The 86,417-nt window shown below is 69.0% G+C and carries 66 protein-coding genes and 10 pseudogenes; 44 read left to right on the top strand and 32 right to left on the bottom strand.

Annotated elements, in window-relative coordinates; translation table 11 throughout:
- Positions 1 to 66: 66 nt before the first annotated feature.
- The 3 genes from IEZ21_RS40415 to IEZ21_RS40405 form a co-directional block, all read right to left on the bottom strand.
- A complete protein-coding gene (locus IEZ21_RS40415; RefSeq protein ID WP_189326806.1) occupies positions 67 to 2,304 on the bottom strand; it encodes a serine/threonine-protein kinase in 2,238 nt (745 codons plus the stop codon).
- A 60-nt stretch (positions 2,305 to 2,364) separates the two neighbouring features.
- Positions 2,365 to 3,207 carry an oxygenase MpaB family protein gene (locus IEZ21_RS40410; RefSeq protein ID WP_189326814.1) on the bottom strand — a complete coding sequence of 281 codons (843 nt, stop codon included), beginning with the start codon at positions 3,205 to 3,207 and terminating at the stop codon, positions 2,365 to 2,367.
- 306 nt (positions 3,208 to 3,513) lie between these two features.
- Positions 3,514 to 4,266 carry a DeoR/GlpR family DNA-binding transcription regulator gene (locus IEZ21_RS40405; protein WP_189326813.1) on the bottom strand — a complete coding sequence of 251 codons (753 nt, stop codon included), beginning with the start codon at positions 4,264 to 4,266 and terminating at the stop codon, positions 3,514 to 3,516.
- Between the two features lie 404 nt (positions 4,267 to 4,670).
- Between IEZ21_RS40405 and IEZ21_RS40400 the strand changes: the two genes are divergently transcribed.
- The 13 genes from IEZ21_RS40400 (at position 4,671) to IEZ21_RS40340 (ending at position 17,138) form a co-directional block, all read left to right on the top strand.
- Positions 4,671 to 5,948 (top strand): ABC transporter substrate-binding protein, encoded by a 1,278-nt coding sequence (locus IEZ21_RS40400; RefSeq protein WP_189326805.1) that lies wholly within the window; start codon positions 4,671 to 4,673, stop codon positions 5,946 to 5,948.
- Between the two features lies 1 nt (position 5,949).
- Positions 5,950 to 6,948, top strand: a complete 999-nt coding sequence (locus tag IEZ21_RS40395; RefSeq protein ID WP_246568685.1) for a carbohydrate ABC transporter permease — start codon at positions 5,950 to 5,952, stop codon at positions 6,946 to 6,948.
- Between the two features lie 59 nt (positions 6,949 to 7,007).
- Positions 7,008 to 7,793: a carbohydrate ABC transporter permease gene (locus IEZ21_RS40390; protein WP_189326811.1), complete on the top strand. Its 786-nt coding sequence runs from the start codon at positions 7,008 to 7,010 to the stop codon at positions 7,791 to 7,793.
- Positions 7,794 to 8,011: 218 nt separating this feature from the next.
- Positions 8,012 to 8,437 carry a hypothetical protein gene (locus IEZ21_RS40385; RefSeq protein ID WP_189326804.1) on the top strand — a complete coding sequence of 142 codons (426 nt, stop codon included), beginning with the start codon at positions 8,012 to 8,014 and terminating at the stop codon, positions 8,435 to 8,437.
- A 161-nt stretch (positions 8,438 to 8,598) separates the two neighbouring features.
- Positions 8,599 to 9,429, top strand: coding sequence for an ABC transporter ATP-binding protein (locus IEZ21_RS40380; protein WP_246568683.1), 831 nt, complete (start codon positions 8,599 to 8,601; stop codon positions 9,427 to 9,429).
- Between the two features lie 16 nt (positions 9,430 to 9,445).
- Entirely contained in the window at positions 9,446 to 10,303 is an 858-nt protein-coding gene (locus IEZ21_RS40375) for an ABC transporter permease (protein ID WP_189326802.1), read from the top strand.
- Between the two features lie 141 nt (positions 10,304 to 10,444).
- Positions 10,445 to 11,578, top strand: a complete 1,134-nt coding sequence (locus tag IEZ21_RS40370) for an ABC transporter substrate-binding protein (RefSeq protein ID WP_189326801.1) — start codon at positions 10,445 to 10,447, stop codon at positions 11,576 to 11,578.
- 85 nt (positions 11,579 to 11,663) lie between these two features.
- Positions 11,664 to 12,725 (top strand): LLM class flavin-dependent oxidoreductase, encoded by a 1,062-nt coding sequence (locus IEZ21_RS40365; RefSeq protein ID WP_189326800.1) that lies wholly within the window; start codon positions 11,664 to 11,666, stop codon positions 12,723 to 12,725.
- Positions 12,725 to 13,384, top strand: coding sequence for a cysteine hydrolase family protein (locus IEZ21_RS40360; RefSeq protein WP_189326799.1), 660 nt, complete (start codon positions 12,725 to 12,727; stop codon positions 13,382 to 13,384). The genes IEZ21_RS40365 and IEZ21_RS40360 overlap by 1 nt, the downstream gene beginning before the upstream one ends.
- 5 nt (positions 13,385 to 13,389) lie before the next feature.
- On the top strand, positions 13,390 to 14,715 hold the full coding sequence (locus IEZ21_RS40355; protein ID WP_246568691.1) for an NtaA/DmoA family FMN-dependent monooxygenase: 1,326 nt from the start codon (positions 13,390 to 13,392) through the stop codon (positions 14,713 to 14,715).
- Position 14,716: 1 nt separating this feature from the next.
- Entirely contained in the window at positions 14,717 to 16,126 is a 1,410-nt protein-coding gene (locus tag IEZ21_RS40350; RefSeq protein ID WP_189326797.1) for an MFS transporter, read from the top strand.
- The gene (locus IEZ21_RS40345) at positions 16,126 to 16,626 is read left to right on the top strand and encodes an NADPH-dependent FMN reductase (RefSeq protein ID WP_189326796.1); all 501 of its coding nucleotides are present in this window, start codon (positions 16,126 to 16,128) and stop codon (positions 16,624 to 16,626) included. The genes IEZ21_RS40350 and IEZ21_RS40345 overlap by 1 nt, the downstream gene beginning before the upstream one ends.
- Positions 16,627 to 16,631: 5 nt before the next feature.
- The gene (locus IEZ21_RS40340; RefSeq protein WP_189326795.1) at positions 16,632 to 17,138 is read left to right on the top strand and encodes a flavin reductase family protein; all 507 of its coding nucleotides are present in this window, start codon (positions 16,632 to 16,634) and stop codon (positions 17,136 to 17,138) included.
- 46 nt (positions 17,139 to 17,184) lie between these two features.
- Here the strand turns inward: IEZ21_RS40340 and IEZ21_RS40335 are convergent.
- Positions 17,185 to 18,212, bottom strand: a pseudogene (locus IEZ21_RS40335) (RNA-guided endonuclease InsQ/TnpB family protein).
- Between the two features lie 251 nt (positions 18,213 to 18,463).
- On the opposite strand from IEZ21_RS40335, the pseudogene IEZ21_RS49010 reads away from it, so the two are divergent.
- The 4 pseudogenes from IEZ21_RS49010 to IEZ21_RS48695 form a co-directional block, all read left to right on the top strand.
- Positions 18,464 to 19,597: pseudogene (locus IEZ21_RS49010) on the top strand (beta-L-arabinofuranosidase domain-containing protein); the annotation flags it as partial.
- Positions 19,598 to 19,697: 100 nt separating this feature from the next.
- Positions 19,698 to 19,889 (top strand): annotated as a pseudogene (locus tag IEZ21_RS49005) (beta-L-arabinofuranosidase domain-containing protein); the annotation flags it as partial.
- Positions 19,805 to 20,041 (top strand): annotated as a pseudogene (locus tag IEZ21_RS49000) (beta-L-arabinofuranosidase domain-containing protein); the annotation flags it as partial. The pseudogenes IEZ21_RS49005 and IEZ21_RS49000, both read left to right, overlap by 85 nt.
- Positions 20,004 to 21,044: pseudogene (locus IEZ21_RS48695) on the top strand (DUF4986 domain-containing protein). The pseudogenes IEZ21_RS49000 and IEZ21_RS48695, both read left to right, overlap by 38 nt.
- Before the next feature lie 19 nt (positions 21,045 to 21,063).
- On the opposite strand, the gene IEZ21_RS40315 reads toward IEZ21_RS48695, so the two are convergent.
- Together IEZ21_RS40315 and IEZ21_RS48145 are read right to left on the bottom strand one after the other, a co-directional pair.
- The gene (locus tag IEZ21_RS40315; protein WP_189326791.1) at positions 21,064 to 21,786 is read right to left on the bottom strand and encodes a FadR/GntR family transcriptional regulator; all 723 of its coding nucleotides are present in this window, start codon (positions 21,784 to 21,786) and stop codon (positions 21,064 to 21,066) included.
- Positions 21,777 to 22,049, bottom strand: a pseudogene (locus IEZ21_RS48145) (aldo/keto reductase); the annotation flags it as partial. The gene IEZ21_RS40315 and the pseudogene IEZ21_RS48145, both read right to left, overlap by 10 nt.
- Before the next feature lie 203 nt (positions 22,050 to 22,252).
- Between IEZ21_RS48145 and IEZ21_RS40310 the strand changes: the two are divergent.
- The 4 genes from IEZ21_RS40310 to IEZ21_RS40295 all read left to right on the top strand — a co-directional run bounded on the left by IEZ21_RS40310 (position 22,253) and on the right by IEZ21_RS40295 (position 31,236).
- The gene (locus IEZ21_RS40310) at positions 22,253 to 24,484 is read left to right on the top strand and encodes an alpha-L-fucosidase (RefSeq protein WP_189326790.1); all 2,232 of its coding nucleotides are present in this window, start codon (positions 22,253 to 22,255) and stop codon (positions 24,482 to 24,484) included.
- A gap of 283 nt (positions 24,485 to 24,767) precedes the next feature.
- Positions 24,768 to 27,233: a SpoIIE family protein phosphatase gene (locus tag IEZ21_RS40305; RefSeq protein ID WP_189326789.1), complete on the top strand. Its 2,466-nt coding sequence runs from the start codon at positions 24,768 to 24,770 to the stop codon at positions 27,231 to 27,233.
- A gap of 385 nt (positions 27,234 to 27,618) precedes the next feature.
- Entirely contained in the window at positions 27,619 to 29,415 is a 1,797-nt protein-coding gene (locus IEZ21_RS40300) for a glycoside hydrolase family 43 protein (protein WP_246568681.1), read from the top strand.
- A gap of 66 nt (positions 29,416 to 29,481) precedes the next feature.
- Positions 29,482 to 31,236 (top strand): cellulase family glycosylhydrolase, encoded by a 1,755-nt coding sequence (locus IEZ21_RS40295; RefSeq protein WP_189326788.1) that lies wholly within the window; start codon positions 29,482 to 29,484, stop codon positions 31,234 to 31,236.
- A gap of 65 nt (positions 31,237 to 31,301) precedes the next feature.
- Here IEZ21_RS40295 and IEZ21_RS40290 read toward each other — a convergent pair whose 3' ends face one another.
- Both IEZ21_RS40290 and IEZ21_RS40285 read right to left on the bottom strand, forming a co-directional pair.
- A complete protein-coding gene (locus tag IEZ21_RS40290) occupies positions 31,302 to 31,685 on the bottom strand; it encodes a substrate-binding domain-containing protein (RefSeq protein ID WP_373302360.1) in 384 nt (127 codons plus the stop codon).
- Positions 31,686 to 31,739: 54 nt separating this feature from the next.
- Positions 31,740 to 33,386, bottom strand: a complete 1,647-nt coding sequence (locus tag IEZ21_RS40285; protein ID WP_189326787.1) for a glycoside hydrolase family 27 protein — start codon at positions 33,384 to 33,386, stop codon at positions 31,740 to 31,742.
- 404 nt (positions 33,387 to 33,790) lie between these two features.
- Here IEZ21_RS40285 and IEZ21_RS40280 point away from each other — a divergent pair, with 404 nt between their 5' ends.
- From IEZ21_RS40280 to IEZ21_RS40270, 3 genes are all read left to right on the top strand, one after another.
- Complete coding sequence (locus IEZ21_RS40280; RefSeq protein WP_246568679.1) at positions 33,791 to 35,413, top strand: glycoside hydrolase family 43 protein; 1,623 nt, start codon at positions 33,791 to 33,793, stop codon at positions 35,411 to 35,413.
- A gap of 52 nt (positions 35,414 to 35,465) precedes the next feature.
- Entirely contained in the window at positions 35,466 to 37,472 is a 2,007-nt protein-coding gene (locus IEZ21_RS40275; protein ID WP_189326786.1) for a glycoside hydrolase, read from the top strand.
- Positions 37,473 to 37,569: 97 nt separating this feature from the next.
- Positions 37,570 to 38,535 (top strand): glycoside hydrolase family 6 protein, encoded by a 966-nt coding sequence (locus IEZ21_RS40270; protein WP_189326785.1) that lies wholly within the window; start codon positions 37,570 to 37,572, stop codon positions 38,533 to 38,535.
- A gap of 273 nt (positions 38,536 to 38,808) precedes the next feature.
- Here IEZ21_RS40270 and IEZ21_RS40265 read toward each other — a convergent pair whose 3' ends face one another.
- From IEZ21_RS40265 to IEZ21_RS40245, 5 genes are all read right to left on the bottom strand, one after another.
- On the bottom strand, positions 38,809 to 38,958 hold the full coding sequence (locus IEZ21_RS40265; RefSeq protein ID WP_189326784.1) for a hypothetical protein: 150 nt from the start codon (positions 38,956 to 38,958) through the stop codon (positions 38,809 to 38,811).
- Positions 38,955 to 41,018 (bottom strand): beta-galactosidase, encoded by a 2,064-nt coding sequence (locus IEZ21_RS40260; RefSeq protein ID WP_189326783.1) that lies wholly within the window; start codon positions 41,016 to 41,018, stop codon positions 38,955 to 38,957. The genes IEZ21_RS40265 and IEZ21_RS40260 overlap by 4 nt, the downstream gene beginning before the upstream one ends.
- On the bottom strand, positions 41,015 to 41,164 hold the full coding sequence (locus tag IEZ21_RS40255) for a hypothetical protein (protein WP_189326782.1): 150 nt from the start codon (positions 41,162 to 41,164) through the stop codon (positions 41,015 to 41,017). The genes IEZ21_RS40260 and IEZ21_RS40255 overlap by 4 nt, the downstream gene beginning before the upstream one ends.
- 126 nt (positions 41,165 to 41,290) lie before the next feature.
- A complete protein-coding gene (locus IEZ21_RS40250; protein WP_189326781.1) occupies positions 41,291 to 42,607 on the bottom strand; it encodes a ferredoxin reductase family protein in 1,317 nt (438 codons plus the stop codon).
- A gap of 260 nt (positions 42,608 to 42,867) precedes the next feature.
- Complete coding sequence (locus IEZ21_RS40245; RefSeq protein ID WP_189326780.1) at positions 42,868 to 44,301, bottom strand: glycoside hydrolase family 43 protein; 1,434 nt, start codon at positions 44,299 to 44,301, stop codon at positions 42,868 to 42,870.
- A 711-nt stretch (positions 44,302 to 45,012) separates the two neighbouring features.
- Between IEZ21_RS40245 and IEZ21_RS48690 the strand changes: the two genes are divergently transcribed.
- Positions 45,013 to 45,630: an expansin EXLX1 family cellulose-binding protein gene (locus IEZ21_RS48690; protein ID WP_308429696.1), complete on the top strand. Its 618-nt coding sequence runs from the start codon at positions 45,013 to 45,015 to the stop codon at positions 45,628 to 45,630.
- 80 nt (positions 45,631 to 45,710) lie between these two features.
- On the opposite strand, the gene IEZ21_RS40235 is transcribed toward IEZ21_RS48690, so the two are convergent.
- The 3 genes from IEZ21_RS40235 to IEZ21_RS40225 form a co-directional block, all read right to left on the bottom strand.
- Complete coding sequence (locus IEZ21_RS40235; protein ID WP_246568677.1) at positions 45,711 to 46,574, bottom strand: poly(ethylene terephthalate) hydrolase family protein; 864 nt, start codon at positions 46,572 to 46,574, stop codon at positions 45,711 to 45,713.
- 134 nt (positions 46,575 to 46,708) lie between these two features.
- Positions 46,709 to 48,106 (bottom strand): prolyl oligopeptidase family serine peptidase, encoded by a 1,398-nt coding sequence (locus tag IEZ21_RS40230; protein WP_189326777.1) that lies wholly within the window; start codon positions 48,104 to 48,106, stop codon positions 46,709 to 46,711.
- A 177-nt stretch (positions 48,107 to 48,283) separates the two neighbouring features.
- Positions 48,284 to 49,732 carry a CitMHS family transporter gene (locus IEZ21_RS40225; protein WP_189326776.1) on the bottom strand — a complete coding sequence of 483 codons (1,449 nt, stop codon included), beginning with the start codon at positions 49,730 to 49,732 and terminating at the stop codon, positions 48,284 to 48,286.
- A gap of 173 nt (positions 49,733 to 49,905) precedes the next feature.
- Between IEZ21_RS40225 and IEZ21_RS40220 the strand changes: the two genes are divergently transcribed.
- The 5 genes and pseudogenes from IEZ21_RS40220 to IEZ21_RS40200 form a co-directional block, all read left to right on the top strand.
- Positions 49,906 to 50,832, top strand: coding sequence for a LysR family transcriptional regulator (locus IEZ21_RS40220; protein WP_189326775.1), 927 nt, complete (start codon positions 49,906 to 49,908; stop codon positions 50,830 to 50,832).
- A 177-nt stretch (positions 50,833 to 51,009) separates the two neighbouring features.
- A complete protein-coding gene (locus IEZ21_RS40215; protein ID WP_189326774.1) occupies positions 51,010 to 52,227 on the top strand; it encodes a CaiB/BaiF CoA transferase family protein in 1,218 nt (405 codons plus the stop codon).
- Positions 52,217 to 53,254 carry an HpcH/HpaI aldolase/citrate lyase family protein gene (locus IEZ21_RS40210; protein WP_189326773.1) on the top strand — a complete coding sequence of 346 codons (1,038 nt, stop codon included), beginning with the start codon at positions 52,217 to 52,219 and terminating at the stop codon, positions 53,252 to 53,254. The genes IEZ21_RS40215 and IEZ21_RS40210 overlap by 11 nt, the downstream gene beginning before the upstream one ends.
- Before the next feature lie 248 nt (positions 53,255 to 53,502).
- Positions 53,503 to 54,789, top strand: coding sequence for a glycoside hydrolase family 5 protein (locus IEZ21_RS40205; RefSeq protein WP_308429695.1), 1,287 nt, complete (start codon positions 53,503 to 53,505; stop codon positions 54,787 to 54,789).
- A gap of 607 nt (positions 54,790 to 55,396) precedes the next feature.
- Positions 55,397 to 55,717, top strand: a pseudogene (locus IEZ21_RS40200) (two-component sensor histidine kinase); the annotation flags it as partial.
- Here IEZ21_RS40200 and IEZ21_RS40195 read toward each other — a convergent pair.
- Entirely contained in the window at positions 55,714 to 56,277 is a 564-nt protein-coding gene (locus tag IEZ21_RS40195) for an MBL fold metallo-hydrolase (RefSeq protein WP_189326772.1), read from the bottom strand. The pseudogene IEZ21_RS40200 and the gene IEZ21_RS40195 overlap by 4 nt on opposite strands.
- 55 nt (positions 56,278 to 56,332) lie before the next feature.
- The gene (locus IEZ21_RS40190; protein WP_189326771.1) at positions 56,333 to 56,947 is read right to left on the bottom strand and encodes a TetR/AcrR family transcriptional regulator C-terminal domain-containing protein; all 615 of its coding nucleotides are present in this window, start codon (positions 56,945 to 56,947) and stop codon (positions 56,333 to 56,335) included.
- 181 nt (positions 56,948 to 57,128) lie between these two features.
- On the opposite strand from IEZ21_RS40190, the gene IEZ21_RS40185 reads away from it, so the two are divergent.
- On the top strand, positions 57,129 to 58,784 hold the full coding sequence (locus IEZ21_RS40185) for an amidohydrolase (RefSeq protein ID WP_189326770.1): 1,656 nt from the start codon (positions 57,129 to 57,131) through the stop codon (positions 58,782 to 58,784).
- Positions 58,785 to 58,864: 80 nt separating this feature from the next.
- Complete coding sequence (locus tag IEZ21_RS40180; RefSeq protein ID WP_189326769.1) at positions 58,865 to 60,352, top strand: APC family permease; 1,488 nt, start codon at positions 58,865 to 58,867, stop codon at positions 60,350 to 60,352.
- A 90-nt stretch (positions 60,353 to 60,442) separates the two neighbouring features.
- Here the strand turns inward: IEZ21_RS40180 and wrbA are convergent, their stop codons facing one another.
- Both wrbA and IEZ21_RS40170 read right to left on the bottom strand, forming a co-directional pair.
- Positions 60,443 to 61,078, bottom strand: coding sequence for an NAD(P)H:quinone oxidoreductase (gene wrbA, locus IEZ21_RS40175; RefSeq protein WP_189326768.1), 636 nt, complete (start codon positions 61,076 to 61,078; stop codon positions 60,443 to 60,445).
- Positions 61,079 to 61,134: 56 nt separating this feature from the next.
- Positions 61,135 to 62,634 (bottom strand): aldehyde dehydrogenase family protein, encoded by a 1,500-nt coding sequence (locus tag IEZ21_RS40170; protein WP_189326767.1) that lies wholly within the window; start codon positions 62,632 to 62,634, stop codon positions 61,135 to 61,137.
- Between the two features lie 143 nt (positions 62,635 to 62,777).
- Here IEZ21_RS40170 and IEZ21_RS40165 point away from each other — a divergent pair, with 143 nt between their 5' ends.
- Positions 62,778 to 63,485: an IclR family transcriptional regulator gene (locus IEZ21_RS40165; protein WP_281399670.1), complete on the top strand. Its 708-nt coding sequence runs from the start codon at positions 62,778 to 62,780 to the stop codon at positions 63,483 to 63,485.
- Between the two features lie 115 nt (positions 63,486 to 63,600).
- Here the strand turns inward: IEZ21_RS40165 and IEZ21_RS40160 are convergent, their stop codons facing one another.
- The 3 genes from IEZ21_RS40160 to IEZ21_RS40150 form a co-directional block, all read right to left on the bottom strand.
- Positions 63,601 to 65,553 carry a primary-amine oxidase gene (locus IEZ21_RS40160; protein ID WP_213089417.1) on the bottom strand — a complete coding sequence of 651 codons (1,953 nt, stop codon included), beginning with the start codon at positions 65,551 to 65,553 and terminating at the stop codon, positions 63,601 to 63,603.
- Between the two features lie 61 nt (positions 65,554 to 65,614).
- Positions 65,615 to 67,084, bottom strand: a complete 1,470-nt coding sequence (locus tag IEZ21_RS40155) for an APC family permease (RefSeq protein WP_189326764.1) — start codon at positions 67,082 to 67,084, stop codon at positions 65,615 to 65,617.
- A 182-nt stretch (positions 67,085 to 67,266) separates the two neighbouring features.
- Positions 67,267 to 68,046, bottom strand: coding sequence for an IclR family transcriptional regulator (locus IEZ21_RS40150; protein ID WP_189326763.1), 780 nt, complete (start codon positions 68,044 to 68,046; stop codon positions 67,267 to 67,269).
- 115 nt (positions 68,047 to 68,161) lie between these two features.
- Here IEZ21_RS40150 and IEZ21_RS40145 point away from each other — a divergent pair, with 115 nt between their 5' ends.
- The 8 genes from IEZ21_RS40145 (at position 68,162) to IEZ21_RS40110 (ending at position 77,098) form a co-directional block, all read left to right on the top strand.
- On the top strand, positions 68,162 to 69,754 hold the full coding sequence (locus tag IEZ21_RS40145) for an acetolactate synthase large subunit (protein ID WP_213089416.1): 1,593 nt from the start codon (positions 68,162 to 68,164) through the stop codon (positions 69,752 to 69,754).
- Positions 69,755 to 69,765: 11 nt separating this feature from the next.
- Entirely contained in the window at positions 69,766 to 71,286 is a 1,521-nt protein-coding gene (locus tag IEZ21_RS40140; protein WP_189326762.1) for an aldehyde dehydrogenase family protein, read from the top strand.
- 108 nt (positions 71,287 to 71,394) lie between these two features.
- Positions 71,395 to 72,189, top strand: a complete 795-nt coding sequence (locus IEZ21_RS40135; protein ID WP_189326761.1) for an SDR family NAD(P)-dependent oxidoreductase — start codon at positions 71,395 to 71,397, stop codon at positions 72,187 to 72,189.
- A gap of 85 nt (positions 72,190 to 72,274) precedes the next feature.
- Positions 72,275 to 73,297: a WD40/YVTN/BNR-like repeat-containing protein gene (locus tag IEZ21_RS40130; protein WP_189326760.1), complete on the top strand. Its 1,023-nt coding sequence runs from the start codon at positions 72,275 to 72,277 to the stop codon at positions 73,295 to 73,297.
- Positions 73,298 to 73,299: 2 nt separating this feature from the next.
- Positions 73,300 to 73,827, top strand: a complete 528-nt coding sequence (locus IEZ21_RS40125; protein WP_246568675.1) for a VOC family protein — start codon at positions 73,300 to 73,302, stop codon at positions 73,825 to 73,827.
- 115 nt (positions 73,828 to 73,942) lie between these two features.
- Complete coding sequence (locus tag IEZ21_RS40120; RefSeq protein WP_189326759.1) at positions 73,943 to 74,545, top strand: amino acid synthesis family protein; 603 nt, start codon at positions 73,943 to 73,945, stop codon at positions 74,543 to 74,545.
- A 1-nt stretch (position 74,546) separates the two neighbouring features.
- Positions 74,547 to 75,419, top strand: coding sequence for an alpha/beta fold hydrolase (locus IEZ21_RS40115; RefSeq protein WP_189326758.1), 873 nt, complete (start codon positions 74,547 to 74,549; stop codon positions 75,417 to 75,419).
- Positions 75,416 to 77,098 carry a bifunctional 3-(3-hydroxy-phenyl)propionate/3-hydroxycinnamic acid hydroxylase gene (locus tag IEZ21_RS40110; protein WP_189326757.1) on the top strand — a complete coding sequence of 561 codons (1,683 nt, stop codon included), beginning with the start codon at positions 75,416 to 75,418 and terminating at the stop codon, positions 77,096 to 77,098. Before IEZ21_RS40115 ends, IEZ21_RS40110 begins: the two co-directional genes overlap by 4 nt.
- Before the next feature lie 462 nt (positions 77,099 to 77,560).
- Here IEZ21_RS40110 and IEZ21_RS40105 read toward each other — a convergent pair whose 3' ends face one another.
- From IEZ21_RS40105 to IEZ21_RS40090, 5 genes and pseudogenes are all read right to left on the bottom strand, one after another.
- Positions 77,561 to 78,535, bottom strand: coding sequence for an NmrA family NAD(P)-binding protein (locus tag IEZ21_RS40105; protein ID WP_189326756.1), 975 nt, complete (start codon positions 78,533 to 78,535; stop codon positions 77,561 to 77,563).
- 68 nt (positions 78,536 to 78,603) lie between these two features.
- Positions 78,604 to 78,744: an alpha/beta fold hydrolase gene (locus IEZ21_RS40100; protein ID WP_373302359.1), complete on the bottom strand. Its 141-nt coding sequence runs from the start codon at positions 78,742 to 78,744 to the stop codon at positions 78,604 to 78,606.
- Between the two features lie 35 nt (positions 78,745 to 78,779).
- Positions 78,780 to 78,909, bottom strand: a pseudogene (locus tag IEZ21_RS48995) (alpha/beta fold hydrolase); the annotation flags it as partial.
- 33 nt (positions 78,910 to 78,942) lie between these two features.
- A complete protein-coding gene (locus IEZ21_RS40095) occupies positions 78,943 to 79,644 on the bottom strand; it encodes an SDR family oxidoreductase (protein ID WP_189326755.1) in 702 nt (233 codons plus the stop codon).
- A 258-nt stretch (positions 79,645 to 79,902) separates the two neighbouring features.
- Complete coding sequence (locus IEZ21_RS40090; protein ID WP_189326754.1) at positions 79,903 to 80,472, bottom strand: TetR/AcrR family transcriptional regulator; 570 nt, start codon at positions 80,470 to 80,472, stop codon at positions 79,903 to 79,905.
- 240 nt (positions 80,473 to 80,712) lie between these two features.
- On the opposite strand from IEZ21_RS40090, the gene IEZ21_RS40085 reads away from it, so the two are divergent.
- The gene (locus IEZ21_RS40085) at positions 80,713 to 81,546 is read left to right on the top strand and encodes a PIG-L family deacetylase (protein ID WP_189326753.1); all 834 of its coding nucleotides are present in this window, start codon (positions 80,713 to 80,715) and stop codon (positions 81,544 to 81,546) included.
- 130 nt (positions 81,547 to 81,676) lie between these two features.
- Here the strand turns inward: IEZ21_RS40085 and IEZ21_RS40080 are convergent, their stop codons facing one another.
- From IEZ21_RS40080 to IEZ21_RS40070, 3 genes are all read right to left on the bottom strand, one after another.
- A complete protein-coding gene (locus IEZ21_RS40080) occupies positions 81,677 to 82,822 on the bottom strand; it encodes an L-dopachrome tautomerase-related protein (protein ID WP_189326752.1) in 1,146 nt (381 codons plus the stop codon).
- Positions 82,823 to 83,022: 200 nt separating this feature from the next.
- On the bottom strand, positions 83,023 to 83,541 hold the full coding sequence (locus tag IEZ21_RS40075) for a nuclear transport factor 2 family protein (RefSeq protein WP_189326751.1): 519 nt from the start codon (positions 83,539 to 83,541) through the stop codon (positions 83,023 to 83,025).
- Positions 83,542 to 83,606: 65 nt separating this feature from the next.
- The gene (locus IEZ21_RS40070; protein ID WP_213089415.1) at positions 83,607 to 84,419 is read right to left on the bottom strand and encodes an oxidoreductase; all 813 of its coding nucleotides are present in this window, start codon (positions 84,417 to 84,419) and stop codon (positions 83,607 to 83,609) included.
- A gap of 164 nt (positions 84,420 to 84,583) precedes the next feature.
- Here IEZ21_RS40070 and IEZ21_RS48685 point away from each other — a divergent pair.
- Positions 84,584 to 84,697: pseudogene (locus IEZ21_RS48685) on the top strand (hypothetical protein); the annotation flags it as partial.
- A 297-nt stretch (positions 84,698 to 84,994) separates the two neighbouring features.
- Here the strand turns inward: IEZ21_RS48685 and IEZ21_RS48135 are convergent.
- Positions 84,995 to 85,156: pseudogene (locus IEZ21_RS48135) on the bottom strand (IS982 family transposase); the annotation flags it as partial.
- A 465-nt stretch (positions 85,157 to 85,621) separates the two neighbouring features.
- Here IEZ21_RS48135 and IEZ21_RS40060 point away from each other — a divergent pair.
- The gene (locus IEZ21_RS40060) at positions 85,622 to 86,248 is read left to right on the top strand and encodes a class I SAM-dependent methyltransferase (RefSeq protein WP_189326749.1); all 627 of its coding nucleotides are present in this window, start codon (positions 85,622 to 85,624) and stop codon (positions 86,246 to 86,248) included.
- The last annotated feature ends 169 nt before the right edge of the window (positions 86,249 to 86,417 follow it).

Raw genomic sequence — 86,417 nt, 5'->3', positions numbered from 1 at the left:
GCACCCCCCACCCACCCAAGGGGCGCGGGGAACTGCGCGACCAGCCACAACGAACCCGCAGATTCTTTACTGCGCCTCCCGCGGAGCGCCGCGCAGGGCAGCAACCCTCCGGTACAGCTCCACCGCCTCCGCCCCGCGCCCGAGCTGCTCCAGGCAGTGCGCCTCGTCATTGCGGCTGGCGAGCGCGTCGGGATGGTCGGCGCCAAGAACCTGCTCGCGGGCCGTGGCAACACGGCGGTACTCCGTGAGGGCGTCGGCCCAGCGGCCGAGCCAGCCGAGGCCGACGGCGACCTCGCGGCGGCTGACCAGGGTGTCCGGGTGATCGGCGCCGAGGACGCGCTCGCGGATGGCGCACACGTCGCGGGACTCGGCGAGGGCCTCTTCCCAGCGGCCGAGCCGTCCGAGGTTGACGCAGAGGCCGTGCCGGGCGCGCAGCGTCTCCGGGTGGGCGGGGCCGTGGACACGGGTGCGGTCGTCGACCAGGGCGCGGTACAGCGTCAGGGCCTGGGCGCTGCGGCCGAGCCGTCCGAGGCTGATGCCGACCTCGTAGCGCGCGGCGAGCGTGTCGGGGTGGTCGGGTCCGAGGGCCTGCGCACGGGCTTCGGCGACCTCCTGGTAGGTCTGGAGCGCTTCCGGCCAGCGGCCCAACTGGCCGAGTGCGTAAGCCACTTCGTACCGGGTGACGAGGGTGTCGGGATGGTTCGGGCCGAGCACTCGCGCGCGGGCCGCGGCCACGTCCAGGGCCATGCGGTACGAGTCCTCCAGGCGTCCGAGCCTGCTGAGGTTGAAGGCGAGGTTGTGGCGGCAGCGCAGGGTGTCGGGGTGGTCGGGGCCCATGGCGCGCTCCCGGGCGGCGAGCACCGTCGTGTACGCCTGGTGCGCCTCGAAGTGGCGGCCCAACTGCCCCAGTACGTACGCCATTTCCTGTCGCGCGGCCAGCGTGTCCGGGTGGTCGGGCCCGAGTACGCGCTCCCTGGACTCGGCCACGCGCGTGTACTCGCGCAGCGCGTCGGCGGGGCGGCCGGTGCGGCTGAGGATGAAGGCGACCTCGTACCGGCTGGCGAGGGTGTCGGGGTGGTCGGGCCCCAGCGCGTGCTCGCGTTCGGCGGCGACCGCGCGGTGCACCTCGCCCGCCTCCGCCCAGCGGCCGAGGCGCCCCAGGCTCAGGCCCGCGTTGTGCCGGCCGGTGAGGGTGCTGATCAACTCCGGTGATGGAGTGGGCCGTTCGGCCTGTACGGGCTCCTGGGTGAAGCGGGTGTCACTGCGGGCGATCCAGTCACCGGTCAGGCCCGCCGCGGCGTCCGGCGGTGTGGTCCGCAGGGCCGCGCCTGTCGCCTTGTGGCCGGTGGTCATGCCGCGGGTCCAGGAGGGCAGTCGCGGTTCGCCGGCGGCGACCGGCTCCGGCGCCTGAGGGCGCACGGGAGGAGAGGCCACGGTCGGCACGTACGCCGGTGTGGTGCGGGCCGCGCTGATGCGATGACTCAACTCGCGGGCGTTGTGCGGGCGTTGCTCGGGCTCCTTGGCCAGCAGGTGCAGGATGATCTCCTCGACGTACTCGGGGAGTTCGGCGCGGTGGCGGCGCGGCGGCTCGGGGGGTGTGTCCCGGTGGCCGACGAGTACGGCCCAGGCGTCGTCGAGGTCGAACGGCGGCGCTCCGGTGGCGATCTCGTACAGTACGCAGCCGAACGAGTAGAGGTCGCTGCGCTCGTCGACGGTCACGCCGCTGATCTGCTCCGGCGACATGTAGTGCGGGGTGCCCATCGCGATGCCCGTGCCGGTGAGGCGGGCCGTGAACCCGATGTCGTGGCCGAGGCGGGCTATGCCGAAGTCGCAGATCTTCACCGTGCCGTCGGTGAGGCGCATGATGTTCGCGGGCTTCAAATCGCGGTGCACGATGCCCTGTTGGTGGGTGTAGGCGAGAGCGGCGGACACCTGGTCGGCGATCTCCACGACGTCCGCGACCGGCAGCGGATGCTGCTTGTTGTCCTCCAGGAGCTGGCTGAGGTTGCGCCCGTCCAGCAGCTCCATGACGAGATAGAGCACGCCGTCGGACTCGCCGAAGTCGTGGACGACGGTCACCCCGCGGTGCTGGAGGGCGGCGGCCACGCGGGCCTCGCGCCGGAACCGCTCCCTCAGGACGCGGGTGAAGGACTGGTCATGATGGTGGCCCAATGGTTTGAGGCACTTGACGGCGACCTGTCTGCCCAGCGACTCGTCGCGCGCACGCCACACCTCGCCCATGCCGCCGCGACCGATCATGTCGAGCAATCGGTACCGGCCCTGGATCAGCCTGGTCTCCCCCATTTCCTGCGACCGCCCCCGTCGTGTGTCTCCGCCCTCCCCTGGCCCGTCCAGTATGGCGAGCTATCGTCCGAGTTTGTACGGGGCCGGTCGGGAGCCGGGGCCGAGCCGTGACATGGCGCGGATAATGTGCTTGGGCGGGAGTTGCCAGCGCACACGTGCGGGAATCCTGCGCAGCATGATGCCGGTGAAGCGCAGTTGAAGGTTCACCGCCTCGTGCGAGGGTGCGGATCGTCCGTACAGCTCGTGGGCGAACGGCGGCAGTGAGGCATACGCCACCTCCGCCACGCCCCGCCACAGCAGTTCGCGCGCCGGGACGAGCAGCGCGGGCGTCGGCGGCCGACGCAGGAAGTCGTCGACGTCCCGTGCTTCGTCTCCGGCGGCCAGCTCGGGTCGTATCTTCTCGAAGTACGCGGCGAGTTGAGCCTGGTCGGCGGGTACGTCCTCGGGGTCGAGGCCCACCAGCCGGGCACTCTCGCGGTGTTCGCCGACATAGCGGTCGGCCTGCGCCTCCGTGAGGCGGATCCCGGAGCGGCGCGCGACATCGAGGTAGGAGTCGATCTCGGCGCAGTGCACCCAGAGCAGCAGCTCGGGTTCGTCGATCCGGTAGCGCTCGCCCGTGTCGGGGTCGGTCGCGGTGAGCATGGCGTGGATCTTGCGGACCCGGGCGCCTGCCTTCTCGGCCGCCTCGGTCGTGCCGTACGTCGTCGTCCCGACGAAGTTGGCCGTACGCATCAGCCGGCCCCAGGCGTCCTTGCGGAAGTCGGAGTTCTGCATGACGCCGCGCACCGCGCGCGGGTGCAGGGCCTGGAGGTAGAGCGCGCGGACTCCGGCGACCCACATCATCGGGTCGCTGTGCAGTTGCCAGGTCACCGAGTCGGGGCCGAAGAGTCCGGGGTCGCCCATGTGATCCACGTTCACGCTGCCAGTGTGACCAGACCATGGCGCTTTGGTACAGCGTCTGCGACAAGGAAGGCGCTGGGCCGGCCTGGGAGGGACGCGTCAAAAGTCTGCACGGCAAGCGGAGGAGCACTGGATCGCCTACGTAGGAAGTAGAAAAACTTCTGCAATAACGCGCACAGAGATGATCGCGTTTGACGAGTAGCGTCTAGCGCGTGCTGGCTGAGCGACGACGCCAACTGACCCCGCGAGCTCTGCGCTCGAGCTGAACGGCACAGGCGGACGCTTCCGACAGGGCTCAGGGCCTCGTTCTCACACCTCGGCCACCTCGACTCCGGCCGCCTGCAGTGCACTGCGAGTCGCCGGGTCCGTGGGCGCGTTGGTCACCACCAGGTCGAGGCTGCCGGGCCCGCACACCCGGGCCATACCGGTGCCGGGGAACTTTCCGGCGTCCGCCACCAGTACCACCTGTTCGCTGGCGGCGATCATGGCCCGCTTCACCGGTACCTGCACGGAGGTGGTGTCCAGGACCTGGCCGTCCGGGCGGATGCCGCTGGTGCCCAGGAACAGCCGGTCGGCGTGGATCTGCCGGAGATTGTCCTCGGTGAGGAAGCCGGCCAGCGAACGGTAGTCGCGCCGGACGGCTCCGCCGAGCATCACCAGTTGTACGCACGGATCGTCGGCCAGTTCCTCGTACACGGCGAGACTGCTGGTGATCACGGTGAGGTCGCGGCCCCGCAGTCGGCGCGCCAGCCGGTGCGTGGTGGTGCCGATGTCGAGCAGGAGGATCTCACCGTCGCTGACGAGGTCGGCGCACTTGTCCGCGAGGGTGTCCTTCGCCGCCGCCCGTACGGTTGCCACCTCCGTGAAGGGTTCGTCTCCGCCCTCGGTCGGCATCGCGCCTCCGTGGACCCGTCTCAGCAGGCCCTCGTCCTCCAGTTGTGCCAGGTCACGGCGGATCGTCGCCCGGCTCACGCCCAGCCTCTCGGCGAGGGCGACGACGGCGGTCGGGCCGTCCGAGCGCAGCGCTCGCAAGATCCATTCATGTCGGCGGTCGGGAACCATGGCGGTCACTCGATCCTCCAAGTTCAATCAAACTCACGCAGGATGGGGATTGAGTCTTGCCAGACCTGCGCACAAGGTGCAAGCTTCTGCGTACTTCGAGCAGATGTAATCACTGCACCAGTACTTCCTGAGCAAAAGGCAGCAGGCTGCCACTCGCCGTCGGCGGCTCCGGGGAGGGGAAGCACTCATGCCTCACGCCCTGCGACACCACAGCCCTGAGAGCCGGTCCCGGTTCCACGGCGGGACCTCGCCCGCCCGGAGCGGCTCGAACCGGCGCGCGCACGGGGCGCCCGCCGGCCCGACGCTCCTGGGCCCGGGCGGATCCCCGTCCCAGACACAGCACGGCCGGTACTCGGGTGAAACGCCCGCGGTCACCGATCACGTCGAACAGTAGGAGAACGAAAGTGGATCTGTCCCGTAGACGGTTCGTCCAGACGGCCCTGCTCGTCGCGGCGGGCGCCGGAGTCACCGCCGCGTGCGGCGGCTCGGACAGCGGCAGCGGTACGAAGGACGGCAAGGACCTGACCCTGTGGTACTGGGGCGGTGGCCTCAGCGACAAGGTCGTGGCAGACGCCAAGAAGCAGTTCACCGACGTGACGCTGAAGTCCTCGATCATCGGCGGCACCTTCAAGCAGAAGCTGCTCACCACGATGAACGGCCGCAGCTTCGTACCGGACATCACCGGGATCAAGGGCGAGGACATCGCCTCCTTCCTGCCCAACGCCGGCCGGTTCATCGACCTCAACACCCTGGGGGCGGACAAGATCGCCTCGGAGTACCTGGGCTGGAAGCTGAAGCAGGGACAGACCCAGGACGGCAAGCAGATCGGCTTCCCGATCGACATCGGTCCGACCGCGATGTACTACCGCGAGGACATGTTCGCGAAGGCCGGACTGCCCACGGATCCCGCCAAGGTGGCCGCGGAGATATCCACGTGGGAGGACTACTTCGCGATCGGCGCCGACATCCAGAAGGCGTACCCCAAGGCGTTTCTGCTCAACAACATGACTGCTGTCTTCGACATGTCCCTCGGTCAGGGCAGCAAGCGCATGATCGACGAGAACAACAAGTTCATCGGCGACCAGGAGCACGTCCGCAAGTGCTGGGACCTCGCTGTCCGCCTCTACGAATCCGGCGCCGACGCCAAGATCAACGACGAGAGCCTGAAGCCCGCCGTGGCCAACGGGACAGTGGCCACCCAGCTGGGTGCCGCCTGGATGGCCCTGGACGTCAAGGACATGGCTCCTAACACCTCGGGCAAATGGCGGGTCGCTCCCCTGCCCGGCGGCCCCTCCAACATGGGCGGCTCGTTCCTGGCCCTGCCCAAGGAGTGCCGCAACCCGGAAGTCGCCTTCGAGATCATCAAGTGGCTGCTCAGCCCGGAGAACCAGGGCCGCGGCTTCACGGACGCGGCGCTGTTCCCCTCGTCCCCGGCGGCCTACAAGCTGCCCGCCCTGACCGAAGGCGATCCGTTCTTCGGCGGGCAGAAGACGATCGAGGTGTTCGGCCCGGCCGCCGAGAAGGTTCCGGCCTTCTACGAGGCTCCGGCGAACGCGGCGGTGGCCGTGCCGTACTACAACGAGCTGACCAGCATCGAGTCGAAGGGCAAGAAGCCGGACGACGCGTGGAAGGACGCCGTCGAGCAGGCCAAGCAGATCGCCAAGCAGCAGGGCGTGAGCTGACGTGGCAGCACCCCCCACGGCCGGACCCGCCGCAGCGCCCGAGGTTCCTCAGAAGCACCGCCGGACCGCCCGGAGTACCGGACGGCCCGAGCGGCGCCGGGGGCTGCGGCGGCTTCTGTCCTTCTGGCCGCAGTACGCGGCGGTGTCGCCGTTCTTCCTGCTGTTCCTGACCTTCTTGTTCTTCCCGATGATCTATTCGCTGTACCTGGCGTTCCAGCGCTGGGACGGCATCGGCGAGATGACCTTCGTCGGGTTCGACCAGTTCCGCTTCCTGTTCGACGATCCCACCTTCTGGCTGGCGCTGCGGAACACCCTGGTGATCTGGGTGTTCGCCACGTTCCCCATGCTGTTCATGGCGCTGGTGCTGGCCACCCTGCTGAATTCCACGCGCCGCCTCACCAGCTTCTACCGCGTCGCCTACTTCGTACCGAACGTCACCTCTGTGGTCGCGGTCTCCATCTTCTTCTTCTCGGCCTTCAGCGACCGGTTCGGCGTCATCAATGCGGCATTGCAGGCGGTGAACGTGCCGTCGGTCCCCTGGCTGAACAACGAGTGGACGATCAAAGCGGTCATCGCGATGCTGATGACCTGGCAGTGGACCGGCTACAACATGATCATTTACCTGGCCGGTCTGCAGGCGATTCCCTCGGATGTCTACGAGGCGGCCAAGCTCGACGGCGCGGGGCCGGTGCGGACCTTCTTCTCCATCACCGTTCCGATGATGCGTCCGATCATTCTGTTCACGGTGATCATCTCGACGGTCAACGGTCTGCAGAGCTTCACCGAGCCCCAGGTCCTGTTCGGCAGCAACGCGGCCAACAATCCGAATTCCGGCGGCCCGGGACAGGCTGGACTGACCACACTTCTGTACTTCTACCACCAGGCTTTCGACAACAACAACTTCGGTTACGCAGCCGCGATCGTGTGGGCTTTCTTCCTGGTCATCCTGCTGTTCGTGGTCATCAACTGGCGTGTCGTACAAGGAAGGAGGAAGGTGTGAAGGCACTCCGTGTCCGCCGGCCCACGACCGTCAGAGGGCTGCTCCTCCATGTGATCCTGATGGCCGGGGTCCTGGTCTCGATGTTCCCGTTCTACTGGACCATCGTGATGGCGACCAACACGACGCAGGACATCACCAAATACCCGCCGAAGCTCACCTTCGGGTCCCATCTGTTCGACAACATCCAGCGGTTGCTGGACAGCATCGATTTCTTCGGAGCGATGTTCAACACGGTCATCGTGGCCGTGAGCACGACGGCGCTCGTCCTGCTCCTGGACTCCCTGGCGGCGTTCGCCTTCGCCAAATACGAATTCCCCGGCAGACGTGTGCTGTTCGCGATGCTGATGGGCATCTTCATGCTGCCGCTCCAGCTCGCGATCATTCCCCAGTACCTGATCATGGCGGAACTGGGTTGGCTGGGTTCTCTCAAGGCCGTCATTTTTCCGGCGACCGCGAACGCCTTCGGAATCTTCTGGATGCGTCAGTACATGATCGGCGCCATTCACGACGAACTCATCGACGCCGCCCGCATGGACGGCTGCGGCTTCTTCCGGCAGTACTGGCACGTGGGGTTGCCGGCCGTCCGGCCGGGGCTCGCCTTCCTCGGCATCTACACCTTCGTCGCCGCGTGGAACGACTACGTCTGGCCGCTCGTCGCCCTGGTCAACCCCGACAGGGTGACCCTGCAGGTCGCCCTCTCCCAGCTCAACGTCTCGCACGGCCGGCAGGACTACGCCATGGTGATGGCCGGCGTACTGCTCGCCGTACTGCCGCTGGTAGTGGTGTTCTCCCTGTTCGCCCGCAGCTTCATCGCCGACGCCACCAAGGGGGCGGTGCGCGAGTGAGGGACTGAGCCGCCAACTCCTCGATCGATGCGCAGGGCCACCTGGGCGCGGTGGAGGTCTCGACGACCCGTACACCCGGCGAGACCTCCACCGCGCCCTAGCCGCCGACCACCAACAGGCGGCGCACCCCGCGGCCCTGCGCACCTGTGGCCGTACCCAAGCCACGGCGCCGACCACGTGAAACACGTGGGAAACCGGCGTTTCCTAGACTCCGGCAGGTGCACCTGACAGTCCTTGACGCCCCCAACGAGTGGAGCCGGTTCGCCGAGGGCTCCATCGAACGCCGTATGTTGCTCGCCCTCGGCGACCGGCTCGGCACCAGGCTGCGTCCGAAGCCGCTCATGCTGCCCGACAGCAGCCGCGTCGAGGTCGAGGGGATCGACGACGCGGGCCGTGTGCTCGTTCAACTCGTCAGCAATCAGGGCGCGTACAAGCCCGCCTACCGCAACAAGGTCATGGCGGACATGTTCAAGCTGCTCTGGCTGCGGGACTCCGTACCGACCGCCGAGCGCGCGGTGCTCCTGATCACCGAGCTGGTCGTGCAGGCACTCGGCGGCTGGGTGGCGCGCGCGGCGGCGGACCTCGGCATCGAGATCTACGTCTTCGACGGCAACGCGGCCGTAACGCTGCAAGACCGAACGTAAGGCCCTCGAAACAAACAGGGGCGGCGGAGCGAAACACAAGGCTCCTACGGTCAAAGACACCTAAGCGGATTTCCGCGTGGCAGTCACCCGCACTCGCTACGCACGCTCTCCGACTTCCAGGACCGGGCCTTCGTGCTCGCTACATGGATGGGAGCGTGAAGGTGACTGGTACGCCAGCACTTGAACTGCGGTCGGTGCACCGGATCTACGGATTCGGGTCGTCCGCGACCAATGCCCTCGACGAGGTCCATCTGACGGTGCCGCCCGGCCGCTTCGTCAGCCTCATCGGCCCCAGCGGCTGCGGCAAGTCGACACTGCTGCGCCTTGTCGCCGGGCTTGAACAGCCCGACCACGGCGAGGTCCGTGTGCACGGCGTCCCGCCGGCGAAGGCGTGCGCCGCCAAGCTGATCGGCCTCGTGCCACAGAGCCCGGCGTTGCTGCCCTGGCTGTCCGTGCTGCGGAACGTCACTCTGCCGCAGAAGATCAACAAAGGTGCCGCCAGGCGCCGCGAGCGCATCGCCGGCTTCGCCGAGCGGGACGCCGCGCCGTCCGCCCCCGACATGCGGGAACTCCTCGTCAAGGCGGGTCTCGGTGAGGCCATGGACAAGCTTCCGGCGGAGCTGTCCGGCGGTATGCGGCAGCGTGCCGCGATCGTGCGCGCCTTCGGCCTGCGGCCCGACGTACTCGTCATGGACGAGCCGTTCTCGGCGCTCGACGAATTCACACGCGAGAGCCTGCAGGACCAACTGCTCGATCTCTGGGACGAGTTGAAGACGACGGTCCTGTTCGTCACCCACTCCGTGCCCGAGGCCGTCCGGCTCTCCGACACCGTGGTCGTCATGGCCCCGCACCCCGGCCGCATCGTGGACATCATCGACGTCGACCTGCCCCGGCCGCGCGGTGACCGTCTCTTCGGGGAGCGCCGCTTCCACGAGTACGAGGACCTGATCCGAGACCGGCTTCGCCGTGCCTGGCACGGCGAAGCCGCGTGAGTGGGGGCGCGAGGACATGACCGTAGCCGACGAACGCACCACCGCCCCGGCGACCGAGACGGAGCCGCCCGTCGAGCCGTCGCGCTTCAGCCTCGGCCACCCGAGGTCCCGGATCGCATGGATCCGCCCAGCCGCCTGGCTGCCCCTCCTGGTGATGCTGGCGATCCTCGCCGCTCTCTGGCAGTGGGGAGCCGAGGAACTGCCGTACCTGCTGCCACCGCTGCCGGACATCGGCAGCTCGCTCACCACACAGTTCGGCTACTACGTCGACAACGCCCTGGTCACCCTGGGCGAGGCGGTGGCCGGCCTCGCGATGGGGTTCGTCGCGGCGTTCGTCCTCGCGGTGCTGACCAGTGAACTCCCCCTCGTGCGCCGGGCGGTCATGCCGATCGCCGTCGTCCTCAACGTCACGCCGCTCGTGGCCATCGCACCGGCGCTGGTCGTGGCCTTCGGCTTCGGCCCGCTGCCCAAGCTCGTCATCGCCGGTCTGATCTGCTTCTTCCCGATCCTCATCAACACCGCGGCCGGTCTGCGGTCCGTGTCGCAGCAGGTGCTGCAGGTGTACCAGACGATGGACGCCGGCCGGTTCGAGCTGCTGTGGCACGTGCGCATCCCCAACGCGCTGCCGTACGTGTTCGCCGCGCTGCGCATCGTCTTCCCGCTGTCGATCGTCGGCGCCGTGGTGGCCGAGATGTCGGCGTCGGGATCGAGCGGCGGCCTCGGCACCGCGATCAGCGTGGCCTCCTCGATGAACCAGCTGCCGGTCGTATACGCCTCGATTCTCGTCCTCGCGGTGATGGGCGTGCTGCTGCTGCTCGTCGTGACGCTGGTCGAGCGCCGCGTGCTCCATTGGCACGACAGCGCGCACAACTGACGCGCCCTCATACCGACTTACCCGCACGTCGATCCACCCGTGGCCCGCGAGGGCGGAGCGCTCGACGCCGCATGCCCTCGTCCACGCCCCTCCCCGGCGCCCCTCGCCAGTCTGGAGTCACCCATGTCACCGACGTCACCCATGTCATCCACGTCCCCCAGGCAGTACCGCCTCATCAGATCCGGCCTCGCCTCCCTTGCCGCCGTCACGCTGACAGCCGGCCTCGCGGGATGCGGCTCGGACTCCGGCGACAGCACCTCGACGGGCTCGGAAGGCTCCGCGATCTCCGCCGACCGCTGCGCCGAGAACAAGGACGCCGGCAAGATCACCTACCTGTCGGGCTACCAGTACCAGTCGTCGGTGTCGATCCTCGAGTACATAGCCGCCGACAAGCTGGGCTACTTCAAGGACCTCTGCCTCGACGTCGACCTCAAGCCCGGCACCGGCGACACGGCACAGAACACCAAGCTGCTCGCCAGCGGACAGGCGACCGTGAGTCCCGTCTCCCAGCAGGACGTCATCCAGGCCCGGGCCAACGGGATCGACATCACGGGCATCTCCTCGTACTCGGACGCCGGCCTCGAGATCCTGATGACGAACAAGGACATCACCGACCTGACCCAGCTCGACGGCAAGGTCGTCGGCCACAAGGGCTTCGTACCCGCCGGGGTCAGAGCGATGCTGGTCAAGGCCGGAGTCGACTGGGACTCGCTCAAGCTGGTCAAGCAGGGCTACGACCCCTCCGTACTGCCCCGCAGGCAGGGCGGCCTCGAAGCGCTCACGGGGTTCGTCTCGAACGAGCCCAACCAGCTCAAGGCGGCCGGCAAGGACGTCACGGTGTGGAAGCCGGTCGACTACGGCGTCCCGAGCTCGCTCGGCGCGATGGCGGTGAACCCGGAATTCGCCAAGGCGAACCCGCACGCCGTCGAGGACATCCTGCGCGCCGCGCTGCACGCCTACGACTACTGCTCGGCCGACGACAAACACATCGCCGAGTGCGTCGGATACGCGGCCGAGCTGTCCGGACCGACGTACGACAAGAAACTGAACGCGACCATCTGGAAGACCGAGACGCAGGTCGCCAAGGACAACCCGACGTCCGGACAGCCGTTCGGCGCCATCGACCCCAAGAACGTCGCGGGGCTCGTCGACATGCTGCACCAGTTCGAGATCGTGCCCGACAGCGTGACCGCCGCCCGGGCCGAGGGATGGTTCGACACCTCCCCCGTGAGGAACGTCTACGCCGCCGACAAGCTTGTCTGGCCCGCTCCGTAGCCGCATCACGCCGGGACAAACAAGGCCCGCACGGCTCCCGGCCTCCTCACGTGGCAGCAGAAAACTCATGGAAAGGCCCACCAACGTGCCAGCGAAAGAGTACGGAATCTTCCTCCCCATCGGGAACGGCGGCTGGATGCTGTCCACGACCGCTCCCCATCCCGAGGCGACCTACGCGTGGAACAAGCGCGCGGCCGTGCACGCGGAGACCATCGGTCTCGACTTCGTCATGTCGATGGCGAAGTGGCGCGGCTTCGGCGGCAGCACCGACCACTGGGGCCGCTCGCTCGAGTCGATGACGATGATGGCGGCGCTCGCCGAGGCGACCAGCCGGGTCAAGATCTGGGCGACCCTGCACGCCAACGTCCACAACCCCGCCGTCGCGGCGAAGATGTTCGCCACCCTCCAGGACATCTCCGGCGGCCGCGCCGGCATGAACATCGTCAACGGCTCCTACGCGGGAGAGTTCGAGCAGTTCGGGGAGTGGGACCCCCAGCTCAGCCACGCGGACCGCTACGAGATGACGGAGCTGTGGACGGAGGCGGTCACCCGGCTGTGGACCGAGGATTCGGTCACCATGCGCACGCCGTACTTCGACCTCGTCGACTGCGAGTCCCGCCCGCATCCGGCCACCCGCCCGACCATCATCAACGCGGGCCGGTCGGAGGAAGCGCGCCGCTTCCAGGCCACGTACGCCGACGGAGCCTTCCTCGCCGCCGAAAGCCTCGACGAGATGCGGAAGCTCTCGGCGGACGTCCACGCGCGGGCGAAGGCGGGCAGCCGTGTCTGCAAGACCTATTCGATGCTCACCGTCGTCCAGGACGAGACCGACGAACTGGCCGCGAAGAAAGTGAAGGAGTGGGGCGCGGGTCTCGACCGCGAGGCGCTCGCCCACATGCGCCGCACCTGGGGCGTGCCCGAGGACCAGGCCCGCGCGTGGGCCGAGGGCGCGGGCGGTGAGGCCGCGTTCCAGACCCCGTACGTCGCAGGATCGGCGGGGACGGTCACCGACCACATCGAGTACATCGTGCGCGAGGCCGACCTCGACGGACTCATGCTGATCTTCCCGGAGTACGACGAGGACATGCTGCTGTTCGGCGAGACCGTACTGCCCGCTCTGCGCGAGCGTGACGAGGTGGCGGCCTGATGTCCGATCTGCGCGACAGACAACTCGCCCACCTCACGCGGCCCGACAGCAGACCCGTGCTCGTCGTGGTCGACGTACAACGGGACTTCGCCGATCCGGACCGCCTTGCCGAATACGGTCTGACGGAGGCAGCACTGTTGGCGCTCGATCAGGCGGTCACCCGCATCGGCGACCTCGTCGACGCCGCCCGTGCGACTGAAGTGCCCGTCGTCTGGGTCGAGTTGGGCAGTGACCCCGCTCGGCCGTGGCGGTCGAGCAACTGGCTGCGCGGAGGTGACTACGGCTCGCCCATGAGCCCGGACGAGCCGTGTGTCCTCGGTACGCCGGGGGCCGAGTGGTACCGCGTGCGGCCCGCCGAGGGCGAACCGCGCGTGGTCAAGCGCAGTTACAGCGGCTTCCTCGGCACCGATCTCGACGCACGGTTGCACGCGGCCGGCTGCGACTGGCTCACCGTCGTGGGCCTGACGAGCGAGTGCTGCGTCGACGCGACCGCCCAGGACGCCGTGCAGCTGGACTGGCCCGTCGTCGTCCCCCGGGACGCGACGGCCGCCTACGACCTCGACGTCAACGCCGCGGCCCTGGTCCAGCTGGGACTCAACGTGGCCGTGCTCAGCGACACCGACGAGGTCGTCGAACTGTGGAAGAAGGGCGTGCGGTGAACGGCATGCACATCGGCTTCGACCTCTCCTTCAGCCACACCGAAGGGGCATGGGCCCGGCAGGGCTCGTGGGTCGGGCAGGACTTCCCCGACGTACGCATGTACATGGAACTCGCGCGGACGGCCGAGCGGGCCGGCGTCGGCATGCTGTTCTTCGGCGACGGAAGCGGCATACCCAGCACCTGGCGCGGAAGCATCGAACCGGCCGTGGAATGGGGCATCCAGTGGCCGCGTCACGACATGTCGCCGGTCATCGCGGCCATGTCCACCGTGACCGAGAAGGTCGGCTTCGGTCTGACGTATTCGTCGACGTTCATGCATCCGTTCTACGTCGCCCGGCTGCTGAACTCGCTCGACCATGTGACGGGCGGGCGTATCGCCTTCAACGTGGTCGCCTCGACGCGTGGCGCGGACGCGGCGAACTACGGGTTCGCGGAGCTGATGGACCACGATCTGCGCTACGAGCGGATGGAGGAGTTCGTCGCGGTCTGCCGTGCGCTGTGGGACTCGGTGGCGCCCGACGCCATCGTGCGCGACCGGGCCACGGGCCGGTTCGCCGACCCCTCGAAGGTGCACCCGATCGATCACCATGGGCGCTTCTTCACCGTCAAGGGTCCACTCGCCTCCGTACCCAGTCCGCAGCACCACCCGCTCATCGTCCAGGCGGGCAACTCGCCCCGGGGCATTGCCGCTTCGGCCCGGTTGGCCGATCTCGTCTTCGGCTTCGGCGGCAACCTCATGGCCCAGCACCGCCACCGCAAACTGCTCGACGAGGCGCTCCTCGCCGAGGGGCGTGACCCGGCCGACGTGGGCATCCTCTGGGCCACGCAGGTCATCGTCGGCCGCACGACGGCCGAAGCGCGGGCACGCCGCGACGCGGTGCACGAGTTCTGGAACGAGGAGGCCGTCGCCACCTACCTGTCGCACAACGCCGGCTACGACCTCTCGACGCTGCCGCAGTCGTTCCGCCTGGCCGAGCTGCGCGACGAGATCGTGGCGGCCAACGCTAGCCCCGCGGGTCTCGTCGGCTCGCTCATCGCCGAGTTCGGTGAGGACCACACGATGAGCCGGAGCGAGTTCTTCGCGCACGGCCGCGGGAGGGCGACGGGGCTCGACCACAGCATCGTCGGCGACCCCGCCACCGTCGCCGACGCGCTGGAGGAGAACTTCGCCGCTACCGGATCCCGCGGCGGCTACATGTTCTCCAGCCCGCTGGCCATGCCCTCGGGCTTCGCCGAGATCAGCGAGCTGCTGCTGCCGGAGCTGCGCCGCCGCGGCGCGCTCGCGCCTGCCTACCCCGGCGCCACGCTGCGCGAGAACCTGGCGGTCTGAGATGACCGCAGGGACGAGCGAGCGACGCCAATGGCTCGCCCTCGGCAGCCTGTGCGCGGGGTTCTTCATGCTGCTGCTGGACAGCACGATCACCTCGGTCGCGCTGCCCGCACTGATTACCGGTCTGCACACCACCGAGACCCTCGCGATCTGGGTCAACAGCGGCTACCTCATCGCCTACGCCGTGCCCCTGATCATCGCGGGACGGCTGGGCGACCGCTACGGCCACCGGCGCGTCCATCTGATCGGACTCACGGCCTTCACCCTCGGGTCGCTGCTGTGCGCGCTGGCCCCCACCATCACGGCACTCATCGCCTGGCGGGTGGTCCAGGGCATCGGTGCCGCGCTGATGACACCGCAGTGCCTCACCATCATCAAGGCGCTGTTCCAGCCGTCGCGCCTCGCCGTCGCGCTCGGCACCTGGGGCGCGGTCGGCGGAGCCGCGGTGGCCGTCGGGCCGCTGCTCGGCGGCCTGCTCGTCGCCGTCGGCGGCTGGCCCGCGGTGTTCTGGGTCAACGTCCCGGTCGGCATCGCCGCGATGGTCGCCGTGGCCGCGTACGTACCCGCCCTCCCCCGCCAGAAGGCGGGCATCCCGGTGTGGGCGATCTGCGCGAACGCGACCGGCGTCGGCGCCCTCGTCCTCGGCGTCCAGGGCACGGACGCCGCGAGCGCGTACGTGCTGGACGTACCCCGGTGGCTGCTCGCCACCGTTGGGACACTGGTCGTCGTGGGCATCGTATGGCTGCAACGCCGGGATGGACAGCGGGCGTTGGTGCCGATCGCGTTGCTGCAGAGCCGCGGATTCGTCACCGCGTCCTGGGGTGCCGCCGCGGCGGCCTTCAGCGCCGGCTCGGCCATGATCCCCCTGATGCTCTACCTCCAGCAGGAGCGCGGTCTCGATCCCGGCGCGGCGGCCCTCACCCTCGTACCGATGGGCGTGCTGTGCCTGCTCGGCGCGCCCGTCTCGGCCCGGCTCAACAACGGAATCGGGCCCCGTGCGGTCGCCGTCATCGGCTCCCTCGCGCTCGTCCTGTCCATCGGAGCGTCGGCGGTGCTCGTCGCGACGGACGCGCCGATCTCCGTGCTGACCGCCGCCTTCGCGGTGTACGGAGTGGCCAACTCGTTCGTCTGGTCACCCCTGTCGATCGCGGCGGTGACCGCGGTCGCTCCGGACGAGGTCGGGGCGGCGTCCGGCACGTTCAACGCCATGAAGCAACTCGGTGCCGTGCTCGGCAGCGCGGCCTGTGCCGTTCTGCTGGCCGGATTCGGCTACGCGGCCACCCTCGGCGGACTCGCCGCCGTCGGACTGCTCTGCGTCCTGGCGTCCGTGTTCCTCCGAGTCGACCGTCCCGGGGCCGGATCTCCCGCGGCGTCCGCCGCCGCGCCCCAACTACCCACAGGAGTCACCTGATGAAGGCTGTCGCCGTCGTCGGAAACCCCAAGGCCGGCTCGCGCACCCGCGATGCCGCCGAACGCCTCGCGGCGGCCCTCGGGCTCGACTACGAGGTCGTGGAAGTCGTCGAACTCGGGGCCGGCCTGCTCGGCTGGGGCGACCCGGACGTCACCGCGGCCGTCGAGCGGGTGCGGTCCGCCGACATCGTGATCGCGGCATCGCCCACCTACAAGGGCACGTACACGGGCCTGCTCAAGGTCTTCCTCGACCAGTTCCCCACCGCGACCGGTCTCGCGGGCCAGGTGGCGCTGCCCCTCATGCTCGGTGCGGGCCCCGCGCACGCACTCGCCCCCGAACTCACCCTCAAACCAGTGCTCGTCGAACTCGGTGCGACCTGCCCCGCGCAGGGTCTCTACCAGCTCGACTCCACCTACACGACGGATGACTCACTCGCCCGCTGGGCCGAGCGGTGGAGTCGGATCGTGCTCGACGCCGCGAAGGCGAGGGCCGCACGATGACGACCATGGAAGGGGCAGCAATGGAAGGCTTCACCTCGGATCCCGACGAGATGAAGAGGGCGTTCTCCGGATTCCCCTCGGGAGTCGCAGCCCTCTCGGCGCGCGTCAGCGGCGACCCGACGGTCATGATCGTCTCGTCGTTCGCCGTCGGGGTGTCCTACAACCCACCCATGGTCTCCTTCGCCGCCCAGCACAGCTCGACGACCTGGCCGGTACTGTCTCGCGCGCAGACGATCGGGATCTCCGTCCTGGGCGAGGGGCACAGCGACAAGACCCGGCAACTCGCCTCCCGCAGCAAGGCGGGCCGGTTCGCCGACCTCGGCACGGTGGAAACGGCATCCGGCGCGATCTTCCTCGAAGGCGCGCCGGTCTGGCTGGAGTGCACCGTCGAGCACAGCTATCCGGCCGGCGATCACGACATCATCGTGCTGCGCGTGCTCGCCATGCTGTCCGACGACGACCGCAATCCGCTCGTCTGGCACCGTCAGACCCTCAAGATGCTGGGCAGCTGACAGGGTTTGAATCCTCCCCTCCCTGAAGGGGGAGGGGATTCCTGGCTCAGGCCGCCTCCTGGAGCAGCGCTCCGGGAGGTCTTGTGCCCTCGGCACCAGCCGGGTTGAGACCAGCCCGGACGAGCATCACGCGTGCGGAGTTCTTGTCCCGAGGGGACGCGGTTCCGCACACGGTGCAGGTGTAGGTGCGCTCACCCAGCGGCAGGCGGTGCTTGGCTCTCGCTCCGCAGTGCGCGCAGTCCATCGTGGTGTGCGCGGGGTGGACCAGGCGGATGTCCCGCCCGTGCTTGCGGCCCATCTCGATCAGGGCCTGCTTGGTGGCGCCGATGGCGGCGTCGGCGGCCTTCTTGGCCATGGTGGTCCTGGCCAGGAACTTCGGCTTGAAGTCCTCCACCGCGACGGCGTCGTGGTCGCGGACCACCTTCTTGGCCCGCTTGCGGCCGGTGTCCTCACGCTGCCGGGCGATCTTCGCGTAGGTCTTCGCCCGCCACTTCTTCGCCTCGCGGTACCCCTTCGACCCGGGCTGGCCTTTCTTCGGTTTGCGGCGGGCCATCATCCGGTCGTACCGGGTCAGCTTCGTCTGGGCCTTCCTGCCGTGCTCGGCGTGCGGCAGGTCGTGTGCGTCGGAGGTGGTGGTCGCGGTCTCCTTCACCCCCCAGTCCACGCCGAGTACGCGGCCGGTTTTTGGCAGCGGCTGGACCTGGGCGGGCACTACGAACGAGCAGTACCAGTGCCCCAGGCTGTCCTGGTACACGCGCACCGAGGACGGCTCGGCGGGCAGTTCCCGCGACCACACCACCGCCACCACACCACCGCCACGACGACGATGCCGCCCGCCAGGTGCAGCCTGCTGTCCTTCAACCGGAACCCGCGCTTGGTGTAGTTGAGGGTCGGCAGTGCCTCGCGCTTGGTCTTCCACTTCGGCATCCCCGCCCGGTGGTGCCGCGCAACCCCCTCACGGATGTCCTTGTGCGCCTTGGCGCGGGAGTGGCCGAAGTCCCGGATGATCTGCTGCTGGGGAACCGACGAGCCCTCGCGCAGCCACGGCGTACGGGCGCGGGCGCCGGTCAGCATCTTGTCGAGCTGCGCCGGGCCGCAGGTTTGCCTGTCGGTGTCCTCAGGACGGTTCTGGTTCCAGGCATGGACCTGCTTCGACTTGGCCACGCACTCGTTCCACACCCAGCGGCACCGGTCCCACTCCGCCGTCAGCAGCGCGAGGGCGGTGGACGACACGCGCAGCCGGAAGGTGTAGCGGGCCTGCCCGGCCTCCGCAGCCGCCGTCACCTGCGCTGTCTCGCCCCCTCACGGCCCCCGGCCGGGACACGGTGCCGTCCCGGACCCTGCGAAGGACCATATGTACGACGCCAGCACAAACGCACCCCGATCCCCCGGCCACCACCCCGACCAGCGATCACAGGCACACGTGTTCGCATCACCCGCGGCGATGCCGACAGCACTACAGGCGCTCCGCGTCGCGACACCCGGATGCGCTTCCTCCCCGGCGTGAACGGGCCGGGGCCTCCTCGCAAGAAACAGGTGAAAGCGACCTGGTCCAAGGTGTCATCGGGCAGCAGGTAGGCCCAGACCGCTCCCTGCTCCGGGGTGCCCGCGGTGGGCGCCGCCGCCGCGATCGGGGCGTACAGCTCCAGGTACGCCTTCTCCCCGGCCCGTTCCTGGACGCGCAGTCCACCGCCCTCGACTACCTGCTGTCCCTCGACACCGACCGGCTCCTCGCACCCTTGCGGCGCGAGGCCGGTCTGCCGCCGGTCGCCGAGTCCTACGGCAACTGGGAGAACTCGGGTCTCGACGGCCACACCGTCGGGCACGCGCTGTCGGGTGCCGCGCTCATGAGCGTGGTGACGGACGACCCCCGGCCGAAAGCCATGGTCGAGCATCTGGTTCAGGGCGTCGTCGAGTGCCAGGACGCCCTGGGCACCGGCTACGTCGGGGGCATCCCCGACGGCGTGCGGCTGTGGCAGCGGGTCGCCGCAGGGCAGGTGGAGCGGGACTCGTTCGAGCTCGGTGGTGCCTGGGTGCCGTGGTACAACCTGCACAAGCTCTTCACCGGCCTGCTGGACGCCCACCGGCACACCGGTTCGGACCTGGCCCTGACCGCCGTCCGGCGGCTGACCGACTGGTGGGACCAGTTGGCGGCGGGGACGGACGACGACACCCACGAAGCCATGCTCCGCACGGAGTTCGCTGGGATGTGCGAGGCGTTGGCGGACCTCGCCGACGTCACCGGCACGGACCGCTACGCCGCTCTGGCACGGCGCTTCCTCGACCAGTCCCTGCTCCTCCCGTTGCGGGAGCACCGCGACGTCCTCGACGGGATGCACGCCAACACCCAGATCGCCAAGGTCGTCGGATACCAGCGACTCGGCGAGGTCGGCGACGACCCCGGTCTGCGGGACGCCGCCCGGTTCTTCTGGCAGACCATGACCCGGCACCGGACGTTCTCCTTCGGCGGCAACTCCGTACGCGAGCACCTGCACCCCCGCGACGACTTCGCCTCCGCGCTCGTCGCCGGAGGGCCCCGAGACCTGCAACACCTACAACATGCTCAAGCTGAGCCGCGCGCTGTTCCTCGAAGAGCCGGACGCCGAGGTGCTCGATCACTACGAGCACGCGACGGTCAACCACATCCTGTCGTCCCTGCATCCCAAGGGCTGGTGTATTTCACACCGGTGCGACCGGGCCACTACCGCGTGGTCTCGACGCCCCAGAACTGCTTCTGGTGCTGCGTCGGCACCGGACTGGAGAACCACGCCAAGTACGGGGAGCTGGTGTACACCACCGAGGGCAGCGAACCTCTTCGTCAACCTCTTCATCGCTTCCCGGCTCAGCCTGCCCGAACAGAACCTGGTGCTGGAGCAGACCGGGACGGCCCCGTACGACGATGAGGTGAGACTCGTGGTGCGCGAGGCTCCCGCCGCCCCTGTGGCGATCCACATACGCGTGCCCGGCTGGCACGAGGGGGCGCCGCAGGTCCGTATCAACGGCGCACCGTCCGAGGATGGACCCGCCCCGCTCACGACGCGCCGCGGGGCAGGCGAACAGCCCCTGCCCTACGCGCGTCTGGAGCGGCAGTGGTCCGAAGGGGACACGGTCACCGTGCGCCTTCGCCCGCGCATCAGCGCCGAACTGCTCCCCGACGGCTCACCGTGGGTGTCGTTCCGCTTCGGGCCCACCGTCCTCGCGGCCGAGGCCGCCCGGAACGACCTGGCCGGGCTGTTCGCCGACGACTCCCGGATGGGTCACGTCGCCGGCGGCCCGCTGCGCCCCCTGGAGCACCTGCCCGTCGTACTCACCCCGAACCGGCTGGAGTTCGCCTTGGATCACGTGGATGCGCGACCGGGTGAGTCCGTCACCCTCGTCCCGTTCGCCGGCGTCCACGACTCCCGCTACCACCTCTACTTCCCCCTGGCGGAACCGGAACGCCTCCAGGAACGGCGGGCGGAGCTGCGCGCAGCCGACGAAGAGGCACTCGCGCTGCACGACCGCACCGTGGACGCCGTCGCCGCCGGCGAGCAACAGCCCGAAAGCGACCACCGGTTCGAGGGGTAGGACACGTGGTCGGGCCTCACCGACGGGCTGAGGTGGCGGGCCGCCACAGGATGGTGGTCCTACCGCCTGACAGACCCGGACGGCGCCGCCACCGGCCTGCAGGTGACCCACCTCTCGGACCGAAGTGCCGGACCGACCCGCGTGCTGATCGACGGCCATGTGCTGGACACGCTTACGCCCTTGTCGCATCCCGAGGGCTTGTCGCACCCCGAGGGCAAGGAAATCTCCCAGGTACTCCCGCTGGACGCGAACCGTCGTGCCGGGACCGCCGAGATTCGATTCGAAGCGGTCGGCTCCGCAACCACCCTCCGGCTGCGCGAAGTACGCCTGGTGCGCTGACGTGACCGCCGCCCGCCCGTCACTTCCGCGCTGTCGTCCCGAAGAGGAGGGGTTCGCTGGAGCGCAGGTGTTCCCTCAGCCACTGCTCGGTGTTGCTCACGTGGAGCAGTGCGGCGGCCTGGCTGAGGGCGGCGTCACGGGTGGACAGGGCATTGAAGATCGCCTCGTGCTCGGCCAGGGTGCGGCCCGCGGCTTTGTCGTCGACCAGACCGCGCCAGATGCGGGCGCGCAGGGTGCGGCCGGAGATGCCCTCCAGGAGGGCCAGGAGGCTGTCGTTGCCCGTGGCCGAGATGACGGCGCGGTGGAAGGCGGCGTCGTGGGCGTTGAGCTGTTCGACGTCGTCACGGGCCTCGCGCATGGCGTCCAGGTGCCGCTTCACTTCGGCCAGTTGGGCGTCGGAGATTCGGGTGGCGGCAAGGGCCGTGGCGATCGGTTCGAGGAGCCGCCGTACCTCCATCAGGTCCTGCAGGGCGACCGAGTCTCCCTGGAGCAGCTCCACCGCACCGCCGAGTCCCTCCAGCAGCAGGCTCGGCTGGAGGCTGGTCACATACGTGCCGTCGCCCCGCCGGACCTCCAGGACCCGTGCGACGGCCAGCGCCTTGACCGCTTCCCGGGCGAGGTTGCGGGACAGGCCCAGCTGCGCGGCCAGGTCCGGCTCCGGCGGGAGCTTCGAGCCCGGAGGCAGAGCACCGCTTCGGATCAGCTCACGGATGTCATCAATGGCCTTGTCCGTCAGAGACACCGCTCATCTCTCCCCCCATCGTGCCCCGTGGGCATGTCCGACCTGATCAGCCCCTGAGTGCGGAGATCGTCCCAGAGGCCGTCCGGGACTTGCTGATCATGGAGTTCCACGTTTCGTCCGACCTGTTCCGCGGTCCGCGTGCCGAGGGTGACGTTGATGATACTGGGGTGGGTCTGAGGGAAGGCGATCGCGGCGGCGGGCAGGGTGCTCCCGTGCGCCGCGCAGACCTCGGCGATCGCCCGGGCTCGGGCGACCAGAGTCGGGTGGGAACTGGCCAAGAAACGCCCGCAGACATGGCATGTCTGAGCGTGCGCAATACACATGAAAAGTCGGCAAGCAGTGCGAATAGCTCAGCCACACAGCGTTTTTCATCCCTGCACGCTGGTTGACATCCCATGGCGACATGACCGACGTTCATGCGTGGCCCTGCATTCCCCCTGTCCCCTTCCGCATCAGGGATGTGTCCATGTCGAGCTCGATCAACAGACGCCAGTTACTGGCCTCCGCAACCTGCGTGGCCACGGCGGCCGTTGCCGGAGGTGTGTTCAGTGCCGGTGTCGCCGAGGCGGCGCCCAGCAGGTACACGCCCGACTGGAACTCGGTCGACCAGCACCCGCCGGCTCCGGAGTGGTTCCAGGACGCGAAGTTCGGGATCTACTTCCACTGGGGCGTCTTCAGCGTCCCCGCCTTCGGCAACGAGTGGTACCCGCGCAACATGTACGAGAGCGGGAACAACGCCAACCAGCACCACATCGCGACCTACGGCCAGCCATCGGCGTGGCCGTACCACAACTTCATCAACGGAGCACGGGACCTGGCGGGCAACACCGTGGAGTTCGCCCCGAAGCTGAAGTCGGCCGGCGGGAAGTTCGACCCCGACGAGTGGGCGCAGCTGTTCGTCGACGCCGGCGCCAGGTTCGCCGGCCCGGTCGCCGAGCACCATGACGGCTTCTCCATGTGGGACAGCCAGGTCAACGAGTGGAACTCGGTGGACAAGGGCCCCGGTCTCGACCTGCTGCGGCTGTTCTCCACGGCCATCCGCGCCAAGGGCCTGAAGCTGCTGGTGGCCATGCACCACGCCTACAACTTCACCGGCTTCTACGAATTCGCCCCCGCCCAGACGGACAGCAGCCTCAAGAAGCTCTACGGGCAACTGGGTTCGGCCGCGGAGAACCAGCTCTGGTTCGACAAGCTCAAGGAGGTCATCGACCGCGCCCGGCCCGACATCCTGTGGCAGGACTTCAATCTGGACGCCGTCGACGAGCAACAGCGCCTGAACTTCCTGGCGTACTACTACAACCAGGCCAACAGCTGGGGCCGCGAGGTCGTCGCCACGTACAAGGACGGCATGAACGGCAAGGGCGAGGTCTTCGACTACGAACGCGGCGGCCCGGCCGACCTCACCACCCCGTACTGGCTGACCGACGACAGCATCTCCAGCAGCAGCTGGTGCTACACCCAGGGCATCGGCTACTACACCACTCAGCAGATGCTGCACTCGTTCCTCGACCGGGTCAGCAAGAACGGCAACATGCTGCTCAACATCGCACCGATGGCCGACGGCACCATCCCCCAGGCACAGAAGGACATCCTGCTCGCCATCGGCGACCACCTGAAGCGCTTCGGCGAGTCGGTGTACGCGACCCGCGCCTGGACCGCGTACGGCGAAGGCCCGACGAAGATGGGCGGCGGCTCGTTCACCACCCCGCACGCCGGCACGCCCCAGGACATCCGCTTCACCCGCAACAAGGCCGACAACGTCCTGTACGCCACCGTCCTGGGCTGGCCCGGCAGCTCGCTCACGATCAAGACCCTCAGCCCGGACCGGATCAACCTCTCGTCGCTGACCTCGGTGAAGCTCCTCGGTACCACCGCCGGCACCTACATCGACCTGCCCACGCCGGCCCAGAACGCCTCCGGCCTCACGATCACCCTGCCGTCCTCCGCGCCGTACAGCGCCAACGCCTACGTCCTGAAGCTCAACTTCTCCGGCACGATCCCCGGCCTGCGGCCGCTGGCCGGCGCCACCGCCTTCACGGACGTCAACTACACCGGCAAGGCCGCCGTCCTCACCGTCGGCGACCACACCGCGGCCGACCTGACCGCGGCCGGACCGGGCCCGGGCACCCTCTCCTCCCTCCGGCCGGCCCCCGGCTACCAGGTGATCGGCTACTCAGGAGACAACTTCACCGGCACCTCCTGGACCTTCACCGCCGACAACCCCGACCTCAGGGTCACCGGCAACAACGACCAGATCGCCTCGCTGAGGGTCCAGTTCAACCCGGCGACGTACTTCCGGATCACCAACGCCACCAACGGCCTCGCCCTGGACAGCGGCGGCGACGTCGCCTCCGGCTCCGACCTCAAGCAATGGACCTGGAACGGCAGCAACAATCTCCAGTGGCAGGCGGAGCAGGTCTCAGGCGGCTACTACAGGCTGGTCAACCGCACCAACGGCATGGTCGCCGACGGCTGGGGCGCCACCTCCAACGGCTCCGCCGCCCGGCAGGCCGCCTGGAACGGCGGCCCCAACCAGCAGTGGACCATCACCCACCGGGGCGGCGACCGCTACTCGATCGCCAACCGCACCACCGGCCTGGTCCTCGACGGCGGCGGCAACGTCGACTCGGGCTCCGTGACCAAGCAGTGGACCTACGGCAGCAGCGCCAACCTGCTGTGGACCTTCACGGCGCTGTAGGTCGAGGTCCAGAACGCCTCCACCGCAGACGGCGCCAAGGTCGTGCAGTTCACCGACTGGGGCAGGGCCGACCAGCAGCGGCAGCTGGCCCGCGCGACAGGAGTGCTCGCACAGGTGCACACCGCGGGGCGCGCAGGCGCCGGCCCCACTCGGCCCTGCACCCGGCGGTCAGGAACGCACCGGCCGGGGCGCCGTGGAGCAGTAGCGGACCTAGGCTGGAAGCTGCGGCTGGAAACCAGCCCTGACGGGCACAGCTGCCCGGACGGAGGCGTAGCGCGTGGACATGGCCGGCAAGCAGGATGCCCGCACTGCCGCGCTTGTGGTGGGCCCGGACGGCGTGGTGAGCGGCTGGAGCGAGAGCGGGCGGCTGCTGCTGGGCTGGACGGCGGAGGATGCCGTCGGGCGCCCCGTGACCGACCTGCTGGCCGCTCCCCCACCACCCGGCTTCCCCGAGAGCTACGGCAGCGGCCCCGACCACACGGAACTCATCCCCCTGCGCCACCGGGACGGTTCCACGGTGGACGCTTTGGTGTCGGCTCACCCGCTGTTCGGCGCCGACGGCCGGGCGCTGGGCCATGCGGTGACCGTCCACCTCTGGGAACGCCGCCCGGTGATCGCCGACCTGGCCTTCGAACAGTGCCCCTTCGCTCTGGGCGTCTACGACCCTGAGCTGCGGTTTCTGTGGATCAACGCCTCCTCGGGCCGGGTGATAGCGCACTCCGAGGAGCAAGTGCTCGGTAAGAAGTACCGCGAGCTGTTTCCGGAATTCGACCGCGAGCTGTTTCCCGAAAGGGACGACAAGCCCTACACCGACCAGCTAGCCGAGGTGGCCAGGACGGGCGAGCCCGCGCGTCTCATCACCGTCTTCCACCCACTCGGCAGCGACTACGCCAACGCCTGGGCCACCAGCATGTGGCCCGTCCGGGATGCCGAGGGCAGGGTCCGCGCGGTCGCCAACTGGGGATTCGACATGAGCGCCGAGTACTGGGCCCGGCAGCGCCTGCTCATCCTCAACGAGGCCAGCAGCGGGATCGGCCGGACGCTCGACGTGCTCGGCACCGCCCAGGAACTGGCCACGACCCCGGTTCCGGGATTCGCCGACCGTGTCACCGTCGACCTCTTCGACGAGGTGCTGCACGGAGAGGAACCGCCCCTTTCCCCCTCCTCCGCCTCCGCCTCCGCCTCCGGCGAGGCCATCACGCTCAGCCGCGCCGCCCAGCACAGCGCGAAGTGTGACACCGACCGGGCTCCCGTGCGCCCGATGCCGGTCAGTCACGCTCCCGGTTCGGTCGCCACCCGCTGCATGGCCACCGGCAGGTCCACGGTTCAGCTCGCAGCCGAACCCGGCCACGGCGGCGAATGGGCCTTCGGGCCCGGGCTCGCCGCCGACCCGGCCCACTGGCCGCCGGGCAACCCGTTGATCGACGAGTCCATCGCCGCGGATGGGCTGACCGGCCGGATCACCGTGCCGCTCCGGGCCCGCGGCGCGCTGCTCGGCGTCGTCGAGTTCTCCCGCAGCGACCGGCCCGAGGCCTTCACCGCCGACGACCTGATCCTCGCCGAGGAGCTGACCGCCAAGGCAGCCGTCGCCATCGACAACGCCCGCCGGTACTCGCGCGAGCGCACGACCGCGCTGACCCTGCAACGCAGTCTGCTGCTGCAGCAGTTGCCGAGCCAGGAGGCGCTCGAGGTGGCATCCCGCTACCTGCCCGCCGGGACCGGCGCGGAAGTGGGTGGTGACTGGTTCGACGTCATTCCGCTCTCCGGTGCCCGGGTCGCCCTGGTCGTCGGCGATGTGGTCGGTCACGGCCTGTACGCCTCGGCCAGCATGGGCCGGTTGCGCATGGCGGTCCGCACACTCGCCGACGTGGACCTGCCGCCGGACGAGTTGCTGACCCACCTGGACGACCTGGTCATCCACCTCGCCAGCGACCTCCAGCCCGCCGGCCGCTTCCAGCCGACCGGCGAGTTCGGGGCCACCTGCCTGTACACCGTCTACGACCCGGTCTCCCGCCGCTTCACACTGGCGAGCGCAGGTCATCCGCTGCCGCTGCTCATCTCCCCGGACGGCACCAGGACCCCGGCACCCGCACAGCCGGGACCACCGCTCGGTATCGGTGGGCTGCCTTTCGAGGCCACCGAACTCGAGCTGCCCGAGGGCAGTCTGCTCGCTCTCTACACCGACGGACTGGTGGAGAGCCGCGAGCGCGACGTCGACCAGGGGATCGCCGACCTGCTGCGGGTCCTGAACCATTCGGCCACCTCACTGGAGGGCCTCTGCGACACGGTGATGGACGCCATGCTTCCCGAACGCCGCACCGACGACGCCGCCCTGCTGCTCGCTCGCACTCACGCGCTGGATCCCCGGCATGTCGCCGACTGGGACGTCGTACCCGACCCCGCGCAGGTGCCGCGCGCCAGGAAGTTCACCCTCGACCAGCTGGAGGCCTGGGGCCTGGAGGAGGCGTCATTCGTCACCGAACTGGTTGTCAGTGAGCTGGTCACCAACGCCATCAGATACGGCGAGCCCCCGATCAGGCTGCGGCTGATTCGCGACGCCTCCCTGATCTGCGAGGTCTCCGACGCCAGCAACACCGCACCGCACCTACGCCGGGCGCGCGCCTTCGACGAGGGCGGCCGAGGCCTGCTGCTCGTCGCCCAGCTCACCCAGGGGTGGGGCACCCGGCACACCACCGACGGCAAGACGATCTGGTGCGCGCAGGCCCTCGCCGAGCCCGAGCCGCGATGAGATCCGAGCCCGGCGGGCCGTCGCCGGGTTCCCGGCAGAGCGGCGACGGCCTGCGCGTCAGTAAGGACGCCGAGCTCACGGCGCACACCTCTCGGAAACCGAGTGCGGAGCTGGCTCTGAAGCATGAGTATCGAAGCGCTTCAACGTGCCATTCTCCCTGATGGACCACCAATGAACCAGCAGAAGAAAGCATCTCGCGGTTGAGGCCCTTGTTTCACACGAAACTTGTCCGTTAACTTGCTTCTACAGGTGAAGCGCTTCGACAGCTGCCGCGGGAAGGCCGCCGCCATGAGTCATGAGTTGAACCGCAGAAGCTTCGTCAGCGCAACAGCCTCGGTCGCGTGAGCAGCCCCACCGCCCCCGCTGCCCTCCGGTCTGCGGGTCGGTGGCCCTGTGTCCGAAGCAGTTCGCCGAGCAACACGCACTCGACGGCCGCCACTGGCAGCTACTGCTCCACCTGCGGGACACCGCCGCCCGTGTCGACCTGCTCCACCCCTCGGTCAGCCGGGCCGTTTCCGCCCGGATGCCCGACACGGCCGAGCTGAGCCTGACCCTGCCCACCGCGCCGTCCGCCATCCGCCGTCCTGCTCCGCATCACCCCCACGGCCCACGGCGCTCCCTGAACCACCCCACGCCCGCATCACGAATCGACGAGAGGACCTATCGGGTGCCCCCTCTGCGCCAGCCGGACGGACGCTTCACCAACCCCGTGATCCCCGGCTTCCACCCCGACCCCAGCGTCTGCCGCGTCGGCGACGACTACTACCTGGCCTGCTCCAGCTTCGAGTACTTCCCCGGGGTGCCCCTCTTCCACAGTCGTGACCTGGTGCACTGGAGGCAGATCGGCAACGTCCTGGACCGGCCCGACCAACTGCGTCTGCCCGCCTCCATGTCGTCCTCCGGCGGGATCTACGCCCCCACCCTGCGCCACCACGACGACCGCTTCTGGCTGATCGTTACCAACTGCAGCGAGGGCGGCGGCAACCTGATCGTCACGGCCACCGACCCCGCCGGACCCTGGTCGGACCCCGTCTGGGCGCCGGGTGTCCCCGGCATCGATCCCGACCTGGTCTGGGACGAGGACGGCACCTGCTGGTGCACGGTCGCCGGGGTCTCGCAGGTCCGTATCGACCCGTCCACCGGGCAGACGTACGGCACACCGCACAGGCTCTGGTCCGGCGGACCCGGCGCCAAGGCCCCGGAGGCGCCGCACCTGTACCGGATCGGCGACTACTGGTACCTGCTCATCGCCGAGGGCGGCACCGAGCGCGGTCACGGTGTCTCGATCGCCCGCGGCCGTACGCCCCAAGGCCCGTTCGAGCCGTGCCCGGCCAACCCGATCCTCACCCATCGCGGCACCGACCACCCCGTCCAGAACACCGGGCACGCCGACCTGGTCCAAGGCCCCGACGGCTCCTGGTGGATGGTGCTGCTCGGCGTACGACCGGGCGGCGGCACCCCGGGCTGGCACGTGCTCGGCCGCGAAACGTTCCTGGCACCCGTGACCTGGGTGGACGACTGGCCGGTCGTCGGCGAGGTCGCCCTGGACCTGCCCGCACTCCCGTGGCCGCTCTCCCCCGGCCCTGTCGAGGAGCACCGGGACGACTTCGAGCTCGCCGAACTGCGACCGTCCTGGATCTCCCTGCGCGACCGGCCCGCCGAACACTGCACCACCAAGGAGCGCCCCGGATGGCTGACGCTCCGCGCGCGGAGCGGCTCCCTGGACGAGCCCGACGTGGTGTTCACCGGCCGACGCCAGCAGCATCTGTCGTGCCGTGCGCGCACTCTGGTCGATGCCGCGAAGGGAAGCGGTGGCCTCGCCGTCCGGCTCGACGAGCGGCACCACTACGCGATCGAGGTGTCCGCCGCGCGGGTGCGGGTGGTCGCGCGCGTCGGCTCCCTGCGCACGGTCGTGGCCGAACAGTCCGTGCCCGCCGGGCCGGTGGCCCTCGCCGTCACGACCACGGAACCGCCGTCTCCGCACGGACCGTGCACCGGACCCGACGTCGTCTCCCTCGGCGTCGAGCAGCCCGACGGCACGTTCACCGAGCTCGCGACCCTCGACGGCCGCTACCTGTCGACCGAGGTCGCCGGCGGCTTCACGGGCCGGGTCATCGGCATGTACGCCGCGGCAGGCACCGTCCACTTCGACTGGTTCGACTACGAGCCCCTCGACGGCTGAACCAGATCTCCTCGCCTGCTCCACCACGGATCGGATCACCCGCACGACCGACCGAAAGGGATGCGCATGAAGGACATACGGCACCTCGCGCAGCACCGCAGCCGGGGCCCAGGCCGCCTGGCCGCCCTGCTGCTGACGCTGGTCGTCATGTTGGGGCTGACCGGCGCCACCGCTCTGGCCGCGCCCGACGACACAAAGAAGGCGTCACCGTCGGCGGTCAGCGTTCCGGCTTCCGCCATGGAAGCCGTCGCGGCGATGCAGCCCAGCTGGAACCTGGGCAACACCCTGGACGCCATTCCCGACGAGGATTCCTGGGGCAACGGGCAGACCACCAAGGCGACGTTCGAGAAAATCGCCACGGACGGGTTCCGCAGCGTCCGCATCCCGGTGACCTGGAGCGACCACCAGTCCGCCACCGCGCCCTACACCATCGACGCCACCTACATGGCCCGCGTCAAGCAGCTCGTCAACTGGGCGCTGGACAGCGGCCTGTACGTCGTGCTCAACGTCCATCACGACTCGTGGATGTGGGTCGAGAAGATCACGAGCGACCACGACAACGTGATGGCGCGGTTCAACTCCACCTGGTCCCAGATCTCCACGACCTTCCGTGACGCGCCGCGCACTCTGGTCTTCGAGGGCATCAACGAGCCGAGCTTCGCCGGCGCCACAGATGCGCAGAAGTTCCAGTACCTGAGGGAGCTGCAGACCTCGTTCCACTCCGTGGTCCGCGCCTCGGGCGGCGCGAATGCGAACCGCCTGCTGAGCTTGACCACGCCGGCCGGCAGCCCCGACCAGGCCTTCATGGACGACCTGTACACCACGATCACCGCGCTGAACGACAGTCAGCTCGTGGCGCAGGTGCACTTCTACAGCTGGTACCCGTTCAGCGTGAACGTCGCGGGCGGCACCCACTACGACGCCACCGCGCAGAAGCACCTGGACGACACCTTCGCCAACATGCACAACACCTTCGTCGCCAAGGGCATCCCGCTCTACATCGGCGAGTACGGCCTGCTCGACTACCCCAATCACTTCCACCCCTCCCGCGTGGAACGGGGCGAGGCGCTGAAGTACTACGAGCACGCGGGCTACGGGGCACGCAAGTACGGCCTCACCACCGCCCTGTGGGACCCGTTCTCGTACCTGAACCGCGACACCCTCCAGTGGCGTGACCCGGCACTGTTCGCCGCGATCAAGTCGAGCTGGACCACCCGCTCGGGCACGGCCTCCTTCGACAAGGTCTTCGTGCCGAAGTCCAGCCCGGTCACCGCCAAGTCGCTCACCCTGAACCTCAACGGCACCACGTTCCGCGGGGTGTGGCAGGGCCAGTCCAAGTTGGTCGCGGGGCGGGACTACACGGTCTCCGGGAACAAGCTGACCTTCACCGCCAAGGCGCTGACCCGCCTGATCGGTGACCGCGCCTACGGCGTCAACTCGAAGCTCCAGGCCCGGTTCACGCGCGGGCTGCCTTGGGACATCGACATCGTCACCAACGACGTCCCGGTCCTGTCGGACGCCGCCGGCACCACCGACTCGTTCACCGTTCCCACCCGGTACCGGGGTAACGACCTGGCGACCATGCACGCCACGTACGCCGACGGCACCAACGCCGGCCCGACCGACTGGACGCCGTTCCAGGAGTTCAACAAGGCGTTCTCGCCCGACTATCCGAACGGCACGATCATCCTGACCCCCGAGTTCCTCGACTCGCTCCGCGACGGGGAGCCGGCGACGCTGGTCTTCCACTTCTACAGCGGCACCACCGTCACGTACCACGTCACGAAGTCCGGCAGCTCGGTCACCGGCACAGCCTCCTGACCGACCGGCCCCTCGCCCTGGTTGCCGCTCCCCGGCAGCCAGGGCACGCCTGTCCCCAGGCTCCCTCACTCCTCCTTCGGCGGAGCCGTGCTCTCCCGGACAGTGAGGGTGGTCGCGATCTCCAGTCCCACCTGCGGCACTTCCTCGCCGCGGCCGAGCACCAGAGCCGGCTCGGTGGCGGCCGCCGCCATCTCGGCCAGCGGCTGATGGACCGTGGTCAAGGGCGGATCCATCCAGGCCACGGCCGGTACGTCGTCGAAACCCACCACGCTGAGATCGTGCGGGATACGCAGGCGAAGCTCACGCGCGGCCTGGTAGACACCGTGCGTCTGCATGTCGTTGGCGGTGAACACGGTGGTGGGGCGGTCGGAGCGGGTGAGCGGCCCCCGCGCCGCGGCGTACCCGTGCTCGCGCGTGAGCTGGGTCTTCACCACCAGGCCGGGTTCCATAAGAGGGATCTTGTCCTCGTCATCGTGAGACTCCTCTTCTCAAGCCGCGGCTCTTCACACGCGGGTCCACTTCTGGTTGGCCTGGCCGTTGCAGGTCCACAGGACCAGCGGGGTTCCGTTGGCGGTGCCGGCGCCGTTGGCGTCGAGGCACAGCCCGGCGTGGACGTTGCGGATCGATCCGTCGGAGCCGACGGTCCATTTCTGGTTGTTCTGGCCGTTGCAGGGCCAGGTGATGACCCGGGTGCCGTTGGTGGTGCCCTGGTTGTAGGCGTCCAGGCACTTGTCGCCGAAGACGCGGATCTCGCCGCCGGCCCACGTGGTCCACAGCTGGTTGGCGGCCGTGTGGCAGTCCCACAGCAGAACCGTGGCCCCGGCGGCGGTGGAGGCGTTGTCCACGTCCACGCAGCGGCCGGAGGTATTGCCCCGCAGCCGCGAGGTGGTGGCGGCGAGCGGGCTGCCGCCGGTCATCCGGAAAACGGCGACTCCGTGCGCGGGGACGCTCGCCGAGATCTGCCCCGTCGTGCTCGACGTGCTGCCGGTCCACAGGTCGGTGAGGGTGAACGGCCCGCCGGACAGGCCGACTTGCGCGGCTGTGGTGTTGACCGTCGCTGTGCCCTCTCCCCGGTTGAACAGGCCCACCGCGACCGAGCCGTCCGACAGAGGCTTGGCGAACACCTCGGTGCCGCCGTCGTCGCGCACCCTGCGCCCGCCCGCACCCAGCGAGTCCTGGTTCACCGCCAGCAGACGCGGGTTGCGCAGGATGGCGCTCACGTCGGCGGACATGGTGCGGATGTCGTTGCCGGCCATGAGCGGGGCGCCCATCAGCGCCCACAGGGCGAAGTGGGAACGGGACTCGGTCAGTGACAGGCCGGGACGGCCGACGACCAGCATGTCGGGGTCGTTCCAGTGGCCCGGGCCCGACTGCGCGGCGAGCGGCGCGGTGACGTCCAGGACGTTGCCGACGCCCATCGGATAGCTGTTGGTGTTGCCGTTCTGCCAGATGTCGAGCAGGTCCTCGGTCGTCCGCCACAGGTCGGCGACCTCGCCCCAGTTGTACGTGGCGCCAGTGATGGCGTGGAAGCTGTTGGGGTTGATGCTGTAGACGATCGGCCGCCCGGTGGCACGCAGGGCGTCGCGCATGAGCGAGAACCGCGCGACCTGCTCGTCACGAGTACCGCTGGAGGAACACCAGTCGTACTTGAGGTAGTCGACGCCCCACGAGGCGAACGTGTTGGCATCCTGGACCTCGTGCCCCCTGCTGCCCGTCGCCCCGGGATAGGCGCCGGTCGTCTGCGCGCAGGTGCGCTCGCCCGGCACCTGGTAGATGCCGAACTTCAGGCCCTTGCTGTGGATGTAGTCCCCGAGGGCCTTCATCCCGCTCGGGAACTTGGCCGGATTGGCACGCAGGTTGCCTGCCGCGTTGCGCTGCGGATCGAACCAGCAGTCGTCGACCACGACGTACCGGTAGCCGGCGTCCCGCATACCGGAGGACACCATGGCGTCGGCGGCCTGGCGGACCTGCGCTTCGGTGATCCCGCACCCGAAGCTGTTCCAGCTGTTCCACCCGAGAGGTGGGGTGAGCGCCGGGCTGCCCGGCGCGGCCGAGGCGGTGGGCTGAGAGGAGGCCGTCACGGACGCGGTGATCGTCAGCACAGCGGTCGCGAGGAGACGGAGCAATCGTCCGCCTGATCGTCTGGACACCTGGGGCTCCTTTTCCGGTGGATCACGCAAGGGGGTCCGAAATTTCGGACGTCATTCGGAAACTGAGAGCCTCACGGATACTAGAGAGGCGAGCGGTCATGTCAACACGTCCGGCAAACCTGCCATGCCTTGCACGCCAAGGACTGGGGATTCGGCACATCCTGGCTCACCCGACTAACTGACCTGCACTGATTCGCACCTAAATAGGTTCGAATGTTTCGAGACATCCTACGAATCATGCGGGAGCCCTTGACGACACCTATCGTCCCTCTATCATCCAGGTTGCTCGACAGCTCGATTTGTATTCGATATTCCGAACACGCCAGAGCCGCTCCACTCGAACCCGGCAGGGTACTTCCGGGTTGCGCCACCACAACGGCCGAGCCGCAAGGAGCATGCCACCCATGTATATGTCATGGCCCCATCAATATCTTTCCCGTCGTCGCGCGCTGGCGGCCGCCACCGGCCTGGCCACCGGCGCGATCCTGCCTCTGGCCGCAGCCCAGGAGCCGGCCCGCGCAGCCGCCGCGGCGTACACGAACCCGGTGATCTGGCAGGACTTCGCGGACATCGACATCATCCGCGTCGGCGACACCTTCTACGCCTCGGCCTCGACGATGCACTATTCGCCGGGCGCGCCCGTCCTGCGGTCGTACGACCTGGTGAACTGGGAGATCGCCGGCCACTCGTTGCCCGTCCTCGACTTCGGCGCCAAGTACGACCTGAACGGTGCCCGTGGCTACGTCCGGGGCGTCTGGGCGTCGTCGCTGGCCTACCGTCCGAGCAACAGGACGTTCTACTGGCTGGGCCAGATCGACTTCACCCGGACCTACATCTACACCGCCACCGCCGTCGAGGGGCCGTGGAGCAGGCTGACGACGATCAGCACGCCCTACTACGACGCGGGTCTGCTCGTGGACAGCGACGACACCCTGTATGTGGCCTACGGGAACACCACCATCAGCGTGGCCCAGCTCTCGCCCGACGGCCGCAACCAGGTGCGCACGCAGCAGGTGTTCACCACACCGTCGAGTGTCGGCACCCTGGAGGGTGCCCGCTTCTACAAGATCAACGGGCAGTACTACATCTTCCTGACCCGCCCCGCGAACGGGCAGTACATCCTGAAGTCGTCGAGCGGCCCCTTCGGTCCCTACACGATGCGGCAGGTGCTCCTCGACCTGCGCGGGCCGATCCCCGGCGGTGGCGTCCCGCACCAGGGCGGACTGGTGCGGACGCAGAGCGGCGCCTGGTACTACATGGCCTTCGTCGACGCGTACCCCGGCGGCCGGATGCCCGCCCTGGCGCCGATCACCTGGACCTCGGACGGCTGGCCCGTCGTGCAACTCGTCAACGGCGCGTGGGGCACCTCGTATCCCAGCCCGGCCGTGCCCACCCCACCCCGCCAGGTCACCCCCATGACCGGCGTCGACGCCTTCGACGGCACGACCCTCAAACCGAGGTGGGAGTGGAACCACAACCCGGACAACACCAAGTGGTCGATCGACAACGGCCTGACACTGCGGACCGCGACCGTCACCAACGACCTGTACTGGGCCCGTAACACCCTCACTCACCGCATCCAGGGCCCCACCTCCACCGCCATGGTCCAGCTTGACCACTCCGCGATGCGCGACGGCGACCGGGCCGGACTCGCGCTGCTGCGTGACTCGTCCGCCTGGATCGGCGTCAAGCGCGACGGCGGCGCGACGCGGGTGGTGATGGTCAACGGGCTGACCATGGACGGCAATTGGAACACCACCGGCACCGGCACCGAGGTCGCGAGCGTGCCCGTCTCAGGCGGCCGCATCTGGCTGAGCGCGAGCGCGGACATCCGCCCCGGCGCGGCACGCCCAGGCACCTTCTCCTACAGCACCGACGGCACCACCTTCACCCGCCTCGGACCTGCCTTCTCCCTGGGCAACGACTGGCGGTTCTTCATGGGATACCGATTCGCCCTCTTCAACCACGCCACCCAGGCACTCGGCGGCGCGGTCCGCGTCACGCGGTTCGAGCTGTCCACACCCTGAACGATCGGAGGATCGCACACCCAACCCCCCACCCAACCGTACGAGGAGAACCATGAACCCGCTGAAACGACTCGGCCGTCGCCGAGCCTCGCTCTTAGGTCTGGCAGCCGTCATGGCCCTGGTGACGCCCGGCACCGCGAACGGCGCACCCGACGCGGCCAAGGCCGGCACGCTGGGCGCCCAAGCCGCCCAGTCCGGACGCTACTTCGGCACCGCCGTGGCCGCCGGACGGCTCAGCGACGGCACGTACACCTCGATCCTGGATCGCGAGTTCAACTCGGTCACGCCCGAGAACGAGATGAAGTGGGACGCGACCGAGCGATCCCGCGGGCAGTTCACCTTCGGCGCCGCCGACCAGATCGTGAACCGCGCGGCGGCCCGCGGTCAGCGCGTGCGCGGCCACACCCTTGTCTGGCACTCCCAGCTGCCCGGCTGGGTCAGCTCCATCAGGGACGCGAACACGCTGCGCGGCGTGATGAACAACCACATCACCACGGTGATGAACCGCTACAAGGGCCGGATCCACTCCTGGGACGTGGTCAACGAGGCCTTTGCCGACGGCGGCAGCGGCCAGCTCCGCGGCTCGGTCTTCCGGGACGTGCTGGGCAACGGCTTCCTCGAGCAGGCGTTCCGCACTGCCCGGACGGCCGACCCGGCGGCCAAGCTCTGCTACAACGACTACAACATCGAGGACTGGAACGCCGCGAAGACCCAGGGTGTCTACCGCATGGTGCGCGACTTCAAGGCGCGCGGCGTGCCCATCGACTGCGTCGGCCTCCAGGCCCACTTCGGCGCCGGCGGTCCGCCCGCCAGTTTCCAGACGACGCTGTCGAACTTCGCCGCCCTCGGTGTGGACGTCCAGATCACCGAGCTGGACATCGCGCAGGCGCCGCCGAACGCGTACGCGAACACGGTCAGGGCCTGCATGAACGTCGCGCGCTGCACCGGCATCACCGTCTGGGGCATCCGCGACAGCGACTCCTGGCGGGCGTCGGAGAACCCCCTGCTGTTCGACCGCGGCGGCAACAAGAAGCCGGCGTACAACGCGGTGCTGACGACGCTGGGCGGCACGCCCGCCGCCACCCAGAGCGCCCCCAACGCCGCCGCCCTGCCCGGTAGTTACTCGTGGAGCTCGAGCGGCCAGCTGATCTCACCGAAGCCGGACGCCACCCACAACATCGCCGGGATCAAGGACCCGACGGTCGTCCACCACAACGGCAAGTACCACGTGTTCGCCAGTACCGCGAGCTCCTCCGGATACAACCTGGCGTACCTGAACTTCAGTGACTGGTCCCAGGCCGGCTCGGCCACGCACCACTATCTGGACCGCAGCGCCATCGGGCAGGGGTACCGGGCCGCGCCGCAGGTGTTCTACTACGCGCCGCAACGCCTGTGGTACCTCGTGTACCAGACGGGCAACGCCTCGTACTCCACCAACCCCGACATCAGCAACCCGAACGGGTGGAGCGCTCCGCGCAACTTCTACTCGTCGATGCCGGACATCATCCGGCAGAACATCGGCAACGGCCACTGGGTCGACATGTGGGTGATCTGCGACAGCGCCAACTGCTACCTGTTCTCCTCCGACGACAACGGGCACCTCTACCGCTCCCAGACGACCGTCGGCCAGTTCCCGAACGGCTTCACCAACACCGTCATCGCGGCGCAGGACTCCAAGTACGCCCTGTTCGAGGCGAGCAATGTGTACAAGGTGCAGGGCAGTAATCAGTATCTGCTCCTGGTCGAGGCAATCGGATCGGACGGCCGACGCTACTTCCGCTCCTGGACCTCAGGCAGCCTGGCCGGCTCCTGGACGCCCCTCGCAGCATCCGAGAGCAATCCGTTCGCACGGGCCAACAACGTCACCTTCCCGTCAGGAGCCTGGACCAGGGACATCAGCCACGGCGAGATGATCCGTGCCGGCTACGACCAGACACTCACCATTCCCTCCTGTCGGCTCCAGTACCTCTACCAGGGCATGAACCCCAACGCGGGCGGCGACTACAACCTCCTCCCGTGGCGGCTCGGCCTGCTCACCCAGACCAACTCGACCTGCTGACCGACCGTACCGGTGGGGAACGCCTCCTGTGGGAGCGCTCCCCATGCTCACCGGCGACCTTCGGACGCACCCCCGTCAGAAAGCCGAGGTACCCGTCATGCGCCGCAGACTCCTCGCCCTGGTGGCAGCGCTCTCCTCACTGCCGCTGGCGCTCACCGCCGCACCGTCCGCCCACGCGGCCGACCCGACGACCATGACCAACGGGTTCTACGTGGACCCCGACTCCAGCGCGAAGCGGTGGGTCGCCGCCAACTCCGGCGACGGCCGGACACCCGCGATCAACGCCTCCATCGCCAACACACCGACGGCCCGCTGGTTCGGCTCCTGGAGCGGCACCATCGGCACGGCGACCGGCGCGTACGTGGGCGCCGCGGACGCCGGTGACAAGCTGCCCATCCTCGTCGCCTACAACATCTACAACCGCGACTACTGCGGCGGGCACTCCGCGGGCGGAGCCTCCTCGCCGTCCGCCTACGCGAACTGGATCGCCCAGTTCGCGGGCGGGATCGCGGGCCGCCCGGCCGTCATCGTCCTCGAACCGGACTCCCTCGGGGACTACGGCTGCATGACCCAGGCCCAGATCGACGAACGCGAGGGCATGCTCACCGGCGCGCTCGCCGAGTTCAACCGCCAGGCTCCCAACACCTGGGTCTATCTCGACGCCGGCAACCCGGCCTGGGCGAGCGCGGCGACCATGGCCCAACGCCTCCACGAAGCCGGCCTCCGACAGGCCCACGGTTTCTCGCTCAACGTCTCCAACTACCTGACCACGGCCGAGAACACCGCTTACGGCAACGCCGTCAACAGGGAACTCGGCGCCCGGTACGGCTACACCAAGCCGTTCGTCGTGGACACCAGCCGCAACGGCAACGGCTCCAACGGCCAGTGGTGCAACCCTTCAGGCCGCCGTATCGGAACCCCCACCCAGCTGGGCGGAGGCGCCGAGATGCTCTTGTGGATCAAGGTACCGGGCGAGTCCGACGGCAACTGCGGCGTGGGAAGCGGCTCCTCGGCCGGACAGTTCCTCCCGGAGGTCGCCTACAAGATGATCTACGGCTACTGATCCGGGGCCGCCCGCGATTCGCGGACTACAACGGGGGCCGTAACGAGGAGGGCTGCTCGAAGGACGCGAAGCTCACCTCGGCCATCGCCACCGCCTGCACGCAGGGCCTGCGCGGATGTGCGCATACGACGTCGAAGCCCTGGCCGGCACCGCAATTCGGTGGTGGGCGAGGCCTGGTAGCGACGCCGGGCCGGATCGTAGGAGGGGTCGTGTTGCCGTCCAGGGTCCACAGGTCCGACCAGTCCGAGATGCGGTGGGACCAGAAGGCCGGCTTCAGTGTTCGTTGAAGGTGTCGGAGTCGCTGTACGTGGCGGGCAGATGGTCGACGAAGCCGTGGAACACGGCCAGGGTGTGCCGGAGACCGACACCGGGCTCGTTGTCGACCTGCCGGCCTGTTCCCGGTGCCGCGGTGGCGGATGTCACCGGTCCCCCGCGGCAGACCCCGGTGCGGCGAGGACCCGGACGTCCCAGGCGCCGAGCCGCACGGGCGTACCGGCCGGGACCACGCCGCCGTCCAGGGCGTCGGTCAGGTCCACCGGGGCCTGGGCGGTGGCCGACTGCCAGCTCCAGTTGTGGACTACATGGACGCGCCGGCCGTCGGGGGCGGTGCCGGTGCCGGTGCCGGTGGCGACGGTGACCGAGTCCGGCAGGCCCTGCCAGCCGCTGCACGGCGAGGGCGCGAGCCACGCGGCGAGCGCGCGGGCCAGATCGCGGCCGGGCACGGTGCCCACGCACGTGACGCGGCCCGCGCCGTGGCGGCGGGTGGTGACGGCGGGCCAGCGCCCGAAGTGCGGGTGGTCGTACTCGGCCAGGACGTCGGCGTCCTCGACGACCAGGCCCTCCACCCAACGGGTGGCCACCGCGTCGGCGGGCAGCTGGAGCGGGCTGTCCGGTACGGTGCGCAGCGGCAGGTCGGCGTACAGGTTGCTGAACTCGTCGTACCGGACGCCCGCGGCCCGAACCAGTCGCGCCGGCGTCACCTCGTGGCGTGCCCGCGCCTCGTGGTCGCCGTAGCCAGTGCGGGGACCGAGGACGAGGTGGCCGCCCGCCTCCGCGTAGGCGCCGAGCCAGTCGAGCATCCCGTCGTCCGCCACGTACAGGGCGGGAGCGATGAGCACGGGGTGCAGCTCGGCCGCCGACTCCGGTGCCAGTCCTGGGTGTTCGCCGCGCGGGTCGTGCAACTGACGGGCGTGCAGGATCCGTACCTGGCGCCCGGCCTCGAACGCACCCCGGTAGAACGGCTCGAAGATGCCCTCGTACGCACCCGCGTCCGGTGCGATCCCGGCGACCAGGTCTCCGGCCCGCTCGAACTCGGCGCCCAGACGGGCGAGTTCGCGGTATGCGGGGCCCGGTCGTCCGCTGTGCGGGAGGATCCCGCCCCAGTACGTCTCGGCGCCGAAGTGCAGCGTGTGCCAGTGCCAGTACTCGATCATGCGGGCCCCGCGCGCGACCAGCGCCCACGCGGCCTGCCGCCACTGCCCGTCGAAGGCGGGCCGGTTGTCGGAAGTGCCGCCGATGGCCTGGGCGTTGGTCTCCGTGATCAGGAACGGCTCCTGGCGCGAGGAGTAGATCCGGTCGGCGCTGTGGTGCAGCGCCCACGCCCCGTACGCCATCCACTGCTGCGGCAGCTTCTCGCGCGGCGGCTCGGGCATCGTGAGGCTGTCCTGCATGTCGTAGTACGGGTTGCCCGCGGTGATGTCCAGGCTGTCGGTGAGCTCGTCGTCCTCCAGGCCCGGGGAGCCGTAGGCGAGGCACGTGGTGACGAACTGGCCGGGCCGCGCGTACTCGCGCACGATGCCGGCCTGCCAGGCGATGAACTCGGTGGTCTGGCGCGCCTGGAACGCCTGCCAGGCAAGGTCGTACTGCGGCTGCGCGTTGCCCTCCGGGGTCCACAGGTCGGCCCAGGTGGACAGCCGGTGCGACCAGTACACCAGCCCCCACTCGCGGTTGAGGGTCTCCACATCGCCGTAGCGCTGCCGCAGGTCGTCGACGAACCGCTGGAAGACACCGTGGTTGTGCGGCAGTCGCGGGCCGGGCTCGTTGTCCACCTGGAAGCCGATGACCGCGGGGTGGGCGGCATAGCGGGCCGCGATCGCACGGATCACCCGCTCCGCGTGGAAACGGAAGGCCGGGTGCGTGAAGTCGACCTCCTGCCGGGCGCCCCACGCGGCGCGGCGCCCGGTGGCGTCCTCGGCGGCGGTCTCCGGGTACTGCCGGGCCAGCCACGGCGGTACCGCGTAGGTGGGAGTGCCGAGGACGACGGAGATGCCGCGCTCGTGGGCGCCGTCGAGGACGGGTTGCAGCCAGTCGAGTTCGAACCGGCCGTTCTCCGGTTCCCAGGTGGACCAGACCGACTCGCCGACGCGGATGACGGTGAACTTCGCCTCCGCCATGAGATCGAGGTCGGTCTTGAGCCGCTCGTACGGCTGGTACTCGTGGTAGTAGGCGGCACCGAACAGGACGCGCGCGGGCAGATCAGTCATGCGAAGCCCTCAAGAGACGTATGGGTGTAGGTGGTGGAGAGCAGCGTCACCGCTGCGCCGTCACGCAGCGAGCCGAGGAACTTGCGAGTGAGGGTGTTGTTCTCGTAGCCGGGGGTACGGCGACAACGGCGCATCTGGTGGCTCATGGCAGCAGCAGCAGCCCCTCAGAGGATCGTCGAAGCGCTTCACCAACCTATGCCTCTTCTCGCTCGTGGGGTCACAACACCCGTACTGAGGCTCCGATGCGCGTGCCCATCGGAGCCTCAGCGCCGTCAGGCCAGGCCGAACCGCTCGGCGTGCACCTGCAGGTGGGGAACCTTCAGGCTGCGCAGGGCGCTGAGCACGGCCGAGGTCATCGCGGGCGGGCCACAGACGTACACGTCGCGTTCGGTTATGTCGGGAACCAGGGCACGGAGGCTCTCCGGCTCGAACGGCGGGCTGCCTTCCCCCGTGCGGCCGGTGAGCAGGTGCAGCCGTCCGCCGCGGTCCGCGACCAGAGTTCGTACCTCGTCGACCAGTACGGCGTCGTCCTCGCTGCGTACCCGGTAGAGCACGACGACGTCGCCTGCCGGTTCCTCCTCCAACAGGGCTCGAACCGGCGTGATCCCCACTCCTCCGGCGATCAGCAGCGCGCCGGGCCGCGTTCGATGCAACGAGGTGAACGCCCCGTACGGCCCCTCGACGAACGCGCGGCTCCCGACCGGGACATGGCGCAGGCCTGCGCTGGCGCTGCCGACCGCCTTGGCGGTCAGGCGCAACGTGCGGCCGTCGGGTGCCGCCGACAGTGAGAACGGATTGGCCTGCCACCAGTGGTTGTGCCCGGGGAACCGCCAGATGCAGAACTGGCCCGCCCTGGCCGGCAGCCTGTCGAGGTGGCGGCCGGTGATGTGCACCGACACCACGTCGTCCGACTCCGGCACCACCGCCGTGACCTCGAACCGGTGATAGGCGTTGCGCCACAGAGGCATCACGATCCGCCCCGTGACGAGGGCACCGAACGCGAAGAGCCACAGGGCCCACCAGTAGATCATCGCGGGCGCGGAGGAGCTGAAGGTCGTGGTCTCCTGCAACTGGTGGACGAACGCCAGCCCCAACGCCAGGTACAGCAGCAGGTGCACGCCGTGCCAGGTCTCGTACCGCAGCCGCCGCCTCACCTGTCGGGCGGAGACCGCGGCGACCACGACGACGATCGCCGCGGCCAGCATCCCGAGCAGGGAGGCCGGCACTCCGGCCAGCGCGAAGAACGTCTTCGTCATCGGCGCGTCATCGAGCCTCGCGTAGCCCAGCACCACCAGCACGGCGTGGGTGAGGAGGGTCCACAGCAGGGTGAAGCCGACCCACCGGTGCCACACCGTCAACCGGTCCATGCCGATACGGCGGTCGAGCCACGGCAGCCGGGCCACCAGCAGCAGCTGGAACAGCATCAGCACGGCGGCGTGCAGACCGAAGAACTTGGCGACCGTGAGCACCCCGTTCTTGCCGGTCCCGGCGGTGAGGAACAAGACCTCGACGATCACCAAGTTGACGATGACAAACGTCCACAGCGCCCACCGCGCCGCGACGACCGGAAGTATGGTGCCCCGTCGCACCTGTGTACTTGTCTCCCCCACCGTTTCCCCCTCTGTGCATGTGACGCACTGGCGCCCGGTACCCGAGAGGTCGCGGCGGACCCGAGCGTCCCGCTCCGATACGGCCCCTGGGCGGGGCAAGGATACGGAGCATGGCGAGAAGTTGACCCTGCTTGGCCTCAACTGTTCTTGTTTCGCGCCCGCAGGGGTGTGGACCGGCATCGGTTCCTGCAGCCGGTCCTGGCCCCTCGCCGGTCGCCGACATCCCTGTCGGCGTCGGGTCAGCTCGTCACGCGGAAGGTGGCGTCGCCGCGCCCTGTCGCCGTGGTGATCGGGTCGAGGCGGAGTTGGTAGGCGTAGTGGCGGATGTAGCGGTCGGGGTGGTTGTACGACTGGAACGACGACCAGCTTGCGTCGGCGAGTCCGGCGACCTTGCGGAAGGTGGCGTCCGCGGCGAACTGGGTGGTGCCGTCGTTGTAGGCCAGCTGGAAGTCGTATCCGGAGTGCCGCAGGAAGTAGCCGGGGAAGTTCACCGACTCGAAGGAGACGGTGCCGGAGCCTGCCAGGCCGGTCCGCAGCCGGAACTGGGAGTCGGCGGCGGGGCTGACGTTGGGGTCGATGCGCACGTCCATGTTGGCGTGCCGCACGTACCGGTCCTGGAAGTTGTACGACTGGAGCCGGTTGACCGTGGTGTTGGGCCAGCGGGCCTGTACGCGGCTCTCCTCGGCGGCCGTCAGGTTCAGGATCGAGCCGTGGCGCTTCTTGGTGCCGCCCAGGTTGTAGCTGCCCGACGCCGGGAGCTTGTAGGTGCCGGAGGCGGACGGGTTGGTCGTCGTGACCGGCATGTAACCGCGGCTCGTGGCGTACTGGTCGAGGTAGAGGGTCCACTCGTTGCGGTCGCGGAACTTCAGCCACATCGGACCCTCGACCTGGGAGCCGGTCAGTCCGATGCCGGAGAGGTTGCCGAGGTTGGTCCAGGTGCCGAGGATCGAGTTGCTGCCTTCGAGGGTGATCTGGCCGTCACCGGAAGCCCGTACGTAGCGGTAGTTGCCCACGCCGCTCGGCATCTCGACGATCTGGGTGTCGATGATTTCCTGGGTACCGGGGCGCTCGATGTAGACCTGCGGGGTGGTGATGGAGCGGAAGTCGCTGGTGCGGGCGTAGTAGATGCGGTGCTTCGTCGCGCCGTTGAGGGGCTTGTTCGTCGCCCAGTACAGGACGTAGTCGTTGGTGGCCGGGTTCCAGATCGCCTCCGGCGCCCACGCGTTGCGTCCGTCGGGAATCGCTCCGGCGACATTGAGCAGCCACGGCTGCGACCAGGTGACCAGGTCCGTCGACTCCCACACCACGAGGTTGCGGCTGCCGTTGTTGATGGAGTCCGACCATGACTGTCCGCAGTCGATGCACAGGTCGGTCGCGATGATCCAGTACTTGCTGCCGTCGGGGGAACGGACCAGTGCGGGGTCACGCACCCCACGCGTACCGACCGTGGAACGCAGGGCCATCCCTCCGCCGTTGAGATCACTCCAGTTCAGGCCGTCCGCGCTGTGTGAGAAGTAGATCTGCTGACCGGTCGCCCCCTCCCCGATGAAGTGCGTCATCAGATAGCCCGGATCGGCGGCGGCAGCCCGCTCCGGTGTGGTCAGGGCCTGGCCTGTGAAGAGCAGGCACACGGCGAGCAATATCGCCGACAGCCGGGCGCGAAGCGCGGACATGTCCATCTCCTGTCGTTCTGCGAATGCCACTATCGGGCGAAAAGGAGCGAAGCAGGCTCAACCAGGGGGCCAGTCTCAGTATTGGTGGGACAGGGTCGCCTGCCGCACGACGTGGAAGGGGTGGTCGGATCCGGGCACCGGCTTCCCGTCCGGTCAACATGAGTGTGCGACCTGTCGAACAGTGTTCGCGATGTCGGGCAGACGTTAAATGTGAGTAACAGGGTGCGTCAATACCTTCGGCATGTGGCAAGCCGTCCGGCTGCGCCCACCACAGAACTCCGGTACGCCCCAGCGAGAAATCGAAGGCAACCTTTTCGCTCTCTGCGGCCACTGAGCAGTGCACCATCGGCTCGATCTTCTGGACGGACAGGTATGAAGACAGCGAGGCAGGCCGCACGTCAGCGCAGGCAAAGACGCAGGCTTGTGCTGGGCACCACCTTGGCGGTGACCGCCGCGGGCGTTCTCGCCTACCTGGTCATGGGGCTCCCCGACCGCGAGGCGGAGGCAGGGAATGCCGCGGCCACATCAGTCGCCACCTCCAAGGTGAGAAGCACCCCCACGACGGGCACCTCGAGCGCGTCGCCGAGCCCTCCCGCGACCAGCACACCGAAACCGAAACGGACACCGAAGGCCGCTGAGAAGACCCGTGCAGCGAGCCCTTCGGCCAAAGCCACTCCGCGGCCCCCGCGAACGGCGCCCACCACGCCATCGTTGGCGGGACGGATTCGGCCCAACACTCCCTACACCGGGGTCGCCACCGCCTACGAGGCCGCGGACGGAAACGGTGCCTGCCTGTTCGGCCCGAGTCCCGACCTCATGATCGCGGCCATGAACGCCACGGACTACGAGACGTCCAGGGCATGCGGCGCGTACGTGCTCGTCCGCGCGGCCAACGGCAAGTCGATCACGGTACGGATCACCAACGTATGCCCCCTGCCCTGCGCACCCGGGCAACTCGACCTCAGCCAACAGGCCTTCGCCAAGCTCGCCGACCTCAAGGTCGGCCGGATACCGATCACCTGGAAGCTGCTGAGTCCCAGCACGTCCGACACGATCTCCATCAGATACAAGGACGGGTCCAGCCGTTATTGGTGCGGCATCCAGGCGATCGGCCACCGCAACCCGGTCGCGCGCCTGGAGGTCCGGGCCGGCGGCGGCTGGCGGCAGTTGCCCCGTACCGAATACAACTACTTCATCTCCGACAGCGGCAGCGGGTGCGGCGGCTCGATCAGAGTCACGGACATCTACGGAGAACGACTGACCATCAACGGGATCGCGATACGGCCGGACGTCGCGCAACCGACCGGTGTTCAGTTCGCCCGGCACTGACGACGGTTCCGGCAGCAGGCTCGGAGCGCCGCGTTGGCGGGCCGCGGAGCGCTCCGAGCGAGCCGGTCAGAACGGGCAGGTCAGAGCGGGCAGGTGTCCATCCAGCGCGTGACCAGGGAGGTGTTGTTCTTGTCGGCGTCACGTACGGGACCGCACAGGAACGGGCTGAAGCGGGTGTCGGCACGCAGCCAGAGACTGAGGAACGACACGATCCACTTGCCCTGCTTGGCCTTGTTGCCGGAGCCTGTCATCGGGCACAGATGGTCGCCCGGAACCTCGATGTAGAGCTTCTCGGCCCGGGACATGGAGTTGTACCAGGGCACCGCGTAGCTGTTGCCGTGAGCGACAGGGTCGCTTTGGCAGGTCAGGAAGAACGTGGGATCGGTGACCGCGGAGAAGTTCTGGTTCGGGTAGTACGGGGCCGTGGGCACGCCCGCCCGGAAGCGCGCGTCGTCCCGGAGGGCCGCCATCACGCCACCGCCGCCCATCGAGTGACCGACCGCGCCGAGCGTGCCGTTGAGCTTCCCGGATATCGGGTTGCCGGTGGCGTTGCCGAGCGCGAGCAGCTGGGTGCCGGCGGCGGTGATCTGGCGGCCACGTGATGCGGGATCGTCGGTGAGTGTGTTGGTGCCGACGTTGATGACGACGAAGCCCCAGGAGGCGAGGCGGGGTGCGAGCCACTGCAGGTTCTGCTGGGTGCCCTGATAGCCAGGCATCAGTACGACGCCCGGATACGAGCCACTGTTCCTGGGGTACGTGACCGTGCCGGAGCCGTACCCGGTTGGCCTGGGAACGGTGTAAGTGGCGGTGGTCAGCGGCCCGTTGGTGGCCTCCAGGGAGGCAGTCGTCGGGTCCGGGACGGCGGCGGCCGCCGGCGGGGCGGCGGCTGTCAGCAGAGTCAGCGCCAAGCCGATGGTGGTCACCAGGGCGATCAGTGCCGTCATGGCACGGGGTCGGGTCCGTAACTGCACGGTCGTGTTGGTCGAACGACGGGATGGATCCATTGATTTACCTCCGGATAGCGTGAGAGTGCGGTAACCGGACAGTGGAGTGCGCGAAGGGGTGCCGTGTGCGGCGGCTACCGGGACTGTTCGAAGAGCCAGTCGATGACCACGTCGTTCTCGTAGGTCTGGGCCCATGAGAGGTGTGGGTTCACCGGTGTCGTTCCGGGCGTGTAGCTCGTGAACAGTACGTGGCTGCGCGTGGCCCGGGCCTGCCGTAGGAGCGCCCGGGACCGGGCCTCGAACTGAGCCTTCGGCAGATCGTTGGCCCACTCCCCACGGCTGACCCGTGCGCCGGCGGTCTCCAGCGCGTTCATCAGTGTCCAGGTGCCGGGCTTGCCGAATCGGCCCTCCCGGTAGGGGACGACCGGGTCGTCGACGGAGTGGTCGGCCCAGATCGGGATGTGCGTGATCCTGTCCATGGTGGCCGGGTCGCCCCACCCGGCCGTGGGCAGGGCGGCCGCGAACACCTCGGGTCGCTTCGCCAGCAGACTGTAGATACCGCGCCCACCTGAGGACAGGCCGACGAGATAGAGCCGGGCTGTGTCCACGTTTCGGGAGTGCTCGCTCACGAAGGTGTCGATGAGTTCGATCAGAGCGGCCTGGACCTTGGCGTCGGTCCAGTCCGTGCCGTCCGGTCCGTCCATGGGACGGGGCAGGGGGATCTGCGGCGAGAGGACGAACGTGGGGTCGCGGCGCTGTCGTTCGGGTTTGGCGAACGTGACCGCGATCCGGTTGGAGGTGAGCTGGGTCATGTTGTTGTCGGCGACTTCGCCACCGCCGTGCAGGGTGACGACGAGTGGGTACCGCTTGCGCGTCTGCGGGTTCCGTACGAATCCCTCGGGCTGGTACAGCCGGAAGTCCAGTTCGAAACCTGCGGAGTCAGTGAAGGAACCGGCGGCGAAGTCGTCGACCACGGGAGTGATGACGTCGTCGTTCCGGCTCGCGAACGGACCGGCCTTGAGTACGGGTTCACCTCCCGGGGTGCGCACGTCCTCCACCTGTCTGACGGAGTACGCGCGGTCGAGAGGGAGGGGATCGGTGCTGCCCGCGGCCCGCGCGTTGGAGTCGTTCGGGTCGAGTTCGATGATCAGGCGGTCCCCCGGCCGTCCTGGGCGAGATCGGTCGTCCACCTCGGCGGTGGTGCTGGAGTAGACCCGGGTCACCGTGCGAGCCGCTGTCTGCCCGCCCACGGTGGCCTTCACCTGGAAGGCCGAGGGCGGGACCACCCCGCCGCGCAGGTCAAGGCGATACGAGTACTGGAGGGCGATGGCTGTCACCAGCCAGTTGTTCCTCGGAGTCACCTGCGTGACGAGGTCCGTTCGCAGGACCGGATTGCGCCCCGAAGTCGCTTGTCGTCCTTGAGAGTTGGCTGTCGTGGTGTCGGCGGCCGAGGCGGTTGCCGTGCTCACGGCCGGCGCCGCGACCGCACCTGCTGTGACTGCGAGTGCCGTACGTCTGGTGATGCGTCTCATGCGTCGTCCTCGTCTCGGTCGGTGGGGCACCCGGACCGGGTGCCTGGTGTGTGTGGAGGTGTTCGCCCTGCTACCAACTCCCGGAAGCGGGCGGCACGTTGGAGGTCTGAGCGGCATGTGCGGTGGCTGCCGGGAGCCCGCGGCCGGCGGGGACTCCGCTCAGGCCCGGGACACCGGTCACAGGGGGAACGCACCGGTCAGCAGGGCGCCGGCGGTCATGACCAGCGTGGTGGCGAAGGCCCAGCGGAAGATGAAGCGCTGGTGTTCGCCGAGCGACACACCGCTCATGCCGACCAGGATGAACGTGGACGCGGTGAGCGGACTGAGCGGGAACCCCGTGGTCATCTGGCCGAGAATGGCGGCCCTGGCGACCTCGGCCGGGTCCGTACCGAAGCCCTGCGCGGTCTCGGCGAGTACGGGCAGTACGCCGAAGTAGTAGGCGTCCGGAGTGAAGACCAGGCTCAGCGGCATGCCGGTGACGGCCACCGCGACGGGCAGGTGCGAGCCGAAGGAGTCGGGGACGACGGAGACGAGCGCCTCGGCCATCTCGTCGATCATTTTGGTGCCGGTGAGGATCCCGGTGAGGACGCCGGCCGCGAAGATCATCGTGGTGACGAGGACCACGCTCTTGGCGTGCTTGTCGAGCAGCGCCTGTTGCTGTTCCCAGGTGGGGTGGTTGACCAGCAGCGCGATCGCGAACCCGAGGACGAACAGCACCGGAAGCGGCATCACTTCCTGGATCAGGCAGACCACGAGGGTGATGGTGAGCAGGAGATTGAAGACGTTCAGCCAGGTCCGCCGGGTCCGCGGCAGCGGCGGGACCCGGACGGTGCCGGGCCCGTCCCCGGGAGCACGGAGGGCCTGACGCTCCCCGTCAGCCGTCGTGGGAGTGGCGTGCCGGCTCGACTCGGATTCCGTGGTCGCCGGGACCGTCGTCGAAGCGGCGGGTTCACGGTCGTCCCGCTCGTCCTCGCCCTCGCGCACGTCCGTGGCCGGACCCTGCGGGGACAGCGCGGCAAGACGGTTGCGCTCCCGGCGGCCGAGCAGGTAGGAGGCCAGCAGCACCCAGGCGACACCGAAGCCCATCGCGGGCAGCACGGGGTTGAAGACCTCGGAACTGTCCAGCTTCAGCGCCGCCATGGCGCGTACGGTCGGGCCACCCCAGGGGACCATGTTCATCACGCCCGCGCCCAGGCAGACCACTCCGGACAGCACCAGGGGGTTCATGCCGAGCCTCTTGTAGACCGGCAGCAGTGCGGAGACGGTGATGAGGAAGGTGGAAGCGCCGTCGCCGTCCAGGGCCACGCACAGGGTGAGGACGGCCGTGGCGACGGTGATCCGCAACGGGTCGCCCTGCGCCACTCGCAACAGACCGCGGATCAGGGGGTCGAAGAGCCCGGCGTCCACCATCAGGCTGAAGTACAGGACCGCGAAGGCGATCATGATGCCGGTGGGGGCCACCTTGGAAAGTCCATCGAGTATCAACTCGCCCAGATCGCCCGCGAATCCGCCGATGAGCGCCGCCAGCACCGGAAGCAGGATCAGAGCGACCAGTACCGAGGCGCGTTTGGTCATGGTGAGCAGCAGTAAGACGGCGATCGTGGCGAAGCCCAGGGCTGCCAGCATGGCGGCGCTCGCTTTCTCGGGGACGGCCCTCGGCGGGGCTGGGCGGGGGAGGCAGGCCGAGGTGTTACGCGAGAGTTTCGGAGCACCGGCGGATCGGTGTCCAGCATCAAACCGAGATCTGTCCATGCGTTAAGCGCATCAATTCAAGTGGGCGAGCCTTATGCTCGTCGGCCATGGAGGCCACCACCCTGCGTCAACTGGCGGCGTACGCGGCCGTCGCCCGGGCCGCGAGCTTCACCGCGGCCGCCGCGGAGATGCACGTGTCCCAGTCCTCGCTCAGCCGCGCGGTCGCGGATCTGGAGCGACAGCTCGGCGTGCAACTCCTCGAACGGGACACCCGTAACGTGCAGTTGACCGCGGCGGGCGTCGAGGCCCTGCGTGTCGCCGAGCAGATCGTCACCGCTCACCGGGCGGGCATGAAGGAGCTCGGGCGATACCTGCTCGGCGAGTCGGGAACGGTCGCCGTGGCCACCCTTCCCTCCGTCGCCGCGGTGCTCCTGCCGCAGGTGATCTCCGACTTCCGCGAGCGGCGGCCACAGGTGGCGGTACGACTCCTCGACGGCCTGGAGCGGTCGGTACTGGACCGGGTCCTGTCCGGCGACGCCGACTTCGCGATCACCACCGTCGGTAACCCGCCGGAGCAGTTGGAGCACCGCCCCCTGGTCAGGGACCGCTTCGTCGCGGTGCTGCCGGAAGGCCACCCGCTCGCGGACCGCCACGAGATCGCCTGGGACGACCTGGCTCGTCAGCCGTTCCTGGCCGTCGGGCGCGACTCGAGCGTGCGCCGGCTCACCGACGCGGCGTTCGCCCAGATCGACGCGCACGCGGTACCGGCGGCCGAGGCGGGCAGTATCGCGACCGTGGGCGGACTGGTGACCGCCGGCCTCGGGGTGTCGGCGATGCCCGCCCTCGTACTCCCGCTCATGGGTGCCGGCCCTGTCGTCTGCCGCCCTCTGGTGGACCCCGTGGTGGACCGGCGCCTGGACATCGCGCTGCGCGCACGGCGAACGCTCCCGACCGTGACGGAGCGGTTCCTGGAGACGCTCGAAGAGTTCCGCCTCCAGGGGCGTCCACTTCCGTCCGGGGTTTCGTGGGCTTGAGGCCGCGTACCGACCCTCCCTCATTCATGCGTTCTTCGCATGGATTGATGGCCTTCTGTTGCTCGACAGGCATTTCTCCGCTCCGGCAGTCTGAGGACAACGGCGACGGCCGCGCCGCACCAACGCGGACGACGCTGTCGGGACCCACGCGGAACGGCAGGGCAAAGGAGCGCATCGGTGTCGGACGACGAGCGGAACACCACCGGAAGCGGGCAGTTGCACGGGCTGAAAGTGGTCGAGTTCGCCCATGTGGTCGCCGGTCCGCTGGCGGGCTCGATGCTCGCCGACCAAGGGGCCGACGTCGTACACGTAGAACCCCCCGGCGCCGGAGACGCGGCCCGCGCCATGGGGCCCCAACGCGACGGTGTCCCCCTGTGGTTCAAGGTCGCCGGCCGCAACAAACGCTCGGTCACCCTCGATCTGCACCACGAGGCCGGCCGACTCGTCGCCCACCGGCTCGTCGCCTGGGCGGACGTCGTCATCGTCACCCTGCGCGCCGGACGCCTGCGCAGCTGGGGACTCGACTGGGACTCCGTGCACCGGATCAACCCCCGGGCCGTACTGCTGCAGATCTCCGGCTTCGGCGCCACCTCGTCACAGGCGGACGCCCCCGGCTTCGGCAAGGTGGGTGAGGCGCGCAGCGGAGTCGTCCACCTGACCGGCTTTCCCGACGGCCCGCCCGTGCACACCGGCTTCTCGCACGGCGACGCCGTGACCGGCCTGATGGGCGCCTACGCCGTCCTCGCCGCCCTCCACCGCCGCGACCACGACCCCGGGTTCGACGGCGAGTGGATCGACCTCGCTCTCTTCGAGTCCCTGTTCCGTCTGGTCGAGTGGCAGGTCATCGTCCACGACCAGTTGGGACGAGTACCCGAACGCTCCGGCAACCAGTTGGCGGTCGCCCCGGGGGCCGTGATCAACACCTACCGCTCCCGCGACGGCGAGTGGATCACGGTGACCTCCGCGACGCTGCGCTCGGTCCGCAACATCGCCCGCCTGCTGGGGCTCCCCGAGGAGGAGTTCGCCACGGCTCAGCAACAGTACGACCGGCGCGAACAGTTGGACGTGGGCCTGCGGAACTGGGTGGCGGAGCGTGCCACCGGAGAGTGCCTGGAGGAGTTCGCCCGTGCCGAAGTCGTGGCCTCACGGGTGTTCGACGCCGCGGACATCGCCGCCGACCCCGTGTACGCCGAACGCGAAGACATCGTCACCGTCGATGACCCCGATCTCGGCCCGGTACGTATGCAGGCGGTGATCCCGCACTTCCGGCAGCGCCCCGGGCGGGTCTGGCGGACGGGGCCCGCCCTCGGGCAGGACAACCACCTGGTCTACGGGCAGTGGCTCGGACTCAGCGCGGACGAACTGACCGACCTGGAGAAGAGCGATGTCATCTGAGGAGCCTTCGGACAAGCCTGCCGAGGTGGACGCGGGAGTGGTCGACCGGCCCCCGCTGCGCTCACTGCTCTTCGTCCCCGGCACCAGAACCGACTGGCTGCCCAAGGCCCGGGCGGCGGGCGCCGACGCGGCCATCCTCGACCTGGAAGACGCGGTGCCAACCGCGGACAAACTCACCGCCCGCGCGCAGGTGGCCGACGCCGTCGCACGGACCGCCGCCACGTCCGCCGAGCAGGCGGAACGGATGGCACTGTTCGTCCGTGTCAACCCGCTGGACAACTGGGCGGGGGCCGAGGAACTACGGGCGGTCGTACGGCCCGGACTCGCCGGTGTCGTCCTTCCCAAGGTCCGCTGCGTCCAGGACGTGAAGCTTGCCGACCGGCTGCTGGCCTGGTGCGAACAGGAACAGGGCCTGCCGCCGGGACACATCGCTCTGGTGCCCCTGCTGGAGACAGCGCGTGGCCTGCGCGAGGCCTACGACATCGCCCGAGCCGCCTCGCGCATCGCCTACTTGGGCGCTCTCACCGCCCCCGGCGGCGACGTGGAACGCGCCGTCGGCTACCGATGGAGCCCGGAGGGAACCGAAACGGCGGCACTGCGCTCCCGCGTTCTGCTGGACGCCAGGGCAGCCGGAGTGCCGTGCCCGGTCAGCGGATTGTGGACACGCATCACCGACCTGCCGGGGCTACGCGCCTTCGCCGAACAGAACCGCTCCCTCGGCTATGAGGGCATGATGGCGATCCATCCCTCCCATGTCCCCGTGATCAACGAGGTGTTCTCTCCCGGCTCCGCCGAGCTCGCCCGCTGCGCAGAGCTGATCGCGGCGGTCGAGGCGGCACAGGGAGAAGGGACGGGCGCCGTGACCTTCCAAGGTGAGATGGTCGACGAGGCCATGGCCCGTACGGCCCGCCTTGTGCTCGAACGACACGGGGCGCAGGTTCGCGTGACGCGTACGAGTTCCGCGTCGAGGCCGCGAGCCTGTGACGTTCAGCGTCCCCTGACGGACACTCACCCTCGCTCGGTCTGACCGCCGGCCGGCGGGTGTCGCCGGGGCCGACACCTTCGCTCGGCATGCACCGGGGGACGGACCAAGGGCCCGTCCCCCGGTGCGTTCAGCCGATCCCGACCGCTGCTGCGCCGACTGCTGTGACACTCCTGGGCCGGGTCGGCCGAGGGCGGGCGGATCTGTGTATCTCCTGTGAAGGTCGACAACCTCCCGACCATCGTCGGCAACTGAGGGGAGACACCGGCTCGATCTTCCAGAACGGATGAGCAATGAAGAAGCAGCAGGCCCCACAGCACCGCCGACGCAACCTTCGGCTGGCAGTGGGTACGCCGCTGGCGCTGGCAGCCGCGGGCGTTCTCGCCTACGGCGCGGTCTTCGGGACGTTCGGTGACGACGCCCGGCCCGAGGCGGCCGCGGCCCCGGTTCCCGGCAACGCGATGTCCGCCGTGGCCGCGATGCAGCCGGGCTGGAACCTCGGCAACAGTCTGGACGCCATCCCGGACGAGACCTCGTGGGGCCAGCCCCGCACCACCAAGGCCCTGCTGGACAAGGTCCGCTCCCAGGGCTTCAACAGCATCCGCGTCCCCGTGACCTGGACCGACCACCAGGGAGCGGCGCCGAACTACACCATCGATCCGGCGTACTTGAAGCGAGTCAAGCAAGTGGTCGACCAGGCGCTCGACAGCGGCTTCTACGTGATCATCGACATCCACCACGACTCCTGGCAGTGGGCCGACTCGATGTCCACCGACCACGACAAGGTGCTCGCCCGCTTCAACGCCACCTGGACCCAGATCGCCGCCACGTTCAAGAACGAGTCCGCCAAGCTGGTCTTCGAGAGCGTCAACGAGCCCCAGTTCGAGCAAGCCGATGCCGCGCAGAAGGCCGAACTGCTCAACGAACTCAACAAGTCGTTCCACAGCATCGTGCGCAAGTCGGGCGGCAACAACACCAAGCGCCTGCTCATGCTGCCCACCGAGGTCTGCACACCGGACCAGCGGCTGATGAACAACCTCGCTACCACGATCAAGTCGCTGCGCGACCCACGGCTGATCGCCACCGTGCACTACTACGGCTACTTCCCGTTCAGCGTGAACGTCGCCGGCACGACCCGCTTCGACGCCACGGTTCAGAAAGACCTGAGCCAGACCTTCAAGCGGATACATGACACCTTCGTCGCCAAGAACATCCCCGTCGTCATCGGCGAGTACGGTCTGCTCGGCTACGACCACGGCCCCGGCGCCGTGGAACGCGGCGAGATGCAGAAGTACTTCGAGGCGTTCGGCCACACCGCCCGCACCAACAAGGTCACCACCGTCCTGTGGGACAACGGCGCCTTCTTCGACCGCGACAAGCTGCGGTGGAAGGACGCCGGGATGTACGGCCAGATCAAGTCGAGCTGGACCACGCGCTCGGCAACCGCTTCCACGGACAACGTCTTCGTGCCGAAGTCCGGCCGCGTCAAGGACCGTACGCTCACCCTGAATCTGAACGGAGCCACCTTCAAGGGTCTTCAACGGTGCGGCGATTGGCTTAGGGATGCCGCGGAAAGCTGATTCCGGCTCGGGCGTAACCATATGGACTGCCCCTCGTTCTACCCGACATACACGCCGCGTGCTCGAAATGCGCGCGGTCCCCGCCACTGACATCGCGGTTCACCCGCGGTGATCGGTTCAGCGTCCGGCGGGGCGGCGATCCCAGGGTGTGCCCGAATCGAAAGATCCGGACACAGTCCAGACGTCGGCACCGCGTCACCGCCAGTGACGCCGCACACAGGCCCTACCCAAGGATCGGCCCGGACTCGTCCGCGCTCGTCACCGCTTCCACCCTCAGGGCCACGCGATGACCCAGGATCCTTAGGAGTTCCAGAGACGCTCTCAAGCACGGCACGACCAAGCTGGTCAGCGGCAAGGACTACATCCTTGTCGGCAACCGGCTGACCCTGAAGGCGGCCGCGCTCACCCGGCCCGTCCGGGAGGCTCCCGGGCGGGCACCGCGCTCAGCCGGCGGGGACGGCGCCGCGACGCGTTCACTGAACGCTCCAGCAACCGCCTCCTCCTCGCGGGGTGCGTCACCCTGGCCGCCATGGTGAGCAGCGTTCCGTGGCCCCTGGCCAGTTTCTCCGAGGTCGGCCGGACCATGACGCTGATCGACTTCGTGTGCAGCCTGGCCGACCTGCACAAACTCGTGGAGTCAAGCGGCACGCACGCACAGCTGACGGGTGAACTCCCGCCCACCGTGGGCACACCCGCCCAACGGGCTCTCTACCGCACGGTCCAGGAGGCGCTGACCAACGTCCGCAAGCACGCCCCCGGCGCCAACGCCTGCGTCGAGCTGTGGCAGGACGGCGACCACGTCGGAGTGACCGTCGCCAACACCCCGCCCACGCGTCCCTCGTTGTCCCTGCCCGGATCGCTGTGGAGGCGCCACGGCAAGCAGCGCCGTCACACCGCCGGGTGGGATCCCCGGCGGGGGCCGGGCTAGAGAGGCGTCGACGACGACGGCACGAAAGGTGCACCGTGTCCCGGCACGATCAGCGCCGGGCCGAGAGCCAGGACCTTCTCCCTGGCCGCCCGCAGTTGATCGCGGTCGGGCGCGAAGGGGTCGTCGGCCGGCCCCTCGGCGGTCCACCACAGATGGGTCAGGACCACCAGGCCCTCGTCCGCCGTCACCAGGGTGCTGACGTCCTCGGCGGTGTGGCCGGGGGTCGTCATGAGCGTGATCGACGAGGAGAGCCGGTATCCGTCGGCGTTCCGGTCCTCCCAGACGTCGTCCTGGTAGATGGCCATGTGGTCGTGGAAGCGGGCTTCGGGAAACAGGGCGGCGTTCAGCGTGTGGTCCGGGTGGTGGTGGCTGAAGATCACGTCGGTGACGTCCTCTGGGGCGAGGCCGTGGGGCGCCAGCGGGTCCAGGATGAGCCGGCGGTCCGCGACCATGCCGGGATCGACGACCGCGACGGTCGCATCGTCGACGAGCAGGGTGACGGTGCCGGCCACCCGCGTGTCGGCGTAGCCGGTGGTCAGGACGTGGAACGAGGCGGTCATGACGGGGCTCCTCCGGTGAGGCCTTGAGTGATGGGTGCGGGGCCGTGCGAGCCGGTCACCGGGGAAGGAGCGCCCGGAAGCCGGTGATCAGGGCGCGGAGACCGACGTCGAAGGCGAGTTCGGCGCGGCGGTGGTCGGCGGGGGTGTCGTCGAGTACGACGGTGAGGTGCGGGGCGGTTTCGCGGGTCACGTCGGAGACCATCACCGGCGGGGCCACGAGGTCGAGGGCGGAGCCGAGGATGAAGCTCTCCATCGCGGTGATCAGGGGCATGACCTGGCTCGCGGTGAAGCCGGCGGTCAGCAGGAGCTCGGCGACCTTCTCGTACATCGCGTGCATGAAGGGTTCGGCGAGCGGGGCGGTGGCGAGCAGGGGTACCGCCCCGGGGTGCGCGGCGAAGGCCGAGCGGTAGGAGCGGGCCCATTCATCGAGGGCCTGCTCCCATGGCTGTGACGAGTCCCAGGCTTCGGGGCCGGCCTCCAGGGCCAGCGCTTCCCGCATGAGCGAGATGATCTCGTCCCGGCCGGACACGTGGTGGTAGAGCGCGGAGGGGGCGACGCCGAGCTCCCTGGCCAGGGCGGGAATGGTGAGAACGCCCTGGTCGTCGGCGAGTCTCAGTGCTGCGGCGCCGATGCGTCGGCGGTCCAGCAGCGGGGTGCGCGGCCTTGGCACGAGGGCTCCTCTTCGTATGTCTGCCCGCTCGGCAGGCGGCACGGTCGCCTGCACGACGTCACCGGAACTTTACCGAACAACTTTCAGTAAAACTCTTCCCGGCTGTTCGAGCGACCCCTACATTACCGAAAACCGAATGACTTTCAGTTAAGTCGTCGTACGACGGGAGGGCGTCACCGCCATGCAGGCCGACATCGTGTTCACCGGAGGGACCGTCAGGACCGGGGTCGCCGAAGGCCCGGTTCTCGACGCACTCGCCGTCACGGGCGGCAGGATCAGTGCGCTCGGGCCGGAGGCGCTCGCCGCCCGGGGCAGGGGCACCACCGTCGTCGATCTACGAGGAGGCGCGCTACTGCCCTCGTTCGGCGACGGACACGTGCACCCGGTGATGGGCGGCTTGGGCCTGCTCGGAGCGCCCGTCCGCGAGTGCACCTCCGTGGACGGGATCGTGGAGGCCGTGCGGCACTGGGCCGACGAGCACCCGGAGGCAGAGTGGATCACCGGCGACGGCTTCGACGCCTGGCTCGCCCCCGGCGGCCGGTTCGACGCCCGCCGGCTGGACGAGGCCGTCCCCGACCGGCCCGTGGTGCTGCGCACGATGGATCACCACACGGCGTGGGTGAACACCGAGGCGCTGCGCCGGGCCGGGTTCACCGCCGCCACGCCCGACCCGGACGGCGGGGAGATCGTGCGCCGGGAAGGCTCCACCGAACCGCTGGGCACCCTTCGGGAGTTCGGTGCCGTGCTGCCCGTCCTCGACCTCGTACCCCAGCCGTCCCACGAAGCGCAGGTGGATGCACTGCGCGAGACCGCCGCCCGGTTCGCCGCCTCCGGCGTGACCTGGGTACAGGATGCCTGGGTCGAACCGCACCACGCCGATGTCTGGATCACAGCGGCGACCAGCGGCCCGGGGCTTCCCGTCCGTGCCGACCTCGGCTTCTTCCTGGGGCCTGAGCACTGGCGCGAGAACATCCTCCGCCTCGCTGCCGAACGTGAACGTGTGGAGGGTGCCGCCCCCGGGCTGCTCACCGCGCACACCGTGAAGTTCTTCGCCGACGGGGTCATCGAATCCGGTACGGCGGCCCTCCTCAAGCCATACAGCGACTGCCCGCACTCCCACGGCATCGCCAACTGGACTCCGGCGGAGCTGGCGGAGGCCGTCATCGCGGTCGACGTGCTCGGTTTCCAGCCGCACATCCACGCGCTCGGCGACGGCGGCGTCCGGGTCGCCCTGGACGCGATCGAGGCCGCGGTGCGCACCAACGGCACCTACGACCGCCGCCCGGTCATCGCCCACGCCCAGCTGATCGACCCCGCCGACCTCCCCCGCTTCGCCGAACTCGGGGTGATCGCCAATCTCCAGCCGCTGTGGGCCCAGCCCGACAGGCTGATGACCGAGCTCATCCTGCCGAAGATCGGCCCGGAACGCGGCGCGCGGCAGTACCAGATCGCCGCCCTGCTCGCCTCCGGCGCCCGCATCTCCTTCGGCAGCGACTGGCCGGTCACCGATCACGAACCACTGCGGGGCATCGCCACCGCCGTGACCCGCCAGACGCCCGAGGGAATCCCCGACGGCGGCTGGCTCCCCCAGGAGCGGATCGACACCGCGACCGCCCTGGCCGCCTACTCCGCCGGATGCGCCTACCAGGCGTTCGAGGAGAAGAAGTGGGGCGTCCTGCGCCCCGGTATGTGGGCCGACCTGGTGCATCTCGCCGCCGACCCGGTCGAGACCGCTCCACGCGATCTGGCAGACCTGCCCGTCCTGGGCACCTGGCTCGCCGGACGGCGCACATACGACTCCCACGTCCCCTCCCCCGTTCCTGCCGCAGGACGGTAGCCGAAAGGCACCGTCACGGCCGGACCGCGCACCAGGTCAGTAACCCACCCGTCGACCTCACGCATCACGCGGAGACCTCCATGACCGAGCCCGACACCTCCACCGCTCCCCAACAGCCTCCAACGGCCACCGGGCCGGAGCCGACCGGCCAGCTGCAGCGGGCCACGCTCGGCGTCACCGACATCGTCTTCTTCGTCGTGGCGGCCGCCGCCCCGCTCACCGTGATGGCGGGTATCGCCCCGCTCGCCATCCTCTTCGGCGGCATCGGCGCCCCGGTCGCCTATCTGACGGTCGGCGTCGTGCTGTGCCTGTTCGCGGTCGGTTTCACCGCCATGACGCCGCACATTCGCAACGCGGGCGCCTTCTACTCGTACATCGCCCGGGGCCTGGGCCGCCCTGCCGGACTGGGAGCGGCGCTGCTGGCGGTGTTCTCCTACAACGCCCTGCAGATCGGCACCTATGGCGCCTTCGGCTTCTTCGCCGCCAGTACCGCGGACGGCCTCCTGGGCGTCGACCTGCCCTGGCCGGTCTACGCCTTCGCCGCGATCGGCGTGGTGTGGTTCCTCGGCTTCCGGTCGATCCACGTGGGCGCCAAGGTCCTCGCCGTCCTGCTGATCGCGGAGACCGCCATCCTGGTGCTGCTGGCCGGCGCGATCCTCGTCAAGGGCGGTGCGGACGGCCTGAGCCTGGCCTCCTTCGCCCCCTCCAACGTCTTCACCTCGCAGATGAGCGCACCGCTGGGCCTCGCCATCGCCGCCTTCATCGGCTTCGAGGCCACCGTCCTCTACCGCGAGGAGGCCCGCGATCCCGACCGCACCGTGCCCCGCGCCACCTACCTGGCCGTCGGCTTCCTCGGCCTCTTCTACACGTTCGTCGTCTGGGTCATCGTCCAGGCCTTCGGCGACGACAAAGCCGTCGGGACCGCGGCACAGAACCCCGCCGAGATGTTCTTCACCGCCATGACCCGCTACGTGGGCGACTGGGCCACCGACCTCCAGCGCGTCCTGATCGTCAGCAGCCTCCTGGCCTCCCTGCTCGCCTTCCACAACGCCATCACCCGCTACGGCTACGCACTTTCCGTCGAGGGTGCCGCCCCCGCCCGCCTGGGCCGCATCCACCCCCGGCACGGCTCGCCCTGGATCTCCGGCATCGCACAGACCGTGCTGGCGGCCGTCGTCACCGCCGTCTTCGCCGCGATCGGCGCGCACCCGTACAACGAGTTCCTGCTGTGGGTGAACACCCCCGGAGTGGTCGGCATCCTCGCGCTGCAGACGCTGGCCGCCTGCGCCGTGGTCGCCTTCTTCCGCCGCAACCCCGGTGCCGGCGGGGCGGGACGCCTGCGCACGGTCGTCGCACCCGCGACCGCCGCGCTCCTCCTGGCCGCGATCACAGTGCTGGTCTGCAACCGCCTCAATCTCTTCACCGGCGCCCCGCCCGCCGTCAACTGGACGCTCGTCGCGCTCACTCCGGTCGTCTTCGCGATCGGCGCGGTCCTCGCGATGCGGATCCGCCGCAAGCGGCCGGAGGTCTACGCGAAGCTCGCCACCACCGACGTCGAATCCGTGTGAACACGGGCAGGCCCCGTCGCGGGGCGGCAGATCACCGCGACGGGGCCGCAGCCGCACGCCGACTCTCGCCGCCACGTCCTGACTGCCCGCTCAGCCCTGTACGACGGACGCCTGCGCCCTGTCCGCCGCGAGCAGCGTCGCGAACCGCGCCAACCGGACTCCCTGGAAACGGGCGCAGTCCAGCGTGACCTCGTCCGGCGCCGTCGAGGGGAATCCCGCGGGCCACGACGTCCCGTAGGGGTTTCCACCGGCGGCGTAGACGATGTCGTCCGTGTAGCCGAGAGGGACGATGACCGCACCCCAGTGGTAGAAGACGTTGTTCAGCGACAGGATCGTCGACTCCTGGCCGCCGTGCTGCTCGGCCGAGGAGACGAACGTCGTCACCGGCTTGTCCGACAGCTTCCCCGCCTGCCAGAGACCTCCGGCAGTGTCGATGAACTGCTTCAGCTGCGCCGCCGGAGCGCCGTAACGCGTCGGTGTGCCGAAGGCGTAACCGTCGGCCCACTCCAGGTCGGCGAGTTCGGCAACCTCGACGGTCGATTCCGTCTCCTGCCGATGCGCTGCCCAGTCCGGATTCGCGGCTATCGCCTCGGCGGGGGCGAGTTCGGCGACCCTGCGGAGCCGTACGTCGGCGCCCGCGGCTTCAGCTCCTTCGGCCACTGCCTTCGCCAGCCGATGCACGGACCCCGTAGCACTGTAGTAGACGACCAACACGTGTGCTGACACGGAAAACCCCTTCCGAGGGATGTTGCTCGATCACGAAGTAGGCGCCTGGCGGCGGTTCACTTGTCGGGTGCGTACGAGAGGACGGCGGTGACCGTTTTCTCCTCGGTGTTCGCTTCGATACCGGCCCAGCCGAGTTCCCGCCCCTGACCGCTGAGCTTGGAACCGCCCCACGGCAGGCGGGGGTCGAGGGGCGCCCAGCCGTTGATCGCGACAGCCCCGGCCCTCACGCGGCGCGCGACCACATGCGCCCTGCTCACGTCGGACGTCCAGAGGGTGGCGGCCAGGGCGTAATCGCTGTCGTTGGCCATCGCGACCGCCTCGGACTCCGAGTCGAACGCGATGATCGCACCCACGGGCCCGAAGATCTCCCGCCGGGCGATCGTCATGGTGTTGTCCACGTCGGCGAACAGTGTCGGCTCGACGAAGAACCCTTTGCCGTCCGGTCGGCCGCCCCCGGCGATCAGGCGGGCGCCGTCGTCGATTCCTGCCGCGACGTACTGGGATACGCGCTCCAGCTGCCGTGCGTTGATCAACGCGCCCATCGTGGTGTCTTCGTCGAACGGGTCGCCGACCTTGATGTCGCGGGCACGCACCACCAGACGTTCGACGAATTCGTCGTACACGGAACGAGCGACCAGGATGCGGCTGCCCGCGGCACACACCTCGCCCTGGTTGGCGAAGATTCCGACTGCCACTCCCTGCGCGGCTTCGTCCAGATCGGCGTCCCCGAAGACGATCTGGGGGCTCTTGCCGCCGAGTTCCAGGGTCGTACGCCGAAATCCCTTCGCGGCCGCCACGGCCACCTTGTATCCCGTCTCGGGGCTTCCGGTGAACGAGATCTTGTCCACCCCCGGGTGTTCGATGAGCGCCTGGCCCGTCACGGCTCCGAGCCCCGGAAGCACGCTGAACGCCCCGGCCGGGAACCCTGCTTCCTCGATCAGAGACGCGAGGAGAAGAGAGGTGAGGGGCGCGTCCTCCGGAGGCTTCAGGACGACGGCGCACCCCGCGGCGAGCGCGGGCGCGATCTTCCACGATCCGATCATGGTCGGCGAGTTCCAGGGCGTGATGGCCGCGACGACTCCGACCGGCTCGCGCACGGTGTAGCTGTGCGTGGGCCGGCCCATGTAGGGGGACGTCGGGACGGAGCGGCCCTCCAGCTTGTCGGCCCAGCCGGCGAAGTACCGGAAGGCCCCGATCGCCTGGGGCAGGTCGATGGCCCGCGGCTCGAAGCCGGGCTTACCGATGTCCAGCGACTCCAGCGTCGCGAACTCCTCACTCCGGGCCTCGATGAGATCGGCCAGACGGTGCAGCAGGAGCGCCCTGGCGCTTCCGTCCGTTCTCCCCCACTCACCTTCGTCCAGAGCGGACCGGGCGTGGGATACGGCCTCGTCTACTTCCCGGGCCCCGGCGGCGGCCACGGTGGTGAGCCGTCGTTCGGTCACCGGGTCGATCACGTCGAAGGTGTCGATGCTCTGACCGCTGACCCAACGCCCGGCGACGTAGGGCTCCGTCGGAACCGTGCTGACCAGCTGTTCGGCTTCTGTGCGTGCTAGCATGAGTACGATTACCGTTCTCTGTGGACGATATTCGAAACCATAGGGATGAGGGTGACGCCGGGTCAAGGGGTCGGCGCCATACGACCGTTCTGACCGGCGTGACATGATGTGCGGCACGGTGAGGCAGGAGGCGAGAGAAGATCGTGGCGGCGACCGGCGGGGAAACGTCCCTGACTCTTGACCGCGGGCTGACGGTGTTGTCATTGCTCGCACGGAACGCCGACGGTCTCACGGCGGCGGAGCTCGCCGAGCAGCTGAGCATCGCCCGGGCGGCCGTCTACCGTCTTCTGCGCACGCTGGAGGCCCACAGCCTCGTCGCCCGTATCGGCACGCGATACATCCTCGGGTTCGGCGTGGCCGAACTGGCCGGGCAGCTCAAACCACGGCTGCAGGCCACCGTCCTGCCGATTCTGCGACGGCTCAGCGAACAGACCAACAGCACGGCGCTGTTGAGCGTCGCCGACGGCGACCAGGCCCTGATCCTGCTGACGGCGGAGCCGCCGAACTCCACGATGCACCTCGCCATGCGGGAAGGCGCCCGGCACGCCCTGACCATCGGCGCGGACGGCATCGCCATCCTCGCCGGCAGGCCGGAGAGCGACGAGGACACCGACGACGTCCGCGAGGCCCGTCGTCGCGGCTACGCCGTCAGCATAGGCTCGATCCAGGAAGGCGCGATCGGCATCGCGGCCCCCATCCGGGTCTCGGACTGGTCGACCGCGAGCCTCGGAGTGGTGCAACTCGGCCTCAAGCTCGTCGACGACCAGGTTCCCCGTCTGGTGACGGAGGCCGCCGGGACGGCCGCGACTCAGTTGGTCGGCGCGGCCGGCCCCGAAGCGGTCAGTCGATAGCGCCCCACGCCGGTACGTCACCCCGGCGGGACAGCCGGAAGCCCACGCCGGTGCTCCGCCGCGGGACAGCCGGAAAGCCGCACGCGTCTGGCGTTACGGTGCGGGCCCGGCAAGGTCACTCGCCGTGCCGGTCGCCGTCGCCCTGCTGCGGTGCGGAGTGACAGCTCTTCGCGCCGTGCCCGGCCGGCGGCGGCACGTCCAATGAGGGGTTGCGGTCGAAGAACCCGACCGGCTTCAGCGCGAACCCGACGTACTCGCACGGCATGATGGGCCAGTCCTCGGGCCGGGGCAGATGCGAGGTGCCGAAGGTGTGCCAGAGCACCACGTCCGTGTCGGCCAGATCGCGCTCCTGCTCGATCCACTGGCCGATCCCGTCCCCGGGGTGCTGGTTCGGGTAGTCGCCGGCCGCATGCAGTTCGTCCGGGCTGTACCGGGTCACCCACAGATGAGCCCGCGCGAACTCGGCGCGTCGTGCCAGATCGCTCTCGGGGGCGGCGAGCAGGGTCGGGCCGACGAAGGGGACCAGCTTGTAGGCGACGGGCTCGTCGAAGCGGTTGCGCACACCGGGATTAGTGATCTTCCAGGTGCGAGCGGTGAGCGGATCGCACATTCTGCGGCCGTCACGTTCGTTGGTGATCTCCGTGCGGCGGGCGACGATCGCGTTTCCGTACGGGTTGTCCGGCCCTATCGGGAGACCCACCGCGTCGACCTCCACGACCGTGTTGCGCGGCCCGTCGACTTCCATGTCCAGTCGCATGTTGAACAGGTGTTGGTGGTTCGGCGCGTCCAACTGGGGCGCCACGAGCGTTCCGTATGCGGGTTTCTCGCCGGGAGCCACGGCCCGTGTCTGGACGATTCCGGTCAGCTTGGCTTCGAACTGGATCGTCCCGTCGAGGTAGAAGTACCAGAAGAAGCCGTACTCATAGTTGCCGATCGTGTGGATCGACGACACGACGAGACGCCGGGAACGCCTGACCTCCGCCTGCTCTACGTAGCGGAAGTCCCAGTGCTTCCAGAGGATTCCGTAGTCCTCCTCATGGAGACAGATGGCGTTGGCGACGGTGTGCGGGGTGCCCGACTCGTCGGAGAGCACGGCGTCGAGGTACCGGATCTCCCCGAGGCAGTCGCATCCGAGACTGAGCGAACCGACTGTCTTTCCCAGGCTGTATTCGCCCGCGTCGAAGACGTTCCGGAAGTAGAAGTCGTCGCTGGTGTCGCCGTAGGGCACCACCATCTCGCTGATGCCGGCCCGGTGCACGATCGAGCGGCGATGCCCCTCGTCCAGGTAGGAGACATCGCTGATGACGAGGCCCTCCACCACGTCGATGTGGGCGTGCAGCCGCCATCGCTGCCACTCGATGACGTTGCCGGACACCGTGAAGGAGGGTCCTTCCGGCTGGGTGATCTCGATCGGGCGGAGGTCGTCGCGCAGCGGTCCCACGCTGCCCGGGTCGTAGTTCCCGCTCTCCGGCGGAAGCGGCAGCGGATCCCCTTCGGTGATGGCCACCACCGAACGGGTGTCGCAGTCGACGACGAAGACGAGGTTCCCTACGGGCCTGGCGTAGCCGTTGTCCTCGGTGAAGTGCCGGACGTACGCGGTCGAGCGGATCACACGTCGTCGCGCGTCCACACCCTCGATCGGCAGAGTGCCGGTCGACCAGGGGTCGAACTGAACCTGCGAGAGATCGTCGACACCGTGGCGTGCCAGTGCCTCCACGGCGGCCGGGTCGTTCTTGACGATCTCGTCGAGCGCCATCAACTCGTCGATCATGATGGGCGGTTGCATGCCCGGGAGGTGCTTGAAGGAGACCAGGCTGTCGTCGGTGAGATCGACCCGGGCCTCGAACATGGCACTGGCCTCGGGGTCGTAGACGACGAGGAAGGCCACGCGGGGGATCGGGCGCGAGGGGTCGTACGCCCGCACCTGCCCCTTGTCCGGGAGGTCCAGCCGCACCAGGGGGAATTTCATCGCCCCCCGCTGAGGGTGACTGGCACGCACCACACCGACGGCCTTTTCTATTTCCTCGGCGGTCAGCGGATCGTACGGGTGTGCCGTGGTGGTGGTCACTGCCTTTCCTCCTGATGGCATGGGCGATGAAGGGTGAGGTGAGTGGTGGTCCGGGTTGTCGTCACAGTGGGGTCACTTCACTGGTGTCTTCCGCCGTCTGGTCCGTCACGGGTTCTCCCGTACGGGACGACCGGCCAAGCGCGAACAAGGACCAGACCGCACCTAGTGCCACCCACACGAGCAAAGCCCAGGGAACGGTGTTGAGAGGGCTGGCCGCCTGGTAGACCGCGCCGAACACGGCGCCGGCGGCAACTGCTACACCGGTGCTTCCCGCGATGAGCAGTTTGGTGCGGCTGACGTGGTTCCAGAGGCCCTTCACACCCGCGGCACCGACGACGAGATACATGATCGCCATGCCTGTCCCGCCGAAGCCGGCCATCCAGCCGAACGCCGACGACCATCGCGGCTGCCCGGCCCCTTGGCCGAACATCCGGTCGCCCGCCACGTGCACACCGATGATGGCGACGCACGAAACGGCGCCCAGCAGCGCGGCGCCCCACACAGGGGTACGGAACCGGTAGTGCAGAACAGCCAGCTTCGACGGCAGCCGGCCACTGCGGGCCATCGAGAGCATTCCCCGAGTCGATGCGACGCCGATTCCGATCGCCACCGCGAGGATGTCGAGAATGATCAGGACCGCCAGGAAGTTTCCGAACGCGGCAGAGCCGAACTCCTCACCGTAGGAGAGCTTCTCCAGCGGGAAGACACTGTTCTTCCACTCCTCCGAGTCGAGGCCGAAACCCATGACCTGCGCGTAGGCCACCACCACGTAGTAGACCCCGACGATGCACAGCGAGAGCATGACCGCCCGCGGCACATGGCGTTTGGGATCCGAGGTCTCCTCGGCGAGGTTGGCCGCCGACTCGAACCCGATGAACATGTTGATGCCGTACAGCACGCCGAAGAGCAGATTCAGACCCCCCACGGCGAAGGGATTGAAGGGTTCGGCGGACCAGCTCTCGCCGTTCTGGCCGCCGCGGAAGATGATGACCAGCGAGAAAACGAGGACGACGACCATGGCGCCCAGGGCGAGTATGAGTTGCGCCCGGATCGAGACGTGAACGCCGACCACGAGAATCGTTGAGGTCACGGCGGCGTACATCAGGGACAGCGGCCACCACGGCACGTCCACGGACAGGGCGCTCTTGAGCCATGTCTGCGTGAGTCCGCCGAGGACGAGGTACGTCGAGGCTCCCAGAACCAACATGGCTCCGTAGTAGAGCCATCCGGCGATCACGCCGGTGCGAGGTCCTGCACTGTCACTCACGTATTCGTAGAGAGAGCCGCACAGATGGATGCGCTTCGCGTACTGGGCGATGATCCATCCCACGCCGCACATGCCGATACCGGCGATGACGATCGCGATCGGAGTGGCGACGCCAGCGCCGCGTCCCGTGGCCGACAGGCCCACGACCAGGGGCAGGAGGGCCGCGACCGAGAAGACCGGTCCCATGAAGCCGAGTGATTGAGTGAGGACGCCGATCAGGGACAGGCGGCCGTGGGCCAGGGTGGTGCGATCAGGGCTTGTCATCCCGATCAGCCTCCAGTTTCACCACTGTGCGATATTCGTACACGCTGCACGTTTGTTGAGAGCACATCGTGTTGTGGCTCGTGGCGGGTGTCAAGGCCCGGCGGACACAAAGGCGACCGCCCCCGCCGAAGTCCTTCGGCGGGGGCGGGGGTTGACCAGCGAGGAACGCGGGATGGGCGGCCCTAGCGCGGACCCAGCAAGAACGCTCGGGCCGCTCGCGCGGCGGAGACCACTTCCGGCGTGGCCTCGTCGACGCGGTCCTGCCGGTGCGAGACGAACATGACGCAGGCGTCCAGTACGTCTCCGTCGCGGGCCAGCGGAGCGGCGACCGCGTGGGCTCCGGGTTCCACCGCACCGTGGCTGGCGACCCAGCCCCTGCGGCGGGCCTCACGGACGGCGTCCGAGTCGTCGTCGGCGGGCGCCCGTCCGGCCCGGATCGCACACGGTGCGGCCCCCCGGTCCAGCGGCTGGCGAGAGCCCTTGCGGTAGGCGAGGTGGTAGTCGGCGTCCTGGGGAACGGCCGTGGCCACGGCGACGACACAGTCCGGTTCCGGGAAGAACAGGATCGCCGTACCGCCGTACCGGTCCGCGAGCTGTTGCAGCAGTGGCTGGATGAACTCGGCGAGGGTGGGCCGCGAAGTGCCCGCGAGCGTGTGCAGTTCTCCCCCGGGTACGTACGCGCCGTCCGCGCTCTTCGCCAGGAATCCCTCCGCGGCCAGCGTGCCCGCGAGGCGGTGCACGACCGTCCGGTGCAGCCCCGTCCGGGCGGCGATCTCGGCGACCGTCAGGCCACGGGGCTGGTGAGCGACGGCCCGTAGAACGGCCAGGCCTCTGACGAGCGTCTGCGACGGCGGCTGACTGGGGCGCTTCGCCTTCTCCTCGGGTCCGTCACCCGCGCCGCCCTCCGCGTCGTTCGCGGCCTCTGCCCGCACGCCGCCTACCGCCTTCCCTGTTGCGCTCACGCGTTCAGCGTATGGCACGGGCTTGTTGGATCCGGGGGTTGACGCCGGAGCCGTACCACGCCAATGCTGTGCACTATACGCACGGATGGTGCGCATAGTGCACGGAGGAATGTCCATGACCCACGCCACCACCGTCTGGCAGGCGAACCGGTCCGGCGGCCTGACCGGGGCCGAGGCCTTGATCGAGACCTCGCTCGCCGCCGGAGTGGACGTCTGCTTCGCCAACCCGGGGACCACGGAGATGCCCCTGGTCGCCGCCTTGGACTCGGTTCCCGGCACCCGCGCGGTGCTCGGGCTCTTCGAGGGTGTCTGCACCGGCGCGGCCGACGGCTACGCCCGGATCGCCGGCCGGCCGGCGATGACGCTGCTCCACCTGGGCCCCGGTTTCGCCAACGGCATCGCGAACCTGCACAACGCACGACGGGCCCACTCCCCCGTCTTCAACGTCGTCGGAGATCACGCCAGTTGGCATCTCGTTCATGACGCTCCCCTGACCTCGGACATCGTCTCGCTCGCGAGCCCCGTCTCCGGCTGGGTCGGCACCGCCGCCTCCGGCGCGGGCCTGGCCCAGCTCACCGCCCGCGCCGTCGTGGCCGCCACCGCCGCGCCCGGCTGCGGGGCCACGCTCATCGCCCCCGCCGACTTCCAGCAGGAAGTGCTCGAGGCCCCCGTGGACGTCGAGTTGCCCCATCCCCGGAGCAGGCCTGAAGTGGCGGCGGACGTCATCGACGCGATCGCCAAGCGGCTGCGTGCCGGCGAGCGGGCTGTCCTCCTGCTGGGCGGTGCGGCACTCGACGAGCGCGGCCAAAGGGCGGCGGCCCGGATCGCCTCCGCCACCGGGGCCGTCCTGTACGGCGAGACCTTCCCGGCCGCCGCCGAGCGCGGTGGCGGCCTTCCCGACCTGGACCGGCTCCCGTATTTCCCGGAGAAGGCGATCGAGGCCCTCGCCGGGGCTCAACTGGTCGTGCTGGCCGGTGCGTTGGAGCCAGTGTCGTACTTCGGCTACGAAGGGGTTCCCAGCCTGCTGGCTCCCTCCGGCACCGTGGAGGTACTAAGCACCCCGGAGGAGGACGGCGCACTCGCGCTCGAAGTCCTCGCGGACGCGCTCGGTGCTCCCGAACCGGCCCCACAGCCGCCCCGACCGGACGACGAAGGACTCCCGGACGGAGCGCTCACGCCGCAGTCGGTCGGTCGGATCGCCTCGGCGATGCTGCCCGAACACGCCATCGTCTCGGTCGAGGGCGGCACCTGCGGCTACCCCTTCTTCACCGCGTCGTCGCGCGCCGCCCGCCACACCACCCTCACCAACACCGGCGGAGCCATCGGCCAGGGCCTGCCCGCCGCCGCCGGCGCCGCGATCGCCGCACCCGGCCGCAAGGTCGTCGCTCTGCAGTCCGACGGAAGCGCGCAGTACACCATCCAGTCGCTGTGGACGATGGCCCGCGAGCAGCTGCCCGTCGTCACCCTCATCGCCTCCAACCGCGCCTACAACGTGCTGCGCACCGAGCTCGGCCGGCACGGACAGAGCCGTCCGGGCCCGGGCGCGACGGCGCTCACCAGCCTGGACGGCCCGGCCTTCGACTGGCCCGCGCTGGCCCGCGGCTACGGCGTGCCCGGCACACGGGTGGAGACGGGCGAGGCGCTTCGGCGCGAACTCGGCCGCGCGCTCGCCGCCGGCGGTCCTCAGCTCATCGAGATGGCCCTGTGAGAGGAGCCACCATGCACAGCGCAGCAGCCCCGGTCACCGGCGCGGCGGAAGCGGTCACTCGCTTCCTGGCCGAACCGCGGACCATGTTCATCGGCGGCCACTGGGTCGGGGCCCTGAGCGGCCGCTCGTTCGCGAGCGTCGACCCCGCCACCGGTACCGTGCTCACCGCCGTTCCCGACGGCGACGCCGCCGACATCGACCGGGCCGTCCAAGCGGCGCGCCGCGCCTTCGACGACGCCGGCTGGCGGCGGATGAGCCCGCTGGACCGGGGCGCGCTGCTCAACCGCATCGCCGACGTCATCGAGGCGCACGCCGAGGAACTGGCCCTGCTGGAGTCACACGACAACGGCAAGCCGGTCTCGGTGGCGCGGGCCGTGGACGTGGGCACCAGCGTGAAACTGTTCCGCTACTTCGCGGGCTGGCCGAGCAAGCTGGAAGGCAGCACGATCCCCGTCTCGCCGCGCGACGGGCTACGGGTGCTGAACTACACCACGCGGCAGCCGGTGGGCGTGGCCGGTCTGATCGTGCCGTGGAACTTCCCCGTGTCGATGGCCTGTTGGAAGCTCGCACCCGCACTGGCCACCGGCTGCACGGTCGTCCTCAAGCCGGCCGAGGAGACCCCGCTGTCCACGCTGCGGCTCGCCGAGCTGCTCCAGGAGGCGGGGGTGCCGGACGGTGTCGTCAACGTCGTCACCGGGCGCGGTGCCACGGCGGGCGCGGCCCTCGCCGCGCACGACGGAGTCGACAAGATCGCTTTCACCGGGTCCACCGAGACGGGCCGCGCCGTCGTCCGTGCCGCCGCCGGGAACCTGAAGAAGGTCTCCCTCGAACTCGGCGGCAAGTCCCCGAACATCGTGCTTCCCGACGCCGATCCGCAGGCCGTCGCCGAGGCCGCCGCCCAGGCCGTCTTCTTCAACCAGGGCCAGGTCTGTACGGCCGGCTCCCGGCTGTACGTGCACCGCAAGATCTTCGACGAGGTGCTGGACGCCGTCACGGAGCGCGCCCGCGGCATCGTCGTGGGGCCCGGCAGCGACCCGGCCACCGAGATGGGGCCGCTGGTCTCCGCGAGACACCACGAGAGGGTCACCGGGTTCATCGACGCCGGCCGGGAGCAGGGTGCCCGGCTGGCCGCGGGCGGCGGGCGGCCCGACCTCGGCGCGCCGTACGACGGCGGCTACTTCGTCCAGCCGACGGTGTTCGTGGCGCCCGACGACGGCCTGCGCATCGTCCAGGAAGAGATCTTCGGTCCCGTGCTGGCGGCGATGAGCTGGGACGACGTGGACGATCTGGTCGAGCGGGCCAATGACTCCCCCTTCGGGCTGTCGGCCGGCATCTGGACCTCCGACCTGGGCCACGCCCATCGCATCGCCGACGAACTGCAGGCGGGCACGGTGTGGATCAACTGCTACAACCTCACGGATCCCGCGTCGCCCTTCGGCGGGTTCAAGCAGTCCGGCTGGGGCCGGGAGATGGGGCGGACCGTGCTCGACCTCTACACCGAGGTCAAGAGCGTCTGGGTCAACCTCAGCTGACATCCGAAGGCCCTTGTCGCCGAAGGCCCTTGTCGCCGAAACACCCTGTCGTTGAAGCCCCTTGTCGCTGAAGCCCCTTATTGCCCATCACGTCTGTGGGAGACACGCATGCACCTGGAACTGGGCGGCAGGACCGCCATCGTCACCGGCGGCAGCCTGGGCATCGGCAAAGCCACCGCCCGCGAACTCGCCGCCGAGGGCGCGACCGTCGTCATCACGGCCCGTCGGCTGCCCCTGCTGGAACGCACCGCCAAGGAACTCGAGTCCGAGACCGGCGGCCGGGTCGTTCCCTACGCCTCGGACACCAACGACACCGAGTCCGTACGCGCCATGGTGCGGCGTGTGGCCGACGACCTCGGGCGGATCGACATCCTCGTCAACGGCGCGGCCGCCCCTTCCGGGCTGGTCCGCAACTCGGTCGAGGAAGCCGACCCCGAACTGCTGCTGGCCGACATCAACACCAAGGTCGTCGGCTACTTCCGCTGCGCGCAGGCCGTCACCCCGCACATGAAGGCGGGCGGCTACGGCCGCATCATCAACATCGGCGGACTGACCGGCCGTTCCAGCCACGCGCTCTCCGGCCTGCGCAACGTCGCGATCGTCCACATGACGAAGGCCCTCTCCGACCAGCTCGGCCCGTCCGGCATCACCGTCAACACCCTGCATCCCGGCGTGGTGGAGACCGAGCACATCCACGAGCTCTACGAGAAGGAGGCCGCCAAGCGCGGCATCACCGCGGCCGAGGTCGAGGCGGACTTCATCGCCCGCACACCGATCCGCCGGGTATTGGAGGCGGACGAGATCGCCCAGGCCGTCTGCTTCCTCGCCTCCCCCAGGGCCGCCGCGATCACCGGCGAGTCCGTGGGCATCGACGGCGGTCTCACGCGCGGCATCTTCCTCTAGCCCACGGCCACCACCCCCTCACCCCACGGCCGCCATCCCCTCACCCCACCCGTTCGTTCCGCAGTTCCGAAAGGAAACCCACGACATGGAAGGCACCATCCTGGTCGCCACCGCGGGCCAGGGCGTCCTGCGCTCCTCCGACGACGGCGCCACGTGGTCCCGTCTCGGACTCGGACAGGCCCTGGAGTTCGACGCCGTCGTCCGCTGCCTGGCCGTCCATCCCGAACAACCCGACGTCGTCTTCGCCGGCGCCGACGCGGGACTCGTGCGCAGCTCCGACGCCGGCGTCACCTGGCACCGTGTCGACTCGCCCATGAACGACCGGACCATCTGGTCGCTGGCGATCGACCCCACCCATCCGGACACGATGCTCGCCGGAACCGGCGCCCCTTCCCGGGCCGCCATGTTCCGCACCACGGACGGCGGGGCGACCTGGGACCAACTGCCCCCGGAAATCCCGGAGTTCTGCGCGGGCGTCAACCGTCCCAGGGTCCTGACCTGCGTCGTCGACCGCTACGAACCCAAGAACATGTGGTTCGGCATCGAGGAGGGCGGCCTGTGGCGCAGCGCTGACCGGGGCGACACCTGGGAGCGGATCGACGGCACCCCTGCCACCCTGCCCCACGGCGTCACCAACTCCGACATCCACTGTGTGGTCGTCCTGGAGGGCCCGCCGAAGACGATCGTCGTCGCCGTCGTCAACGCACTCTTCGTCAGCCAGGACGACGGCGCCAGCTGGACCCGTACCGACTCCCGCAAGACGTTCGGCATCTACTACACCCGGCTGGTCAAGCAGCTCCCCGGCACCGACGACCTGCTGCTCGGCATCGGCGACGGCACCCCCGGCACCACCACCAAGATCCTGCGCTCCGAGGACCTGGGGCACACCTGGCAGGACACCGCCCTGGACACGCCCGCCAACTCGACCGTCTGGGCCTTCGGCACCCACGCCGCCGATCCACAACTGGTCTTCGCGGGAACGAAGTACGGCCATCTCTTCCGCTCCATCGACTCCGGTCGCACCTGGCGCAAGGAGTGGCGCGAGTTCAGCGAGATCACGGACGTGACCTGGACTCCGGCAGTAGCACCCGCCACGGAAGGACACTGACCTTGGACCCCGACGAGCGCGTACTCGACCCGAACGAGGAGCCCACGCCGATCCCGGCCGACCCGCAGAACGCTCCGAAGCCGCGGGTACGCCGCACCCATCTGTCGCTGTTCGTCCGCGACCCGGAGGCCTCTGCCCAGTGGTACGAGGACGTCCTCGGCATGGAGGTCACCGCACGCGGCCCGCAGTGGGTGTTCCTGTCCTTCGGCAAGAAGCACCACGACATCGCCCTGATCCGCGCCGAGGAAGGAGCCGGCACGGGAGGTGTCGGCCTGCAGCACTACGGCCTTGAGGTGGAGGGCGACCTGGAGGAGTGGCGGCGGCTGTACGGGATGCTGCTGGCCAAGGGCGTACCCGTGGTGAAGACCACGGACCACAAGATCGGCTTCGGCCTCTATTTCACCGATCCGGACGGCAACCGCTTCGAGTTCTTCCACGAGACGGTCACCGACGACGAGGAGGGCAAACGCATCCTCGGCCTGTACGGCGCCCCCAGCGAGCCGGTGGAGATCGAGCCACTCCGCGGCTAGCCCCTGGCGTCCAGGTCTCGCCCCGCCTCTGCCCCACCCCCTTTTACCGTCCCGTCTCTTCACGGAGCTCTCCATGCCCGAGTCCCGTCTCCGTCCGGAACCCGAGGAAACACCCATGCCCCAGCCCAACTTCGCCGGTTACCACATCCGCAAGTGGTTCACCCAGACCGAGGACACCCTCGCCAACGAGACAGGCGTCCTCGCGGACGGCGAGCCCGTACGCAAGATCGTCATCGCGGCGGCGATCCACAATCCCTACGCCGGACGGTTCAGCCAGGACCTCGGCGACATCGTCACCGAATCGCCCAAGCTGGGTGAGGAGTTCGGCCGGCGGATCCAGGAGGCGGCCGGCGGCCTCGCGATCCAGAGCTACGGCAAGGCGTGCCTGGTCGGCACGGCAGGCGAGTACGAACACGGCAACGCCTTCCTCACCGCGGTCTTCGCGAACCCGGTGCGCGAGGCGGTCGGCGGCGGGAAGGCGTGGGTCCCCTCGACCGGCAAGCGAGGCGGGCCCGGTACCGAACTCGACGTTCCCCTGGCCCACAAGGACGCCCTCTACGTCCGCTCGCACTACGACACCATCACGGTGAACTTCTCCGACGCCCCGAACCCGGACGAGGTCGTCGTGGTGTTCGCGTTCGCCACGCGTGGCCGGCTGCACGCCCGGCTGGGCGGTATCAACGCCGACGAGGTGCAGGGCCAGGACGGGCTGCACTGAGATGGCCGCCGACACCACCGCAGTGGGGCAGGACCGCTTCATCACACTCAACGGCCTGCGCACGCACTATGTCGAGTGGGGCTACGAGGACCGGCCCGCGATCGTCATGCTGCACGGACTGCGCAGCTACGCCCGGACGTTCGAGCCGCTGGCACAACGGCTCGGCGACCGCTACCGCGTGCTGGCCCCGGATGCTCGTGGGCGAGGTGACAGCGACTGGGATCCGAAAGGCGAGTACTACACGGAGTCCTACGTAGCCGATCTGGAGCAGTTCGCCGACCGCCTCGGCCTGGACCGGTTCGTGCTGCTGGGTCATTCCATGGGCGGCACCACCACGTACGTCTACGCCGCGCGTCACCCCGAGCGGGTGGGCGCGGCGGTCGTCGAGGACATCGGGCCCGGCTCATCGCTGTCCGGCGAGGGAGCCAAGCGCATCAAACGCGAAGTGGCCAACACTCCCCCGGACTTCCCCAGCCAGGAGGCGGCCCGCGCGTACTGGCGCGACATCCGGCCGAACATCTCCGAAGACGCCCTCGACTCCAGGCTGCGGCACACCCTCGCCCCGGACGGAGAGGGACGGTGGCGCTGGAAGTTCGACCTGGCGGGCATCGCGGCAGCCCGCCTCGACCCTGATCCGGCCCGGCAGGTGGACCTGTGGCCGTACGTCGACGCCCTTCGGTGCCCGACCCTGATCGTCCGGGGCGGGGAGTCGGACTTCCTCCCCGCCGCCACCATGGCCGCGATGACGCAGCGCAACCCGCGCATCCACACGGTGGAGATCCCCGGGGCAGGCCACTACGTGCACGACGACGCCCCCGATCTCTTCCATCACCGCCTCACAAGATTCCTCAGGAGTTCGGAGGTTGTCCGATGACCGAACCCGTCGAACACCGCACCCAGGTCGCCGTCGTCGGCGCCGGGCCCGTCGGAGCGACGGTCGCGAACTACCTCGGCCTCTACGGGGTACGCACCCTGCTGATCGACCGCAGTGAGGACATCGTCGACTACCCGCGCGCGGTCGGCATGGACGACGAATGCCTGCGCAGTTTCCAGGGCATCGGGCTCGCCGACGAGATGCTGGCCGACATGATCCAGAACGTTCCGCTGAGGATGTTCGCCGCGAACGGTGTCTGTCTCGCCGACATCCGGCCGGAAACCAAGGAGTACGGCTGGCCCCGGCGCAACATCTTCATGCAGCAACTCGCGGAGCGCACGCTGCACGCCGGCCTCGAACGCTATCCCCACGTCCGGCCTCTGCTGGGGCACGAACTCATACGTGTGGAGCAGGACGGCACCGAAGCACGGCTCCACGTCACAGACCCCCAGGGCGAACGCGTACTCGTCCACGCCGAGTACGTGGTCGCCGCCGACGGCGGCCGCAGTACCGTACGCGAGCAACTCGGCATCCCGTTGAGCGGCGACACCCATCCCCGCAAGTGGGTGGTCATCGAGTGCGACAATGATCCGCTCGACGCCCCGTACACGGGACTGCACGGCGACCCGAAGCGCCCGTACGTCTGCCTGGACCTGCCCTACAACTACCGCCGCTGGGAGTTCATGCTGTTCCCCGGCGAGGACGCCGAGGCCATGCTCCGGCCCGAGAAGGTACGCGAACTCCTCACCCGGCACGTGCCCGATCCCACGGCGCTCAACATCATCCGAGCTCGCGTCTACACGCACCATTCGCGGGTCGCCGACCGCTTCGTGGACGGCCGGATCTGCCTCGTGGGCGACGCCGCCCACCTCATGCCCCCATGGGCAGGGCAGGGCATGAACACCGGCATACGGGACGCGACCAATGTCGCCTGGAAGCTGGCGGCGGTCGTCACCGGCCGCGCCCATCCGAGGATTCTCGCCACATACGACACCGAGCGGCGCGAGCACGCCAGGACGATGGTGAAACTGTCGGACGCCCTCGGCCGGTTCCTTTCACCGACGAGCCCCACGGTGGCCCGCGCGCGCGACACCCTGTTGCGCGGACTCACGGTGGCACCGTCAGTGCGCGACTGGGTCATACAGATGCGGTTCAAGCCCGTGCCCCGGTACAGCGAGGGCGTCATGCTGCACCGCCACGGGACCTTTCGGAAGAGTTCACCGGCGGGCCGGATGCTCATCCAGCCCAGGGTCGAGACCGCCGAAGGGCGGGTGCTGCCGCTCGACGAGACACTCGGCGAGTGGTTCGCCCTCATCGGCTACGGCACTGATCCGCTCGTACATCTGGATGCTGACTCCCGTGCCTTCTGGGACCGTATCGGCACTCGCTACATCACCGTCGTCGAATCCCGCTCCGGTCGGTCCCGTACCGAGCGGCGCACGTCGATGACCGACTCGGTGACGGTGGAGGACGTCGACGGCACGCTGCGGGACTGGTTCACCCAGCACCAGGGCAGCGTCGCCGTCGTCCGCCCCGACCGGTATCTCGCGGCCCTGACCGAACCCCGAGACCTGGCGACGGTGACCGGCGCCTTCGAACGACTGGTCGCGCCGTCACGGTCCACGGAGTTCAAGGACGCCTGGCGCTCGATGCCCGTCACGGAGGGAGAGGCGTCGTGATCATCGAGCAGCGCGACTACCTCCTCAGACCGGGCGCGACGGCACACTACGTCCGTACCGCCCCGCACGAGGGAGACCGAGGATGACGGCCGACGAAGTTCCCCCGAAGGCCGCGCAGGAGTACACCGACGCCATGGCCCGCGATCGCGGGTACGTCCTCGATTGTCACAAGGTGATGGCGCGGCTCACGCCGGGGCCTGTCCCGCATGGGACGACGCAGCCTTGTTGTGACCAGGATCGCTAGTTGGCATCAGGCAATCTTCGTGACCTGCACTGATGCCAAGTAGCTTCAACGACTGGAGGCTCGAATCAGAGAGATGGTTGGCACTTTGGCACAGCGCAGGGCCACGCCCGCTACGGAGCTCGAGGTCGACGTGGTGGCCCCAGGTGCGTTCGGTCACCTTCACGCGTCAAAGGGCGGAATCCGACGAGCGGGAGAGGTGGCCCGGATCACTCGGCGGCTCAGGCGGCTGCCAGTTTCCGGATGCGTGGGTGGTTCTCCAGTGCCCACCGCACGGTCTTCGGCGGGCGTCCGAGGAGGGTTTCCAGTTGGTCGGTGGTGCCGCGGTATCCGCCGCCGCCCATCAGCCGGGTCAGGGTCTTCAGGTGCTCCGCGGTGTGCGGGAACGCTGCCAGGGCACTGTCCACGTAGGTCTCGTTCCAGGTTTCGACGTCTTCGGGAACGTAGGTGACCTGGCGTCCCAGTGCGGCGGCGTAGTCCTGGGCGAACCCGTGCATGTCCTTCAGCTCCGGGCCGTTGAGGTCGTAGGACTTGGAGATGTGCGGCGCCGGGTCGGTGAGGATCTTCACGCACAGCTCCGCCACGTCGTAACTGGCGATGGGCGCGAGCCGATGGTGGCCGAAGGGCAGGCGCAGTTCACCGTTGCTCAGCGGGCCCAGCGCCAGCCAGGTCATCAGGGGGTTCTCGACGAACATGGCGGCCCGTATGTTGACGGTCGGGAGGCCGGACCAGTCCAGCACCTGCTCGGCGATCCAGTGGGCGCGTTGTTGCGGCGACCACTGCGTGACGAGTCCGCCGAGCCATGCACGCCGTTCTTCCTCCGGCGCGGTCATCTTCTCGAACGTCATGAACGACTGCTCGTACTCGGAGATGTTGACGAAGACCTCGATGTCGCTCTGGGCCCGTGCCGCCGCGGCCATCAGGCTGACGGCGTCGGTGTAGTACGGCGACAGGCTCATGCTGAAGTAGATGCGGCGGACGCCCTTCAGCGCGGCGATCACGTCGGCGATGTTGAGCAGGTCACCGACGGCAACCTCGGCCCCTGCCTGCCGGAGCGCGTGGGCGCGTTCATCGTCCTGGCGCACGAACGCGCGCACCGGGTGCCCTCGTTCGAGCAGCATGTCGACCATGGTGCGGCTCACGCCGCCGATTTCGCCGGCGGCACCGGTGATCAGGATGGGGTTGCTCTCTGGCATCAAGGTGTCCTCTGCCTGGTGGGGGGAGTCAGCTGTTGAGAAAGCCACGAGGCGGATGCCGCGTAGCGTCATCGGGACGCGGGGCCGTCGATGCGGGTGAGGAAGTCGAGGAGTGCGGCGTTGACCTCGGCGGGACGCTCCTGCTGTGTCCAGTGACCGCGACCCGGCAGCATCACCGGGCCGTGCAGGTGAGGCGCGACAGCGGTCAACGGATTCTCCGACCCGCCCTGGCCACGGAAAATCAGGAGTACCAGCTCTCCGGCCAGCCGTGCCAGCCGTGCAGCAGCAGGACCAGCGGTCCCTGCCCCTGCTCGGCGATGTGCAGCCGGATCACCGTTCACGTCGACGAAGCGGTGGGTGAGCGGACTTTCCACGCAGATCTCCTTGAAGTGCGTGAGTGCGTGCTACTACTTCGCCAGCTGGGCGTACATGGTTTCCAGGTCGGCGGACAGCTGGGACTTGACCCAGCGGGTGATGTCGTCGGCCAGCACCTCGTGCGCACCTGCCTCGATGCCGTCGAGTGCGGCCACGGCGATGTCGCGGGGGTCGGCCTTGGGTGCGTCGACGCCCGAGGTCATGTCGGTGTCCACGTAGGCCATGTGGAGCCCGGTCACCGCGATGCCGCGCGGCTGCAACTCCAGGCGCAGGGAGTTGGTCTGCGACCACAGGGCGGCCTTGGAGGCGCCGTAGGGCGTGCCGTCGGCCAGCCAGGACAGGGCGGAGTGGGCGTTGAGGATGTGACCCCCGCCGTTGCGCTCGATGATCGGCACGAAGGCCCGGGTGACCAGCAGCGGCCCGTAGAAGTTGGTCTCCAGATCCCGGCGCACGTCCTGCATCGGGGAGTTGAGGTACGAAGCGCGGACGGAGGCCCCGGCGTTGTTGATCAGGATGGTGACGTCCTGGGCCTGCTCGGCTGCGGCTGCCACGGATGCCGGGTCAGTGGCCTCGAGTGCCAGCGGAACCGCACCGGGGTGCGTCACCGAGCGCGGGTCACGGGCCGTGGCGTAAACCTTGCCGGCGCCGCGCGCGTAGAGCTCCTCGACCAGCATCTTGCCGATGCCCCGGCTGCCTCCGGTGACGAAGACGTTGGCGCCCTTGATTGCTGTCATGACTACCTCCACGAAGATGGAAACCGATCGGTTTTCACCACCGTAAACCGATCGGTTTCGTCATGCAAGTCGGTTGAGCGGCGGATGACTACGGCGCGCGGTGTCGAGGTGGAGTCGGGCGGAGCTCAGGTTTCGGGGGCCGGCTTCGCATCCATCGGCGGAGTCCGTACTCGCCCGGCGCAGGCCGGTGAAGCCGCGAGCCCGCCGACAGTGACGAAGAGCGTTTCGGTCGCCGAGCCTGCTCGAAGACGGGGCGCGTCAGCGCACGGCTGCCGCATCAAGCAGGAGAGCCACAGTGGGTGCGATGAGCCCGGCCAGATTGTCGGCCTGAATGCCCGCGCGGGCGTTGGCGCCGTCGAAGACCAGGATGAGCTGCCGGGCCAGCAGGTCGGGATCGCTCGCGCCACCCCGTTCGGCCTCGGAACGGAAAAAGGCCGTCAGATCCGCTTTGATCTGGTGGGCCACCCGGCTCGCGGGGTGGGCCTGATTCTTGAGCTCGATCTGCACGGCCAGGTACCGGCAGCCGCGGAACTCGGGGACACCCGCCTGCGACTCCACCCGCTCGAAGACATGCAGGATCCGCTCGCGGGGTGAGCGGCCGTCGTCCGCCGGCGGCAGGAGCCCGGCCACGAAGCCGGCGGCGCGCTCCTTCAGGCTCGCCGCCAGCAGTTCGTCCTTGCTCTCGAACAGCTGATACATGGAGCGCTTGGACACCCCCGCCGCCTTGCACAGCGCCTCGACGCCGATGCCGACACCGTCTCGGTAGGTGAGCGTGGCCGCTGCCTCCAGCAGCCGCTCTCTGGGACTTGGCTTCGCTTTGGTGGTCATACCGCGAGGTTAACCCGAATCGGACAAAATAGAAACCGATCGGTTTCCAGGGGGTGCCGGGGAGACGCCTGGCACCGTGCGGACGCCTGAAGGCCACTCAGAGGCTCGGCAACGGTCTTGGCGGGGACGCGGTGCAGCCCCTTCCGGGATCACCGGACGGACTCGGCGGACTGCGGGCGGTCACGTACCGCCGTGCCGCAGACTGGCACTGATCGCTTGACCACCCAGGGGATGGATTCCATGACTGACCGGCCTTTGACGCTGATGGCAGTGCACGCCCACCCGGACGACGAAGCCACGGGAACAGGGGGTGTCCTGGGGCGTTATGCGGCGGAGGGCATCCGCACAGTGCTCGTCACGTGCACCGACGGTAGCTGCGGTGACGGTCCGGGGGGCGCCAAGCCGGGCGACCCCGGGCATGATCCGGCTGCCGTTGCCGTGGTGCGTCGAGGCGAGCTCGAAGCGAGTTGTGACGTCCTGGGGGTCGGTCATCTTGAGCTGCTCGGGTACGCCGACTCCGGGATGATGGGTTGGCCGGCCAACACCGCGCCCGGATCGTTCTGGAGTACGCCCGTGGATGAGGCAGCCGCTCGGCTGGCCGAACTGATGCTGCGTTACCAGCCTGATGTCGTCGTGACCTACGACGAGAACGGGTTCTACGGCCACCCCGATCACATCCAGGCGAACCGGATCACGATGGCAGCGTTGTCGCTGACCGGGATGGCGTCGAAGGTGTACTGGACGACGGCGCCGCGCTCGATGATGACGCAGTTCGGTCAGATCATGCGCGAGTTCGGCATGGACTGGGAGGAGCCGGATCCGTCCGAGGCCGGAGAGGGGCCCGAAATCGGCCTGCCCGACGAGGAGATCACCACGTGGGTGGACACCACTGAGTTCGGCAGCCAGAAGTTCGACGCACTGGCCGCGCATGCCAGCCAGGGTGAGAACATCTTCTTCCTGCGGATGGGCAAGGAGAGGTTCACGCAGCTCATGGGCGTGGAGACGTTCGTCCGGGTCCACGACACCACCGGCGCGCCCCTGCCCGAGAACGACCTCTTCGCCGGCCTGCGCTGAGCTGTCGACGTCGACATGCGAGGCCGTGGACCAGGCGCCGGTGGCGAACTCCACGCAGTCCAGGCTCAGTTCGGCGGCCAGATGGAGTGTCTCGTCGAGTGTGAGCCGCCCGAAGCTCTCGCAGAGGAGGTCACACGAGCCTGACCGGTCCGGCGTCGATCGGCAGGCGGACCAGGAGGTAGGGCTTGCGGCGCAGGTCCTTGCCCTCGTGGAAGGGCGAAAGGCGGTTGAGCTGGTTGGCGATGGCGTACAGGTGCCGGTCCGAGGCGACGGACAGGGTGTCGATCCAGAGCAGGTCGCTGCCCTGGGCGAGGGTCCGATAGGTGCCGTTGGGGTTCCTGCGCCAGAGGGAGTTGTGTTCCAGGTCGCCGCCGTAGAGCCGCCCCTTGTCGTCGCTCTCCAGGCCGTCGGCCATCGGCTTGAACCCGAGGTCCTCAACCGTCGCCGCCACCTCGGCGTCCGTGGCGTCCGGGTCGGCGAGGGCGTCGGTGGACACGCTGTGCAGCCGGCGGCTGGACAGCGGGCAGTAGTACAGGCGCGTGCCGTCGGCGCTGAGAGCGATGCCGTCGGAGCCGGTCTCGTAGTGCGTGGGCTCGCCGCCCGCGGGGCGGACCATGAAGGGCTCGCCCTCGATGACCGGAAGGAACTGCCGGTCCGGGAGCGCCGAGGGGTGCCCGGCCAGCCGCCGCCAGGAGCGGCCGGTGGCGAGGTCGACCACGATCACGCCGTTCGAGCCGCCCGAGTCGGTGATGAACGCCATGCCCTCGGCGCCGCGCCGCAGGTCGAAGCGCACGTCGTTGGGGTAGCTGTTCGCCGGCACCACCTCGGGCGGGAAGAGAATCTTCCGTACGATCCGGTCGGTGCGCAGGTCGACGGCCACGAGCTTGGGACCGCCGTAGGAGGACCCGGCGAACAGCGGGCTTCCGGTGTCGAGGACCCACAGCCGGTCGGCCGCATCGACGACGACGCTCTGCACCGACTGGAAGTGCCCGGCCAGGTCGGAGGCGTCCTGGCGGTTCACCTCGGCGTCGGGGTAGGCCACCGGCTTGCCGCCCCGCAGTTCGGCGACGGTGAACGGGACATCGTCGCCCCAGCGGGGAAAGTTGACGAAGATGCGGCCGCGGCGCGAGACGGTGACACCTGTGGGCATCGCGCCCCAGAAGCGAGCAACTACCTCATAGTTTCTGGCTGTTGCACCGGAGACGGAGGCGGGTCCGGCGAGTTGGGTGGCGGCCAGCGACGCGGTGGTCGCCGTAAGGAACGTACGTCGTTTCATGAGAGCGTCTCCTGTCGGGTCAAGTCACTGGAGGGCGCGGCGAGTTGCCGCAGCACCTCGGCGCGTGGGGGGAATGGCCGGACACTGCCGTGGCTGGTGGAGGCCGCCACCAGGAGCGCTGTCCGCCGAGGACATCGCCTGCGGCTACCGCCAACTCCTGGAAGGGGAACGGGGTCAAACGGCCGGTGGACCTGGTGCTCTCAGTTCCGCCGGGCTGCCGGGCGGGTCTTCGCGACCATGCTGCGGTCCCCCGAGGAGACCATCGCGTGAATGGGTACGGTGCTGACGCTCATGAGCGTCGCAAGGCCCCGGCGGCCCTGCTGGCGAGCGAGCGCCGGACCCATGAGGTGCATCAAGGCGGTGAGAGCCGGCATCGGACGCCCGAAGAGCGTGATCTCCGTGATGCGTGCCTGGTCGTCGAGCCGCAGCATCTGCACCTCCTCGAACGACTGGGAACCCACCCGCGCCCGGTAGACCAGGGCGTACGTGTCGCCCTCGCCGGTCTGGGTGTGGTAGCGGACGTCCTTGACCGCCGCGAACGCCACGGTCAGGAAGTCGCGCAGCTGGTCAGATCCCTCGAAGCGGAACTGGTCGGTGAGCGGCGAGCTGAGCACGACGTCCGGGCTCAGGCACGCGACCGCGGCTTCGACATCACCGCGTTCCTCGGCGGAGCGCCAGCGCGCGATGGTAGTGGCGGCGGAGTGCAGGGTCTCGGACACGGGTCTCTCCCGGTATCAACGGCGCGAACGGGTTTGTGGGTGGCGGGATGCGCGGGTGGCGGGTGTCAGCCGGTGAGCTTGTTCATGCTGCGGATCTGCTTGTCCAGGACCCAGGCGGGAACAAAGCGGAGCATGCGTGCGCGCCCGGCCAGGGGTCCGGCGGCGTAGCGCAGTTTCGGCTTCGCGTCGGTCGCTGCCGTGACGATCGCCTTGGCGACCACGGCCGGGTCGTCGCCGCCCTTGATCGCCTCCGTCATCAGGCGGTCGAAGACGTGCCGCTGGTCGGCGTAGGTCTGCAGGGGCGTGTCGGGCTTGGCGCTGTTGGCCTCGAATCCGGTCCTGGTGTAGGCGGGTTCGACGAGCAGCGAGCGGACGCCGTACTGGCGGACCTCGTGGTCCAGGGACTGGGAGTAGCCCTCGATCGCATGCTTGGAGGCGCCGTAGACGGCCATGTAGGGCGCGGGCAAGAACCCCTGCACGGAGGAGAGGTTGATGATGCGCCCGCGTCCCTGAGCGCGCATGTGCGGCAGGACCGCCTGCACCATGCGCATGACCCCGAAGACGTTGATGTCGAAGACGCCCTGGGCCTGCGTGATGGAGGTTTCCTCGGCCGCACCGATCGAGCCGATGCCGGCGTTGTTGACCAGGACGTCGATCCGCCCGAACTTCTCGATCACCTGCTGGACCACGGCGGTGACCGACTTGTCACTGACCACGTCGAGGTCGAAGAACGTCACACCGCCCAGCGGGGCGACGCGTGAGGTGTCGCGGCCCGTGCCGGCCACCTCGAAACCCGCCGCGACCAGCGCGAGCGCAGCTTCCTTGCCGATGCCGGAGGACGCGCCCGTCACGAGGGCCACCGGTCGATTTGTCGTCATCATGCACTCCCGAACTCATCTTGGAAACCGATCGGTTTCTCTTGGCATCACTGTAAACCGATCGGTTTCCAATGCACAAGCTCAAGCGGGGAACTGATTCCGGGCCCGCGCCACGGCCGTCTTCAGGCTGAGCCGACCGGCGCCCGCCGACATGGCGGCACAGGCTGGATGAGCAGGCAGGACAGACGCGAGAGCGTCATCCCCGCGCCGCGATCGCCGAGTTCGCACTCAAGGGCCACCACGGCACCCCTGCCAAGGCGATCGCCAAGTGTGCCGGTGTCACGCAGCCGCACTTCTTCCGACTCATCTCGGGCAAGAAGGCGATCGTCGCTGCCTTGACGCGGAGCGACGTAGATGCAGGTATACGCCGTCACGGCAACCGCCGACGCACGGGGCGACGACCAGCTCGGCGAGCATCCGGCCCGGCTGGACGAGACCCCGGGAAACCACGCCCTGCCGCTGAGCGCCGGCGCCGACAAGACCACAACCTTCCCCGCACCCAGCTGCTCATCAATTCCCTTACGATCACCGGGTATCGCCCCGAGTACCGGGGAGCAAGGTCCAGCAGTGCGGTTGATGCCAGGCCTGACAGGCCGGCCGGCCGGGGTGCACACCAGGTGCAGTTTCAGGCCCCAGTAGAAGCGGGAGTGGGAGCGGCAGTAGCCGTAGTTGGCCCAGTCGGCCAGGTCGGAGCGGTTGACGGTCTCGCGGGAGCGGGCGCATTCCACGGGGGTGGAGTACCGACCCGGGCACGAACAACAGCCTGCCCACAGACCTTCACCGAACAGATAGAAGCACCCCCCACTCGTCACGCTCCGCCTTGGCGCGTCGTCCTGAGCATGCCGGAGGGCATCTAAGGGAGGAGTCTCACTGTGAGACGCTGCAGCTCGGGGGACAGCTCCGTGCCGTTCGGCGACGGCGGCATGTGCGCGTGCGGCGGCCAGGGACTTCACGGGCATCAGACCGAGGCGGCCGGCGAAACTCGGCCCGCGTCGACGAACGCGCGGTCATCCCGGTGATGGGTTACGACATCGAATTCGCCGCGTCCGCAGACGTACTGGCCCTCACTGCTCGCCACTGCTCGCTGAGACGAGCCGCGCCCGCGTACCTTCGTAGCAGGATCCGAGGTCTTCACCCACGATCAAGCGCTATGGCAGCGTCCTCGCCTCTGCTACCGAGGCTGACCGGAAGGCACGCAGAACATGAGCAGGCAACGCGACCGCTGGGCGGAACTGACAGGCGGACAAGCCGGAGAGAAGTACGCCCAGCGTTTCGCGCGGCTGGCCGAATCGGGCCATGACATCCACGGCGAGGCCGCCTTCTGCGCCGCACTGCTGAAGCCCCCCGCCCGGATCCTCGACGCCGGCTGCGGCACCGGCCGGGTCGCGATTCGGCTCGCCGAGCTGGGCTACCACTGCACCGGCGTGGACACCGACCTTTCCATGCTCGCTGTCGCCCGCGGTGACGCCCCCGGGCTGGATTGGCTCCACGGCGACCTGGCGCAGCTGGATGCCCTCGGCCTGAAGCCGGGCTTCGACCTGGTGGTTGCCGCCGGGAACGTCATCCCCTTGCTGGCCTCCGGCACCGAATCAGCCGTCGTACAGCAACTGGCTGCCGTCCTGCGTCCCGGCGGACTGCTGGTCACGGGCATGGGGCTGGACGCGGCACACCTGCCGCTGCCGGAACCTCCAGTGACTCTGACGGAGTTCGATCACTGGTGCGCCCAGGCCGGACTGACCCTGCGCCACCGCTACGCCACCTGGGGCGGCGATCCCTACTGTCAAGGCGGCGGCTATGCCGTCAGCGTGCACTCCCTCCCCACCAACTGAATCCGCGCCCCAGTCACCAGCACACGCTCTAGCTGCAGCTATGCGCTAAATCACCAGCATTGCAGGTCAGCGACTCAGCGCACCTTCGGTGCGCGCCGGGGGCGTGGTAAATGCCGTGACGCGCGCCGGAGGTGCTTCTGTCCGCCCTGACGTGGGCCGATGTCGGTCC

The sequence above is a fragment of the Streptomyces flaveus genome, assembly GCF_014647675.1.
Lineage (GTDB): Bacteria > Actinomycetota > Actinomycetes > Streptomycetales > Streptomycetaceae > Streptomyces > Streptomyces flaveus.
The sequence above is the reverse complement of the archived record's forward strand: the minus strand, read 5'-3'. Positions and strand labels throughout refer to the sequence as shown.

What these genes read in the sequence shown, in the direction of transcription:
- IEZ21_RS40230 (WP_189326777.1), bottom strand. Translation starts at nt 48,106, where the DNA reads ATGAGACGCATCACCAGACGTACGGCACTCGCAGTCACAGCAGGTGCG.
- IEZ21_RS40360 (WP_189326799.1), top strand. Translation starts at nt 12,725, where the DNA reads ATGTCCGATCTGCGCGACAGACAACTCGCCCACCTCACGCGGCCCGAC.
- IEZ21_RS40105 (WP_189326756.1), bottom strand. Translation starts at nt 78,535, where the DNA reads ATGCCAGAGAGCAACCCCATCCTGATCACCGGTGCCGCCGGCGAAATC.
- IEZ21_RS40085 (WP_189326753.1), top strand. Translation starts at nt 80,713, where the DNA reads ATGACTGACCGGCCTTTGACGCTGATGGCAGTGCACGCCCACCCGGAC.
- IEZ21_RS40405 (WP_189326813.1), bottom strand. Translation starts at nt 4,266, where the DNA reads ATGGTTCCCGACCGCCGACATGAATGGATCTTGCGAGCGCTGCGCTCG.
- IEZ21_RS40355 (WP_246568691.1), top strand. Translation starts at nt 13,390, where the DNA reads ATGCACATCGGCTTCGACCTCTCCTTCAGCCACACCGAAGGGGCATGG.
- IEZ21_RS40080 (WP_189326752.1), bottom strand. Translation starts at nt 82,822, where the DNA reads ATGAAACGACGTACGTTCCTTACGGCGACCACCGCGTCGCTGGCCGCC.
- IEZ21_RS40090 (WP_189326754.1), bottom strand. Translation starts at nt 80,472, where the DNA reads ATGACCACCAAAGCGAAGCCAAGTCCCAGAGAGCGGCTGCTGGAGGCA.
- IEZ21_RS40345 (WP_189326796.1), top strand. Translation starts at nt 16,126, where the DNA reads ATGAAGGCTGTCGCCGTCGTCGGAAACCCCAAGGCCGGCTCGCGCACC.
- IEZ21_RS40210 (WP_189326773.1), top strand. Translation starts at nt 52,217, where the DNA reads ATGTCATCTGAGGAGCCTTCGGACAAGCCTGCCGAGGTGGACGCGGGA.
- IEZ21_RS40145 (WP_213089416.1), top strand. Translation starts at nt 68,162, where the DNA reads ATGACCCACGCCACCACCGTCTGGCAGGCGAACCGGTCCGGCGGCCTG.
- IEZ21_RS40255 (WP_189326782.1), bottom strand. Translation starts at nt 41,164, where the DNA reads ATGAGCCACCAGATGCGCCGTTGTCGCCGTACCCCCGGCTACGAGAAC.
- IEZ21_RS40205 (WP_308429695.1), top strand. Translation starts at nt 53,503, where the DNA reads ATGAAGAAGCAGCAGGCCCCACAGCACCGCCGACGCAACCTTCGGCTG.
- IEZ21_RS40370 (WP_189326801.1), top strand. Translation starts at nt 10,445, where the DNA reads ATGTCATCCACGTCCCCCAGGCAGTACCGCCTCATCAGATCCGGCCTC.
- IEZ21_RS40235 (WP_246568677.1), bottom strand. Translation starts at nt 46,574, where the DNA reads ATGACGGCACTGATCGCCCTGGTGACCACCATCGGCTTGGCGCTGACT.
- IEZ21_RS40060 (WP_189326749.1), top strand. Translation starts at nt 85,622, where the DNA reads ATGAGCAGGCAACGCGACCGCTGGGCGGAACTGACAGGCGGACAAGCC.
- IEZ21_RS40260 (WP_189326783.1), bottom strand. Translation starts at nt 41,018, where the DNA reads ATGACTGATCTGCCCGCGCGCGTCCTGTTCGGTGCCGCCTACTACCAC.
- IEZ21_RS40095 (WP_189326755.1), bottom strand. Translation starts at nt 79,644, where the DNA reads ATGACAGCAATCAAGGGCGCCAACGTCTTCGTCACCGGAGGCAGCCGG.
- IEZ21_RS40410 (WP_189326814.1), bottom strand. Translation starts at nt 3,207, where the DNA reads ATGGGCGACCCCGGACTCTTCGGCCCCGACTCGGTGACCTGGCAACTG.
- IEZ21_RS40390 (WP_189326811.1), top strand. Translation starts at nt 7,008, where the DNA reads ATGGCCGGGGTCCTGGTCTCGATGTTCCCGTTCTACTGGACCATCGTG.
- IEZ21_RS40415 (WP_189326806.1), bottom strand. Translation starts at nt 2,304, where the DNA reads ATGGGGGAGACCAGGCTGATCCAGGGCCGGTACCGATTGCTCGACATG.
- IEZ21_RS40290 (WP_373302360.1), bottom strand. Translation starts at nt 31,685, where the DNA reads ATGGAACCCGGCCTGGTGGTGAAGACCCAGCTCACGCGCGAGCACGGG.
- IEZ21_RS40195 (WP_189326772.1), bottom strand. Translation starts at nt 56,277, where the DNA reads ATGACCGCCTCGTTCCACGTCCTGACCACCGGCTACGCCGACACGCGG.
- IEZ21_RS40280 (WP_246568679.1), top strand. Translation starts at nt 33,791, where the DNA reads ATGTATATGTCATGGCCCCATCAATATCTTTCCCGTCGTCGCGCGCTG.
- IEZ21_RS40305 (WP_189326789.1), top strand. Translation starts at nt 24,768, where the DNA reads ATGGCCGGCAAGCAGGATGCCCGCACTGCCGCGCTTGTGGTGGGCCCG.
- IEZ21_RS40185 (WP_189326770.1), top strand. Translation starts at nt 57,129, where the DNA reads ATGCAGGCCGACATCGTGTTCACCGGAGGGACCGTCAGGACCGGGGTC.
- IEZ21_RS40170 (WP_189326767.1), bottom strand. Translation starts at nt 62,634, where the DNA reads ATGCTAGCACGCACAGAAGCCGAACAGCTGGTCAGCACGGTTCCGACG.
- IEZ21_RS40220 (WP_189326775.1), top strand. Translation starts at nt 49,906, where the DNA reads ATGGAGGCCACCACCCTGCGTCAACTGGCGGCGTACGCGGCCGTCGCC.
- IEZ21_RS40180 (WP_189326769.1), top strand. Translation starts at nt 58,865, where the DNA reads ATGACCGAGCCCGACACCTCCACCGCTCCCCAACAGCCTCCAACGGCC.
- IEZ21_RS40115 (WP_189326758.1), top strand. Translation starts at nt 74,547, where the DNA reads ATGGCCGCCGACACCACCGCAGTGGGGCAGGACCGCTTCATCACACTC.
- IEZ21_RS40245 (WP_189326780.1), bottom strand. Translation starts at nt 44,301, where the DNA reads ATGTCCGCGCTTCGCGCCCGGCTGTCGGCGATATTGCTCGCCGTGTGC.
- IEZ21_RS40270 (WP_189326785.1), top strand. Translation starts at nt 37,570, where the DNA reads ATGCGCCGCAGACTCCTCGCCCTGGTGGCAGCGCTCTCCTCACTGCCG.
- IEZ21_RS40070 (WP_213089415.1), bottom strand. Translation starts at nt 84,419, where the DNA reads ATGACGACAAATCGACCGGTGGCCCTCGTGACGGGCGCGTCCTCCGGC.
- IEZ21_RS40310 (WP_189326790.1), top strand. Translation starts at nt 22,253, where the DNA reads ATGTCGAGCTCGATCAACAGACGCCAGTTACTGGCCTCCGCAACCTGC.
- IEZ21_RS40140 (WP_189326762.1), top strand. Translation starts at nt 69,766, where the DNA reads ATGCACAGCGCAGCAGCCCCGGTCACCGGCGCGGCGGAAGCGGTCACT.
- IEZ21_RS40120 (WP_189326759.1), top strand. Translation starts at nt 73,943, where the DNA reads ATGCCCCAGCCCAACTTCGCCGGTTACCACATCCGCAAGTGGTTCACC.
- IEZ21_RS40130 (WP_189326760.1), top strand. Translation starts at nt 72,275, where the DNA reads ATGGAAGGCACCATCCTGGTCGCCACCGCGGGCCAGGGCGTCCTGCGC.
- IEZ21_RS40350 (WP_189326797.1), top strand. Translation starts at nt 14,717, where the DNA reads ATGACCGCAGGGACGAGCGAGCGACGCCAATGGCTCGCCCTCGGCAGC.
- IEZ21_RS40340 (WP_189326795.1), top strand. Translation starts at nt 16,632, where the DNA reads ATGGAAGGGGCAGCAATGGAAGGCTTCACCTCGGATCCCGACGAGATG.
- IEZ21_RS40155 (WP_189326764.1), bottom strand. Translation starts at nt 67,084, where the DNA reads ATGACAAGCCCTGATCGCACCACCCTGGCCCACGGCCGCCTGTCCCTG.
- IEZ21_RS40275 (WP_189326786.1), top strand. Translation starts at nt 35,466, where the DNA reads ATGAACCCGCTGAAACGACTCGGCCGTCGCCGAGCCTCGCTCTTAGGT.
- IEZ21_RS40225 (WP_189326776.1), bottom strand. Translation starts at nt 49,732, where the DNA reads ATGCTGGCAGCCCTGGGCTTCGCCACGATCGCCGTCTTACTGCTGCTC.
- IEZ21_RS40135 (WP_189326761.1), top strand. Translation starts at nt 71,395, where the DNA reads ATGCACCTGGAACTGGGCGGCAGGACCGCCATCGTCACCGGCGGCAGC.
- IEZ21_RS40295 (WP_189326788.1), top strand. Translation starts at nt 29,482, where the DNA reads ATGAAGGACATACGGCACCTCGCGCAGCACCGCAGCCGGGGCCCAGGC.
- IEZ21_RS40110 (WP_189326757.1), top strand. Translation starts at nt 75,416, where the DNA reads ATGACCGAACCCGTCGAACACCGCACCCAGGTCGCCGTCGTCGGCGCC.
- IEZ21_RS40375 (WP_189326802.1), top strand. Translation starts at nt 9,446, where the DNA reads ATGACCGTAGCCGACGAACGCACCACCGCCCCGGCGACCGAGACGGAG.